This is a genomic window from Stappia indica (assembly GCF_001696535.1).
GTDB classification, from domain to species: Bacteria; Pseudomonadota; Alphaproteobacteria; order Rhizobiales; family Stappiaceae; genus Stappia; species Stappia indica.
Genome location: NZ_MBQE01000002.1, coordinates 283,772 through 399,114, shown reverse-complemented (window position 1 = coordinate 399,114; position 115,343 = coordinate 283,772). Strand labels below are relative to the sequence as shown.

Below are 115,343 nucleotides of genomic sequence, written 5' to 3'. Positions count from 1 at the left end.
CGACGTCCTCCTGCCCCTTCCGTCTATGGAAAAACAACGCCGTATCGCACGGCTCGGCATCCTCGCGGCAGACTGCGAGAGGCTTCTGCGCCAGCGCCTGGCCGCCGAGGCAAAACTCAACGCCGCCCTCATTTCACGCTTGCTCAGAACACCCGCATAGGAACGCCCCCATGACCAGACCAGAAGACATCAACAATGCGGTATGGGCGGCGTGCGACACGTTTCGTGGCGTCATCGATGCCGAGCAATACAAGAACTACATTCTTGCGTTGCTCTTCCTGAAGTACATCAGCGACGTCTGGAACAAGCATTATCAGGAAATGCTGGAGGAATTCCGCGACCACCCCCAGCGCGACCTCCGCATCCGTCGCCGCCTTGAGCGCGAACGTTTCAAGCTCAAGGAGATCGAGTACCGCAATGAAAAGGGCGAGGTCGTCGAGACCTTCCTCTCGAGCTTCGACAGCCTCTACGAGCGCCGCAATCGCGATAATGTCGGTGAACTGATCAACATGGTGCTCGACGCCATAGAACAGGCGAACGAGCCGAAGCTCAACGGCGTTTTTCGCAATATCGATTTCAATTCCGAGATCAATCTTGGCCAGACCAAGGACCGGAACCGCCGCCTGAAGAATGTGCTTGAGGACTTCGCCAAGCCGAGCCTCAATCTCAGCACCGTCAGCGAAGACGCGATCGGTGAAGCCTATATCTATCTCATCGAGCAGTTCGCGGCGGATGCGGGCAAAAAGGCCGGCGAGTTTTTCACCCCGCGCAAGGTCTCCGAAGTCGTCGCCAAGCTCGCCGCTCCGAAAGACGGTGCGCTGATCTGTGACCCGGCCTGTGGCTCGGGCTCGCTCTTGTTGCGCGCCGGCGAAGAGGTCGGGACGAACAACTTTCGACTCTACGGGCAGGAGGCGAATGGCCAGACCGTCGCGCTAGCCCGTATGAATATGTTCCTGCACGGACGTGACGCCGCGGACATCCGCTGGTGCGACACGATCAACGGCCCGACCCTGCTCGAAGGCGATCACCTGATGCGCTTCGACACCGTCGTCGCCAATCCGCCGTTCAGCCTCGACAAATGGGGAGCTGAGAACGCCGAGAATGATCCGTTCCGGCGCTTTGCGCGAGGGGTGCCGCCAAAGTCCAAAGGCGACTACGCCTTCATCCTGCACATGCTGGCGATTGCCCGCCCTGGTGAAGGGCGGGTCGCCGTCGTCGCGCCGCACGGGGTTCTCTTTCGGGGCGGCGCAGAAGGTCGCATCCGCGAGAGCATCGTCCGCGACAATCTCCTGGACGTGGTCGTCGGCGTGCCTGCCCAACTCTTCCCGACGACAGGCATTCCGGTCTGTATCATGGTGTTTGACCGCGCCCGCGAGGCTAGCGGTGCAAGAGAGAGCGAGCGCGACGTGCTCTTCATCGACGCCAGCCGCGAATTTGGCTCCGGAAAGCGCCAGAACCACCTCCGTGACGAGGACGTGGCTAAAATCATCTCAACCGCGCGCGAGCGCCGCGAGATTGAGCGCTATTCGCATCGTGCCTCCTTCGAGGAGATTGAGCGCAACAAGTTCAACCTCAACATCCCGCGCTACGTCGATACCTTCGAGCCCGAGCCGGAGATCGACATCCAGGCGGTCCAGAACGAGATCCGCGAGCTTGACCGGCAACTCGCCGAAACCCGCGCCGAGATGAACCGCTATCTGAAGGAGCTCGGCATTGAAGTCTGACGCTGCAAATTACCGTGCGCGGCGCATCGGGCGCACACTGAAGCTTTTTCTCGTCGACGGCTCGCCGACGGGTGTGATCACGGCCGAGCTTGGGAACTGGTCGGGCAAGGCCGTCGTCGCGCCGCGCACGGCGCTGCCCGACCTCATCAAGCGCGAGGAAGCCTCGCGTACCGGTGTGTACCTCCTGATGGGTCCGGACCCGGACAATACCGCTCGCACGCTTGTCTATGTCGGTGAAAGCGACAGCGTCCGCACGCGGCTCGCGAGCCATGACTCTGACGACGCCAAGCAGTTCTTCACCCGCGTCTGCCTGATCGTTTCCAAGGACGAGAATCTCACCAAGGCACACGGACGTTATCTAGAAGCGCGCATCATGGCGCTGATCCGGGCAGCTTCGCGCGCGGTTCTCGTCAACGGGACCGAGCCCGATTTCAAGGGGCTGCCGGAACCCGAAATCGCCGACATGGAAGGCTTCCTGTCTGAAATCGAAATCTTGCTGCCTGTGCTTGGTTTCGATGTTCTGCGCCGCGCTGCGGAAAGCGGCGATGCTGACAGTCCGGCGCGCGCGGACGAACCGATCTTCACGTTCACTGAGGCCGGCACCGATGCCCGGGCGCGCGAGGCTGGTGGCGAATTCGTCGTGCTCGCCGGTTCATTGGCGCGGGTGAAGGAAACCAACACCATCCATGATGGTGCAAAGGATCAGCGCCGCCAGCTCGTCGAGGACGGCGTCCTGGTGAGGACCGCCGATGGCCAGCACTATACCTTCGGCCGCGATGTCGCCTTCTCCTCGCCGTCTGGAGCTGCCGCCGTCGTCTACGGAGGAAACATCAGCGGCCCCGCGACCTGGCGGCGCGAGGGCGACGGGCTCACTTACAAGGACTGGCGTCAGCAGCAGCTCGCGCAGGCACAGGGAGGCGAGGAATGAGTGTCTCCACGACGCTTGGAGACTTCTTCCGGGTTCGGAAGGAGAAGGGAGAGGCAGGTCTGCCCACGCTCTCTGTCACCATGAATGACGGGCTGGTCGACCGGGCTGACCTCGACCGGAAAATGGAGACGAACCTCGCACCCGAAGAACACCTGCGGGTCCGAGAAGGCGACATCGCCTACAACATGATGCGGATGTGGCAGGGCGCCTTCGGGCGGGCGGAGAAAGACGGGATCGTCAGCCCGGCGTATGTCGTGGTCGAGCCCAGAGAGAAGATCGACAGCCGTTTCGCCGCACACTGGTTCAAATCGGCGCGGATGATCCATCTTTTTTGGGCCTACTCTTATGGCCTCACCGAAGACCGTCTTCGTCTATATGCAGACGACTTCTGCCAAATTCCGGCATCGCCACCCCTGCTGACTGAACAGCGTCGGATTGCGGGCATCCTCGACACTTGGGATCGTGCCATCGCGCAATCCGACGCCCTGATTGACGCTAAGCGACGACTTCACTTTGGGCTAAGCCAGTCGATCTATGCTCCTGCGATTAACGAGGACGGAAACTTGGGGATCGACTGGGAGCCGTGTTCGATGTCCGAGCTTGCGGAAGTTGTTGGCGGTGGAACGCCGTCAACGGCCAATCCCGCGTTTTGGGCCGGCGACATCCCTTGGTGCACGCCCACGGATCTCGCCGACCTCCCGACCCGCTACATAAGTGCGACCGAAAGGATGATCACGGCCGAGGGGCTCAAAGCGTCTTCAGCCAATCTGCTGCCTTCGCAGAGTATTGTTCTGTGCAGCCGTGCGAGCGTTGGTGAATGCGCCATAAACACGTTGCCAATGAGCACCAATCAAGGTTTCCAGAGCCTGATCCCTCACCGCTCGGATGACACCCTTTTCCTTTACTACATGATCCGTGCCCTCAAACGGCGTCTGCTACGCATTTCTGCCGGCAGCACCTTTCAGGAATTCTCAAGAACAGAGTTGCGAGGCCTGGAGGTAGCAGCGCCACCTCCCGACAAGCGTACCGCCATCGGCGCAGCGCTGGCGAAGCTCGATGACGAGATTGATATTTTAAGAGCTTGCTCGAAGCGCCTGAAGGAACAGAAGCGTAGCTTGATGCAGTCTCACTTAGGCGGTGATGCGCGCGGCGTACAAGAGGCTGCTGAGTAATGGTAGCGGCTGGTGGCTATATACTCCCCGTACCCGCTGATCGAAGGGACTTGCTTCTCTACGAGGCTGAGCACGGTGGAACCTTCTACCGCTCGAAACCCTTTGTATCGGAACCTGTTCCCCGCTTCGACCACAGCCGCCGCGCGCCTCTTGCCGTCTTCGCCTCGTTCGAGGACGGCTACATCACACACATTGCCGAAGGGAGGAAAGGTCAGTCTGCAGGCACCGGCCTCGTTCGGCTCAATCTGGAAGATCTCGAGCCTCTGAAGCGGCCCGTGAGCTTCGATGAGATCCTTGCTGGCATCGACATACGCGTTGCCCGGCACGTCAGGCAGCGCCTGGAAACAGGCGGCCTGCTCCCGCCGAAGTCGCTCGGCGCCTTTGTTGATCGTATCACGCAACTCGATGAGACCGTCAGCCCACGCCTTGCGCGCTATTCCGAGCGTCGCGCCCAAGCGCTGCGGCGGCTCGAGCCCCGTGCCCGCGAAAACCTCGCCTACCAGAAGGAAACGCTCGGCCTCGCACTCGAGATTGCTGGCATGTCGCGAGACGACCTTTTGGCGTGGACCCCGACGGACGCTTCACAGCAATCCTTCCTTGATGGACTCCCGGGCGCACAGGTTCGGGAAGATGCTATGCTTTTGTCCGACTTCTCGACCGTGCCGGGCTTTGAAGCTATGGGCGAGACCACCCACTACGGCTCGAAGGTATTCGCGAGCGAAGAGGATTCGTCGAAACGGTTGACGGTGATCATGGCCAACCGTCTGCCCCTCGAACAACAGACCGGCGCCGACCTCATCTACTTCAACGAAGCTTACCGCAGCTTCGTGATGGTCCAATACAAGGCGATGGAGAAGCGCGAAGACGAGGTCGAATTTCGTTGGCAGGCGAAGGATCAGTTCTGCGACGAAGTTAAGCGGATGGAGACCCTACTGGAGGAGCTCAGGAAGCTCCCAAGCGGTGAGCACCCTGATGGGTTCCGCTTCTCGGACAACCCGTTTTTCCTGAAGTTCTGTCCGCGCGTTGTCTTCAACCCCGACGACAAAGGGCTCTTTAAGGGTATCTATCTGCCTCTCGATTTATGGAAGCGAGCGGATGCCGCTGGTCTATTCACGGGGCCGCGCGGCGGTAAGGTTCTGACCTTCAAGAACGTCGGTCGTCGAATCAACAATTCGGAGTTTGTCGGGCTCGTGGCCGGATCGTGGGTAGGCACGTCAATAGAGCAATCCGCTGTACTCAGCGAGATTGTCCGGCAGGTGCTGGAAACCGGGAAGACCGTCACGATCGCCATCAAGCACACCCCGCCTCCTCATGCGTCCGAAATGGAGGCCGCTGAATGAGTAATACCCAGAAGCTTTCCATTCGCCTCTTGCGAGATGGCCTCGCCCCCGCTGACGCAGTTCGCGACGGTGTAGACCTAACACCATGGGACAAGCTGGAAGGCGCACTCATTTCATTGGCAACGCTCGGCGGCGGCGCGCCGAAATGGGCGCGGTTCCTCGAATTGTCAGAAGACGAGAAGAACAAGGTCTTCAACCACACAGCCTTCGGACTCGTGTTCGTCCAGGCGTCAGGGCGTTGGTTCGCCGTGTCTTTTGGCATGGGTCACGTCAAACTTGATCCTGCGGCGTTCGAGCAGGATTTTGGGCTGCGGGTCGTCCTCAACGCCGTTGACCCGAAGCAGTTAAAAAGTGCGGACGTTCGGACACCGGATGAGAATACTCTGTCCCGCCGTACGCAGACCAGCCGGGGCTCCGATCAGACTGCCTTCGCCATCGACATCGAGCGTGACCTTGTCCGTGGTCTGGCGGGGACGCCCAAGGATGCAGGCTTCGGCTCCTATGTGGCGGGGACCGACGGCCTGACGCTCAACCGAAAGCTTGAGATCGCGGAGCTCGCCCGGGCCTGTGCGGATGCGTATGCAATCTACCAGAAGACCGATTACAAGACCGACTTCGGTTGGATCGACCAGATTCGCCACATCCGTGAGCAAGAATTGATCGACAAGCTGGACGCCAAGCTGGTCGAAGCGTTGGCGAAGGCGGTTGACGAAGGCGAGACCGACGGTATTCACCTCGCCTTTCCGGTCATTTATGACCCTGAGAAATCAAGCCTCATCCGCTACAAGGGTTTTCGCAGCTGGCAGCTTTATGCCGACCTCGACTTGCCCGGTTACCTCGACGCATTGAAGGAGCGCGAGAAAACCGGCTACTCGGACGAGGACCTCCGCAATCACACCGTCCACGAAGTCGATGATGATGGCCACGACTGTGGTGGGAAATGGAAGTTGCGGGAATGCATCGTGTTCGAAACAGAACTCGATGGCTCGACCTACGTCTTCTCTGGAGGCCGCTGGTACCAGATAGATCAGAACCTCGCCAAAGAGGTTCAGGAGTTTTTCGACGCGACAAGCAAGGTCGACATGCCTGCCGCTGAGGCTGACGAGACAGAAGAGACCTACAACAAGCGCGTCGCCGGTCTGGATGCGGACATGATCTGCTTAGACCGTCGGCTCATCAAGCCGACAGGTGCTGCGAGCAAGATCGAAGCCTGCGACTTTCTCGGCCGTGAGCGTCAACTGATCCACGTTAAGGACAAGACGTCCTCGTCTCGACTCAGTCACCTTTTCAGCCAGGGGACCGTCTCCGCACGCGTCCTCGCGACCGACCCGCCGTCGCGCGACAGCGTTCGGAACGAAGTGATCGCGGTCCAGGCTGAAACCGGACAGACCGGCTACGAGGACATCATTCCGAATTCCGGGAATGACTTCACCCGTGGTGATTTCACCGTCGTCTACAGCGTCATTGCTGCATCTGATAAGCCGAAACTCCCCTTCTTCAGCTTGGTGTCGTTCCGCCAGGCTGCGCGCGAATTGCACGCGCTTGGCTACAAATGGGCTTTTGCCTGGATCGAGAAGCCGAAGTCTGGCGCGAAGGCGAAAGCCAAACGATCCGCGAAGGGTGCTGGAGAAGATGCGGAGGTCATAGAATGACCGAAAGCCCGAAATTCTCCCTTTCCGAAGCTGGTCGCGAGCAGCTTCAGGCGCTCATGACGCTGTCGGCGCTCGGCTGGCGCTATGTCACGCGCGCGGAGGTCGATCGACAGCGGAGGCACCGTCGCACTGGCGTCCTGCTTGAGGACACGCTGCGCACTCAGCTTGCAGCGCTTAACCGCATCCGCGCCAGCGGCCGCACGCATGCCTTCTCGGAGGGGAACATCGAGACGGCCGTCGAACGTCTCAAGGATGTCCGCTTCGATGGGTTGATGCGCACCAATGAGCGCCAGACCGACCTGATCCAGCTTGGCGTCGCGCTTCCGCAGACGGTGGATGGCCAGTCGCGCGAATGGCCGTTCCGCTACATCAATTGGGGCCTCGACGCGGACAGTATACGGGCGAACGCCTTCCATATGACGAGTGAGTTTCCGGTCGACTGGCCGGAGGGCGCGAGCATCCGCCCCGACATCGTTCTGTTCGTAAACGGCATTCCCTTCGCCGTCATCGAGGTGAAGCGGAGCCAGGAAAAGGTCGCGCAAGGCATCAGCCAGCATCTGCGCAATCAGAAGCCCGATCTCGGTGCGCCAAACCTGTTCTTCACGGCGCAGCTGCTCATCGCCGCGAATTCGCATGAGCCCCGCTACGCGACCGTTGGCACGCCGGCAAAGTTCTGGTCGGCCTGGCGCGAGCGCGAAGACGCGCCCGATTACGTCGCGGAGGTCGTCAACCGAGCGATCGACACAACAGATCAGGACGCGATCTTCCAGGACTTCGGCCTCCACCGCCGCAAGCATGACGGTCTGCGTGAGGCGGGGGACCGCTTCGTCACACCGCTCGACGAAATGCTGGTAAGTCTCTGCCGCCCAGAGCGCATCCTCGATCTCGCGCGCCGCTTCACGCTCTTCGATGGCGGTGTGAAGAAGGTGGCGCGCCATCAGCAATATTTCGCGGTGAAGGACCTGCTGAAGCGTGTCGATGCACGCGACGCCGGCGGACGACGCGCTGGCGGCGTTGTCTGGCATACGCAGGGATCTGGCAAGTCGCTGACCATGGTGATGCTCGCGAAGTCTCTCGCGATGAGTGTTCCCACAGCGCGTGTCGTGCTGGTGACCGACCGAACCGATCTCGACGACCAGATCGACAAGACCTTCGCGGCGACTGGCCTGTCGCCCGAACGCGCCAAGACGGGCGAACACCTAGTCGAACTCATCGAAGCTAGGACGCCGGTCATCACGACCCTCGTTCACAAGTTCAAGGCCGGGCTCAACAAGCGCCGCGTGGTCGATGCAAGCACGGACATCTTCCTGCTCGTCGATGAGAGCCACCGCAGCCAGTACGGCGACATGGAAAGCCTGCACCAGAAGATGCGCGACGTGCTGCCGGGCGCTTGCTTGATCGGCTTCACTGGCACGCCGATTGCGAAGAAAGAGCGCAATACCTTCACCAAGTTCGGACCGCTCGTGCAGCCGGTCTATTCTATGAAGGATGCCGTCGCGGACGGTGCTGTCGTGCCGCTGCTCTATGAGGGCCGTCACGTCGAGGAGGATATCGACGAAGACGCGGTCGATGCCTGGTTCGACCGTGTGACCGTCGGCCTCAGCGAAACACAGAAAGCCGATCTCAAACGCAAGATGAGCCGCCCTCGGACGCTCATGGGCGTGTCAGCACGTCTGCGCTGCATCGCGTTCGACGTGAGTCGGCATTTCGCGGACAACTTCCAGTCTGACAGGCTGAAAGGTCAGCTCGTCGCGCCGTCCAAACGCGACGCGATCGCTCTGAAGAAGCTGCTTGACGAGTTCGGCGAGGTGACCTCGGAGGTTATCATCTCTGGGCCGGATCAGCGCGAGGGCGAACACGCCATAGACGAGGAATCTGACGACGAGGTGGTGAAGTTCTGGCGCCGGATGATGGAGCGACACGGCGGCGAGGAGAGCTACAACAAGACTATAATCTCAAAGTTCAAGGGGCCCGGCGAACCGGACATCCTGATCGTCGTCGACAAGCTGCTCACCGGCTTCGATGCGCCGCGCAACACAGTGCTTTACATGGCCAGACCGCTCCGCGAGCACGGTCTTTTGCAGGCCATCGCGCGCGTCAATCGTGTTTTCGACGAGGATGGCGCGCCTGAAAAACCGTTTGGCTTTATCATAGATTACTGCGGTGTGCTTCGTCACCTCGGCGAGGCATTGACGGCCAACGACGCGCTGCGGGACTTCGACGAAGCCGACCTGCAGCAGTCGGTCAGCGCAATCGCTGATGAAGCGCGTACGCTTCCCCAGAAGCACGCTGCACTCCTAGAGCTCTTCGTTGGCGTTTCGAACGTCTACGACGAGGAAGCCTACGCGCGAGAACTCGCAGACGATGCACTGCGCGATGACTTCTATCGCCGCCTCTCAGAATTCTCCCGCACGCTTACCGTCGCTGTCAGCTCCCGCGTGTTCATTGAGGAAACACCTGCGGATCGGCTGCAACGCTGGCGAACCGATGAAAGGCGCTTTCTCGCGTTGCGCGCCCATGTGAAGGCTCGTTACGCGGACGCGGTGGACTGGAGCGACTACGAGCGACGTGTGCGCGGTTTGCTCGACCAGCACGTCACCGCACACGAGGTCACGACGATCGTCGAGCCCTTAGCCGTCTTCGACGATGGCGCAATCGAAGCGGCACGGAGCGAGAAAAAGCGCTCGGATGCGTCGATTGCGGACGAAATTGCGCACCGGACGCTCCGGACGATTGAGGAGAAGTGGGACGAGGACCCTGTCTTCTTCGAGAAGTTTTCGAAACTTATCCGCCAGACCATCGACGACTTCCGTCGCGGTCGGCTCGAAGAGAAGGCTTATCTCGAACGTATCCGAACGCAGCGCGACAAGCTCGACGCCCGTGACGATGAAGACGATCCGACGCCGCATCAGCTGCGTGGCAAAGGCAACGAAACCGCGTTCTGGGGGATTGCCAGAAAGGAACTGCGCCGCGCGGGGATCGATGATCCCCGCCTTTCGGTGCGTATTTCGCTGTCGCTAACCGAGATCATCGAGAATCGTCGGCGCGTTGGATGGCAACATGATCGTGACATTCAAAATGACATGCGCAATGCAATCGATGACTTCTTTTTCGATGAGGTGATGGCCCACGGCGGCGTCGACCTCGACGCCGCCGTGATGGACAGTATCGTCAATGAGGTGCTCTCGGCCGCACGGGTCCGCATGCAGGATGATGGTCGTGTCCGCTGAAGCTTGTTTTCATTGGGGGCGACGACGGATTACCTACCGCGTCACTCGGGATGAGCGGAGGCGGCTAAAAATCGCCGTCGCGCCTTCCGGTTCGGTGCATGTCACAGCACCGCTCGACGCAGCCGATGACGAGGTTCATTACCGTGTTCGCCGCAAAGGTGGATGGATCGCCGCCCAAATCGAAGACTTCGAGCAGTATCGCCCAAGGACTCCGCCTAGGCAGTACATCAGCGGCGAAACACACCTCCTGCGGGGTATACAATACCGTCTTCGGGTCCGTGAAACCGAAGCCTCTCGCATCTATCTGAGCGGCGATCGGATCGTGATCGAAACACCACATACGGAGAGCGCTCCGTATAAAGCCGCATTGCTCAACCACTTTTATCGGCTCGAAGCACACATCGAATTTCCACGTCGACTTCAAGCGGTCTCAAGCTTGTTCACCTCGGAAGGAATCCAAGCACCCAAACTACTCATCCGCCCTATGACAAAGCGATGGGGCAGCTACACGCCCAAAGGTAATCTGATCCTAAACATCGATCTCATTCGGGCACCCGTGCAGTGTATAGACTATGTCATTGTGCATGAGGTCGCGCATGCTCTTGAACCTAACCACGGTCCAAAGTGGCGTTGGCTGATGGACAAGGTCTTACCCGATTGGCGCGAGCGTAAGAGACGTTTGGAAACTGGTCTCGTCTAGCCTGCCCCGGCCACAAATTCCCTGGCGCGAAACGCCGTCACACGTTCAATTCGTTCGATGAGATAGTCACGGTAGCCAGACAGGATACCATCTATGTCGGCCTCCTCGCCGTCCAGCAGATTTTCGGTTTCCTGAAGGGCCTGATGAAGGGTGAAACCACCGGCCGCGACATCAACCAGCCGGTCAGTCAGATCGCGTTCGGCGGCAAGTCTGATTTCGCTCGGCAAGACCGAGCGATCTCTCATATAGATCAACCGAAGGCCAAAGATTCGAAGCCGGTCATCATTAAATTGTTGAACAATGGCCAACGCATCCTGCCGGTTCGCGGTGTGAAAGCTCGCCATGCGATTCTCGTCATCCGGCCCGGGAAAGCCGTCGTAAATCCGTTCCTCGACATGGACGGATGGTGAACGTGGCTCTCTGGCGGCCACGTAGCTCGCGATCATTCGAGAACAGAAAGCAACATCTTCCTTGATGCTCTGAGCACGATCTTCCAGTTCATTGATGTCACAGCCGTTGAGCATCTGCTCAGGGGCATCAAAAAGCGCGGTTAGCGTGGGCGCGGCATTGATCCTAAGCCTGCGGATCGGACTCGGCTTCGCCGATAAATAAGACTGCAATTCCTCATCCGGCATCGAGGCAAGTTCTGCGTGGGCCATGTCGAGTCGCAAGCACAAACGGCCGTTGGGTTGCTGCGGATCGGGCCCCAGACAGACAACCGGCGTGTGATATGCTTGGTTGCTGAAGAATTCGCTAAGAACGAAGCCGTCCTCAGCGTCAACGAAATCCCCGACGGTGGCCTTCTTTGAAAACCGCACGAAACGCTGCCAGAGCTCAGGAGCGCGTTCTTGCACGCATCGACAAAGGCCGAGCGTTGCGACCACGTCAGCCATGGCGTCGTGAGCCTTGTCGTGAGCGACTGCGTTTGCCGGAGCAAGCTGGTCCAGGCGAAAGACCGGACGCCCTTCTGGTCCTATAGGAACCGATAGGCAGGGCGGAGATAAAGCTGACGCCGCCATCACTAGGCCCAATGCGTCGGCGCGACAATTTCCGTGGCTACTTGTTAGGAACGCTGGATGAAGGGTCTGAAACAGCGCATGTCTCAGCATCTCCTCGTCGAACCGAATTGAGTTGTAGCCGACGAAAACCGAGGGGGACCAGTCCAGTAAAGTTCGCCGAATGGCTCGAACCATGTCGTAGTGTGAGGGGAGACCGTCGTCGTTGAGGCGTCCAATTGGCAGGCCATTCGTCAGCAGCGCTGCGGGGTGAGGAACGACGTGTGGCAATAGGCGCGAGCGCGCCTCAAACCGGCCGACCTCGTTGAGATCATTGTCAGTTCGTATCGCTGCGAAATGCACAATCTGATCGAAGCCGTGCCTGAGCCCCGTTGTCTCCGTGTCGAAAAATACGAACCCCATTGCGCCCCCTTTACCCTAGAAGCGCCCGGCAAGGCGGTATCGCATGGCAGACGCGCTTACGCGGAATTTCTTAGCAAGCGCCTCAACCCCGGCTTCATCCTCAATATCAAGCCCGCTCGCATCGACCGCGCTTGCCACGAGATCCCGGGGCATAAGGAGTTCTGAAGCGAACGCGTTAGCCTCGATCTCCAAAGGTTCGATGCCCTGGGATGAGACATCATCCCGCAGCAGGACGCGAAATCCTCTGTCTACGTGCACAGCCTTCTCGATTTCCGGAGCATGCAATTCGTGATGACCCAGTTCATGCGCAGCCGAAAAGCGTTGCCTGTTTGGATGGTGCAAGGCATTCACGCCAATAATGCCCACGCCGTCTTTGATGAAGGCCATGCCGGAGAGATCGTCCTCCAATGGTGCGTACTGCAGGACGATGTGCCTTGCCTTGATAATGCGTTCAACGGGAACTGGCGCTCCTTTGACCCCGAACTCCCGCAAGATGGTACGCGCAGCCTCCCGAGCCCTTTCAGGATCTGCCCTCACGACCCGGTCCTTGTGGAACCACGACGAGCAAGCGCGCTAGCAATCAGATCAGTAATCTGGGCTTTTTCCCGTGCAGTAACGGTATCATCTGACAAGATCACAGCTAAGTCCTCCTGTGGTTCTGATTTCTGTGGCGTCGGAAGCAGGTCTGCCACTTTTGAAAATTCAAGCGCAGACGCGAGACTGTAGACATGATGCAGCAACACGTTCTGCCGACCACTTTCGATGTTCGCTATTGAAGCTCGCGACATTCCTACCCGGGCCGCCAACTCGGCCTGAGTGAGCTCAAGCTTTCTTCGTCTCGCGGCGACGATCCGCCCGAACGCAGCGTATATGGTTTCATCCGACATGCCAGATGTTTGCGCCTCTCAAGGCGAGATGTCAATGTCACAAACATTATGTGCTTATAATTGACATTTAGATTGTGCTTATTGACAACATTGCGGCGCTATGGAATCCATACTGTCGTCCGGGAATGTTAGATTCGGTCAGGCCATACCGATTGAGCCGAGGTCCACATGATTTCAGAACCGCCACCTTTTCGCGTGCTCAGCCTCGATGGTGGAGGAATGCGCGGAACCTATACCGCCACTTATCTTGATCAGGTGGCCACTACCTTCGCGCGCCGCCGCGGGGCCGAAGCCCTTGATATCGGCGGTGCCTTTGACTTGATCGTCGGCACTAGCACTGGTGGCATCATCGCCTGTGCCCTGGCTGCCGGCGTTCCGCTCGGCAAGGTCGTGAACCTCTACCGCAAGCACGGAAGTGCAATCTTCCGGCGACCGCTACCCGAGAAGCTGCCCGGCGTTGCAATGGATATCTACCGGCGGGCCGCAGCCCTTGCCGATGGCGAAGCCGCGTTGCGTGAAGCGTTGCAGGCCGTGCTCGGCGCGACCACTCTCAGCGAGATTTACGAACGGCGCGGCATAGCGCTTGCCATCACCGCCGTCGAGATGAGCCAGCATCGCGCCTGGGTATTCAAGACACCGCATTTCGGCGCCACGAACCATCGAGACGATGCCTATTCGCTTGTCGATGTGTGCCTCGCCACAACAGCCGCACCCATCTTTCGATCCATGGCCGCGCTCGACCATGCTGACTGTAGTGGTAGCGAGCAGGGCTACAACGTTTTCGTCGATGGCGGGCTATGGTCGAACAATCCGGTCCTCGTAGGGCTGATCGAGGCGCTCGACGTCGCTGCGCCAGGTCAAGGCATTGAGATCTTCTGCCTTGGCACCTGCCCGGTGCCGACCGGAGAGCAAATCACACGCGAAAGCGTGCATCGAGGTCTCACCGAGTGGAAGTTCGGCGGGGATGCCGCGTCGCTCGCTATTGATGCACAGCAATTCGCATACGACCACATGGCCAAGAAGCTGGCCAAGCATCTCGGTCGCCGCTGCGAGGTATTGCGGTTTCCCGCCGACAAAGTCCCGGCCGCTCTGATTCCTTATCTCGGCCTCGACGACACACGTGAAGAAGCTATCGCTGCGCTCATCAATCAGGCGCGCACCGATGCCGATATGACCAACAGCAAATGCGCCTATTCCGACCGCGATCCGGAAGCCGCGCTTATCTGCTCGCTCTTTGATGCGGTGCCCGTTCGCACCGATCCTCTCTTCAAGCGTCCGGCCCCGCTTGCCAATGGGCCGTCCTCCCCAAGCCACCAGACTGAAAAGGTTGCCTCCAATGTATGACTGTGCCGATGATGTTCTCGCCTATCACGACGAGAAAGTGACGCTGCCACAATCCGAGCGCACGGCGATGCGCGAGCGCCGCGACGCCAACCGCGAGCGGCTGAAGAAGGGCCTGCGGGACCAAGACAAACCTGCACCGCGTGAGTTCAAGAGCCAAGGTAGCTATGCCATGAAAACCATGGTGCAGCATCCGCAGAAGGACTACGACATCGATGATGGCGTGTATTTCGACAAGGAAGTTCTTGTCGGAGCGCGCGGCGCCGAGATGACCGCGCTTCAGGCACGTCAGATGGTGCGGGACGCTATCGACGACGGCAGCTTCAAGACGCCGCCGGAAGTCCGAAAAAACTGCGTTCGCGTGTACTACGCAGCCGGCTATCACGTCGACGTGCCAGTTTATCGTCGAGTCACCACCAAAGACGTTTTTGGAAACGAAACCCATCACTATGAACTCGCCAGCAGCGAGTGGAAACGCTCCGACGCGCGCGACGTGACGGCGTGGTTCGACGAAGAGAACGCTGCGCAGAGCCCAGACACGGGGAATGGTCGGCAGCTTCGCCGGCTCGTTCGCGAGATCAAGAAGTATGCACGCAGCCGCGGAAGCTGGGGCAGCCAAATCCTTAGCGGCTTCGGCATCACAAAGCTTGTTACCGAATGCTTTCGCAGAAATGCTGACCGGGAGGACAAAGCGCTTTACGATACTATGAAAGCTATGCGCGACCGCCTGAAGCTCAACCTGGTCGTTGAGCATCCTGTCACGCCGGGCGAAACCATCACAAAGGGCACAGACGACCCAAAGGCCCGCTTCCTTCGCGATAAGCTCACTGAGGCGATCGACAACCTCGCGCCGCTGTTCGAGCCTGACTGCACGCGCGAGAAAGCTCTGAAATGCTGGGATAAGGTCTTCAACACAACCTTCTTCAGCGACCGTTTGGAAAAGGCTTCCGAGCTTGAAACGAAATCGGCCACGGGAGCATCAACTATTCTCACCTCCGGCCTTCTTTCCAGTGCGGCGGCTGTCGCCCAGACCGCGGTGCGCAAAGAGGGCGGCGGGCGCTATGCCTGACGCGGACGATACGCTCGATGTGCCCGCAATGGCCTTTGCGACGGCGAAAACCGTCGTCGCTGCGCGGCTCGCAGATCTCGCCGCTTCGTCAGATGTCCTGCAGCAGGAAGAGTTGAGGGCCTACGCGGGACGTGGAATTGCTGCCGGATGGCGGATGCCCGTCGAATTCTCGGGCGGAGTCCGCCGCATCGATCTGCTGCTCCCGGCCGGCTTCCCCTGGCAACCTCCCCGCGTTGCATTGATCGATCGCCCCCCGTTTCTAAGCTGGCCCCATATCGAGCATGATGGTGTCCTCTGCCTCGCTCCGGACATGCTTGATGTCGATCCGTACGACCCGGCCGGCGTCGTCACGTACATGTTGGGTGATGCTGCCAAATTAATCGATCGCCTAATTGCTGGTGAACTCATTACCGATTTTCAGGACGAGTTCCTTTCGTACTGGGATCATGCAGCGGATGAAGGCGGACCTCATTTTGTAAGCCTTCTCACGGCAGAGCCGCCAACACGCGAGGTGCGGGTATGGCGCGGCAAGAAATTTTACATCCTTGCAGAAACCGACGCCGAGTTGGAACGGTGGCTTGTCAACCGCTTCGGCAAGAAGCCGGACGGTTTCAAAACCGACACTGCAGCTCTCCTCTGGTTGGAAGCGCCGCCGATCCCTAGCGACTATCCGAGAAGTGGACAGGATCTTCGACGGCTTGCCGCGGCGGCAGGCGACGATCCAGGAGCGTTGCTGGCCAAATTCGTTTGCCGACGCCCTGACAGGATTATCGCCGCTCTCGGCTTTACCACTGCCAACGGGCCGGCCCTTGCTGGAGTCATAGTGCCTGAACCGTCAGCGCCGCGCTATGGCGCAAGAGATCCCTTGTTCAAAGGTTTTCGTCCCGGGACGATCCCCGATTCTCTTCTGCTCGCGCGCTACCTTGGCAACACAAACCTGATCCGCCGATCCATTGAGCGCGCGGACCCCGACTGGATCCACGGGCGCGGACAGGATTCGCGCACAGCGCAGCTCCGCGAAAAGACAGTTGCCGTCATTGGCTGCGGATCCGTCGGGGCGGCAATAGCGGTTACCCTCGCACAAGCCGGCGTCGGTCGCCTTGCCCTCATCGACTTCGATATCCTCAAGTGGTCGAATATCGGAAGGCATGTCCTGGGGGCCACCTATGTTGGACAGCCGAAATCCAAGGCGCTTGCGGAGAAGCTGCGCTCGGACTTTCCGCATCTCTACGTCACCGATTTCGTATGCGATGCCGACACAGCTGTTAGGCGACATGCCGACGTTCTGGCAAGTTGCGACCTGGTCGTGTCGGCGACGGGTAGCTGGACTGCCGATAGCCGGCTCGACGCTTGGCAGGAAACCACCGCCCGCTGTGTTCCGATCGTTTATGGCTGGCTCGAGGCGCATGCATGCGCTGGACACGCGCTGCTCATCGGGGATGCCGAAGGGAGCCTGAGACACGGTTTCGATAGGACGGGGCTGCCCCATTTCCAGGTTACCGTATGGCCCAACGGCACCCCGCTGCGTCGCGAGCCTGCCTGCGGGGCAGCCTATCAGCCCTACGGCCCCATGGAACTTGGCTTCATCAACAGTCTCATCGCAGAACTCGCGCTTGACGCCCTGCTCGGCGCAACTGAGCCGACACACAGGATTTGGGTCGGGCCCCGCAAGCGTCTGGTGCAGATCGGCGGCGGATGGTCGGCCGTATGGCGCGAAGACAGCAGTTTCCGTGAGGAAGGCGGGTTTATTCTCGAACGCCCGTGGCCCGTCGCCGACGATAGCGGCAAGGAAGCGCAAGCCGCATGATCGTAGTTCCCATCGGGGCATCGGGACAACGGTTGGTTTTCACCTCGGCTGTGATTGAGCATTTCGAGAAGTACCAGCAGCTTCGTTGGTGGCAACGGGAAGCAGGCGGCCAGCTCTTCGCCCGGCTGGCATTACCTGAAATACTCATTGAAGAAGCGACCGGACCGCGCCCGACAGACTGGCGAACCCGCAACACTTACCGACCCAATCGAGCCGCCGAACAACTCGAGATCGCAAATCGCTTTTCCCGTGATCTGCATTTTATTGGCGACTGGCATACCCATCCAGAGCGCGTTCCGGCCCCATCGCGAACTGATATTGAAAGCATGCACGAGATGGTCAGAAAATCGGCCCATCACTTTAACGGCTTTGTCCTCACGATCGTAGGGACTGACCCACTGCCTCGCAGTCTGTACGTATCGGTTGTCAGCGGCTCGAACATGTTTCCGCTCTCCGCGACAAAACCGATTCAGTGACCAGTTGATTGGGTTTCGTGGGTCGCAATCGGAAGATCCTGGGAGAGGAATGTCTTCCCCCGCGGCCGAGTCTGCAGTCTCGGCCGACCCCTTCCAGCGGGGAGACCCCGCAACGCCCCCTGAGAGTAAGAGTTTGGAGGGCGTTTCCGTGACGGGTTGGAAGTTGGAGGAGAGGCCTCCGGCGCCCGTCATGGAGTTTGATCCCATGAACATGCAGGTTCTCGATGCCCGCCGCGATGTGAGCGGGGGCTACAAGGTGGATGTCAGCCGCGGCGAGCGGATTGGCCGTGTTTCCTCCGAATGGTTCAACCGGCCCGACGACGAGCGATTTCTGTCCCTCGACGCCCTGGCCGATACGGTTCGCACCCGTGCCGAGTGCAGCAAGACCCGCGTGCTGGATAGCGCGCTGATCCATGTCGAAGCGAGCCGGGACGATCCTGAGAGGCTGTCGCTGATGCTGCCTGGTGCCGACGCTCCCGTCGCACCAACCCACTGGAGCTTCGGGCAACTCGCCAGCCTGGTCAGCGCGCCGGCTGCCTATCTGCGTCAGCTTCCCGCCGCCCTCGCCGGCATCAACCTGCAATACGGCCTGACATCGCATCGCGCCGAGCAGATCAAGACAATGGAAGTCGAGAACGGTCGCGTGGAACTGCGCGCTGTGACCGGGCCGGACTATGGCCGCATTTTCGACCACGAACTGGTCGAAGCGGTGCAGCGTATCGCCGGAAACGGCACGGGCGATACGCGCTGGAAGGTGCCGGGCGTGCTCGACTGGTCCACCGGCATCTACAATCCGCGCGTCGACATCACTAAGGACACCACGACGCTCTATGCTTCGGACCGCGATGTCTTCCTGTTTCTCGTGGATGATCTCAACCCCATCGAAGCCGGCAGACTGCCCGATGGATCGCCCGATCTCTATTTCCGGGGCTTCTATTGCTGGAATTCGGAAGTCGGCGCGAAAACGCTCGGCATGGCGAGCTTTTATCTCCGCGCGGTGTGCCAGAATCGCAATCTCTGGGGCGTAGAGGATTTCGAGGAGATCACCATCCGCCACAGCAAATATGCCGCCTCGCGCTTTGCCCATGAGGCTGCGCCGGCGCTGCTCAATTTCGCCAATTCCTCACCCATGCCCTTCGTCAACGGCATCAAGGCCGCGCGCGAGCGGATCGTTGCCCGTACCGACGAGGACCGTACCGATTTCCTGCGCAAGCGCGGCTTCTCGAAAGCCGAGACTGGCCGGATCATCGACACGGTGCTAGCCGAGGAAGGCAGGCCGCCGGAATCGATCTTCGACTTTGTGCAGGGCATCACCGCGCTTGCCCGCGACAAGGCCCATCAGGACGCCCGCCTCGATATGGAGGGTAAGGCGAAGAAGCTTCTCGATCGCGCGGCCTGACATCCGCAAAGCCGGAAACGCGGTTCCCCCTATTTCCGGCTTTGCGCTTCCGTGCCCCTCCGTCTTCCCGTTTTCGTGGCGCTGCTCTCCTAGAGGAAGAGGGCGGCGCTTCGCTTCGTGACGGATTGGTTGCCGGAGAGAGAGGCTCCCCGGCGTCCGTCGCGGAGTAAGGAACATGGCAACTGCCACCCAGAAGATCACCCTGTCGTCCTCGCGCGACATCCCCTTCAACAAGCTGATGCTCTCCCAATCCAATGTCCGGCGCGTCAAGGCCGGCGTCTCGGTCGAGGAACTGGCCGAGTCCATCGCCCGCCGCGGCCTGATCCAGTCGCTGCATGTCCGGCCGGTCGTGGATGCCGAGGGCAAGGAGACCGGCATGTTCGAGGTGCCCGCCGGCGGCCGGCGCTATCGCGCCCTCGAACTGCTGGTGAAGCAAAAGCGCCTCAACAAGACCGCATCGGTGCCCTGCATCGTCTCGGAAGCCGGTGGCAACATCCTCATCGACGAGGTCTCGCTCGCCGAGAACATCGAACGCGCGCCGCTTCATCCCCTCGACCAGTTCCGCGCGTTCCGGGCCATGCGCGGAAAGGGCATGAGTGAGGAGGAAATCGCGGCAGCGTTCTTCGTCGACGTCAAGGTCGTCAAGCAACGTCTGCGCTTGGCTGCCGTCTCGCCCGCGCTGCTCGACATCTATGCCGAGGACGGCATGACGCTCGAACAGCTCATGGCCTTCACCGTCTCTGAGGACCATGCCCGCCAGGAACAGGTCTGGGCGGCGATCAAGGATGGCTGGCAGAAGGAACCTTATACCATCCGCCGCATGCTGACCGAGACCGCGGTGCGCGCCCCCGACAAGCGGGCCGTCTTCGTGGGCATCGAAGCATACGAAGCGGCCGGCGGCATCGTGCTCCGCGACCTGTTCCAGTCCGACGAAGGCGGCTGGCTGCAGGACCCGGCCCTGCTCGACCGCCTGGTAGCCGAGAAGCTGAAACTCGTTGCCGACGAGATCGCGGGCGAAGGCTGGAAGTGGGTCGAGGTGGCCGTGAGCTTCCCCTACGGCCACCAGCATGGGCTTCGCGCGCTGGCCAGTACGACCGTCGATCTGACCGAGGAGGAGCGTGCGACCCGTGAGGCACTGCGCGACGAGTATGACCGAATCGAGGCCGAATATGGAGAAGCTGACGAGTTGCCCGACGAGATCGACCAGCGGCTGGGCGAAATCGAACAGGCGCTCGACGCCTTCGATCAGCGCCTGACGATCTATGACCCGGCCGACATTGCCATCGCCGGCGCCTTCGTCAGTGTCGATGCCAACGGCTCGCTCTCGGTGGATCGCGGCTATGTCCGCCCCGAGGATGAACGACCGGTCGAACACGATGGCGCTGACGCATCGGAGGCTGGTGGCCATGCCGACCAGTCCGATGGCCCCGCCGGTCAGCGTGCCGTCATCACCATCGGCGGCCAGTCAGCGGAGCCGGAGGAAGACGAGGATGACGGCGTCAAGCCGCTGCCCGAACGCCTCGTCATCGAACTGACCGCGCATCGCACACTGGCGCTGCGCAACGCCGTCGCCGAACACCCGGACGTCGCCATGACCATGTTGCTGCACAAACTGGTCAGCGACACCTTCCGGCGCACCGCGCCGACCGGGTGCCTCGAGGCCAGCGTCCGTCATATCTTCTTCTCCGCGCAATCGGAGGAACTGAAGGACAGCGCACCTGCCCGCGAGGTTGCCGAGCGGCATGAACGCTGGGGCGATCATGTTCCAGCCGACGATCAGGCCCTTTGGGACTGGCTCACCGATCTCGACGACACCTCGCGCCTCGATCTGCTCGCCCATTGCATCAGCTTCGGCGTCAACGCGCTGTTCGAGCGGCCGAACCCCTATGGCGGAACGGGCGTCAGCCAGCATGGGCTCGACGTCCGTCTGGCGCAGGCCGACCGGCTCCAGCACGCCACCGGCCTCGACATGGTGGCGGCAGGCTGGAAGCCCACTGTCGGCAACTATCTCGGCCGCGTCACCAAGGCACGCATTCTCGAAGCCGTGCGCGAAGGCGCGGGCGAACGGGCCGTCAAGCTTATCGACCATATGAAGAAGGGCGACATGGCGACGGAAGCCGAACGCCTCCTGGCCGACACCGGCTGGCTGCCCGAACCGCTGCGCCTGGTTGATCCCGATGACGTGAGCTCCGGTGATGTCGAGGCTGACGATCTGCCCGAGTTCCTGGCGGGCGACAGTGAGGACGAAGGGCCCGCCGACGAGGAGGGCGAGGCCCAGCACATGGTGGCCGCTGAATGACCATCATGCGGGGCGGCTCAAACCGCCCCGCATCCTCCGTTCCAAGCCTCAGCAGCCCGGCCATCGCGCCGGGCTTTCTCGTTTCAGGAGCCTGACATGGCCGACTATTTCACGCACTTCTCCTGCCTGCTCGATGTGGGCACCCCTGAAAACGCCGCGCGTGCTCTCGACATCTACAATGCGCTGTCGGATGAAAACGACGCCGAAGACCCGCCCTCGGACGGGTTTCTCCTGTCGATCCAGCCCGAGCATGGCGGAACGCATCTGTGGATGCGCGATGACGGCACCGGCGATCCCGAGCATGTCATCCTGTTCGTCAAACGCTGCGCCGCAGCGTTCGGCCTCACGGGCAGATGGGGCTTTCAATATGCCAACACCTGCTCGAAACCGCGTCTCGACGGCTTCGGCGGCGGCGCGCATGTGCTCGACCTCGGCACCGGCGAGACGGCGGACTGGATCGACACCGACGGCTGGCTCGCCGAGATCCTCTCCAATGAGGGAGACCGGATATGAGCATCCCCTCCCACGCACGAACCAATTTCCAGACGCTGCTGCGTGCAGCGGCGGATGGCAATCTCGCGCTCATGGAGTGCCTCGACGCCCAGTCGGGCAGCCTGCGCTATGTCATCTGTGCAGTGGGCCGGGATGGCGCCGATTACGTCTTCACGCCTTTTGGTCTCCTCGCCGACGGCAATCCCTACGACGCCTACCTGCCGCCGGATCCCGACAACTCCGCAGGCTTCGTGCACCCTGACGCGCCGGAAACCGCGCCATGAGGTGGGTCAAAGCGACCACTTGCGGGGCCGCCGGCTGATATTGGTCCTGAACTTTCGCAGCGCCCGGCCTCATGGCCGGGCGCTGTTTTCATGTCGCGCGTGGCGCCGAGAGGAAGAGGTCGAACCGGAAGGGGTTGAGCCCGTGCGGTCGAGAGAGAGCGCTGTCCGGGCTTTCCCATTCCCGCTCTCCCGAGGCCCCTGACATGAACATGGTGTTCCCCGCGGTCGACCCGGCCGCGTCGCTTGGCCCCGCGCCGGCGATACTTGCCGCCGCCAATCTCCTGCTTCCCCATCTCGAACGCGGCCAGCGCATCGACGCTGCCACGCTGCGCACTGCGATGGAAACCGCCTTCGGCGCTTCAGACGCTTCCGGCGCCTGGGACTGGAAGACAGCCTATGACGCCTGTGAGGCGGCGACCGTCCTGTTCCTGCGCAAATACGGAAAGGCGCTTTTCCGCAAAGCCGCGTCTCCGTCTGCACGGCTTTCCGCCTTCACCAGGATCGCCGGTCTCCTACCGACGCATACGCGCCGCTCCGAGGAGAGCCAGGCGTTCCAGCAGTTTTCCACGCCGACCCCGCTCGGCCTCGCCGCTGTCACCGCCGCCGGCATTACGGCGGGCGACATCGTGCTGGAGCCGTCGGCCGGCACCGGCCTGCTCGCGATCCTCGCCGAAATCTCCGGCGGTGCGCTCCTGCTCAACGAGTTGGCCGGGACCCGCGCCGACCTGCTCGCCTCCCTCTTTCCGGCCGTTGACATCACCCGCTTCGACGCCGCCCAGATCGACGATCATCTCGATCCCGTCGCGGTCCCAAGCGTGGTGCTGATGAATCCACCCTTCTCGGCAATGGCGAACGTGTCGGGCCGGATGGCCGATGCCTGCTACCGCCATGTTGCCTCGGCGCTGGCCCGCCTTGCTCCCGGCGGGCGGCTGGTGACGATTACCGGCGCAGGTTTCGCGCCAGACGCACCGGACTGGCGGGACGCCTTCGCCCGCCTGGCTGAGCGCGGCCGTGTCGTCTTCACCGCCGCCATCGACGGCTCGGTCTATGCACGGCACGGCACGACGTTCCCGACGCGGCTCACCATCTTCGACAAAGTGCCCGTCGGCGATCCGCCCGCGTTTCCGGCATCGCCCGGCACCGCGCCCGATGTCGCTACCCTGCTTGGCTGGATCGAGGCGCACGTGCCGCCGCGACGGCCGGGCTCGTTGCCGAAACCTGATGCAGCGGCTCCGCGTGCCGCGCGGAAAACCGTTCGCGGTTACCTCGCGCGCCCGGCCGCTGCGCGTCCCACCCGATCCGTCGCCGCCGATCCCGAGAGCGTGGAACTCGCCTATGAGACCGTGGACTGGACGCCGCCGGACGGCACGCATCTGACCGACGCCATCTATGAGGCATACGGGTTCCAGTCGATCCGCATTCCCGGCGCTCAGGCGCACCCGACCAGACTTGTGCAGTCGGCGGCGATGGCGAGTGTCGCGCCGCCCAGGCCGAGCTATCGCCCGTTGCTGCCGGCCAACATCCACACGGTCCTGTCCGACGCCCAGCTCGAGACGGTGATCTATGCCGGCGAGGCGCATTCCGACTATCTCGCCGGATCATGGACGGTCGATGAGACCTTCGATTTCGTCCAGGCCGCTCCCGCCGACGCCACCAATACCGTCCGCGTCCGGCGCGGCTTCATGCTCGGTGACGGCACCGGCGCGGGCAAGGGCCGCCAGTCGGCCGGAATCATCCTCGACAACTGGTTGCGCGGCCGGTGCAAGGCGGTCTGGATCTCCAAATCCGACAAGCTGATCGAGGATGCGCAGCGCGACTGGTCCGCGCTCGGCATGGAACGCCTGCTGGTGACACCGCTGTCGCGCTTCCCGCAGGGCAAGCCCATCACGCTGACCGAAGGCATCCTGTTTACAACCTATGCCACGCTGCGCTCCGACGACCGCGGCGAGAAGGTTTCGCGCGTCAGGCAGATCGTCGAATGGTTGGGCTCGGAATTCGACGGCGTGATCATTTTCGACGAGAGCCATGCCATGCAGAACGCCGGCGGCGGCAAGAGCGAACGGGGCGACGTCGCCCCCTCCCAGCAGGGGCGGGCCGGTCTGCGGCTGCAACATGCGCTGCCCGATGCCCGTGTGGTCTATGTCTCGGCGACCGGCGCCACCACTGTCCACAATCTCGCCTATGCCCAGCGGCTCGGGCTCTGGGGCGGTGAGGATTTCCCCTTCGCCACGCGCGCCGAGTTCATCGAAGCCATCGAGGATGGCGGCGTCGCGGCGATGGAGGTGCTGGCGCGCGACCTGCGATCGCTCGGCCTCTATACCGCGCGGTCGCTCTCCTATGATGGCGTGGAATATGAGCTGGTCGAGCACCGGCTCACCGAAGAGCAGCGCCGGATTTACGATGCCTATGCCGGCACCTTCCAGATCATCCACAACAACCTCGACGCGGCGATGCAGGCCGCCAACATCACCGGCAGCGAGGGAACGCTGAACCGGCAGGCCAAATCCGCCGCGCGCTCGGCCTTCGAGAGCACCAAACAGCGCTTCTTCGGCCACCTGCTGACTTCTATGAAGACGCCGACCCTAATCCGCTCGATCGAAGCCGATCTCGAGGCGGGCCACGCCGCCGTCATCCAGATCGTCTCGACCGGAGAGGCGTTGATGGAACGGCGCCTCGCCGAAATCCCGACCGAGGAGTGGAACGATATTTCCGTCGACGTGACGCCGCGCGAATATGTCGGCTCCTATCTGCAGCATTCCTTCCCGGTGCAACTCTACGAGCCCTTCACCGACAGCGAGGGCAATCTGTCATCGCGGCCGGTCTATCGGGATGGCCAGCCGGTCGAAAGCCGCGAAGCCGTCGCCCGGCGCGACGAGCTGATCGAGCATCTGGGATCCTTGCCGCCGGTGCCCGGAGCGCTCGACCAGATCGTGCAGCGTTTCGGCACCGATCTGGTCGCCGAGGTGACCGGCCGCTCGCGCCGCATCGTGCGCAAAGGCGACCGCCTCGCCGTGGAGAACCGCGCGCCGCCCGCCAATCTCGCGGAAACCGCCGCCTTCATGGACGACCAGAAGCGCATCCTCGTGTTCTCGGACGCGGGCGGCACCGGCCGCAGCTACCATGCCGATCTTTCCGTCAGGAACCAGCGGCTGCGCGTCCATTACCTGCTCGAACCCGGCTGGAAGGCCGATACCGCCATTCAGGGGCTGGGCCGCACCAATCGGACCAATCAGAAGCAGCCGCCATTGTTCCGGCCGATCGCGACGGATGTGAAGGCGGAAAAGCGGTTCCTCTCGACCATCGCCCGACGGCTCGACACGCTCGGCGCCATCACGCGCGACCAGCGCCAAACCGGCGGTCAGGGGCTGTTCCGTCCCGAGGACAATCTGGAAAGCCCTTACGCCCGCGACGCGCTGCGCCAGCTTTATCTGTTGATCGTGCGCGGCAAGATCGAAGGCTGCTCTCTCGAACGCTTCGAAAGCGCCACCGGCCTCAAGCTGATGGATGCCAACGGTATCAAGGACGACCTGCCGCCGATCACCACTTTCCTCAACCGCCTGTTGGCGCTCACCATCGAGCTGCAGGGCATCCTGTTCACCGCCTTCGAGCAATTGCTCGACGCCAGGGTCCAGGGCGCGATCGCCAGCGGCGTCTATGATGTTGGCCTCGAAACGCTGACCGCCGAGAGCTTCGTCGTCTTCGACCGCAAGACCGTCTACACCCATCCGGCGACGGGCGCCGAAACCCGGCTGCTCACCATTTCCGAGAAACGGCGCAACCGGCCCCTGTCGCTGGCTGATGCGCTGGCGCATGCCGATGCCGATATCGGCAAGCTGCTGGTGAACGGCAAATCCGGCCGCGCCGCCGTCCAACTTCCGGCGCCGTCGCTGATGCTCGATGATGGCGAGATCGAGCGCCGCGTCCGCCTCGTCCGACCAATGGAGCATCATCACGCTTCCCTCAAGACGATGGCCGGCAGCCATTGGCGGGAAGCCGACCGCGAGACCTTCGCGGCGGCTTGGACCCGTGAACTCGACGATGTGCCGGTATACGAAAACAGCACGCTGCACATCGTCGCCGGCCTGCTCCTGCCGGTGTGGAAGCGCCTGCCCAACGAATCCACGCGCGTTTATCGCCTCCAGACCGACGACGGCGAGCGCATCATCGGCCGCCGCGTGTCACCGTCCTGGGCGGCAAACGCCGCATCGACCGGCACGGCCAGCCTTGCCCCTGACGACGCCTATGCCGCACTGATCGACGGGCGGACCATTCTCGACCTGTCCGAGGACCTCCAGCTTCGCCGCGTCCGCGTCATGGGCGCGAACCGCATCGAGCTGACTGGCTTCACCGACGCCATGCGCGATCGCCTGCGCGCCTATGGGCTGTTCACCGAGATCATCTCGTGGAAGCTCCGGTTCTTCGTTCCGGTGGATGCGAACGGCCCGGCGGTTCTCGGCAGATTGCTCGACACCTATCCGCTCGCGCGGATTTCCGAGCGGGAGGCAGCATAATGGCCCGCTCTGACGCCTCCGATCTCGCGCACCGTCTCGGCCGGGAGGCCGAGGCGGTGTGCCGCCATTATCTGGCCAACGGCCGCCGCCAGGGCAGTTACTGGCAGGTCGGCGATGTCCGCAACACGCCCGGCCGCTCGATGTTCGTGCGGCTCAGGGATTCGTCCAAGGGACCGGCCGGCAAATGGACCGACGCGGCAACCGGCGAGCATGGCGACCTGCTGGACATCATCCGCGAGAGCTGCGGTTTCGTCGATTTCGCCGATGTGGTCGCGGAAGCCCGACGCTTTCTCAGCCTGCCGCATCCGGAACCGGAACCAGCACCGAGGAAACCAGCCAGCACACCGGCACCGACGGGCTCGACCGAAGCGGCGCGGCGGCTGTTCGCCATGTCGCAGCCGATCGCGGGGACGCTCGTGGAGACGTATTTGCGCAAACGCGGCATTACGGCTTTGCACGGAACCGGAAGCCTGCGCTTCCATCCGCGCTGCTATTATCGGCCCGACGAGTACAGGCCGACCGAGACCTGGCCGGCGATGATCGCCGCCGTCACCGATCTCGATGGCAGGATCACCGGCGCGCACCGCACCTGGCTCGCCCCGGACGGTGCCGGCAAGGCGCCGATCGGTACACAGCGCAAGGCGATGGGCGATCTGCTCGGTCACGCCGTCCGCATCGGCGTGCCGGGTACCGTCATGGCCGCCGGCGAGGGCATCGAAACCATGCTGTCGCTCCGGCAGGTTCTGCCCGACCTCGCCGTCGCTCCCGCATTGTCCGCCGCCCATCTCGCCGCCATCCTGTTCCCGCCGGAACTGCGCAGGCTCTATATCGTCCGCGACAACGACCCGGCAGGCGACGGCGCGCGGGACAGCCTGATCGATCGAGCGAGCGCGGCCGGGATCGAGGCGATCGTGCTCTCGCCGGCGATGGGCGATCTCAACGAGGATCTCCGCCATCTCGGCCTGGACGCGCTCAGAGCCGGATTGCGCCCGCAGCTTGCACCCGAGGACGTCGTCCGCTTCATGTCACTCGCGGCATAGCCGGAAGGGAGATGCCGGGTGGTGCGACGGTGCCATGCCGGCCCGGAAGCGCCAGCCGCCGGACGGGGACCGCGCCTCGGCCTTCGAGAGGGCGATCGGCCCACAAACGGGCCGGGCCGGCAATAGCGAAGACCGGCTATTTTCCGGCGGCGCTACGCGCCTTCCATCGCGAGGCAAAATAGCCGGCCTCCGCCATCCTCCGCTGTCGCTTCGGCCCCCGCTTTCGCTCCGGGTGCAGGCCCGACCCGCCCGTGTGCTTCGTCGCCATGAAGGCCGCGAGGGTCGCGGTCCTACCGACGGAGCATCCCATGAGCGAGCATGACGAGTTCGAACCGCACCACAGCGCATCCCCGACCGACCACGTCCTTACCGAGCTTCAGCTTCATGGCTGGCGTCCCGCCGAGGGCGAGCCCGATCCGCGACCCGCCCCGGAGGATCGCATCATCGAAGGCGCCGTCGCCGACATCTTCGACGCGCTCATCGCCACCATGGCCGACACCTGCCTCGACTACGACCTCGACGAACTGCTCTGGTCGACCGTTAACGGCTTTCACCGTGCCGTCGATCGGGTCGAAAGGAAGCTCGACGACAACGAGCAGGCGCAGAAGCGCCTCCAGCGCGAACAGGACGGCTCCGAGGTCAAATCGGTGCAGCTCGAACGCCTGATCGAGCTCGGGCAATCGCTCATCGAACGGCGCGACAGCCTGGAAATCTTCCGCGAGAGCGCCGCCGACCGCTACCTGCGCGCCACCGGATCACCCTGGTCGCCACGGGCCGGATCACGCGTCAACCATCGCCACCTCACCTCCGCGATGATCGACAGCCGCGATTTCCTGGCCGCGAAGCGCCACGCCGAGACCGAGGTGATGCTGCCCTCTGGCCCCAGGGTCGCCCTGACCGGCGGTCTCGACTACAACGATCATCGCCTGATCTGGGCGAAGCTCGATCAGGTTCATGCCAAGCACCCGGACATGGTGCTGCTGCACGGCGGTTCGCCGAAGGGCGCCGAATTGATCGCCGCGAAATGGGCGGACAATCGCACGGTTCCGCAGGTCGCCTTCAAGCCCGACTGGACGAAGCACGGCAAGGCCGCGCCCTTCAAGCGCAACGACGCCATGCTGGACGTCCTGCCGATCGGCGTCCTCGTCTTCCCCGGAACCGGGATCCAGGAAAACCTCGCCGACAAGGCCCGCAAGCTCGGTATCCCGGTCATGAAGTTCGACGGCGGCGCGTAAAGCGCCCCTTCGGGCGGCTGCTTCAGCCGCCAATACTTGACTACGCAACAAGTTGATGGCTTTGATGAAGCATCCTTGCAGAACCGGCCAAGCAGCATAGTCGCAGGCGGAGCGTATCTTCCGGCAGCCTGTCGTGATCCTCAACCATTCATGTGGAGGCTTCCATGACGCTGATCCTGCTCGCTCTCTCCCTGTCGGTCGCGCTTTGCATCATCGCCTACAATCTCGCGATCTACGCCTTGCCCTTCACAGTTGGCCTTTCGGCTGCCCAATTTGTTTACGGCGCTGGCGCCGGCGTCATGATGTCGGGGCTTGCCGCGATCGGCACGGCGCTTCTTTCCATCGGGCTGGTGATCGCCGTCCTCGGCTTTGCGAAGAGCCCGATTCTGCGTCTCATCGCTCTCGCAATCTTCGCCATGCCTGCCGCGATTGCCGGCTATGCGCTCGTTCATGGAGTCGCGAAGAATGCCATCGACTCGGGCGTTGCGCTCAACCTGCTCTGCGGCACTGGCGGGTTCTTCATCGGCATCGCGGCCATGATCAATCTCAGCGCTCTTGGAGTGTCCGCCCTCCAGGAGAAGAAGAAGGGGGAACTATGTATCCGGTCAGAATAGGCTTCGATCAGGCTCTCGAACGCATCGAGAGTTTATTGGGAAATGGGCATCATGCCGAAGCGCTGGTGACGTCCATGTTCACACTTGAAAAGCTGATCAAGCGAAGTCTTCGAAGAGCCATTGTGGCGCGCGGATTTACGAGAGATCAGGCGGATACGATTCTGGGTCGCGATGGATTTGACAACCTCAAGGAAAAGTGGCCGGTTTTCGAGCGGCAGCATCGCAGCCTTCCGGAGATCCTCGATCAAAACTGGCAACCAATCCCTAACGCCAAAAAAATGCGAAATGACCTCGTGCACGGAATCAAAGTCTATGACCTGGAAGATTGCCGCATTATGGCGAGCGCTGTTTTGACCGCCCTACGGGCATTGCATACTTTTGTGACGCAGGACTATGGCTCCGACCCCTGGGACACACAGCCGAGACCAAAGGCGCAGCTTCAATGGATTCTCTAAATCGGCAGAGCGGCCGAAGCCAGATTTCCGGAATGTAGCGAGATAGCTCATGTCCCCACCCCGGGAACTGGTGGAAGCCCTCACACCGCTCTGGCGGTTGCGCCCACCTGGACCTCACAAATTGTCGTCTACGCCAACGTTCGTTCGCCTGCGTGAGACCTGTGAAAAGCTTTACCCCAAAGCGGGCAAGAAGACGGGGTTAGGATTCGCGCTGAGTTACGGCCTAACCGCCTTGGGGATGCCCTGCGGTTTACGACCAGGAAATGAAGAACTTGCATTGTCGGTCGAGGCAGCGGCGGCGAACTTGGATGCTGCGTTCAGGAAAACTCATGCAAGTCGCGTTCATCTTTGTCCGCTCGACTGCGCGGATGACCTTCCCGAATTAACCTTTGGTCCGAACCTCATCCGCAAACTGTCGGTGACAGAGCTCGAGGAGCTTGTTGACCAGCCGAGGCTGAAACGCACTTTTTCAAAGCGGAGTTTCGACGCCGCCAACTTTTCGGAATTCACATGGCTGGTAGTGAGAGAAACCGTCGCGCTCGATGAACGCGTCGGCGCCCGGGCAATTCCATTTTTCTATCAGTACTGGCCTGCAGACTTCGGTGCGATCGATCCTCATAGAAGGACCTATCCTGAAGCTGTCGAATCAGCGTTGGCCTTCCTGATGCTGGCCCCTTGGGAGGAATGGGCGGAAAGTGCCGACGTTGAATGGCGCTGCTTTCGCATCCCATGGATTTACACGATTGATGATGACCTCTTTAACCGACCTGCGAATCCGCCATCGGCCGATACCTTGTCGTGGCAGCCCGACATTGTTTACGACCACTACGGCGAAGAAGTGGACCTTGGAGAGCGACCGGTACGATGGAATCTGGAAGAACAAGTTACGCCGGAGTTGCCTACATGGGTCAACGACAAGGCCTGGTTTGAGTTCACGAGAGCAAAGGTATCGCCGTTATTTTCGAGCCCGGTCCTTCATTTTCTGCTGAAGGCGTACCGAAGCAGTGAGATCGACGAATTCCTTGCCAACATAACTGTTATAGACTCGGCCTTGGGCCTGCATACCGACCACGGCAAAGGACCAACCGCAAGGTTGGTGGCTCGCCTGTCAGCCCTACTCGATGACGACGCCGGGAACGACTATCGACGGCTATTCAACACCAGAAGCGAATTCGTACATGGCCGAGCAATGGAAGCGATACCTGGGAAAGATCGACTTCATGCGCGCCGTCTTGCGCGTCGTGCAACAGTCGCCCTTGTACAGGCCGCCCCTAAGGTAGCCGATCGCGGGCTCTATTTGGATAAGCTGTGGGCGGCCGGACGTAAGGGAAAAGGGGGAGGCGCTGCAGTCTAGCTCAATGTTGCCGTCTCCATCGGGAAGATCATCAATTGTATGTCAGGTTCTGATGCATCCTGTTCGTTGTGACGGATCGGACGAGCGACAAAGTTCCACCCTCTCGCGACCTTGACGGTTTGCGATTGAGGACGCGCTGCTCGTCTCATTCCAGTTTTCTTCTGCGCGCCACTTCACTTGTGAGTTTAACGACGGCGGCTTCCGCCGCCGGCCCTTCGGCACCCACGAAGAAGAGGCAGTCACGGCATCGCTGTGTTTGCCGGCGTGTTCGGTCCGCCTCATCCGCCTTGGGAAATCAGTCATCAGGCATGAATCACGCAGGCCGCATGCGCCCAACGCCCGCTGTGTCGGCCACTTCGTGTAGTGGAAGCACGCCGCGAGCCTCTTCATTTGCCCCTCTTGCAATACTGCTGAACCGCGCCTTCAGCCATCGAAGCGGCAGCGATACCATTCGCGTGGAGCCCGATAGCCGTATTCTCCTGTTTCCGGCCTGCCTGTCCGGACGCCGCAGGTGGCAGCTGAAGGGGGTCTTGCGGGCACACACTTCGGGCGGTGTGGGTTTTGGAGCCTGTCAGATCAATGTTGTCGGCAAGGACGAGGTATTCTGCTGCGCGTCCCCGTTTCGTGCTTTCAAAGGCACCAATCCCTCCGACTGACTGATCCCCTAAGTCCGTTCTGTTTCTCCGGCAACCCCCGCGGCTCCGGACCGTGTTGGCGCGCAAACGCGCCTGCCCGCACCACTCCGGGCCTTGGGGGTCAAGCTGCCGCCGTTGGCGTCAGTGCGGGAGCCTCCAGACGTCCTTTTTTCGGGTCTCGTCGGAGGGATGGTCCCTCCGAGGAGCAACGGAGACTTGAAATGCAGAATATCGTCATTCTCGCCGGCAATATCGGTCAGGCCCCTGAAACCCGCACCACCCAGGGCGGCACCAGCATCAGCCACTTCACGCTCGCCACCTCGCGCCCCCGCTACTCGGAAGGCAAGGTTGTCCGGGACGAGAACGGCTATCGGGTCCAGGACACCGAATGGCACCGCATCACCGCCTTCAACGGCCTCGGCAAGACGATCCAGCAGTATTGCGAGAAGGGCATGAAGGTTCTGGTTCGCGGCCGCATCCACTACACGAAGTGGACCGACCAGCAGGGCAACGACCGCTACGGCTGCGAGATCATCGCCGAGACGGTCGACTTCCTGAGCCGGGCGAAGCAGACCGAAAACGACGATGGCAAGGTCATCGACGACGATGACATCCCGTTCTGAGCGGGATGCCGAAGGCCCCGGCGGCGCGAGCCGCCGGGTTCTCCCATGTTCACGACAGATAGCTATCACCGTGAGACGCATTGCTTGAGCGTCACCGAGGACAAAGCCCTCGCGTGAACCGGCTAGGGTTTCCTGCCAGAACGCATAGGTTCGCCCGCGCGGGGGGGGGGGGGCGATTTCTATGCCCTCCAAATTCGCCCTCCAAGTCGCCGGTTTCGCTTCGCCATTTTGGCCTTCGTCCGCCGCCGATCTCCGACGGCCCTAACGAAGACCACGAAAGGCCGACCCATGCGATCCGATCTCGCCGTTCTGCCGCCGCGCTTTCTGCGCACCAAGGAAGCCGCCGAATTCCTCAGCCTGTCCGCCCGGACGCTCGAAAAGCATCGGACCTACGGGACCGGCCCGAGCTACCGCAAGCTCGGGGGCCGTGTCGTCTACGCAGTTGACGATCTCGAAGCCTGGGCCGCCCGCGGCGCCGTCACCTCGACCTCCGATCCGCGTGGGCAGGTGTTGCCGGCGAAGCGCCAGGCGCTGCCTGTCGTGTCGCAACCCGGCCGGTACGCACGCTGATCGCGGGCGGTTCCGTTCATGACGGTGCGGCGTCGATCCCTTTCGGAGCGCGGGCAGCTCGACCTGTTCCGGGCGCTCCCAGGCGACTTCGCGCCACGAGACGCGCAGGATCTCATGGCATATCCCTTCTTTTCCCTCTCCAAGACCCATCGCGTCGCACCGATCGACTTCGCTGCCGGCAACGTGACGATCCGGGTCGAGGCTGTCCCCGATCACGGCATGGCGACCATCTGGGACGCCGATATCCTGATCTGGGCCGCAAGCCAGATCATCGAAGCTCGCGATGCGGGGCTTCGCACCTCTCGGCTCATGGCTGCCACCCCATACGAAATCCTCACTTATGTCGGGCGAGGCACCGGCTCGCGCGACTATCGGCGACTGAAGGCCGCGCTCGACAGGCTCCAATCGACCACCGTTTCCACCTCGATCCGCCAGCCGGCCGAAGGCCGTCGCCATCGCTTCTCGTGGATCAACGAGTGGCAGGAACGCACTGACCGAAACGGCCGTCCCGATGGCATCGAGCTGATCGTGCCGGACTGGTTCTACCAGGCTGTCCTTGACGACGCGCTCGTGCTCACCATTGACCGCGCGTATTTCGATCTGACCGGCGGACTTGATCGTTGGCTCTACCGACTGGTGCGGAAGCATGGCGGACGCCAGCGCGATGGCTGGCGGTTCGATTTCCGCCATCTCCACCAGAAATCCGGCAGCCTGTCGCCGTATAAGCGCTTCGCATTCGAACTGCGCGACATCATCCGGCGCCAGCCACTGCCCGGCTACACCCTCTTCCTGGAGGCGGAGATCGGCGGCCGCATCCTGCTCGCATTCGAGCCGGCCACGCCTTGTGGAAAAACAGTGGACGGCCTCGTGCTATCGGGAACCCGCACTCACGTGCTATCGGGAACCCGCGGCTCGTGCTATCAGGAACCCAAACAGGCTGTAACGCTTGGAAATCAAAAGCGGAATCGTGCCCTTAACTTAGAGTCTAACAAAGATTCTAACCTTGAAGAGCGCGCGCGCGATGTGGAAAACCTCATCCGCGACACCGCCAGAAGCCTCAGCATCGCCGCCAGGAAGAGCTCCCCACGACAGGAGCCGAAGCCTGATCCCGCTACGACTTTCCATAAGGACGGTTCTGAGGCGTCCGCAGATCGCGATGCGTCCCAACTTCCTCTCGATCCGCCGGGAGGACGCCGATGATCGTCGCCCTCCTCAATCAAAAGGGAGGCGTCGGCAAGACGACGCTTGCGCTACACGTTGCCGGCGAATTCGTCCGGCGGGGAAGGCGCGTCACCCTGATCGACGCCGACCCGCAAGGTTCGGCGCTCGACTGGTCGCAGCAGCGCTCGCGCGAGGGCCTCCCACGCGCCTTCGGCGTCGTCGGACTTGCGCGCGATACGCTCCACCGGGAAGCGCCCGAACTTGCCCGTAACGCCGACATGATTGTGATCGACGGACCACCGCGCGTCGCCGGCCTCATGCGCTCCGCACTTCTCGCCGCTGATCTCGTCCTGATCCCTGTGCAACCGTCTCCGCTCGACGGATGGGCCTCGGCGGAAATGCTCTCCCTCCTCGCGGAGGCCCGCATCTACCGACCCCAACTTGCCGCCCGTTTCGTCCTCAATCGTTGCGCCGCACGCACCGTCATTGCCCGCGAGACGGCCGAGACGCTGGCCGATCACGATCCGCCGGTGCTCGCCGCCACCATCGGCCAGCGCGTCGTATTCGCCGACGCGGCGCAGACCGGGCGGCTCGCCTCGGAGATCGCTGGCGACAGTCCCGCCGCCCGCGAGATCACAGCGCTGGTGACCGAGATTTCGCGGCTCGGTGTCGGGAGGATCGTGCCATGAGCGAGCGACTGACCCGCCGAGGTTTCGCGTCCCGGCCGGTTGACCCAGAAGGCTGGATCAAGGACGGCGATACACCGCCGGGCGGCAGGGGCGTGTCCGCTGCCTGCACCGCCCGGCTGACCATCGACATCACACCGGAGTTGCGCGGCCGCATCAAGATCGCCGCCTTCCGGCGCGGTGTGACCGTCGCCGACATGCTGCGCGATCTGCTCGCGCGCGAATTCCCACCCGCGGAAGGAGACATTCCATGACCGGCATCGCGGCCCACCGCATGCGCGGCGGCCTGGCGCCGGCCGTGCAATCCCGGGACGACCTGACTTATGTCGAATTGACGTGGATCGAGAAGAAAATCGGATACTGGATCAGGTTCGGGCGCGAGACGCAGCAACAGATCCTCGATGGCCACAGGCGCATCGTCTCGTTCCTGCCGAACACCGTCTTCGCGTTCGTCCGCTGGGCGGCAAACGACTTCGGCACCGTCATCTCGCGCATCGACATCGTGCGGGCGGTCGCACCGGGCAGCGCCTATCAGACGCTACCCTTCGTGCGCCCCGGTGGCGAAATCCTGCTGAAGATTGAAAGCTGGCCGAAGGTCGAAGACGTGCTGCGGCACATCGATGCAATCGAGGCCGCCCGCATCGACCCGTGTGACGTGGCGCCCGATCACTGGCGCCATGTCGCCCATCGGATGAGCATCGGCGAAGCGCCGCACCCTTATTCGATGGAGCGCCATCGCGCGTGGCTTCGGCGGCGGGAGATCGAAGGATGACCCGCCTTCGCTACGCCATGGTGACGACGGCCGCCGTGATCGGCGTGACCGTTTCAGCTTTCGTTTCAATGCCGCTCAAGCTGGTCTGGAACGCTTCCGCCAGCTTGCCGATCGGCTTCTACGGCATCGCGCCCGCCGAACGGCTCGAGGTCACCGATCTGGTCGTGGTCATGCCGCCCGAGCCGCTCGCCGCCTTCATGGTCGAGCGCGGTTATGTCGGGCCTGATGTACCCCTCCTCAAGCGCGCCATGGCGCTGCCCGGACAGCGCGTGTGCCGCCACAGTCGCGCCGTCACCGTGGACGGCGTGCTGCTCGGCGAGGCACTCGACCACGACAGCCGTGGCCGCGATCTACCGAGCTGGCAGGGCTGCCGACGCGTTGCGAACAGCGAAGTCTTCCTCATGAACCCGGAAGCCCGCGACAGCCTCGACGGGCGCTACTTCGGCCCGCTTCCCGCTTCGGTGGTCATCGGCCGGGCCACACCTCTCTACACCGACGAAGAGGGCGACGGCCGCTTCTTCTGGCGCGCGCCGACGCGGTGACGGCGCGTCCATCCCGTACTCACCGCGAAACCCACGGAGACCACAACCATGGCACAGATCGGCCAATTCACCCGCACCGAACGCGCTTTCGAGGGGCACCTGAAGGCGCTCGGCCTTGACGCTGAACTTACCCTCGTTCCAGCCGAACCTTCGAAATCCGGGAACGCTCCCGATTATCGCGTTCTGCTCGGCGACGAAGAGGGCTTCGACATTGGAGCAGGCTGGACGCATGTCGGCGACCGCGCCGGCGAATACGTCTCCATCGAGATCGAAAGCCCACTCTTCGCGCGACCGCTCCGCGTCAATCTCTTTCGCTCGGGCGGCGATAGCACCGTCTGGGGTCTGCACACCAACCCCCCTGCGAAACAGCGCAAGGAGGACTGAATGGTAGCGCCCCACAACCCTGCCGGCGTCGGACGGTCATCCACCATCCGGCGCTCAGCGCTCTTTTTTTTCCTTTCCGGCCTGGCCTTGATCGCAGCCGCAACGCCTCCAGTCATGGCGCAAGCCGCGCCGCCGGTGGGCGCCGCGTCTGTCGATCCGCATGCGGTGCACATCACCGAGGCGTCGCAGCGTTTCGGCATTCCGGAAGCATGGATCGTCGCCGTCATACAGGCCGAAAGCGCGGGCGATGTGCACGCCGTGTCGTCGGTGGGCGCGATGGGCTTGATGCAGGTGATGCCGGATACCTGGGCCGAACTTCGCACCCGCTACGATCTCGGTCGCGATCCCTACGAGCCGCGCAACAACATCCTCGCCGGCACCGCGTATCTGCGGGAAATTTGGGAGCGCTACGGCGACGTCGCCGCGATGCTCGCCGCCTACAATGCGGGTCCGGCGCGTTACGACGAGCATCGCTCGACCGGCCATCCGCTTCCCGCCGAAACACGCGCCTATGTCGCTCTTCTCGCTCCTCAGCTCGGTGTTGGATCACGGTCGCCGCACCCTGCGACGACACCACCACGGCAGACCGATTGGCGCGACGCACCGCTCTTCGTCGTGCGCTCGGGCGACAGCCATACCGCCAATCTCCGTGCAGACGGCGGTGCATTGGGTGACCGCCGCTCTCCCGTTCCGGCGAACGGCATTGACGCCGTCGGAATGGAGGCTGCTTCCATTTTTCTCGCCGGCGACGGCAGCGGGAGCCGGCAATGAAGGCATCCCCGTGCATTCGCATCCTGTCGTACCCCAGCGTGTCATGGATGGTGTGGGGAGTGGCGGCAGGCGTCACGACCGAAGGATGGCAGGATAAAAGGGCGCACGGTGCGCTTCAGTCGGGCGGTTGTTTTTGTTCATGTTTCTGGCGCGTTCCGCACCGTGCGGCGCTGGCGCGCACCGTGCGCCTCGCGCCCATCCTCCTGAATTTCCTTACTGTCTTGCACCGTGCGGGGCGTCGCCATGTCCGATGACCGCGAGTTCCGCATCCGTCCAGGGCGCATCCGTTCGACCCGGGCACAGCAGGCCCGGCCGTTCATCGCGCAGGCGCTGGCTGCCGCGAAGAAGGCAGGCGGCGGCGTCTCGCGATCCGGCCGCGTCGTCTCCGGCAACCGATCCCGCTTCGGACGCGGCCAGCGCGCAAGTATTCAGGCCAATCGCCTCATCACATCCCGCACGCGCGGCGCGGTCGTGAAGGCGCGCGTGGTTCGCCATTCCGCGCGATCAGCGCCGCTCGGAACGCATCTCGACTATCTGCGCCGCGACGGCGTGACTCGCGACGGGGAAAAAGCGCGGCTGTTCGGACCGGGGACGGAGGATGCGGAAGATCGCGCGTTCGCTGAGCGCAGCGGTGATGACCGGCATCATTTCCGGTTTATCGTCTCGCCAGACGATGCCACCGACATGTCCGATCTCCGATCCTTCACCCGCGATCTCGTCGTGCAGATGGAGAAGGATCTCGGAACGCGCCTCGACTGGGTGGCGGTCGATCACTGGAACACGGCACATCCGCATGTCCATCTTATCGTGCGCGGCGTCCGCGATGACGGGCAGGATCTCGTGATCTCCCGCGACTACATCAAGGAAGGGATGCGTGACCGGGTGCGCGATCTCATTACCCAGGAGCTGGGGCCCCGCACCGACCTTGATATTCGGCGCTCGCTCGAAAGCCAGATCAAGGCGGAGCGCTGGACGCAACTCGACCGACAGCTTGTCCGCGACGCCGGCAAATCAGGCATCATTGATCTCGCCCCGCTCGCCAACCGCCAGCCGGACGAGTTCCATGCGCTCAAGGTTGGGCGGCTGCGCACTCTGGAAGTCCTCGGCGTCGCCGGTCAGGTCGGCCCGGCGCAGTGGTTCATCAACGACGAGGCCGAAACCGTCCTGCGGCAGCTCGGCGAGCGCGGCGACATCATCAAGCGCATGCACCGTGCTCTGACCGAACGCGGCATCGAACGCGGCTCGGCCAGCTATGTGCTCGCGGCGGAGAGCCTCGACGTTCCTGTCATCGGGCGTCTGGTCGAGCGCGGCCTCGACGATGAACTGAAGGGCACGGCCTATGCTGTGGTCGACGGCGTGGATGGCCGCACCCACCACATCAAGTTTCCGCATCTCGACGCCGCCGGCGATAGCTCGCCCGGTTCGATCGTCGAACTTCGCACCTATGAGGACGCGCGCGGTGAACGCCGCGTCGCGCTCGCCGTTCGCTCCGATCTCGATCTTCAGCAGCAGGTCTCCGCGCCGGGCGCGACCTGGCTCGACCGGCAAGCCATCGCCCGCGATCCCGTGGCGCTCTCCGAAGGCGGCTTCGGCGCCGAGGTGCGCCATGCCCTCGAACAACGAGCCGGCCATCTGGTCGAGGAGGGTCTCGCCGAGCGTCAGGGCGGACGCACCGCCTTCGCACGTCGGCTGATCGATACGCTTCGCAGACGGGAACTGGATGCCCTCGGCGAGAAGCTCTCCGCCGAAACCGGGATGCCGTTCAACCGCGCTGGCAGCGGCGAGTATGTCGCCGGGTCCTATCGCCAGCGCTTCACGCTCGCCTCCGGCCGCTTCGCGATGATCGATAACGGCCTCGGCTTCCAGCTCGTGCCGTGGTCGCCCTCTCTCGAAAAGCAGATCGGCCGCCACGTCTCCGGCGTCGCTCGCGACGATGGCGGCGTCGATTGGGACTTCGGCCGCAAGCGCGGGCTCGGCCTCTAACCTCGACCAGAAAGGATCATCGCCATGTCCGCGACCAAAATCCTTTGGGGACAGATCGTTGTCGTCTTCCTCATCATTCTCTCGACCACATGGGGCGCGACCCAATATGTCGCGTGGAGCCTCGCGTTTCAGGCGCAGCTCGGTGAGCCGTGGTTCCGGCTGTTCGGAATGCCGGTCTACTATCCGCCGGCCATCATGTGGTGGTGGTACTTCTACGACGCCTACGCGCCGGGGATCTTCGCCACCGGCGGGATCATTGCCGCATCCGGCGGATTCATCGCCATCGCCGTCGCGATCGGCATGTCTGTCTGGCGCGCGCGGGAGGCGAAGAACGTCGCCACCTATGGCTCGGCGCGGTGGGCGGAAAAAGCCGAGGTCAAGGCGGCAGGGCTGCTTGATCCCGATGGCGTGGTGCTCGGCCGCTACGCCCATGAGTATCTTCGCCATGACGGGCCGGAGCATGTGCTGTGTTTCGCGCCCACGCGGTCAGGCAAGGGCGTCGGCCTCGTCGTACCCTCGCTTCTGACCTGGCCGGGCTCTGCCATCGTTCACGACATCAAGGGCGAAAACTGGCAGCTTACCGCCGGCTTCCGTTCGCACCACGGACGCGTGCTGCTGTTCGACCCGACGAACCCTAAGTCATCGGCCTACAACCCGCTGCTCGAGGTCCGCCGCGGCGAATGGGAAGTCCGAGACGTCCAGAACATCGCCGACATCCTGGTCGATCCGGAGGGGTCTCTGGAAAAGCGGAACCACTGGGAGAAGACCAGCCATGCCCTGCTGGTCGGTGCGATCCTGCACGTCCTCTACGCCGAGAAGGACAAGACGCTCGCCGGCGTCGCCGCGTTCCTCTCCGATCCGAAGCGACCGATCGAGTCGACGCTGGCCGCCATGATGAAGACCGCACATCTGAGGAAAGCCGGTCCGCATCCTGTTATCGCCAGCGCCGCGCGGGAGTTGCTCAACAAATCCGACAACGAGCGTTCGGGCGTGCTCTCCACCGCCATGTCGTTCCTGGGCCTTTACCGCGATCCGGTCGTGGCAGAGGTCACGCGGCACTGCGACTGGCGCATCACCGACATCGTGGGAGGCGAGCGGCCGACGACGCTCTACCTCGTGATCCCGCCCTCCGACATCAACCGGACAAAACCACTGATCCGCCTGATCCTCAATCAGGTCGGCCGCCGCCTGACCGAGGACTTGCAGGCGAAGACCGGCAGGCACCGGTTGCTGCTCATGCTGGACGAGTTTCCGGCCCTGGGGCGCCTCGACTTCTTCGAGAGCGCTCTCGCCTTCATGGCCGGCTACGGGCTCAAGAGCTTCCTCATCGCACAGTCGCTGAACCAGATCGAGAAAGCCTATGGTCCGAACAACTCGATCCTCGACAACTGCCATGTGCGCGTCAGTTTCGCCACCAACGACGAGAGGACCGCGAAAAGGGTCAGCGACGCGCTCGGCACCGCAACGGAAATGCGGGCGATGAAGAACTATGCCGGGCATCGGCTCTCGCCCTGGCTTGGCCACCTGATGGTGTCGCGCTCCGAGACGGCCCGCCAGTTGCTGACGCCGGGCGAGATCATGCAGCTTCCGCCAACCGACGAGATTGTCATGGTCGCTGGCACGCCGCCGATCCGGGCGAAGAAGGCTCGCTACTACGAGGACGACCGCTTCACGGAGCGCGTTCTGCCGCCGCCCGAGCTGACCCGGTCCGAGCTTACCCATCCAGACGACTGGAGCAGCTTGCCGATCCCGGCGTCCGCAATGCAGGATGAAGATCCGACCGAATCCGAACGCCGGCAGCAGCCCGAACTCAGCCGCGTGAAACCTCTCGAGAAAAAGCAGCCGATCGACAACGAGTTCGAGATCGAACCGCCCGACGATATTGACGAGGACGCAACACGTAACCAGCGCCTGACCCGGCTCGTGCAGGGTGTCGCCCGGCAGGTTTCGCTCGACCCCAATGACGGCATGGAGTTGTAGGCGTCATGACGGCTCGTATGAAGAAGCGGAAGGTTTCCGTCTACGTCGACCCGGATGTGATGAGGATGCTCGCCGACTACGCAGCACGCCGGGAGCAATCGCAATCCATGATCGCCGAGGCTGCCATCGCATCGTTTCTGTCGCCGGATGACGCAGAGCGCAGGGAGGCGCTGATCACGAAGCGCCTCGACCAGCTCGACCGCCGCATGACCCGGATGGAGCGCGACGTCGGGATCGCGGTCGAGAGCCTGGCGGTGTTCATCCGGTTCTGGCTGAGCACGACGCCGGCCCTGCCGGAACCTGCCGCCCAGGCTGCGCGCGCCGAGGCGGGCAAACGTTATGAGCGATTCGTGAGCGCCCTCGGACGCCGCCTCGCACATGGTCCGAAGCTCCGGCAGGAGATTTCCGAGGACGTGGGCGAAACGCAGGCATGACGGCAGGAGCCTGCCATGGGATCGCGTGACTCTCGATCAAGATCGGCGCGTCACCGCCGTTCTCCTGTATTTGCACGCCACACTACTACTACGACCAAATCTTGTTGAACGGGCCTGATTTCGGGCTCTTTTAATCATCCCCGATCCGGGGATCATCTGTTGCGTCCCCGCGAGAAACGGGGACGAAATGGCAACCACTCACCAGAGACAGGAAGCGATCCGGCGCGGCGCGCGCATGCTGCGCACCGCGCTCGGACCGGCTATCGCGCGGTTTCTGGAAGACCCCGCTGTGGTCGAGGTCATGCTGAACCCGGATGGCCGCATCTGGGTTGATCGGCTGTCGGAGGGTCTGGCCGATACGGGCGAGATGATGTTAGCCGCCGATGGCGAGCGCATCGTCCGCCTCGTCGCTCACCATGTCGGCGCGGAGGTCCATGCGCGAGCCCCGCGTGTCTCGGCCGAGCTTCCCGAGACCGGCGAACGCTTCGAGGGGCTGTTGCCGCCCGTCGTCGCCGCGCCCGCCTTTGCCATCCGCAAGCCGGCCGTCGCTGTCTTCACGCTCGATGACTACGTGGCCGCCGGCATCATGACCGCCGATCAGGCCGCAACGCTGAGCGCGGCTGTTCAATCCCGTGCCAACATCCTGGTCGCCGGCGGCACCTCGACCGGCAAGACGACGCTGACCAACGCGTTGCTGGCCGAGGTGGCGAAGGGTGCCGATCGCGTCGTCATCATCGAGGACACGCGCGAACTGCAATGCGCTGCGCCTAACCTCGTCGCGATGCGGACGAAGGATGGCGTCGCCACGCTTTCCGATCTCGTCCGGTCTTCGCTGCGCCTGCGCCCCGATCGCATCCCCATCGGCGAGGTGCGCGGCGCCGAAGCCCTCGACCTGCTCAAAGCCTGGGGCACCGGCCATCCGGGCGGCATCGGCACCATCCATGCCGGCTCCGGCATCGGCGCACTGCGCCGCCTCGAGCAGCTCATCCAGGAAGCGGTCGTGACGGTCCCGCGCGCGCTGATCGCCGAGACCATCAACCTCGTTGCTGTGCTGTCTGGCCGCGGTTCCGCGCGCCGGCTCGCTGAGTTGGCCCGCGTCGACGGGCTCGGCTCCGACGGCGATTACCGCATCACCCCCGCAACCCAAGCCTCCAACTCGACAGGAGAACCGACATGATCCGATTCCTTTCGCGCGGCCGCCAACGTGTGGCAACGGCCGCCACCGCCGTCGCCATCAGCGTGATGCTGGGGCCCGCCGCCCGCGCGTCAGGCTCGTCAATGCCGTGGGAAGCCCCGCTGCAATCGATTCTTCAGTCCATCGAAGGGCCGGTCGCGAAAATTGTTGCCGTCATCATCATCATCGCGACGGGCTTGGCGCTCGCCTTCGGCGACACAAGTGGAGGCTTTCGCCGCCTGATCCAGATCGTGTTCGGCCTGTCGATCGCCTTTGCAGCGTCGAGCTTCTTCCTGTCCTTCTTTTCGTTTGGCGGCGGAGCGCTCGTCTGATGGCGACCGCTTTCGAACACCTCGACGCGGTGCCGGGATTTTCGATCCCGGTCCACCGGGCGCTGATCGAACACATCCTGCTCGGTGGCGCACCGCGCTCCATCGCAATCATGAACGGCACGCTGGCCGGCGCCGTGGGCCTCGGCCTGCGCCTCTGGCTGGTCGGAATCGCCATCTGGGCCATCGGCCATTTCGCGGCCGTCTGGGCGGCGAAGCGCGATCCGCTGTTCGTGGAAGTCGGTCGCCGGCATCTGCGCATCCCCGGTCATTTGTCGGTGTGAGGGCGCGAGCATGATGAATCTTGCCGAATATCGCCGCACCGCCACCCGTCTCGCCGACTATCTGCCTTGGGCTGCATTGGTCGGCCAGGGCGTCGTGCTCAACAAGGACGGCTCGTTCCAGCGCACCGCGAAGTTTCGCGGGCCTGATCTGGATTCCGCCGTCGCGGCCGAACTGGTCGCGGTCGCCGGCCGCATCAACAACGCCTTCCGGCGCCTCGGCTCTGGCTGGAGCATTTTCGTCGAGGCGCAGCGAAGCGAGGCGGCGACCTATCCCGAGAGTACCTTTCCCGACGCAGCATCGGCGCTGGTCGATGCCGAGCGCAAGGCGGACTTCGAGGACGAAGGCACGCATTTTGTATCGGGTTACTTCCTGACCTTCCTGTTTCTGCCGCCCGCCGAGGACGCCGCCCGAACTGAGGCCTGGCTCTACGAAGGCCGCGAGAAAGCGGGTGTGGACGCGTGGGAGATCCTGCGCGGATTCTTGGATCGCACTGACCGCGTCCTGGCGCTGCTCGACGGCTTCATGCCGGAATGCACTTGGCTCGATGACGCCGGGACGCTGACCTACCTGCACTCTACCATCTCGACCAATCGCCATCGCGTGCGGGTACCGGAAGTTCCGATACATCTCGACGCGCTGCTCGCCGATCAATCGCTGACCGGCGGGCTGGAGCCGCGCCTGGGCGACCGGCATTTGCGCGTGCTGACCATCGTGGGATTCCCGACCGCGACGACGCCCGGCCTGCTCGACGAGATGAACCGGCTGGCATTCCCCTATCGCTGGTCAACCCGCGCGATCCTGCTCGACAAGGTAGAGGCCACCCGGATTCTCACCAGAATTCGCCGGCAATGGTTCGCCAAGCGCAAGAGCATCGCCGCGATCCTCAAAGAGGTGATAACCAGCGAACAATCAGCGCTCGTGGACACCGATGCGGCGAACAAAGCCGCCGACGCCGACATGGCCTTGCAGGAACTTGGGCAAGACGTGGCGGGCATGGCCTACGTCACGGCCACCGTCTCCGTCTGGGATGCTGATCCGCGCCTTGCCGATGAGAAGTTGCGGCTCGTCGAGAAGATCATGCAAGGCCGCGACTTCACGGCCATGATCGAGACCGTCAACGCGGTTGATGCATGGTTGGGAAGTCTCCCAGGACATGTCTACGCCAATGTCCGACAGCCGCCCATCAGCACATTGAATCTCGCCCACATGATCCCCCTCTCCGCCGTGTGGGCGGGGCCGGAACGGGACGAGCACTTCGGCGCACCCCCGCTGCTTTACGGCAGGACCGAAGGCTCGACCCCGTTCCGGTTGAGCATTCATGTCGGCGACGTGGGCCATACCCTCGTCGTCGGCCCGACCGGTGCCGGCAAGTCCGTGCTGCTCGCGCTCATGGCCTTGCAGTTTCGCCGCTATGAGCGCTCTCAGGTCTTCGCCTTCGACTTCGGTGGCTCGATCCGTGCGGCGGCGCTCGCGATGGGCGGCGACTGGCATGACCTGGGCGGCGGGCTGACCGAAGGATCGGACGCTTCCGTCTCGCTCCAGCCGCTCGCGCGCATCCACGACACTTATGAACGCGCATGGGCGGCGGACTGGATTGCCGCCATCCTCATGCGCGAGGGCGTCGCCATCACGCCCGAGGTGAAGGAGCATCTCTGGACGGCGCTGACCTCGCTCGCCTCCGCGCCCGTCGAGGAACGCACAATCACCGGCTTGAGCGTGCTGCTTCAGTCGAACGACTTAAAGCAGGCATTGCGTCCGTTCTGCGTCGGCGGTGCCTATGGCCGGCTGCTCGACGCCGAGGCCGAACATCTCGGCTCGTCCGACGTACAGGCATTCGAGATCGAGGGCCTTGTCGGAACCGGCGCCGCGCCCGCCGTGCTTGCCTATCTCTTCCATCGCATCGGCGACCGGCTCGACGGGCGGCCGACACTGCTCATCATCGACGAAGGCTGGCTGGCGCTGGACGACGAGGGGTTCGCCGGCCAGCTTCGCGAATGGCTGAAAACGCTGCGCAAGAAGAACGCCAGCGTCATCTTCGCCACGCAAAGCCTGTCGGACATTGACGGAAGCAATATCGCACCGGCCATCATCGAGAGCTGCCCGACGCGGCTCCTGCTGCCGAACGAACGCGCCGTCGAGCCGCAGATCACCGCGATCTATCGCCGGTTCGGCCTCAATGACCGCCAGATCGAAATCCTCGCGCGCGCCGTCCCCAAGCGCGACTACTACTGCCAGTCCCGGCGTGGCAACCGCCTGTTCGAGCTCGGCCTGTCCGAAGTCTGCCTCGCGCTCTGCGCCGCATCGTCCAAGGCCGACCAATCGCTGATCGCCAGCCTCGTCGCCGAACACGGCGCCGACGGATTCCTCGCCGCCTGGCTCAAAGCCCGCAACGTCGGCTGGGCGGTCGATCTCATTCCCAACTTCCCGACACCCATTCCCCAGCCCGAAAAGGAGCCTCAACCATGATCATCCGCCGTTTCCGCTCGCGCGCCGTTCTCGTGGCCGCCACCTTCCTTGCTGCGCCGCTCGCGCTTTCGCCAGTCCTGACTTTGCCGGCCTTCGCGTGGCGGATCGTCTTCGATCCCAGCAACTATGCGCAGAACGTGCTGACCGCCGCCCGGACGCTGGAGCAGATCAACCACCAGATCACCTCGCTTCAGAACGAGGCGACCATGCTGATGAACCAGGCCCGCAATCTGGCGAGCCTGCCGTTCTCCTCGCTTCAGACCTTGCAGCAGAACGTGCAGCGCACGCAGCAGCTCTTGAGCCAGGCGCAGAACATCGCCTTCGACGTGCAGCGCATCGACCAGGCGTTCCAGCAGCAATACGGCAATGTGTCGATGTCGGCGACGGACCAGCAGCTCTTCGCCGATGCCCGTGCCCGCTGGCAGAACACGGTGGGAGGCTTGCAGGATGCCATGCGCGTGCAGGCAGGCGTCGTCGGCAACATCGACACCAATCGCACTCAGATGTCGGAGCTCGTTGGCCGGAGCCAGAGCGCGACCGGCGCACTTCAGGCGACGCAGGCCGGCAACCAGCTTCTGGCGCTCCAGTCGCAGCAGCTCTCCGACCTGATCGCGTTGCTTGCCGCCAACGGCCGTGCAGGCGCGCTCACCGAGGCGGAACGTACGGCGGCTGCCGAGCAGGGGCGCATCCAACGCGAGCGGTTCCTGACGCCGGACGCTGGCTACCAGCCCGGCAACGCGCAGATGTTCAACGGAAACTGAGGGCACCGCTATGGACGGCAAGATGCTGACCCGGCTCGGCGCTGTCGTGTTCGTGGCCGCGGCCGTCACGGCCGCGGTCATCGAGATGACCCGCAAGGAGGAGATGCCGTCATCGTCGCCGGCGCGCCTTGTCGAGCCCGAAAACGACCCGCTGCGCGAGGGTCAGCGCCGTTGCCAGCAACTCGGGCAGCAGGCGGCCGGCGATGCAGACTGCCTGCGCGTCTGGGCCGAAACCCGTGATCGTTTCCTCGGTCGCTCGCCCGCACCTGCCGCTCCGCTATCGACAGAAGGGCGATGAAGCATGGGCGGCGCGGGTGTCATTGATAATTTTCTCGGGGTCTTCACCCGCTACATCGACTCGGGCTTTGGCCTGCTCGGCGGCGAGGTGGCGTTCATCGCCACCACGCTCATCGTCATCGATGTGACGCTGGCCGCCCTGTTCTGGAGCTGGGGCGCCGATGACGACATCATCGCACGCCTCGTCAAGAAGACGCTGTTCGTTGGCGTTTTCGCTTACCTGATTTCCAACTGGAACAACCTCGCGGAGATCGTCTTCCAGAGCTTCTCCGGCCTGGGTCTGAAAGCCTCCGGCACGGGCTTCTCTGCGCAGGATCTGATGCGCCCCGGCATGGTCGCCCAGACCGGCCTCGACGCCGCCCGGCCGCTGCTGGAGTCCATTTCCGACCTCATGGGCTGGATCGCCTTCTTCGAGAACTTCATCCAGATCGCCTGCCTGCTCTTCGCCTGGGCGCTGGTCATCCTTGCCTTCTTCATTCTGGCCGTACAGCTCTTCGTGACGCTGATCGAGTTCAAGCTGTCCACCTTGGCGGGATTCGTCCTGATGCCGTTCGGCCTCTTCGGCAAGACCGCCTTCATGGCTGAGCGCGTCTTGGGCAATGTCATTTCGAGCGGCATCAAGGTGCTGGTGCTTGCCGTCATCATCGGCATCGGCTCGACGCTCTTCAGCCAGTTCACCGCCGGTTTCGGCGGGCAAACTCCGACCATCGATGACGCCATGGCTGTTGTCCTGGCCGCACTTTCCCTTCTCGGCCTCGGTATATTCGGACCTGGCATTGCCAGCGGCCTGGTCTCCGGTGGACCGCAACTCAGCGCAGGCGCCGCGGTTGGTACAGGCCTTGCGGTCGGCGGTGCGACCCTTGCTGCGGGTGGAGCGGCCGGTCTGGCCGCGAAGGGAGGATCTGCGGCCCTTTCCGGCGCAGCGGGCGCCGTCCGCGGTGGCGTCGCCGCGGCTGGTGCAGCTTCATCCGCTTACGGTCTCGGCTCCGTGGGACAGACCGGCGCCATCGGCGTTGCTTCCGGTCTTGGCGGCGTTGCTCGCGCGGCCGGATCGGCAGCCGGTTCGCCGCTTCGTCGGGCCGCCACGCGAGCTACAGAGAGCGTCAAATCCAGTTTCTCGGACGGCGTGAAGGGTGGTTTCGGGGCAACCGGCGGCGCCTCGACGATGGGTACGGTCGGAGGTGACGCCACCGGCGACACCTCCCGCAGCACTGCTTCGACGGCTGGACCCACACCGTCTCGTGACGACGCTCCCGAGTGGGCGAAGCGCATGAAACGCAGCCAGGCGATGAGCCACGGCGTCAGCACGGCCGCGCACGCGATCCGCTCCGGCGACAGCCACGGCTCCGGCTCCTCCGTCAACCTTTCCGAGAGTGACCGCACATGAACATCTTCAAACGACCGGCAACGCACTATGGCAAGACGCCGGAACCTGAGACCCCTTATCAGAAGGCCGCACAAGTCTGGGACGAGCGCATCGGCTTGGCCCGGGTCCAGGCGAAGAACTGGCGGCTGATGGCCTTCGGCAGCCTGGTCCTGTCGGCCGGCTTCGCCGCCGCGCTTGTCTGGCAGTCGGCGCGCGGGACCGTCGTTCCCTGGGTGGTGCAGGTCGACAATCTCGGCCAGGCGCAAACCATCGCTCCGGCCACGGCCGACTACCGCCCGACCGACCCGCAGGTGGCATGGCATCTCGGCCGCTTCATCGAACAGGTCCGCTCGATCCCGGCCGATCCCATCATTGTTCGCCAGAACTGGCTTCGCGCCTACGAGTGGACGACGGATCGTGGCGCGGCGGCGCTCAACGATTATGCCCGCGCTAACGATCCCTTTACCAGGGTCGGCCGCCAGCAGGTTGCTGTCGAGGTCTCCAGCGTCATCCGGGCGTCGCCGGACAGCTTCCGCGTTGCGTGGACGGAGCGTCGTTTCGAGAACGGCCAGCTCTCCGCCACCGAACGCTGGACCGCGATCCTGACCGTCGTGATCCAGCTGCCGCGCGACGCCGAACGGCTCCGGGCAAATCCGCTCGGCATCTACGTCAATGCGATTTCGTGGTCGCGGGAGATGAGCCAATGAGCCGGCCGATGATCTGCAACCCCGCCATTCCGGTTTTCCGTAAACCCGCAATCGCGGCTTTGCTCCTTTCTGCAACTATGCTGGGGGGCTGCGCCACTTACAAGCCGCCGGAAATCAGCTACGACGCCAACGTACCGGCATTGCCGGCCGTGCCCGCTTCCGTCACCGACGATCGGCCGCGGCCGTTGCATGTTCCGCCGGCCTGGACGGTCGCGCGCGGTGGCACGGCCGCCGGCACGCCGACCGCGCGTGTCGAGAACGCCAACGCCGCCGCCCGCGTCGAGCCGCGCCGCGAAGGCTACTACAACTCGATCCAGGTTTATCCTTGGAGCGAAGGCGCGCTCTATCAGGTCTATGCGGCTCCTGGGCAGATCAGCAACATTGCGCTCCAACCGGGCGAGAGCCTGACCGGTACGGGGCCGATTGCGGCTGGCGACACAGCGCGCTGGATCATCGGCGACACCGAGAGCGGGAGCGGCGCGACCCGCCGCGTCCATATCCTCGTCAAGCCGACCCGCGCCGACATCACGACCAACCTCGTCGTGACGACCGATCGCCGCGTCTACATGCTCGAGCTGCGTTCCGGCGAGAAACCCTATATGCCCGCCGTCGCCTGGGCGTATCCGCAGCCACCGGCCAGCCAGCCCCAGAACCTTCCCGCCACACCGGTCATTCCGGCCGTCGCCGCGCGCAACTACCGCTACGGTCTTACCGGTGACAATCCGCCGTGGAAGCCGGCCGCCGTTTATGACGATGGCCGCAGAGTCTATGTCGAGTTTCCGCGCGGCATCGTTCAGGGTGAGATGCCGCCGATCTTCGTCCTAGGCGCGAACGGCGAAGCGCAGATCGTCAACAGTCGCATTCACCAGCACATCCTTATCGTGGACCGTCTGTTCGGCGCGGCCGAACTGCGCCTTGGCAGCGGTGACCGCCAGCAGACCGTCAGGATCGTCCGCACGGACGGGAGGGTGAGGAGCGGTCCACTCTCGTGGAGGCGAAGCTCCAGTGGAGCTTCGCAAGCGACGAACGCCGGGAGCCATAGCGGAGGGCAGGAGACATGAGCGAGAGCGAAAACAACACCGCTGCGCCGATGCGGGTTCGCGCCGAACCGCCGCGCGTCACCCGCCTCTCACGCAAGGTGCTCGCCAGCGCGGGCGCCGTCGCGCTAGTTGGCCTGGGCGGCGCGCTGATCTATGCACTCCAGACGCGCGACGCCGGCACCGGTGGCGAAGAACTCTACTCGACCGAGAACCGGCCCACCGCCGATGGTCTTACGAGCCTGCCGCGCGACTATACCGGCCCGCTTCTCGGTCCGGCGCTGCCCGGCGACCTCGGCCGTCCCATCCTCGACGCTCAAAACCGGGGCCAGCCCGTCGTGCCGCCGATCATCACGACTCCCACAGTGGATGAAGCGGAGCAACGCCGGTTAGCCGAGGAGGAAGCTGCGCGAACCAGTCGTGTCTTCTTCCAAACCGGACCAGGCACGACGGCGGCCTCACCTGGAGGCGCGAATACAGCGAACATTTCTGGTATCGATCTGGCCGACCTGAACGGCCAGCCCTTCCAGCAGACCGCGCAGGACCGGCAACTCGCTTTCCTCAATGCCCCTGTCGATCGCCGAACGATGTCTTCGGATCGCGTCATGCCGCCGGCCTCGCCCTATTTGCTTCAGGCTGGTGCTGTGATCCCGGCCGCGCTCATCACCGGCATTCGTTCGGATCTGCCCGGTCAGATCACCGCGCAGGTGACCGAGAACGTCTACGACAGCCCGAGCGGCCGGTTCCTGCTCGTACCCCAGGGCACCCGCATCATCGGCCAGTACGACGACACCGTTCAGTTCGGCCAGCGCCGCGTGCTGCTCGTCTGGAATCGGCTCATTCTGCCCAATGGCCGCTCCATCGTGCTGGAGCGCCAGCCGGGCGCCGACACGCAGGGATATGCCGGCCTTGAGGATGGGGTCGACTATCACTGGTGGGATCTGATGAAGGCCGCAGGGCTGTCCACGCTGCTTGCGATCGGCACGGAGCTGGCAACCAGCGACGAGGACCGCTTAATCCGCGCCATCCGCGACGGGACGCAGGATACAATCAACCAAGCCGGGCAGCAGATCGTTCAGCGTCAGTTGCAGGTCGCGCCGACGCTGACCATCCGACCGGGCTTTCCGGTTAGGATCATCGTGATCCGCGACTTAGTATTCGAACCCTACCGAGACTGACCATGACCAAGCTCAAGCTCGTCTTTTAACCGACAACAAACCCGCAAAGATGATGGCGGAAACTGCCAGCGCCGCTGCCGTCCGCCTATTCCGTTATCTGAACAGTCAAGACGTCTTCTCAATTCTTGCTTGTGAGATAGCGATAGCAACCTTCGGTAACTGATCGAGCCTCCAATCCAGCATCGTTCCGCGTGACCATCATCTTACCGAAGCTCCTCAACGGGAGACTCGATCGGTATGTGGCCGAGCACAGTTGCCTCTACGACTCGGTGGAACCTGAGCACTTGGTCCCGAACAGCGTAAATACTGATTTATCAAACAATATCAAAATCTTGAGTCTGTTTTGCAGAACTAGAGCTGGTGGGCACCATCAGCGCGGCAGACGGCGCAGGTTTCATTTCCTAATCGCTATTTTTTATAAGATAGTGATAATCTGACAATAATATTGACATTTGCCGAGAGCGGTCACTAGGATTGCCTATGTGTTGAATTGAACAACTCGTTGGGAGACATCGTGCCGTCACCGATTTCTGCATCTGATGCCGAGTTCCTGTTATCGGCATATGAGCGGGTTTACCGCATACGCCAGTTCGAGCAGACCGCATTCGATCTCAGTACTAGCAAGGAGCCGAATATCGTCGGCTCGGTGCACCTATGTGCTGGCCAGGAGGCAGTGCCAATTGGTGCCTTGGCTGCACTGGAAGAGCAGGACCGGGTTATCGCCACTTATCGCGGGCACGGATGGGCCTTGGAATGCGGCGTGTCGGCTGAAGGCCTGCTCGCTGAGCTTTGCCACAAGGCGGCAGGAGTAAACGGCGGTCGCAGCGGTTCCGCCTTAGTGACCGCTCCCAATGATCGATTTCTTGGCGAAAATTCCATAGTCGGCGCTGGTGGGCCCATTGCCTGCGGCGCCGCCATGGCGGCCATGCTTGAAGGGGCGAATCGGGTTGTCGCCGTCACCTTCGGCGATGGCGCCACGAGTCAGGGGGCGCTCCACGAAGCTTTCGTTTTCGCAGTCAGCCGCAAACTGCCGGTGATCTTCGTCTGCGAGAACAACGGTTGGTCGGAAATGACGCCGATCTCACGCATCACGAAACTCGATCGCCTCGCGAAGAGGGCGGCGGGATATGGCATTCAAGGGGTTACGATTAATGGCATTGATCCATTAGCCGTGCGGGAAACATTCGCACTCGCTCGCGAGCGCGCAGTGTCCGGCGAAGGACCGGTGTTCATCGAGTGTCGGGTTCCGCGTCTTTGGGGACACTACAATCGGGATATCGAGCACTACAGGCCGAAACAGGAGCGCCAAGAAGCGCAGACCCGTGACCCGCTCTTGTGGATTGAGCAGCGGCTTTGCGAAAGTGCGATAAGTAGCGCAGTTGAACTTGAACTGCTGCGTCAGCGGATCGATCAGGAGTGGGCTGCTGTCGTTGAAAAGGTGCTGGCTCTGCCAGCTCCGGACCCGGAAACGGCTAAGCTTCATGTTGTCGGTCCGCATCGTCCTGTTTTGGCAAATGCCTCAGAAGAGGCGACCGCAGAAGTCAAGGATCTTACCTACATCCAAGCCGTGAACGAAGCCCTGAAGGCAGAGTTGGCGTCAAATCCGAACGTGGTTGTCTATGGCGAGGACGTCGGTCATGCTGGCGGGATTTTTGGTGCTTCTCGTTATCTCCAGCGAGAGTTTGGCGAGGAGCGTGTCTTCGATACGCCGATTGCTGAGGCGGCCATTCTCGGATCGGCGGTGGGGGCAGCGCTCGAAGGAAAACGCCCCATCGTCGAGATCATGTGGGCTGATTTTCTGCTCGTTGCGCTCGATCAGATCATAAATCAGGCCGCCAACATTCGGTACCTGACACAAGGGCGCCGGACAGTCCCTCTGGTGGTGCGCGTTCAGCAAGGCGCAACGCCAGGCTCGACGGCTCAGCACTCCCAGTGTCTGGAAGCCATGCTGAGCCATATTCCAGGCCTGCGGGTCGGTCTGCCGGCGACGCCACAGGATGCGTATAGCATGCTGCGCGCGGCAGTCGCTGATGACGATCCGGTTATCATCATTGAGTCTCGAGCACTCTACCAGATCCCCACAAGCGTTTCGTTAACCCAATCAGCGGAGCCGGCATTTGGTGCCACTCTGAGGCGGAGCGGTCAGGATGTCGCGCTGGTCGGTTGGGGCACCGTTCTGCCGCTGCTTGAGCAGGCTGCGGCCGATCTTGAAAAAATCGACATATCTGCGGCCGTGCTCGATCTGCGCTGGCTCGCGCCACTGGACTGGGAAGCGGTTTGCGAGACCGTCAGCGCTTGCGGCGGCCGGGTGATAGTGGCGCACGAGGCAAACCATACGGGAGGCTTCGGTGCCGAAGTTATTGCCGGACTAATGGAGCGTCTTCCTCCCGGCTCGGTCCGCTTTTCACGGATCGCTGCTCCGGACGTCCGCATCCCGGCTTCCCCCGTTCTTCAAGAAGCCCTCCTACCGAGCCGCCGAAAGATCGTTGATGCCGCAGCAAGCCTCTTTCGCGCCAATGCGCCGCAGATGGAGAAGGAAAACGCCTGATGAGTGACACTCAACAACCTGCCACTCGCGCACGCATCAATTCTGTGGCGCGTGCGATGAATATTCTGACCGCTATTGCGCGCAGTGAAACTGGCCTCAGTGTCCGGGAGATCGCGGAAACAATCGGCGTCGAGCGGCAGACCGCATATCATCTCGTCCATACGCTGGCCGACATGGGCTTCATTGCACGCGATGAACGGCGCAACTACCGCTTGGGATTGAAGACCGGTGTCCTAGCCGAGGCTTTTCAGCGCCAGTTCTCTGCACCCGATCATCTCCGCCCGCTTGTACGTTCGTTGGCGGCGACTACAGGAGAGACCTGCTATGCGGTTGGCTGGTGGCAAGGCGAGATCGTTACGCTCGACGTGGCGCGCGGTACCAACGCTGTGCGTGCCGCTGAAGTGCCGCACGGGCAATATGAGCATGCGCATGCACGCGCGGCTGGAAAGGTATTGCTGGCTTTCGCTCCTGGCCTCCGTGCCCGCGAGTACCTTGCCGGCAAACCTCTCGTGGCGCTCACGCCCAGCACCCTGACGGACCTCGGAGCGCTTCAGAGCGAGTTCGAGACCATCCGCACAAATGGGTACGCCATCGACAACGAGGAATTTGCGCTGGGCGTGTGCTGCATGGCGGTGCCATTGGAGGCCGGCACCGCACCTTTCGCGATCGCTCTATCTGCGCCTGCCGAGCGGTTCCGCGAATGCAAGCACGAGTACCTCCAAGCACTTAAAGCGCTTGTCGCACAGTGACCGCGCGAACGGAGATTGCAAATATGACAGTTCGTTATTTCAATTGCGATGCGGTGGCCGGGCCATTTGGCAACTACAGCCATGCCGTGATCGTGCCGCCAGGCGCCTCCAGTGTGCATTTGGCCGGGCAAGTTGGTGTCCGCGCCGATGGCTCCATTCCGCGCGATGCAGGAGAGCAGACCCGGATCATCTTCGAGAACATGTCGAAGGTCCTCGAACAGGCCCGCTTCACATTCGCGAATATCATCAAGATGAACTACTTCGTCGTCGATGAAGCGGATCTGATGGCCATCCGCGCTGTCCGCGATTCTTTCATTCAGCCGCCCTATCCGGCGGCATCGCTTGTGCTCGTGAAGGCGTTGGGCCGTTCGGAATGGCGCGTCGAGATCGAATGCATGGCGGCTGGTGTGGAGCCGCCGCAATGAGAAACTCTTTGGACCTTCTTGATCGGCACGCACACTTTCATCCGCAGACCGACCCGAAAGTTCTTGAGCGTGATGGCCCGATCATTTTCGAGCGGGGAAACGGGGTGACGGTCACCGACAGCTCGGGCCGCAGCTACATCGAAGGAATGGCCAGCCTCTGGTGCGCGACGCTCGGGTTTACTAATCCGCGGTTGGCCAAGACGGCCCACGACCAGATCCTGACGCTTGCCAGCTATCATACGTTCAACAGACGCGCCAATCCGCCCGCGATTGAGCTGTCCGAGAAGCTGTTGTCGATCGCTCCGATGTCGGACGGAAAGGTCTCCTTCTGTAATTCGGGATCGGAGGCCGTCGACACGATGATCAAGCTTGCCTGGCTATACCAGAGCGCGCACGGGCGGCCCCGAAAGCGGAAGATCATAAGCCGGCACAATGCCTATCACGGCAGCACCGTAATGGGAGCCACTCTGAGCGGCCTGCCGCACGTACGTGGGGCAATGGCAGTCGAAGACAACGATGTGGTTCTCTTCGCTGCAGCGCCTTACCACTACCGCCAGGCACAAAAGGACGAAACGCCGGAATCCTTCACGGCTCGGATACTGAGCGAGCTCGATGCGTTGATCCAGCGCGAAGGGCCGGAAAATATTGCTGCGATGATCGTCGAGCCGGTTATGGGCGCCGGCGGTGTGATCATTCCTCCCGAGGGCTACTATCGCGACATCGAGGCGCTATTGCGTCGGCATGACATCCTACTCCTGAGTGACGAGGTGATCTGTGGTTTCGGTCGCACCGGCCACTGGTTTGGCTGCCAGGCGTTCGGATTCACGCCCGATATGATGAGCGTGGCAAAGGGTCTTTCCTCCGGTTATCAGCCGATCGGCGCAACGCTCATGAGCGGTGAAATCTATCAAGCCGTGTCGGAGGAAGCCGGGCGGCTTGGCGTCTTTGGCCATGGTTTTACGTATGCCGGCCACCCGGTAACAAGCGCTGTCGCTTTGGAAACGCTGCACATCTACGACGAAATTGATCTGCTAGGGCGCGTGCGCTCCCTCTCCAAGGCCTTTCTTGCGCATCTGCATTCCTTCTCCGACCACGCACTTGTCGGGGAAACGCGCGGCATCGGCATGATTGGCGCCTTGGAACTGGTTGCTGACAAGGTATCGCGGGCGCCATTCCGGCCCAGCGGCCGTGTCGGCGCACGCCTGATCGAGCTTGCTATGGAGCGGGGGATCATCTTGCGCAACCTCGGCGACGTTATCGCGATCTGCCCGCCGCTTGTAATCGAGGAGGCGGAGATCGCCACCTTGTTCTCCCGCCTCTCCGACGCACTTGCCGATCTGCAGAACGAGCTTCTCGCTTCCACTTCTATTGACCGGGAGGTTTCCGCGTGAATTCCGACATTCTCGAGTGCGACGCCACAGAGCAGGCCAGATTAATCGCCGACGGCGAAATCTCGGCAGGCGAGTTGATCGAGGCCAGCATCTCCCGGATTGAATCCTGTGACGGGCAAATCAACGCTGTCACGCAGCGTTTTTTTGACGAGGCGCGTAAGAACGCGGATGGCAGCTTGGTGGATGGTCCGTTCCGGGGCGTTCCCTTCCTTGTGAAGGACTTCTATTGCCATATGAAAGGCAAGTCGACGACAGGTAGCGCGCGCCTCCTGAAAGACAACGTCATCGACCACGATAGCGAATTGATGCGCCGCTATCGGCAGGCAGGCTTTGTGACCCTTGGCAAGACGAACGTGCCGGAAATGGTCTCAGTGGGAACAACGGAGCCGGCTTGGCGCGGCGCGACGCGCAATCCCTGGAATCTCGATCATACGCCGGGTGGATCGAGCGGAGGCGCAGCTGCCGCGGTGGCCGCACAATATGTGGCTGCCGCCCATGCCAATGACGGAGCCGGATCAATCCGTATTCCTGCGTCCTGCTGCGGTCTCTTCGGTCTCAAGCCGTCACGGGGGCGGATCACCCTTGGTCCGGATGTCGGCGAATCGATCGGCGGAATTACTGCGGAGCATGTTGTCACCCGGAGCGTGCGTGACAGCGCTGCAATTCTCGACGCGACATGCGGTCCTATGGCCGGCGATCCCTATGTCGCTCCTCCTCCTCCGCGACCCTTCTTGGAATCGGTACGCAGCCCTCAAGCGGGGTTGCGGATTGCCGTTTCCTCAGGCGCTCCGGATGGAACGTACGTCGCGCCCGAATGCGTAGCTGCTGTCGAGGAGGCGGCGAACCTTTGCCGATCGCTCGGACACCACGTCGAGGAGATCTCCTCGCCGATCGACGGCCCGGGGTTTCGCGCGGCCCTAAGCAACTTCTGGCCGATGACGGTGACCCGCGGCCTGGTCGCGCTTGCGGAGCACCGCGGCACTGATCCCGATGTTCTGGTTCGTGACCTTGAGCCTTTCAACCAGTATCTCTTCTCCAGAGGCATAAACCGCCGAGCCGTCGATTACATCCAGGATCTTGTCCGATTCCAGGGTGTGGCGCGCGTCTTCGGATATTTCTTCGAAAAATACGACATCTGGCTATCTCCCACGCTGCCGTTTGCCCCTCCCAAGCTCGGATATTTCGATGCTGGCACCCTCGGTGGCGAAGAGGCGTGGCAGCGGGTTCTCGATTCCTTTGCCTTCACAGCTCCAGCGAACGTGACCGGATTGCCTTCGGCAAGTATCCCGATGAGTTGGACCGGCGACAACCTGCCGATTGGTGTTCAGTTGACGGCGCGGCTCAACGATGAGGCCAGCCTCTTCAATCTCGCGGGGCAGATGGAGATCGCGAAACCGTGGAGCGGAAGGCGCCCGGAGCTTTAACCAGAATTTCTAGCGACTGGAGGAGGAAACCATGGACAGTCAAATTAATCGTCGGAATTTCTTCAAAGGCTCTGCTCTGCTTGCGGGCAGCGCCGGTCTATTGGTTGGCGCGAACGGTACTGCGTACGCGAGCGGTGAGCCGATCCCCATTGGTCAGGCCGCGCCGCTGACAGACTTTGCGGCCGCGGATGGTGTCGAGTTCCGGAACGGGCTCATCCTCGCATGCGAGGAGATCAATGCCTTGGGCGGCGTGCTGGGCCGCCCCTTGGAGCCCTACTTCGAAGACACTAAGCAGATGGGGGATGCCACCAACGTTCAGGCCGTACAGCGACTGATCGATCGGTATGCCGTACACGCCGTGATAAATGGCTACAACCTCGGTTCCGGCTCTGCCGTCCAGGACGTCATCGCGGATGCGGGGATTATCTATATGCACAACGACACCTCGCGTGGACACGGGGCGCTCGTGGAGTCCGATCCGCAACGCTATTTCGGTTCGTTTCAGACCGACCCGGCAGAAATTTGGTACGGCACCGGCCTTCTCAAGTTCCTCAAGAGTCTTGAGGACGACCGTTCTTTCAGCCGTCCCAACAACAAGATGGCGATCATCCTGTCGGCAGGAACGTACGCTTCGAACATAGCCAATACCGTTCGCGACGGCGCTGCGGAATTTGGCTGGGATGTCAGTCTTTATGAAACGGTCAATGTGCCCATTTCCGAGTGGGGACCAACTCTTGCAAAAATCCGTCAAGATCCGCCCGCCGTCATAGTTGTCACCCACTACTTCCCGGCGGACTTGGCGCAGTTCATGATTCAATTCATGAACAATCCCACCCCGAGTCTCGTCTATATGCAGTACGGACCTTCGGTGAAATCCTTCCGGGACATTGCCGGAGAGGCAGCGAACGGCGTCGTGTTTTCCACGGTAATTGGCGCCCTCCAGGATGAGATAGGGTTAGAGTTTGAACGGCACTACAAGGAGCGCTTCGGCGCTGACGCCGGACACAACTCTGGAATGCAGTCGTATAATGGCGCTTGGATCTGGGCGACAGCTGCTGCACTTGCGGGTGGGTCCGGCGAACCTGGAAACGACGCGCAGAACCGGAAAGTGGCTGATCGGATCCGTTCGCTGATCTTCAGGGGCGTGGGCGGAACAACGCGTTTTACTCCCGCCGGCCAGGATGTCTATTCGTATCCAGGCGGCGTCGACGACCCCTCTCTTGGAATGCCGCACCAGTTCCTGCAAATACAGGACTACACGAGGGAACCCGACCTTATTGCACCATGGCCTTACGGGAAAGCGGCTTTCAAGCTGCCGCCTTGGATGAATGGGTGAGGTCGGGCGATGTCTGCGAGTATCTCGCCCCCTCTATTGTCCTGTCGAAATGTCACAAAGCAGTTTGGCTCGCTGGTTGCCATTGACGATTTGAGCTTCGATCTTCCTGCCGGGGAAATCCTCGGCATCGGCGGCCCAAACGGCGCCGGAAAGACCACCTTGTTCGAGGTCATCTCGGGACATAACACAGCCACAAGCGGCCAGATCCTGCTCGAAGGACGGGATGTGACACGCTGTTCGCCCGTGCAGATGTGCCATGCGGGCATGGCGCGGGTTTTCCAGCTGAACACGGGCTTCGATAGCCTCAGTGTCCGCGACAACGTGCGCGTGGCGGCCTATTACGGCCGCCGCAACCGCGTTGTCCCGGGTATCAGCATGGAGCCTGCGGTCGAGGAAGCGGTCGATGCGGCGCTGCGCGATGTCGGGCTGGCGGGGAGCGACGACTGTCTGACGGCGACGCTGCCCGTGCTGGACCGCAAGCTTCTGATGCTTGCGAGCGCCCTGGTGATGAAGCCAAGGCTGCTGCTGCTCGACGAGCCGGTTGGCGGGCTCACGCATAAGGAAATCGATCATGTGGCAGAGATTGTCAGAAGGGTCGCGGCAACGGGCGTGACGGTTCTGTTGATCGAGCATGTCATGCGGTTTCTGGTCCAGCTCTCCACGCGGGTGCTGATCCTGCATCACGGCCGGAAGCTTTACGAAGGCCCGGCCGCGGGGCTCGCCAATGACCGCGACGTTGTGGACGTCTATCTGGGCAAGGGTGCCGGTGAATATGTCGCCGCGTTAACCGCTGGGGATGCGCAACATGTCGGCTGAACTCTCGATCCGAAACCTTACCGCCGGCTATGGCGCGCAAGTCGTTCTGCGCGATCTCTCGCTCGAGATCACGGAGGGAACGCTTGCGGCGCTGATCGGACCGAACGGCCATGGCAAGACAACGCTGCTGCGCGCGATTTCCGGCCTTGTGCCGATCACGGCCGGACAGATCACTCTCGCCGGAACCCGTATCGATCCTCTCCGACCGGACGCGATCGTCGCCAGCGGCATCGTTCATGTCCCGCAGGGAGATCTCCTCTTCCCCGACATGACCGTCCTGGAGAACCTCCGCATGGGCAGTTATCTGCCCGCCGCCGCGCGGCTCGAGAAGCAGCGGCTGGAAGAGGTTTTTTCGCTGCTGCCCAAGTTGCGCGACCGGCAGCAGCAGACGGCCAGCACATTGTCCGGAGGGGAAAGGCGGATGGTCGGCATTGGCCGCGGCCTGATGACCTCGGGGCGGATACTGATGCTGGATGAGCCTTCCCTGGGTTTGGCGCCGATCATCATCGATCAGATCTACGATGTGATCGACACCCTGCGCGGGTCCGGGCGGACGGTGATTCTGGTCGAGGAGAATGCAATGCGCGCGGCGGATATCGCTGACGAGGTGCATCTTCTCGACCACGGCAGCATCGCGTGGCACGGAAAAGGTTCGGAAATGTCCGGTCGGCCGGAATTGCTCGAAACCTATCTTGGATCCTAGAGGGGCCGATGGACACAATACTTCAAATTCTCGCTTCCGGCCTCACGTTGGGCGCCATGTACGCGATATCCACCGCAGGGCTTGCGCTGGTTTTCGGCGCGATGAACATGCTCAATATGAGCCATGGCGCGATCCTGGCGCTTGGCGGCTATCTTTCCTATTTCGCTGTCGGCGGGATGGGCCTGCCGGCCCCGGTCGGGGTCGTCTTCGCGGTGCTCGTCTGTGCTGCCGTCGGTGTCTTGATCTATCAGATTGTAGCGCGGCCGATGCTCCGGTCCGCCAATTTCGAGACCCGCATCTTTATTGCCACGATCGGCGTGGGTGTCATTCTCGAAAGCATCATTCTGGAAACCTTCGGGCCACAACCCAAGCCGCAGCCGGTTTCGATGCCGGGTTCGCTGACCCTGGCTGGCGTGCATCTGCCCTACCAGAACCTCATGATCCTTGGCATCGCCATGCTGCTGATGGCGGCGCTGGGCTTTGCCCTCCAGAAAACACGGATCGGGAGAGCCATTCGGGCAACTGCCCAGAACAGGGACGCCGCCCAATTGATGGGGGTGCCTATCGGCTATGTCTATGCCCTCGTTCTGGCAATTTCGGGCGGGCTGGCCGCGGTTTCAGGCATAACGATTTCCTCCCTCTCCAGTCTGCTTCCCAATATGGGTGCGGATCCCATGCTCAAGGCGTTCATTATCTGTGTGGTTGCCGGGCTGGGGAGTCTTCCCGGCAGCGTGATGGCGGCGCTTTTCATCGGCGTCCTGGAGGCAATCGTCCAGTATGTTTTTGGTGTCCGTTTCAGCTTCGCACTCCTGCTCATCCTGGTGATCATTGTACTAATCGGCCGACCGCAAGGCGTATTCGGCCGCGTTCAGGGAGTTCGGCTATGACCGCGCGGCAGCGAGACATAACTCTGTGTCTGCTCTTTTCGGGTCTTGCAGCGCTTCTGCCGCTCGTGTCCGATGTCAGATACACGGTTACGCAGACGACATTCTTCTTCATCTGGGCCACCGTCGTTGTCCAGTGGAACCTCGTCTTCGGGATCGGCGGTATCTTCTCCCTGGCTCAGATGGCCCTGTTCGCCATTGGCGCCTATACGACCGCCATGCTGGGATATTATTTCGGCACCTCGATGATCCTTGCCATGCCGATAGGTGCCCTGTTGGCGGTTCTGTTCAGTGTCGCGCTTGGCCTTGCCTGCCTGAAGCTGCGTGGCCCCTATGTCGCTTTGCTCACGCTGTGCGTGGCCCAGGTCCTCTATCTGACCATCGTCAACGATACGGACTGTTTCACCAACCCGCCGTCTGGCTGCATGCCGCTGATGGGTGGCGTTCGTGGATTTTCCAGGTTTGGCGATCTCGGCTTTCGGGAGCTGCTTGGTTCCGGGTTTTATGTCGGTCGCTACTATGTCGGCCTGGCGATTTTGACGGTTGCGATGATCGTTTCGATCATCGTCATCCGCAGTCCGATGGGGCTCGCGTTTCAGGCCCTGCGCGACAACCCGGTCTACGCGGCGGCGCGCGGCATGGACCGCTTCAAATACCAGCTGTGGATCTTCGGTCTGTCGGCGTTCTTTACCGGACTTGCAGGATCGTTCTATGCGGTCAACACCGGCGCGGTGGGGCCGGTGGTGTTCTCCTTCTCGCATTTGCTGTTCCTTCTCTCCATGATCATTGTCGGCGGGGTCGGGACAATCTGGGGGCCGATCGTCGGGGCGCTTTTGTTGATGTTCGCGGAGGAGGCCATGCGGGAGCTTGGCGATATGCGGGATATCGGCATGGGGCTGATTCTGGTGGTGTGTGTGGTTCTGATGCCGCGCGGCATTGTGGGGCTGTTCGAGGACCTCGTCCGCTGGCGCACAGCCCGGACGGCGCAGGCAGTGCCGCTGCCGAGACGGGAGACGGTCTGATGAAACCAAAACACATGGCGCGGAGTGCGACCGAACTCCTGAAATCGTTACGCAAGGGCGAAACGACCGCCGAAGCAGCGGTGAAAGAGGCTTTGGAAAGAGTCCAAGCCCATGCAGACCTGAACGCCTTCATAGGCGTATATGCTGAAGAAGCTTTGGAACGGGCGCGGACTATCGATCAATCGCGCCGACAGGGCGAGCGGCAGGGACCGCTCGCGGGGCTTCCTATCTGTATAAAGGACAATATTGACGTAAAGGGCTGGTTCACGACAGGCGCAACACCGTCGCTCGCGGGATTGATGGCGCACCGCACCGCAAGTGTGGTCGACCGCCTCCAGGAAGCCGGCGCGATTGTCATAGGGAAAACCAACCTGCACGAATTGGCGTTTGGGATCACTAACACCAATTTTGGCGAGACGTACACATCCACTCGCAATCCCCACGATCCGCTGCGAATTACCGGCGGTTCCTCCGGTGGAACGGCTGCCGCGGTAGCCGCAGGCATCGTCTCGGCGGGTCTGGGAACGGATACATCCGGATCCATTAGAATTCCTGCATCCCTCTGCGGCATTGCGGGTTTACGTCCGTCCGTCGGCGACGGGGGGGAACAGAGGCGCTACCCATCTGATGGTGTTCTGCCCATAAGCCACACCAACGATACGGTCGGCCCTATGGCGGCGTCGGTGGCGGATCTCGCGTTGCTTGATGCTGCGATCTGCGGCGGAGAGGTCGCGGAGCCAGTGCCGCTTTCGCAGGTTACGCTCGGCCTGCCGAAGTGCTTCTGGGATGCTCTCGATCCCAAGGTTGAAACTGTTTGCCATGACCTGTGCAATCGATTGAAAGAGCAGGGTGTAACGTTTGTTGAGGTCGATCTTCCGGGACTGCGCTGTCTTCTGGAAAAGATTTCAGCGCCGGTGGTGCTACATGAGCCCATCGCCGACATACCCGCATATCTGGCACAAAACGGATATGGCGAAATTACCTTAGCAAACATCGCCGAAAAGATCGTCAATCCTGATGTGCAAGCAGCATTCGATTTGATCTTACGGGACGCATTGGGGGAGGCTTACGAAGCGGCAGTCTCCATCTACCGCCCGCAGCTTTGCGGCCTTTATGAGCGCGTCTTCAACGATGCTCGATTGGATGCTCTTCTGTTTCCAACAACTCCTGTTCCCGCGATGGAAGCTATCAATGATGCTTTTGGCATGATTGATATTCCCAATGTTGGAACTGTCAAAGTATTCGACACGTATATCCGCAACACGGATCCCGGTGCCAATGCCGGCCTGCCAGGCTTGTCTATTCCCATTGGTGCCACGGAGCAGGGCCTACCTGTTGGTATGGAGCTCGATGGTCCCGTTGGCAGCGACAGAAGACTCCTAGGTATCGGTCTGTCGGTGGAGGCTATACTGGCTTGGCGTGGCGATGTCGTTCCTGCTGCATGATAGGGCTTTCGCGACGGATCAGCGGCAGCAAGGCACATGCTCGATGCAGAGAAATAACCCGCTTCAGATTTTCCGAGATTCACCCGATTTGGATCGATGCAGACTGTCTTCGAAACATTTCTGGAGCGCATATCGGAAAGCATAGATGAAGTGGATTTCCGCGACGCACTGGCAGACGCGGCGAAACACCTTGGTCTTCCGACGTTTGCGTATCTGGTCGTCCCGGCGAAATCCGCCGAAAAGCCGAGGCTGATCTCGAACTATCCCTTGGGCTGGACATCTTACTACCTCCGTCACCGGTACGACGAGATCGATCCGGTAATCCAGAGGGCTCGGTGCGGAGGTTGCCCGTTTCAGTGGAGGCATGGGTGCTGCGGAGGCAATGCCACACAAGCACAGCAGAGAATGCTCAACGAAGCAGCCGAATTCGGCATTGCCAGCGGATTAACGATCCCGATCCATGATCTTCGCGGTGGCTTTGCAGCACTGACATTTGCAGCTGATGAGCGCAATCCGGCATTTTTGCGTGCAGCGGAAAAGTATGAGCTGGCGCTGCAACTGATGGCGACATGCTTTCATGTGGAAGTACGCCGGACGACGGTCGATGATCAATCGATTGATGGCATCAGGCTAACGCCCCGTGAATACGAATGCCTGCAATGGGCCGTTGCGGGCAAGTCGACATACGACATAGCTACGATTCTCGGCATACGGCGGCGTACGGTCGCTTTCCATCTCGACAACGCAAAGGAAAAACTGGGGGTGCGCACGATCAATCAGGCCGTGGCACGCTTCTCAGCCTCGAGACGGATCGCTCGTCGCTAGACCGACTCGGCCTTTACCCGTGCTACTACACAGGCTGTTTTGCCGCGGCGCAACGCCTCCAATGGCAGGGTCTTTCCTGCGAGGAGGTTACCGTAATGATACTGCTGATTGGGCCGGGCTGGCGAGAGTCATTTGCTGACGAAATCGGGCAGATGCACCGTCTGCGACACCGGGTCTTCAAGGGCCGGCTTGATTGGGAGGTCCAGACCGCCGGCGGCTTCGAGCTCGATAGATTTGATGCCTTGGGGCCCTACTATCTGCTGCTGCGCGCAGTGGATGGACGCGTCAACGGTTGCGTCCGACTGCTTCCCTCGACCGGCCCCACGATGTTGGACCAGGTGTTTCCGGTCCTGCTAGATGGTCGGCCGGCACCGAAGGAACCCAAAATTTGGGAAAGCAGCCGCTTCGCGCTCGACCTGACGCCATCGGCGCCGAAGTATGCAGGCGGTATCGGCCATGGAACTTATCAGCTTTTCGCAGGGATGCTCGAATTCGGCGTGTCCCGCGAACTCAGCCACATCGTCACCGTGACCGACCTGCGTATGGAGCGCATCCTGCGCAGGGCCGGCTGGCCGCTGGAAAGGATCAGCGATCCGCGGACCATCGGCAAGACACAAGCCGTGGCCGGCTATCTTGATGTTACTCGCGAGCGCCTCGAAGTGGTTCGCCGGAACGGCGGGATCGGCAGCCCGGTATTGTGGGGGCCAGTGGCCTTGCAAGACTGCTTGACACGCTCGGCCGTTTCTCGCTGATCCGGGGGAACTTGTCGTGTCCGAACGGAGCCCCCAGACTCAATGGCCGGCATGGCAGAACCGCGATGCCTATGAGTACACCATCAAGCTGACACGGCGTGGCTGGGCCTGGGAGTTTCTGCGGCGCAACCCCAGGTTCCAGTGCGATTTGGCACGTGCATTGGAGCACGTCAGATACGTAGACCAGGAGTCAAATCTCCTTGCGATCGAACCGCCGGTCGACCTGACGCGGTGGGGGCTGCTATTTCGCAGACTCCCTAAGGAGTGACGCGACTGTATTCTGGTGCCCCCGCCGATGCTTGCATGTGCTGCCTGTCATTGCGGAACAGGCACGGTTCCCATCGGCAAGGTCATCGTTTGACCTGGCCGCACTGCCATGTCGGGTAGTGATCCTGATAATGGCTGACGGTCGGCAGCATGTCTTGCTGCGGGATTCTCACCGGGAAATCCAGCTCGTCGTAGAAGGCGTGGGTGTATTGCTGCCCGTTCAGCTCCACGTCGACGCTATCTGGCCAGCCAATCGCTTGAGGCATCGGATGAATGGGCTCGAATGCCTCAATACTCTTTGCACGACCGGACAACTCCCGGAGAGGCTGTTTCCACCCGAAGCGCGTGGCAGCCGTCTTCGCCTTGTCCTTCAAGCGCTTGACGGGTCACTGGCCGGAGCATCCCAACGCGAAATCGCGACGGCCTTGATGGGGCGGCAGCGTGTCCAGGCCGACTGGACGGACCCGGGCGACCATCTTCGCGATCGCATCCGCCGTGCCATCAGGCGCGGCCGCGTCCTCATGAATTGTAACTACCGGGATTTCCTGGCGTGAGCGACGCCTGGAGCGCGCTGACTAGCGCGCGAACAGTTTCCTATATCCGGTCGTTACCATCCAGTTTGCACGGTCGAGATGGCTGCGGACGGCCTTCTGGGCACGCTTTGGCTCCCGCAGAGGGTCGATCCCCAGGATGATCTGCGCCATCTCCTTCTCGCTCGCATTGTCAGCAGCGGCGTCTAGGAGCCTCATGTAGAGTGTGAAGTGCTCCTGGTCGTAACCGGTGAGGTTGTTGGACCAGGGGACTTCTTCTTGGATTTCCGATTTCATCGCACTCTTAGTGCCGGTTCGAGATTCATGCATGATATTTGCAGTTCGGTTGTGATTGGTCAGAGCAAGCTATACTCTTGGCCAACTCACTATAGCGAATGGGAATTATCGTTCCTAGAACGAAAGTTCCCATTCTGATTCCTATCTCGCCATGGACCTCAAAGAGGTCATGGCGATCAATATGCGTCGTTTGCGCCATGATCAGGACCTGACGCAGGAGGAGTTGGCAGCCCGCGCAGAACTCAGCATGCGCTACGTGGGCTCGATAGAGCGTGCTCGGGTCTCTGCAAGTGTGAGCGTGTTGGGTCAGCTGGCAAAAGCTCTCAACGTTGATCCTTGCGAGCTGATCAGGCCGCCACAGAATTAGAAGTCGATCTAGTCACGCCTCTTTTGCCGAGTTTGAGGTTGGCGGACCACGCCTGCGCGCTCGCACGGCGTGCATTGGGTGCTCGTGGTCAAGATTTCTTTTCGACATGGTCTCGACCATTTGGCCTGAATGGTTTGCGTGCGTCTAATGGTCGAAGGTCCGTTAGCCAAGTTCCATTCCGCTAAATCTGACCTGTCCGTTATGCACGCTATGCTGCGCTATACTTCGAAAGCAGGTCGATAGGCATTTCATAAGTCACGCTTCCGGCTCATGGTCATTCTTATGACCGACCTTAGCAAGAGATTTGCTGTGTCCTCGCCACATTCTGCCTTCGTCGGGCACAATGCACGACGGGTTTCCGAAGTTGAGCAACTGTCGGTCAAGAGACTTCGTGCTGGTGAACTAACTGGTCATCAATGTCTTCCGAGGGCAGGGAAAGACTTGCACGCAGAGATTGATGATGCGATTCTGAAGCTCGCGCGGGTTCTCGCACGCCAAGCCGCCAGAGAAGACCATGCGCGCCAACAAGCAGGGAGCGCATGTCATGACGAAACGCGCGGCAATATACGCGAGGTTTTCCACCGACCTGCAGAATGAACGGTCGATCGAGGATCAGGTTACCCTCTGCAGGAAGCATGCCGGAGAGCACAATCTAACGGTCGTTGCGACTTATGAGGACAGGGCCCGTTCAGGCGCCTCGGTGTTTGGACGGGAAGGTCTCGTTCAACTCATGGATGCCGCCCGAGATGGCGCGTTCGATGTGGTGGTCATCGAGGCGCTCGACAGGCTCTCGCGCGACATGGAAGACTTGGCGGGTATCCATAAGCGCCTGTCCTTTCTCAACATCGAAATTCGCGCTGTGCACGACGGCGTCGCCAACACTGTTCTCGTCGGCCTCCGTGGGCTGGTAGGTCAGCTCTATCGTGAAGATAACGCACACAAGATTCGCCGCGGCCAGGCCGGGCGGGTTGGCCAAGGCCTCAACGCCGGCGGCCTGACATTCGGCTACGCTCCGGTTCCAGGTGAGCCGGGAAAGAGGCAGATCGTCGAAGAAGAGGCCGAAATCATCCGTCGCATATTCGAGGAATATGTCTCCGGTCGAACGCCGCGTGACATCGCGCGTGACCTCAACCGCGACGATGTTACGCCCCCGCGCGGAACGAAGTGGAACGCTTCGACGATTAACGGCAACGTGCAGCGCGGCACTGGCATTCTGCAGAACGAACTCTACGGTGGCCGACTGGTCTGGAATAAGGTGCGCATGGTGAAGGACCCTGACACGGGCCGCCGTGTCTCGCGCCCCAATCCGAAAGAGGAGTGGCAGTCGTCCGACGTGCCTGAACTCGCGATTGTCAGTCGCGACCTGTTCGAGCAGGCACAGGCGCGCAAACGTGAACGCAGCGTTGATCATCCACACCACCATCGCCGGCCGCGCCATATGCTTTCGGGGCTGCTTCGGTGCGGCGCCTGCGGATCAGGCATGTCGACTAACGGCAAGGACAAGTCGGGTCGTGTCCGGATCAGATGCTCGGCCGCGACGGAAAGCGGGGCGTGCCCTGATCCGAAGACCTTCTATCTCGAAACCGTGGAAACTGCTGTTCTGGCCAGACTGCGGGCCGAGATGAAGAGCCCCAAGGTGCTCGCAGAATACGTGAAGACCTATCACGAGGAACGCAAGCGACTATCGGCGGAGGCCGACGCTAATCGAACACGGCTTGAGCGCCGTGCCGATAAGCTCAAGCGCGAGATCGACCGGTTGGTCGATCATCTCGCCAAGGGCATCGGTGATCCATATATAATCGGCCCCCGCTCGACGGAACTCTACCACGAGCGCCAAGCGGTGCTTGCTGAGCTGGAGAAAGCTCCGCCCGCGTTTGAGGTGGTCTCGCTGCATCCAGCGATCCTGAAGCGCTACGAAGAGCAACTCGAAAGCCTGCAAGATGCACTAGCGGAAGGCATGCGTTCGGGCGACCGGGAATGCGCGGAAGCCATACGGGAACTCGTCGAGACGGTTACCATCTACCGCGATCCCTCCGAACCCGGCGCCGTCGAGATCGAGATTGCAGGGCGCCTGAATTCGATCCTTGGCGACCGCGCATACCCCAATGGTGTCAAACGGGTGTGGGGATTGATGGTAGCGGAGGAGGGACTCGAACCCCCGACACGCGGATTATGATTCCGCTGCTCTAACCAACTGAGCTACTCCGCCAGACCGGCAGCAGGCTGCAAGGCCCGCGCGAGTGAGCCCGCATATAGTCGGCGCCGCGGTCGCCTGTCAAGAGAGGAGCGGCAGGTTAGGCACGCTTCTCCCCACCCGCCGTTTCGTGCAGCTCCTGAGGGCGTCGGTGGATGTCCCTGCAGCAGGCAATGCCACAAGCAGGGGGACAGCGCAGCGCCTCTCCCCTGCCGGGTTCAACTGCGTTTCCCTCACCCGAGAATTGAGCTAGAGCAGGGTGCGTGGCGGCGGCCGGACGGCGCGCGAGGCAGCCTTATGCCGCCAGCAGCAACAAGACCGGCAACGAGCAGGCAAGACGGACGAGATGGCGGGGCATAACGACAGCGAAACGAGCGGCAGCGACCAGGGCAACAGCGGGCTCGGTTCCCTCTTCGCGTTTCTGATCCGCGACGGCAACCTGATGCGCTCGCCGGTGCTCGCCTATGCCGTGCTGGCCAGCGTCACCCGCTCCGGCATGATCTACGCCATCAACACGCTGGCAGGCGCTGCGGCCATCGCCACCGGCGACGTGCTTCTGCTGCTTGCGGCCATCGCTTCGACCCTGACCTTCTCGCATCTGGCGCGCGTCGCCAGCTTCCGCCTCGTCGAGACCACCAAACGGCGGCTGCGCACCGAGTTGAGCCGGCGGCTGCTGGATGCGCGTGCCGACTTTCTCTCCCGCCGCGACCACGGCAAGGTCTATTCCATCGTCACCCATGAGGTGAACCAGATCTCCTATGCGTCGGTGAATTTCATCCAATCGCTGGAAGCCGCGCTGGTGATCGCCTTCTGCATTCCCTACATCTTCTATCTGTCATGGCCGAGCGGCGTCGCGACGCTGGGCGCCGTCGTGATCGGCGCCATCGGCTACCTGCTGGCGCAAACGCCGGCGCAGGCGAGCGCGGAGCGCGCCTCGCGGACGGAATGGACCTTCTTCGACCGGGTCAACGACGTCCTGCGCGGCTACAAGGAGCTGCGGCTGCGGCGCGCCCGGCGCGACGGGCTGCAGGCGGACATCGTCGATGCGGCAAGCCGCGAACGCGAGCTGAAGGTCACCGCAGAGCGCTTCTTCAGTCTCGGCCAGACGGTCGCCCAGGGGGCTATGATGGGGCTCCTTTGCCTCATTGTCGTCGGCCTGCCGCTGTTCGCCGGCACGCCGACCGAAACGGTCCTGCAGGTGTTGACCGTGGTGCTGCTAACCTATGGCCCGGTGGAAACCGTGATGGGCAATCTCGCCTCCTTCTCGCGCGCCGCCGTCGCCCGCAGGCTGATCGCCGGGCTGGAAAAGGACCTGATCGCCGAGGCCGAGACCGACGCCCCGACCACAGGACCTGCCGCTCCCCCTGCCCGCTTCTCGCGGATCGAGCTGCGCGGCGTGACGGCGACCCTGTCGGAGGCGCCGCCCGAAGGGGCGACCGCTCCGGCCGACGACGAACGCTTTACTGTCGGGCCGCTCGACCTCGTTCTGGAGCCGGGCGAAGTCGTGTTCATCAGCGGCGGCAATGGCGCTGGAAAGTCGACCCTGATCTCGCTGCTGACCGGCCTGCGCCGGCCCGAGGGTGGCGAAATCCTGCGCGACGGGCAGCCGGTGACCCCTGCGAACCTTCAGGACTACCGGGACCTGTTCAGCGCGGTCTTCAGCGAGTTCCACCTCTTCTCGCGGCTCTATGGGCTGGACGAGGCAGAACAGGCCAAGGTTCCCCCGCATCTCGCAGAGCTCGACCTTGCCCACCGCATCCGTATCGAGAACGGCGCCTTTTCGACCCTGGCGCTGTCGACCGGTCAGAAGCGGCGGCTTGCCCTCTCCGTGGCCCTCGCCGAGGCACGGCCGATCATCGTGCTGGACGAATTCGCCGCCGACCAGGACCCGGTCCGCCGCAAGCTCTTCTACGACGTGCTGGTGCCGCAGATGGCAAGGGACGGCCATCTGGTCATCGCGGTGACCCACGACGAGCACTGTTTCGACAAGTGCGACCGGCTGATCCGCATGGAAGCCGGCCGTATCCTTGCCGACACCCGCCAACCGGGAGCGGCACACGCGATGGCGGATGCCGCATCCGGTGCCTGATCCTCAGGCCTTCACGCGGACGTTCTGCGGATCGTAGAGGGGGCCGAGTTCGATCCGGGCCGGAACCCGTTCGTTCGCAACCACAAGCTCATAGCTGCCGGCGCGCAAGTATGCCTCGTCCACACCGTCCGCACGGCGCACATAGCCATAGCCGATCGGCCGGTCCACCGTGTAGCCGTAGCCGCCGCTGGACAGATAGCCGGCAAACTCGCCGTCGCGCAGGATCGTCTCGCGGCCGAGCAGAACAACGCTCTGGTCCTCCACGGTGAAACAGGCGAGCTGCTTGCGCAGCGGCGCGGCCGCGATCCGCTCCGAAGCCTCCCGGCCGAGGAACGGCAGGCCGGAGCGCAGCTTCACCGCCCAGCCGAGACCGGCCTCGAACGGGCTGTCGTTCGGCGTGATGTCGGCGCCCCAGGCGCGATAGCCTTTTTCCAGGCGCAGGGATTCGATGGCGCGATAGCCGGCCGGCCGGATGCCGTGCGGGGCGCCCGCCTCCATCAGGGCATCGAACACCGCGCCCGTGGCGGCGATCGGCACGTGCAGCTCCCAGCCCAGCTCGCCGACATAGGTGACGCGCAAGGCCCGCACCGGATGCCCGGCGATCTCGATCACGCGCACATGGCCGAAGGGGAACGCCTCGCCAGAAACGTCCGCGCCCGGCGCAACCGTGGCAAGGACGTCGCGCGCCTTCGGGCCCATCAGCGACAGCGTGCCGAACTCCTCGGTCACGTCGACGAGGGTCGCATTGGAGCCTGCACGCAAGTGCTCGGCGATCCAGCTTCCGTCATGGGTACGGAAGCCGGTGCCGGTGACGATATAGAACAGATCGTCGGCAAGGCGCGCGACGGTGAGGTCGCATTCGATGCCGCCGCGGCTGTTGAGCAGCTGGGTATAGGTCAACCGGCCGGCCGGCTTGCCGACCTTGTTGGCGCAGATGAATTCCAGCTGCTCCGCCGCGTCCGGCCCGCGCAGTTCGAACTTGGCGAAGGACGACTGGTCGAACAGGCCGACCGCCTCGCGCACGGCCCGGTGCTCCTCGCCGACCGCCTCGAACCAGTTCTGCCGCCCCATGGAATAGACGTCGCGCGGCTCGTCACCAGGACGGGCGAACCAGTTCGGCCGCTCCCAGCCGAGCTTGGAGCCGAACACCGCCCCGCGCCCCTTCAGCCGCTCATAAAGCGGCGAGACGATGCGCGGCCGGCCGCTCGCATATTCCTCATGCGGGAAGACGATGGTGTAGTGCTTGCCATAGGCCTCCAGCGTGCGCTCGCAGACCCAGTCGCGGTCGCTGTGCAGTCCGGAGAAGCGGCGAATGTCGACGCTCCAAAGGTCGAGCGGCGCCTCGCCCTTCATCACCCATTCGGCGAGCACCCAGCCGGCACCGCCGCCCGAAGCGATGCCGAAGGCGTTGAAGCCAGCGCCGACATACATGTTCGCGCATTCGGGAGCTGCGCCGAGGATGAAGTTGCCGTCCGGCGTGAAGCTTTCCGGCCCGTTGATCATCTGCTTGACGCCGGTCTGCTCCAGCGCGGGAACGCGATGGATCGAGTTGACCAGATGCTGCTCGAAATGGTCCCAGTCGTCCTCGAACAGCTGGAACTGGAAATCGTCCGGCACATCGCCCGTAGTCCAGGCGATGGGGTCCGGCTCATACCCGCCGAGCGCCAGGCCGCCGACCTCCTCCTTGAAATAGGTGCGCCGGTCCGGGTCGCGCACCGTCGGGGTGTTGGAGGTGATGCCCTTGATCGGCTCAGTGATGATGTACTGGTGCTTGACCGGCTGCAGCGGCACGTTGACGCCCGCCATGGCGCCGACCTGCCGCGCCCACTGGCCGGCGCAGTTGACCACCGTGTCGCAGGCGATGCGCCCCTGCGTCGTCTCCACATGGGTGATGCGCGCCCCGTCCATGCCGAAGCCGGTGACCCGGATGCCCTCGACGATCCGCACCCCGTGCATGCGCGCGCCCTTGGCCAGCGACTGGGTGATGTCGGATGGGCTGGCCTGCCCGTCGGTCGGCAGGAAGGTCGCCCCCACCAGGTCGTCGACGCGCATCAATGGCCACATCGCCTTCACCTCGTCGGGCGAGAGCAGATGCATCTCCATGCCGAAACTGCGAGCGGTGGTGGCAAGGCGCCGATACTCGGTCCAGCGATCCTCGTTGCAGGCGAGCCGCAGACAGCCGGTCATCCGCCAGCCGGTCTCCAGACCCGTCTCGGCATCGAGCCGCTTGTAGAGGTCGACGGAGTATTTCAGCACCTGGGTGATCGAGGCGGAGGAGCGGAGCTGGCCGACCAGCCCGGCCGCATGCCAGGTCGAGCCGCTGGTGAGCTTGCCCTGTTCGAGCAGCAGCACATCGGCCTTGTGGTCGCGCGCCAGATGATAGGCGGTCGAACAGCCGATGATGCCGCCGCCGATGACGACGATCTGGGCCTGCTGTGGAAGCGACATGGAACTAACCCTTTCCGAAACGGAGGCGGTAGCTGGCAAGCGCCGCCTCATAGGCGGCGAGCGTTTCTGCGGTGTAGGCGACGTAGTCGACGCCCGGCGCGTCGAGATGCAGTTCGGAGACGAGACTCCAGAGGGTCTCGCGCAACAGCGAGGCGACCTGCATCGCCGCATGAGCATGCAGGAAGGCCTCATCCGCCGGCGCGTCGAGATAGGCCGCCAGCAGGTCTTCGGTCTCCAACTGCGAGAAGCCCGCGTTGGAGGCGATGCCGGCAAGGTCGAACATCGCCGTGCCGAAGCCGGCATATTCGAAGTCGATCAGCCACAGGCGATTGCCGTCGTCGATGAAGTTCGCGGGCAGCAGATCGTGGTGCCCGAAGACGATGGGCAGCGCCACCTGCGCCGCTTCCATCTCCTGCGCCACAGCGAGGAACTCCGGCAGGCGGCTCGCCATGCGCGAATTGCCGGCAACCAGCGTGCGGGCATAGTCGCGGATGACGTGGAAGACCCAGAAGATGAAGCCGGGCCCGCTGACCCGCTCGCCCATGCCGGTGTGGAAGCGCCGGATGAGCGCCGCGACATCGGCCCGCCGGGCACGGACGTCTTCAGGCCCGAAGGTGCGCCCGTCGATGAAGCGGGAGACCATGATCCCGGGCTCGACATGCACCAGCTCCGGCGCAAGGCCGAGGTCGACGGCGGCCCGGGTCACCATCGCCTCGCGGGCCCGCTCCACGTGATGGAACGGAAAGTCCTGACCGAGGCGCACCACGAAGGCCCCTTCGCGATCGCGAACGCGAAAGCTGGCATTCGACAGCCCGCCATGCAGCGGCTCGATCTCGACGGGGCCGGACCAGACCGGCAGGGCGGCGATCCTGTCGCGCGTCGGGGCGGTGCCGGGCGCATCGCTCATGAGCGTTCTCCTGCGGTGTCGTCGAGGCCGAGGCGCTGCCGGCTGCGCTCTGCGGCAGCGGCGATCAGCCGGTCGGCGATTATGGCGATGAAGGCGACGGCAAGGCCGGCGACGAGACCGCGTCCGGTATCGGCCTTGGTGAGCGCGATATAGACCTCCTGACCAAGGTCCCGCGTGCCGACAAGAGCGGTGATCACCAGCATCGACAGCGCCAGCATGATGGTCTGGTTGATGCCGAGCAGGATCTCCGGCAGGGCGAGCCGCAGGCGGATCTTGGTCATCAGCTGCCACGGCGTCGCCCCTGCGACGAGCCCCGCCTCGACCAGCTGCGGGTTCACCTGGCGCAGCCCGTGCGCGGTGTAGCGGATGGCCGGCGCCACCGCATAGGCGACGACCGCGATCATGGCGGTGAAGTCGCCGACGCGGAACAGCATCACCGCCGGCATCAGGTAGACGAAGGAGGGCAGCGTCTGCAGCGTGTCGATGGCCAGTTCCACGCCCTTCCACAACCGCTCGCGCGTGGAAGCGAGAATGCCGACGGGAATGCCGATCATGCAGGCGATGACGACGGAGATGCCGCAGAGATAGACGGTCACCATCGCCTTTTCCCACTGGCCGGTGAAGGCGATCAGCGAGGCGAGCACACAGACCAGAAGCGCCAGCCGCCAGCCTCCGAGCCGCCAGCCGAGCAGTCCCAGCAACCCGGTGACGCCGAGCCACGGCAGGCCGGCAAGGAACCGCTTCACCGGTATCAGCACGTTGAGCAGCAGCGCGTTCTTCACCGCCTCGATCTGGTCGAAGAAATTGACGTTGATCCAGCCGACGATGTCGCTGCCGACCGAGCCGGTGGAGAGCTGCAGGGCCTTGGGATACGCCTGGATCGGCGCGGCGACGAGGCCGGCAAGGGCCGTGACCAGCACCAGCAGGCAGCCGGCAACCGTATAGGGGTGGCGCGCAAGCAGCCCCTTTCGCTGCGCGCCTTCCGCCTCGTGCTCGGGACGGCGGCCGGCAAAGGCCTGGCTCAGCCTGTCGAGCGCGATGGCAAGCGCGACGATGGCAAGGCCCGCCTCGATGCCGGCTCCGATATCGAGCCGCCGCAGGGCCGCCAGCACGTCGAAGCCGAGCCCGCCCGCGCCGATCATCGAGGCGATGATGACCATGTTGAGCGACAGCATGATCACCTGGTTGACGCCGACCATCAGTCCGGGCCGCGCGCTCGGCACCAGAATGCGCCAGGTCATCTGCCGCCGCGAGCACCCGGTCATCCGCCCGAGTTCGTGCGCCTCTTCCGGCACCGCACGCAGGGCCAGAAGGCTGATGCGGGTCATCGGCGGCAGAGCATAGATGATCGTCGCGACGATGGCCGCCGTCGGGCCGAAGCCAAACAGGAACAGGATCGGCACCAGATAGGCGAAGACCGGAACGGTCTGCATCAGGTCGAGCACCGGCCGCAAAGCCTTGTCGAACATCCGCCAGCGGAAGGCGGCGAGCCCCAGCAGCAAACCGCCGACGACCCCGACCGGCACGGCGATCAGGATGGAGGCCAGCGTCACCATCGCGCTGTTCCACTGGCCGAAGATCGCCAGGAAGGCGAAACAGCCGCCGACCAGGAGAGCGAGCCGGCGCCCACCGGCATAGTGGCCCATCACCATCGCGATACCGGTGACCGCGATCCACGACAGCGGCGGCAGAAGCTGTACGGCGGCGCTACCCCGCCCATCGAGAATACCGGTCGACAGCAGACCGAGGACAAAACGGTAAGGCGCCTCGACCATTGCGGCGAGGAAGCGGGTGAAATCGGTGAAGGTGAAGAGGCCGAAGCTCGCATCCTCAACCAGCCAGCGCATCGCCGCGCCGATCCAGCGCTGCAGCGGAATGCGCCAGCCGCGCGGAATGTCGAAGGCCCAGCCGGCATAGGGCTCGCCGAACTGCCAGAGCAGGACGAACGCGACCAGGCCGATACCCCAGACCATCTGCCAGCGGCGGCGGATCTTCCGGCTGCCGGAACCGGCGGGGGCGACAGGCGCGGCTGGCGAGCGTGCGATGCTGGCGGCCTCGCTCATGCTCAGCCCTGCATCATCACGGTGACGACCGCATCGCGGGTCAGGCGCCCGAGCACCCGTCCGTCGCGCGCACGCACGCCTATTTCCTGCAAGCCGCCGGCAAAGAGCGAGGCGGTATCGGCAATGGGCGCGCCCTCCTCGACCGTCGGCGCATCTGTCGGGGCAGCGCCTGCCTCCATCAGGCTGCCGACGCGGACGACCTTCGCCCGCGCCACCCCGCGGGTGAACTCGGCGACATAGTCGTCCGCCGGCCGCAGCACCAGATCCTCCGGCGTGCCGACCTGCACCACGGCACCGTCCTTCATGATGGCGATGCGGTCGGCCAGGCGGATCGCCTCGTCGAAATCGTGGGTGATGAAGACGATGGTCTTGCGCAGCACCGACTGCAGGCGGATGAACTCGTCCTGCATCTCGCGCCGGATCAGCGGATCGAGCGCGGAGAACGGCTCGTCGAGGAACCACAGTTCGGGCTCCACCGCGAGCGAGCGGGCAATGCCCACCCGCTGCTGCTGGCCGCCGGACAGCTCGCGCGGGAAGAAGCCCTCGCGCCCTTCCAGTCCCACCAGCGAAATCATCTGCCGGGCCCGCGCCTCGCGCTCCGCACGCCCCACGCCTTGCACCTCTAGCGGGAAAGCGACATTGCCCAGCACGGACAGATGCGGCAGCAGCGCGAAGTGCTGGAACACCATGCCCATGTGGTGGCGGCGGATCTCGATCATCCGCTTCGGACTGGCGGCGAGCAGGTTCTCGCCGTTGAACAGGATCTCGCCATGGGTCGGCTCGACCAGCCGCGACAGGCAGCGCACCAGCGTCGACTTGCCGGAGCCGGACAGCCCCATGATCACGAAGATCTCGCCCTCACGGACACCGAGATTGACGTCGCGCACCGCGCCGACAAGCCCGGCTCGCGCAAGGCGGCTGCTGTCGGCGGCCTCAGGGCGGTCGATCGGGTAGCCTTCGGCACCGGCGCCGAACAGTTTCCAGACCGAGCGGCATTCGAGCTTCGTCGCAGGTGCTGCGGCCGCGGGCGCTGCGCCCTGCTGCATGGAAGTGGTCACGGGTGGAAAGCCTCGGCTTGCGTGTCCCGCCCTCGCCGACCCGCCGCAGAACGCTCTGGCGGATCTTCGACCGGGCGAAAAGAGGCTGCCGCCGCCCCGGGGACGGAAGACGGCGACAGCCAGTCGGGCAAGGGTGTTACTTGATCCACTCCGACCAGCGGCCGGTATTGGCTTCCATCCAGGCGGCGACCACCTCATCGACGCTCTGTCCGTCGAGGTCGACCTTGGTGATCATCCCGCCCATCTCGTCATTGTCGACGGAGAAGGCCGAGATCGCCTTGTGCGCGCCGGGCCACTTCTCCTTCACGCCCGACCAGGCGACCTTCCAGATCGGCCCGCGCGGCTTGCCGCAATCATAGGCCATGTCCGGATTGGAGCCCCAGGCGGGGTCCTCGTAGCAAGCCTTCTCGTAGGTCGGGAACTCGATCCACTCGCCCTCGTATTTCTGCGGCGCCCAGTGCGGGGCATAGACCCACAGGATGATCGGCGCCTTGCGCTGATAGGCCGATTCCAGCTCGGCGAAGAGCGCTGCATCCGTCCCGGCGTGAACCACCTCAAACGGCAGATCGAGCGCTTCGACGCGCTCGTCGTCATAGCCGCCCCAGGTCACCGGAGCTCCCAGATACCGGCCCTTCGGCGCCGTCTCTGCTGTGGAGAAGGCCTCGGCGCAGGCATCGCTTTTCAGCGCTTCCCAGTTGGGCAGCCCCGGGCAGAGCTCCTTCATGTAGCTTGGGTACCACCACTCCTCGATGGCCAGCATGCCGCTGTCGCCAAGATTTTCGACCTGCCCGGTGGCGGTCGCCTCGTCCAGCGCATCGCGGCCGGTGGTCTCCCAGATCTCCATCGCCACATGCAGATCGCCGGTCTTCAGGCCGGCGAACTGGGCAATGTAGTCGGCCTGGACGTACTCGACGTTGTAGCCGGCCTTCTTCAGCACCTCGCCCATGATCTGCGTGGTGATCAGCTGGCCGGTCCAGTCGTGCAGGGTCAGGCGGATGGAGTCTGTGCTTTCCGCGGCTCGCACCGGCGTCCCTGCAAGGACGGTTGCGGCCATCAGGGCGGACAGGATCGCTGCCGCCGGGCGGGCATGTATCATGGCTGGTTCCCTCTGTATGCGCTCTGGAAGCAGCGCCCGCCCTTGTCGGATCTCTTCGGCGCCGTCACAGGATCGTCACCTCGACTGCCAACCCTGTCAATCGATTTGAGGGATAAAATTGGCAACTACGCCAAGTCATGTGGCTTTTTGAGAATTAATGACTGATATTACCACAAAAGCCACAAAGACAGCCAACCAGTAGACTGCGACCGATACCATGGCCTTCAGCAAGCGTCAGACCCTGATCCTGGAAAGCGCCCGCCGCTCGGGCAGCGCCCGCATCTCCGACCTGGCGGCCGAGCTGGACGTCTCGCTGGAGACGATCCGCCGCGACATCCGCTCGCTGGTGGAGGCCGGTGAGATCGTCAAGTCGCACGGGCTGGTCAGCCTGGCCCGGCAGGACATGGAGGCTCCGTTCGAACGCCGCATGCGGGAGAACCTCGACGCCAAGATCCGCATCGCCCGCCATGTCGCGGCAGGCATCGCCGACGGCGACAGCGTCATGATGGACACCGGCACCACGACGAGCGTGCTGGCGCGCGAACTGCGCGGCAAGACCGGCCTGACCATCGTCACCAATTCGTCGGACGTCGCCAGGACGCTGGCGACCGTGAACGGCAACAAGGTCTACATGGCCGGCGGCGAGCTGCACGGCGACAACGGCGCCGCCTTCGGCCGCTCGGCCATCGACTTCGTCTCCGCCTTCCGCGTCCGCCACGTTGTCATTTCCATCGCCGCCATAGATCCGGTGGGCGGGCTGATGGACTACCACCTTGCCGAGGCGGATTTCGCCCGCACCGTGCTCGGCTGCGGCGAGACGCGCACGGTCATCACCGACCACAGCAAGTTCAACCGCCGCGCGCTGGTGCGGGTCGCGGGCTTCCTCGACGTCGACCGGATCGTCACCGACATGGCCCCTCCGCCGGAGATCACCGAGCGGCTTCTGGCCGCCGGCACCGCCCTTGAGATCGCTGCGTAAGACGGCATCCCGGCACGGCCACGCGATTGCCATGGAACTGCCGTTTGCCGTTGACCGGATTCTCCATTAGGAAACGGGCAACATCCTGCCCCTTCCATCCGGAGGCACTTTTTCATGGCCGACCTTATCGTCGACGGCGGACACCCGATCTCGGGGACCGTCAGTCCGTCGGGCAACAAGAACGCTGTTTTGCCGATGCTCTGCGCGACCCTGCTCACCGATGAGCCGGTGACGCTGGAGAACGTCCCAGAGATCAGCGACGTCGCCAAGATCCTCGCCTATTTCGAGAGCATGGGCTCAACCGTCGCGCGCGCGGATGACGGCGCAACCCTGACCATCCGTCACGACTTCAACGCGTTCCGCGACGGCGATGCCGACCTGCCGCTCGGCATCCGCTCCGCCGTGCTGTTGCTCGCCCCCGTGATGGTGCGCACCGGCACCCTGACCTTCGACACGGATGCCAAGGGGTGCGCCCTCGGCCTGCGCGAGATCGATCCGCATCTGGAGATCCTCGAGCAGTTCGGCGCCCGCATCGTTGCGACGCACCCTTACGACATCCGCCGCGAGGACCGGCTCAAGGGCCAGGAGATCTGGGCCGACTACGCGTCGGTGACCGCGACCGAGACCTTCGCGATGATCGCCGCCACGGCGGAAGGCTCCTCGGTGCTGATGAACGCGGCCTCCGAGCCGCACGTCCAGGCGCTGTGCGAGATGCTGCGTTCCATGGGGGCGAAGATCGACGGGCTCGGCACCTCTCGCCTCAGCGTAACCGGCGTCGAGCGCCTGTCCGGCACCCGCGTGCGCGTGCCGGACGACCACCACGAGGTTGCGACGTTCCTCGCCATCGGCGGGGTCACCGGCGGCCGCCTGACCGTCAAGACCGACATCACCCCGCACATGACGCTGATCCTGCGCCAGTTCGAAAAGCTCGGCCTGCAGTTCGAGACCACGGACGACTCGATCACCGTCACCGGCTGGACCCGCGAGATCTCGCGCCCCTATACCCGCGAGATGCTGCCGAAGATCGAGGCGGCTCCCTGGCCGTATTTCCCGGCCGACCTGCTGCCGCAGGCGATCGGCGTCGCCGTCGGCTGCCACAGCGAGATCATGTTCTGGAACAAGATCTACGAGGGCGCGCTGGCCTGGAGCTCCGAGCTGGCGAAGTTCGGCGCCCGGGTGCACCTGTCCGACCCCCACCGGCTGATCGTCTTCGGCGGCAACAACCTGCGCCCCGCAGAAGTCGAGGCGCCCTACATCATCCGCGTGGTGCTCGGCCTGTTCCTTGCCGCGATCCAGGTCGAGGGACAGTCGACCATCCGCAAGGCCGACCCGATCCGCCGCGCCCACCCGCGCTTCGTCGAGAAGCTGACTGAGTTGGGCGCACAGGTCCGCTGGGCCTGATACCCCTTGCGCGAAAGCGACCGCTCGTGTCGCTTTCGCGCGTCTGGACATCCTCCCCGTCGCCGTTAGCCTGAAAGGGCCGACCAACGCGCGATCAGGAGGAAACGCGATGAAGCTTGCCGGGCTTGAGACATTCGTGGTCGGCAATCCGCCGCCCGGCTTCGGCGGCCGCTATTTCGTCTTCGTCAAGCTCACCACGGCCTGCGGCATTGTCGGCTACGGCGAGATCTATGCGGCGAGCTTCGGTCCCGACGCGATGACGCGTCTTACCGAGGATGTCTTCGCCCGCTATCTGGACGGGGCTGATCCCTTCGCCATCGAGGTCTTCTTCCGCAGGGCCTACGGCTCCGGCTTCACCCAGCGCCCGGACCCGACCATGTGCGGGGTGGTCAGCGGCCTCGAAATGGCGATGTGGGACATCATCGGCAAGGCACTCGGCAAGCCGGTTCATGCCCTGCTCGGCGGGCGCGTGCACGAACGGCTGCGCTCCTACACCTATCTCTACCCGAAGGGCGACGAGGACCACGCAGCCTTCTACGGCGATCCGGACCTGTCGGCCCAGCGCGCAGCCGAATATGTCGATGCGGGCTTCACGGCGGTGAAGTTCGATCCTGCCGGCCCCTACTCCGTGCATGGCGGGCGCCAGCCGGATCTGGAGGATCTCGAGCGCAGCGAACTCTTCTGCCGCCGCATCCGCGAGGCGGTCGGCGACCGGGCGGATCTCCTGTTCGGGACCCATGGCCAGTTCACCGCATCGGGCGCGCTCCGCCTTGCCCGCCGGATCGAGCCTTACGATCCGCTCTGGTTCGAGGAGCCGGTGCCGCCCGACATGCCGGAGGAAATGGCAAAGGTGGCGCGCGGAACCGCGATCCCAGTTGCGACCGGCGAGCGGCTTTGCACCAAATGGGAGTTCGCCCGTCTGCTGTCGACCGGTGCCGCCTCGATCCTGCAGATGAATCTCGGCCGCGTCGGCGGCTTGCTGGAGGCCAAGAAGATCGCCGGAATGGCGGAGGCTTGGCACGCCCAGATCGCGCCGCACCTTTACTGCGGGCCCCTCGTCGCGGCCGCGAACATCCAGCTCGCCGCCTGCTCGCCGAACTTCCTGATCCTGGAATCGATCCGCCGGTTCGACGGCTTCCACGCCGACATCCTGAAGACGCCGCTGCGCTGGGAAAACGGCTATGTCACCGTGCCCAATGCGCCGGGCCTCGGCGTCGAGCTCGACGAGGAGGTTGCCCGCGCACATCCCTACACAGGACGCGCGCTGCATCTGGACATGACCCAGCATCCGGTCGATCCCATCCGGGATCGCCGGTTTCCAAGGGATGGCGAAGCGTGATCAGCCGGCGCCGTTGAGGTCCCGGTCGAGCCTTGCACCGACGGACAACACGCGCTCGTCATGCCCCTTGATCCCACCGATCATCAGCGCGCCGGGACGGCCGCTACCCGTGCTGTGCGTCGGCATAGACATCGCGCAAGCATCGGCAAGGTTCAGCAGCGAGGTGTTGCGCAGCATCGCCGCGTTGATGCGGTCGAAATCTGCCAGTGTGTCCGCAATGCTCGGCGGAAAGATCTGCAGTGTCGGGGCGATCAGCGCGTCGAAGCCCGACAGCGCCTCCGCCGTGCGCGCGATGACCTCGATGCGGGCCGCCCGCGCCTCGGCGACTTCGTCGTCGCTCAGCGTCTCGCGGAAGCGGATACGGGTCAGCACCCGCGGATCGCCGACGCTGACGAGCGTGTCGAGATGATCCCCGTAGAGTTCATGGGCCTCGGCAGAGATGAGGATCTTGTTGAGCAGCAGCGCGTCTTGCAGGAACCCCAGGTCGAGCGGCACGAGCTCATGACCCGCCTCGACAAGGCGCGCCTTCGCCGCGTCGAAATGACCGCGCGACCACGCGTCAAGATCGTTGGTGAAGGCGTTTTCCGGCACGGCCAGACGCAGGCTTCCGGTCGGGGCCTCGACACCCGGCGCATCGCCGCCGCTCATCACCTGATAGGCGGCCAGCATGGTGGCGAAGTCGCTCGCCAGCGGACCGCAGGAATCAAAGGAGACGGCCAGCGGATGCACACCGTCGAGCGGCACCTTGTCCTGGCTCGGCTTGTGGCCGTAGAGGCCGTTGATCGCCGAGGGAATGCGGACCGACCCGCCGGTATCGGTGCCGAGCGCTACCTCGCACAGGCCGAGGCCCACTGTCACGCCGCCGCCGGAGGTCGAGCCGCCGGGAATGCCGCCCTCCTCGAAGACGTTCGACGGGGTGCCGTAATGCGGGTTGAGGCCGACGCCCGAATAAGCGAACTCGCTCATAGAGGTCCGGCCGAACGGCACGGCGCCCGCCGCCTTGATCCGCGCCACCACCGGACAGTCCTCGGTTGCCGGCTCCCGATCCTTCAGCAGAAGCGAGGCCGCCGTGGTGCGCTGGCCGGCCTCATCGTAGAGATCCTTGACGGAGACCAGCATCCCGGCGAGCGGCAGCGGCCTGTCGGCGGCCACGACAAGGGCCTCCGCTTCGGCCGCCGCCTGGAGGATGCGGGCGGGGGAGAACTCGGTGAAGATCGCCGATGCTGCGTCTCCCAGTGCCTCGACGCGTCCGATCGCGGCCCTGGCCTTCTCGACGATTTCACCCATTCCCGTATCTCCTCCTGCGCCATCCGGGCCGTCCGCCGGCGGCAGCTGTCCTGCGACCGTTGCCTCAGGCGACGATCGGCAGAACCGTGATCTCGTAGCTGTGACCGATGCTGCGGCCGAGCACCGGATCGCGAAGCTCCATCCTGAACGCCGCCGCCGGACGCACGCCGCCGATGGCGCCGAGCGTTCCGCACAGCATGGCGACGCAGTCACCGCGCTCGCGGGCGGCCTCCATTCCCGACCCCTCGATCAGATCGGCGAGCGGGCGGATCGAGCCGACCTTGCCGTCCTGATAGGGGATCCAGTCACCGGCCGCATCCTCCTTGATCCACGAGCGCAGTTCAAGCGCATCGAGATGCCCGGCAACCTCGTCGAACAGCCAGAGCTCACCGGCCACCGGCTTGGCGCAAGCCTGCTTGGACAACGCGACGGAATGGGCTTCCAGGTCGCGGTCCGTATGGTCGGAGGCAAGCCCGAGATGAAGCACGCCATCCTTCGCCAGCAGGAAGGGCTCGACCTCGCCGGAGGTGCCGCCGCCGACGACCTGGATGCCGTGTTCCTGGGTGAGAAGATCCGCAGCGGTGCGGTAGTAGAGCGGCACGGTGGACGGCGGCGCCACGCCGATTTCCGCCAGCTCGTCGATGTGATGACGGATCGCCTCCGGATCCCGGCCGGTCCAGCCGGCGACGGTCAGATCGGCAATGCGAACGGAAAGCGGCGCACCGTTGAGGGTGAACTCCATGGAAAGCTCCTTGGGAAGGGACAGGCCGGCGCCTGCACCGGATCAGAGCGATCCGGGCAGGAACAGGGCGATTTGCGGGAAGACGATGAGGGCGGCGACCATGCCGAGCATCACCAGGACGTAAGGGATGCAGCCGAGCATCACCTCGCTCAGCGAGCCGGACTTTCGCGCGCCCTGTACCACGTAGAGATTGAGCCCGACCGGCGGGGTGATCAGCGCCATTTCCACCAGCACGATCATCATCACCCCGAACCAGACCTTGTCGTAGCCGAGCCCGACCATGATCGGCACGATGATCGGAATGGTCGCGACCATCAGCGACAGCGTCTCGATGAAGAAGCCGAGAACGATGTAGAGGACGATGACCACCAGCAGCGTGCCGAAGGGTGAGAGGTTCAGGCTGTCGAACAGGCCCTGAAGCTCGCGGCCGAGCCCGGCCGAGGCCAGCGTGAAGTTGAGGAAATAGGCGCCGGTGATGATCAGCATGATCATCGCGGTGATGCGGACGGTGCCGAGCAGGCTCTCGCGCAGCATCGCCGAGGAGACGCCGCCATTGAGCAGCGCGATCAGCAGCGCCATGGCAACGCCCACGGCCGCGGATTCGGTCGGCGTGGCCCAGCCGGCATAGATCGACCCGATCACCACCGTGAACAGGATGAAGATCGGCACGAGCTGGGCGAGAGCCGCGAACCGCTCGCCCCAGGTGAAGCTGCGGCTCGGCCCGCCGAGCGAGGGGCGGATCTTGCACAGCACCGCCGTCACGATCATGAAGGCCACCGCCATCAGCAGGCCCGGCAGCAGGCCAGCCAGGAACAGGCGCGGAATCGAGGTCTCGGTCAGGAAGCCATAGACGATCAGGTTGATCGACGGCGGGATCAGGATACCGAGCGTGCCGCCGGCGGCAATCGCTCCGGAAAACAGCTTGGGATCGTAGCCCAGCCGCTCAGCCTGGGGCATGGCCACGGTGGCGACCGTCGCGGCGGTTGCGACGGAGGAGCCGGAGGTCGCGGAGAACATCGTGGCCGTACCGATATTGGCATGGACCAGCCCGCCCGGCAGCCAGGACACCCACTTGTCGAGCGACCCGTAGGTCCTCTCGGCGATGCCGCCGCGCACGAGGATCTCGCCGAGCAGCACGAAGAAGGGAATGGCAATCAGCGTGGCGGAATCGGAGGCCGACCAGACCACCTGCCCGAGGCCGCGGATCAGCGGAAAGACCGAGAAGAACTCGGAAATGCCGAACCCTAGCAGGAACAGGACGATGCCGACGGGAATGGACAGCGAAAGGAGCCCGAGCAGGGCGATGGCGACGCTTCCGATCATTTGCCGTCCTCCGCTTCGCCGCGTGCACCGATCATCGCATCGGCATTCTGGAAATCACCGCGCAGCACGGTCGCGAGCGCCAGCAGGACCAGAAGGCAGGAGGAAATGGCGAACCACACCCAGCCGGAAAACCACACGGCCTGCGGGATCCACAGGGGCGTCTCGAGCGCCGTATTGGCCCGCGAGCCCCGGACCAGCGTCTTTTCCAGAACCGGCCAGGCCTGATAGGCGATAATGCAGACCGTGCCGGCGGCAATGCTCATCGCGAAGATGTCGAGCACGGCCCGGCCGCGCGTCTGCAGCTTCTGGCGCACCAGATCGATACGCACATGGGCAAGCTCGGTCAGCGCATAGGACAGGCCCCAGCTTGCGACCGCGGCCATCACATATCCGGAGATTTCGTCCGAACCGCCGAACGAATGGCCGAACTGTCTCAGCGTGATGTCGACGATCACGAAGCCTGCGGTCGCCAGCACGACGATGCCGACCAGCAGGGCAAGTCCGGAATTTATGCGGCGGAGGGCCGCGGCAAGATTGTCCGTCATGTCGCGGCCCCCTCTTGGATCACGCTATCAGTTGACCGTGACGCCGGTGGTCTGACCGACGCTGTCGTTCCAGCGTTTCACCCAGTCGGCACCGGCACGCTCGGCCCACTCCGGCAGAACGGTCTCGGTCAGGATCTTGCGCGCGGTGGCGACATCTGCCTCGCTCGCCTCGACCAGCTTCATGGATGCCGGCTTGCCGGCCGGGCACTCGCCGTTGCCGGTCAGGCAGGCAGTGTCGGTGGCGATGGAGGCTGCCACGGAATCCCAGGCCGGGGTCTCGAACTTATCCTTGATCTGGGTTTCGATCAGCGTGCGGGTCTCTTCCGGCAGGGCGTTCCAGCGGTCGAGGTTGACGGCGGTGACGACCGAGTCCCAGCCGCCGAGCGGCAGGTTCACCAGCGTGTCGGTGACTTCCCACCAGCCGGCGCTGTAGCCCGAACCCGAACCGGTGACGGCGCAGTCGATGACGCTGCGCTCGAGCGCACCCGGCACTTCCGAGAAGGCCACATTGACACCCTCGGCGCCCAGCGCCTCGAGGAACTTCGTGGTCATGCGACCCGAACCGCGGATCTTCTTGCCCTTCAGGTCCTCAAGCGAGGAAACGTCGCCCTTGCAGAAGACGACCTGCGGGGGATACGGCGCGATCGCCAGGACCTTGGCATTGAAGCGCTGCTCGTAGATGTCCTCGACCATCGGGCGGGCGGCCGCGACCATGGCGCGAGCCTCATCGGCGGTGGTGGCGATCAGCGGCACGTCGAGGCCTTCGAGCTCGGGGGCATCGCCCACCGCATAGTCGGCGACCGTCATGCCGACGTCGAACACGCCGTCGCCCAGCATGCGGAACACGTCGCCGCCCTGGATGCCCATCTGGTTGTGGGTGGTCATCTGCACCTCGATACCGCCGTTCGATGCGGCCGGCAGGGTCTCGGTCCAGAACGGAGCCTCGAACTTCTGGTGCAGGGGAAGGTTGGACCAGCTGCCGACGACCGACAGGGTTTCGGCGGAAGCCGGGGCGAATGCGGCAAACGACAGGGCCGTGGCCGCGAGCAGGCTGGAGGCAATGCGCTTCATGTGGGACTCCTCTGGTTTTCGTTCACTTCGAAGCGGGCCAGACGCCGCCGAGCGTGAACTCGGCGGCATCGGCAGAGAGATCGGTCACCAACATGTGGCCGGGCTCATGGGTGATGGCGATCTCCGGACGGGCCTGGCGGATCGCCATCTGCGGGGTCACGCCGCAGGCCCAGAACACGGGGATTGCTCCGGGAGCGAGTTCCGGGACGTCGCCGAAATCGGGTTTCATCAGGTCGGCAATGCCGATGCCGGCCGGATCGCCGATATGCACCGGCGCACCATGCGCCAGCCGATAGCGATCGGACAGCAGTACCGCCTGGATCGCGTCGGAAGGATGGAAGGAGCGCATCGACACCACAAGCGGTCCGCCGAACGGGCCGCTCGGCGCCGTCTGCAGGTTGGTGATGTACATCGGCACGTTCTTGCCGCCCTCGAAATGCGGCAGGGGAATACCGGCCCTTACGATGGCCGCCTCGAAGGAGAACGAGCAGCCGAGCACGAAGGAAACGAGGTCGTCGCGCCACACGTCCGAAAGGTCCGGCACCGGGGTGTATCCCTCCTCGCCTGCGCGAAACACGCGATAGCCGGACACGTCGGTGCGGATGTCGAGATCCGCACCCAGCGAAGGAATGGCCGGATTGCCGGGCTCGGACATGCCGATCAGCGGACAGGGCTTGGGATTGAGCGTGCAGAAGCGCAGGAAGTCGCCGGCGAGTGCAGCCGGAAGGATCGCCAGGTTCCCCTGGAGGCAGCCCTGGCCGTAGCCGGCGGTGGGGCCGCGAAACCGGCCCGTCCTGATGCTGACGCGAAGATCGGCGGGAGACAGACCACGGAAGGCATCCTGTTCGGATGCGGTGCGGTCAAGGGCGACAGATGCAGGCACGCTGGCAACCTCCTCACGTTACCTTGTGAGGATTGCCAGTCGTTATGATCTTGTCAAGTTATCGATATAAGATTTTTATGATCTTCTTTCAAGATCATTTTGATCACATGCACGCGCGACGGCCGCAACCTCTTCTCCCACCTCCCGATTCCGGTCCGGCATGTAGGCGACGACGAACCGCAATGCGCTCAGACGGGCGCCTTCCACGACCTTCAACGGCCGGATTCGCGAGCGGAAAAGATCGGCCTCTGCAATACGCACCGGCAGCACGCCGATGCCGAACCCGTCAGCAACCAGGTGTAGGACCGTCGACAGGCTGGCCGACCCGTGCAGGTCCGGCGGCGGCAGATCGGGGGCTGCCAGCAGCCCCTCGAGCTCGCGGAACGGGGGCGTGCCCTTGGGAAAGGAAACGATGGTCTGCCGGGCCAGGTCGGTCAGCGTCAGCGGCTCGCCCGCCTCCACATCCTCGCCTTCCTTGTCGGAGGCAGCCCCGTACCAGCCGAGCGGCTGGCGCTGCAACGGCACCACGGCCGCCCCGCTCGGCACGCTCTCGCGCAGCATGATGGCAACGTCCAGCCCGTCGTCGGCCAGCGCCAGGCCCAGCTCGCGCGAAGTATCGACCGACAGTTCGAAGCGCACACGCTGGTGCGCGCATTTCAATTGGTTCAGCAACTCGCTGAGGATCGTGTGGACGATGGTCTCGGCAACGCCGATGCGAATGGTGCCGCTGAGCCCGCCGGGCCGCGTGATCTCCTGTATCAATCGGTCCCGCGCCGCGCTCAGCCGCTGCGCCTCCTCCAGGAAGCGACGCCCGACCGGCGTCAGCCGGACCTGGCGGCGGCCACGGTCGAACAGCTGGATGCCGAGCCGCTTTTCCAGGGCCAGAACCCGGTTCGAGATCGCCGACTGCGAGAGCCCGTATTTCGCGGCGGCAGCTCGAAACCCGCCCGCACGGACGATATCCTGGAGGATCTCCACGTCCTTCAGCTCGAACACGTCAGTTCCTCCCTCGCCGCGCCCGATGCGCGGACGCCGCATCCTCGTGGAACGAAGGAGCGGATTCAAGCGCTCCGCGCAAGGTGAGCAAACCCGCCTCTGGCAATGCCGTCATGAACTGCATATCGTGCCGCGATCTTCCCTGCCGCACCCGGTCGCCGGGCGCTCCACTGCGAGATCGGCACTCATGACACCCGACCAGCTCGTCGCCTTCGCCACCTTTGCCTTCGTCGCCTCGGTGACGCCCGGTCCCAATAACGTGCTCCTGACAGCCATTGGCGGATCCGCCGGCTTTCGCAAGGGCATGCCGACCCTGTGGGGCATCGTCTTCGGCTTTTCGGCGATGATCTTCTCGCTCGCCGTCGGCCTCGGCGGCACGCTCTTCACCCTGCCTTATGTGATGGATGCGATCCGCATCGTTGGCCTCGTCGTGCTCCTGTGGCTTGCCTGGAAGATCGGCTCGGCCCCGGTCGGCCGAGCGGACAAGACAGCCCCTGCAAAGGACAAGCCGGCAGAGCGGCGCGGCAGCTTCGTCGGCGCCGCCTTGTTCCAGTGGGTCAACCCCAAGGCCTGGCTTATCGCCGCCGGCGCCATTGGCTCCTACATGCACCCCGGCAGCGGCGGCGTGCTGCAACAGGCCGGCATTCTCGCCGGCGTCTTCATCGTGGCCGCGGCCCTCGGCTCCCTGCCGTGGCTCGCCTTCGGCGCAGCCCTCGGCGAACTGCTGAAGCAGCCGCGGGCAGCACGCATTTTCAACATCACGATGGCAGTTCTGCTCGTCGCCTCGATGATCCCGGTCATTCTCAACGCCGGCTGATGCGGGAAGGCAAGAGCGCCTCCCCGCATCTTTGGGAACTCCGCATCGATCAGGTCAAAGGCCGCGGCCCATCACCGTGGACAGCCGGCGAGCGAAGGCTACCGGATCCGCCGGTACCTCGCCGTCGAGGATCAGCGCCTGATCGAGCAGCAGCCAGGCAGTATCTGCAAGCTTGCCCTTGTCGCCGCTGCCGGCCAGCGCCGAGGAAAGACGCGACAGCAACTCGTGCGAGGGGTTGAACTCCAGCACCGGCGCAAGCCGCGCCCGTCCGTCGCCCTGCTTCGACATCAGCTTCTCGAACTGCCGGTCGGGCCCGTGCTCGGGGGCGACGAGGCAGACCGGGCTTTCGGCGAGCCGCGACGAGCTGCGCACATCCGACACCCGCTCGCCGAGCGTCTCCTTCAGGAACGCCGTGACCAGACCGACATCGGTATCCCCGGCCTCGGCCTTCTTGTCCGTATCACTCTCCGTCTCGCTGACCGGGATGGCGTCCAGCTCGGCGGCCCCTTGCGTGATCGAGCGGAACGGCTTGCCCTCGAAGCCCTCCACCATCTGCACCCAGAACGCATCGACCGGATCGGCGAGGTACAGCACCTCGACGCCGCGGGCACGGAAGCCCTCCAGATGCGGGCTGGCGGCAATCGCCTCCTGGCTCGCGCCGGTCGCGTAGTAGATCTGGGTCTGGTTCTCCTTCATGTCCGCCACATAGTCATGGAGCGAACGCCAGCTCTGTCCCTTGTCGGAGCTGCTGCGGAACCGGGCGAGGCCGAGCAGCTTTTCCTTGCGCTCGAAGTCTTCGTAGATGCCTTCCTTCAACACGGGGCCAAAGGTTTCCCAGACCTTCTCGTAGGCCGCCGCATCGCTTTCCGACAGCTTCTGCAGGTCCCCGAGCAGCCGGTTGGTCACGCCCTTGCGGATCGCGTCCAGCACCGGATTGTGCTGCAGCATCTCGCGCGACAGGTTGAGCGGCAGGTCCGAGGAATCGATGACGCCGCGCACGAAGCGCAGCCATGCCGGCAGCAGGTCCACGTCATCGGCGATGAACACCCGGCGCACATAGAGTTTCACCCGACCCTTGCGGTCGGGGTCGAACAGGTCGAACGGCTTCATCGACGGCACGAACAGCAGCACGGAGTATTCGTGCCGCCCTTCCGCCCGATAGTGGACGGTCATCGCCGGCTCGTCGAACTGGCCGGACACGTGGCCGTAGAACTCGCGATACTCCTCCTCGCCGATCTCGGACTTGGAGCGCGTCCACAGCGCGGTGCCGTCGGCAAGGCGGCGCGGCTCGGCCTCCTCGCCGTCCTCCGCTGGCGGCACGACCAGCGTGATCGGCACCGGCACATGCGCGGAATAGGCGCGCACGATCCGCTCGATGGTGGCAGGCCGCGCATAGGAGGCGGCATTGTCCTTGAGATGGAGGATCACGCGGGTTCCGCGCGCGGGCACATCCGCATCGTCCCCGGCCGGCTCCACCGTAAAGGCGCCGAGCCCGTCGGAGCTCCACTGCCAGGCTTCGCTGCTGCCGGCGGCACGGCTGATCACGTCCACCTTCTCCGCCACCATGAAGGCGGAATAGAAGCCGACGCCGAACTGGCCGATCAGCGCCGTCCCGTCCTTGCCTTCGCCCAGCCGGTCCATGAAGGCCTTGGTGCCGGAGCGGGCAATGGTGCCCAGATTGTCGATCAACTCCTGCCGGCTCATGCCCGAGCCGTTGTCGGACACCACCAGCCTGCGGCCGGCCTCGTCCGCCTCCAGGCGAATGCCGAACTCCGTGTCCTCGCCCAGCAGCGAAGGATCGGTGAGGGCTGCGTGCCGCAAGCGCTCGCAGGCATCGGCCGCGTTGGAAATCAGCTCGCGGAGGAAGATGTCCTTGTTGGAGTAGACCGAGTGCACCATAAGATGGAGCAACCGCGCGACCTCCGCCTGGAAGGCGTGGCTCTGCGGCGCCTCGGTGCCTGCCCCTGTCGTGTTCGGCTCGGTACTCATTGGTTCTGACTGCCCCGTACGCTCGTAAATGTCTGACGGTGAAACGCCCGCGCGCCGGATCGGCCCGGCAGATGCGAAGGCGGCTGAGATATCGGCTTGCGATGCGGCGAAATCAAGCACCCGGGCCGCTGGAGGGACCGGCCCGGGGACCAAGAGGCGGCGATCCGGGCCACACGCCCTCTTCCTGCGCCACCCGTCTCAGCAGCGACGGTCGGTCGGTGACGATGCCGTTTACGCCCATCCGGATCAGCCGGCGCATCTCCGCTTCCTCGTCGATGGTCCACACATGCACGGCAATGCCCCTGGCGTTGCAATGGCGTACGAAACCGGGCGTTGCGAGCGGAACGCCATACTGCGCCAGCGGGATCTGCGCACAGGCGACATCGGGCGCGGCCACCGGCATGCCCCAGGCGCCGAAGCGCAGGGCGGTCACCGCGCGCGGCCCGCTGCTGAGGCACACCCTGTCGCCGAAGCGGGCGCGGGCAGCCCGTAGCCGCGCATCGGAAAACGAGGCGATACACACCCGCTCAAGGCAATCCATGCGCTCCAGCAGGTCGAGCGTCGGCAACAGGGCCTGGTCGGTCTTGATGTCGATGTTGAAGCGCAGGTCCCGATAGTTCTCCAGCGCCTCGGCAAGGGTCAGCAGCGGCTCGCCGCCCTGCATGCGCACGCCGGCAAGATCCGACATGACGAGCGAGGAGACGACACCCTGCCCATCCGTCGTCCGCTCCAGCGTATCGTCGTGGAAGACCACCACCCGCTCGTCGCGAGAGGCCTGCACGTCGATCTCGATGTAGCGATAGCCGAGCTCCGCGGCAGCGGAAAACGCCTGCCGGCTGTTTTCCGGGTTCTCCAGCCCGCCGCCGCGATGGGCAAGCGCGTGGAATCCCGGCTCCGCCAGATAGGGATGCTCGAAGCCTGTCGGCCGCGCGGCGCTCATGCCCAGCGCCCGTCCGGGTCGAGTGCGATCCTGCGCCCCAGCCGGGCGGAGGCATGCGCAGCCTCGATCAGGCCGATCACCTTCGCCGCCGAGGACATGGTCACCGGCACCTCGCCTCCGCTCTCGATGGCCTGCCGCATCCGCTCGTAGAAGGTCAGCCAGCGCCCACGCTCGCAGGTAACGGCGCGGCGGCTTCCGTCCGGCGCGACGATCTCGCCCTGTTGCGCCTCCGGCTCGCGGCCGAACTGCGGATCGAGCGGTGCCATCCCGGCCTTCAGCTGATCCTCCTGCACGTCGAGCCCCTGCTTGCGGAACAGGCCGGCGGTTCCTTCGATGCGGAAGCGGTCGCGCGGCGCAGCAGAGATCAGCGAAACGCCGAGCGACAGCCGCATGCGGCCCAGCCCCATCAGCAGCTCGAACCCGTCATCCGTCGCCCCGTCCTGGCGCTGGGTGAAGACATCCGCCTGGAGCCAGTCGGGCATGCCGACGAGCTGCAGCGCCTGGTCGATGAGGTGGGAGCCGAGATCGTAGAGATTGCCGGAGGCCGGCGCCGGCCGGTCGCGCCATCGATCCAGAACCTGCGGCCGGAACCGGTCCCACACAAGACGCAACGCTGCGATCTCGCCGAGCTCACCGCTCTCCAGCAGACGCCGCGCAGTCAGGAAATCGCTGTCCCAGCGGCGGTTGTGATAGACGGCGAGCTTGAGGCCCTTCTCGCTCGCGAGCGCTACCAGTTGCTCCGCCTCGGCGCGGGTCGGCGTCGCCGGTTTGTCGACGACCACATGGCGGCCGGCCGTCAGCGCGGCCCGCACCTGCGGTACATGCAGCACGTTCGGCGTCACGATCACGATGAGGTCGATGTCGGGCCGCGCCAGCAAAGCCTCGAAGTCGGGAACGACGGCTGCCTGCGGAAAATCAGCGGCAACCTCCTCGCCTCGCGAGGTCGCCACCGCAGCCACCTCCATCCCCGCAGCCGCCACGAGCGGTGCATGGAGGTAGCGCCCGGCCGCGCCGTACCCTGAAAACCCGACGCGCAGCGCCATGTCGTTCCGCTCCCATTCGTCTTGGGCCGGATCTTGGGAAAAAGCGGGGCGCAGGGCAACCCGTTCACCTGGTTTTGCCGCTCCAATTGACGTTGATGGCGGTTTGGGCTGCAATCACAGGGCTGTGAAGGGCGGACGCGACCGGGTGGACCGGCAGCACGCCTGCGGGTACTTCACTCCGTTGGACCGCAGAAGGAACCTGTTCATGCGCCTGCTGCATGGGATCGCCCTCATCGCCTGGCTCGGCATTGCACAAGTGCTCGGCGCGGCGTCAAGCCTTGCGGCCGAACGGCTGGCGCTGGTCGTCGGCAATTCGGAGTATTCCGGCGGCGCCATGACGCCGCTGAAGAACCCGGTCAACGACGCCGCGCTGATCGCCGATACGCTGCGCCAAGCGGGCTTTTCCGTCGAGACCGTGCTCGACGCGGACCTGCGCACCATGAAACAGGCCGTTCGCGCCTTCACGCAGCGCCTCGGTGAGGCCGGCGAGGGTTCCGTCGCCGCCGTCTACTATTCCGGGCACGGCTTCCAGGCGGGAGGGCGCAACTATCTCGCCCCCATCGGGGCCGACCTGCGGGACGAGGTGGATGCGGAGTTCGAGGCCCTTGCCGTGGACTGGATTCTGTCCGCCGTGGAAGACGCACACAAGGGCGCCAACATCGTCATTCTCGACGCATGCCGGAACACCGCGCTCAGCCGCTCCGTCGGTGCCGGCGGCCTCGCCTTGCTGAACAGCACGCCGCGCGGCAGCTTCATTTCCTTCGCCACCGCTCCCGGCAGCACCGCCGCCGACGGCACCGGCCTCAACAGCCCCTACACCTCGGCCATCGCCGCGGAACTGCTGGTGCCCGGCCGCAGCATCGAGGCCGTCTTCAAGGCCGTGCGCCTGCGGGTGGTGGAAGCGACCGGCGGCGACCAGGTGCCCTGGGATCACTCCTCGCTGACCTCGGAAATCGTCTTCGTGCCCGACTCCTCCGCCGACGGATCGGCGGCCGTCGCCCGCGCTGCGCCCGGCTCCGACGTCCAGCTCGAGCTGCAGTTGTGGAACGACGTGAAGGACAGCGGCTCGGCCGACCAGATCCGCAGCTATCTCGACCGCTTTCCGGACGGCGCCTTCGCCGCGCTGGCAAATGCGCGTCTCGACGAGGTCGGCGAGGGAAGCGGAAACGACAAGATCGGCCAGCTGTTCGCCCAGCTCGCCAGCCGCTCGCTGATCGTCGACAACCCGACCCAGCCGCACGAGTTCTACTCAAATGCTCGTCTCAAGGAGATCCGCGGAGACTATCCCGGCGCCCGGCAGGATTATCTCAAATACTTCGCCTTCGGCATGCCGCAGGTCGACCCGCACCTGCGCTTCCAGTCGGTGCTGAGGGTGCAGGAAGGACGTGCCGGCGCACTGGAGATCTACCGGTCGCTGTCGCAGGGGCGGAACGATCCGACGACCCTGTTCGCCGAAATCCTGCTTGAGGAGCGCGACGAGCGCGTCCGCCGGCTCGGTGCGTTCCTGGACGCCTATCCCGACTTCTCGCCGGCGCTCTACGCCCTGTCGCAGGACTACAGCCAGACGCGGCTCGGCCAGCAGTCAGCGACTGACAAGACGCGCGAGCGCGATCTTCTCGACCGCTTCATGGCCGCCGTCGAGGACGGCCGCTTCCTCGGCTACTATCTCGATCAGCAGATGGCCGCCGAGCAGGTCGAGGACGCCAGGACCCGCCTTGCCGCCCTGTCCTTCATCAACCCGGCCGCGCTTGCCAACCCGGTGCGCCTCAACGCCATGCGGTCGAACCAGGGATGGATGCTGACCCTCGCCATCGCCGACCGGACGCGCGAGATCTTCGTGAAGCTGCCGGGCGGCGAAGCCCGCTCCACCGGCTTCGTCAACGGCGCGGTCGACCCATCGACCGGCGCGCCGATCCCCTATCCGGCCTTCGAGCTTCCCGGCAATGCCGGCGACACCGCCATCGAGGTGAGCTATCTCAACATCCATGGCGAGATGCAGGGCCCCTTCTCCGTCAGCTTCAACCCCGGCGACGCACTGATCTCCGGCCAGAAGGACATCCTGGAGCGCCTGAGCACCGGATGGCTCGCCTTCCGGGACTGGGACGGCCGCAAGCTGCTCTATTTCACCCATCTGATCAGCTATCGCTGCGCGATCCAGGAAGTGCGCTACGCCCTCGACAGCGAAACGCCGGACCAGGTTTTCGACACCGGTCCCTGCGATCCGGACAACCCGCATGCGGTTCCCCAGTCCGGGCCCGGCTCGACGATCCATGTCGACATTCCCGCCGCCACATCCTTCGTCACGGTGGAATTGCTCTATCGCGACGGCACGAGGTCGGGCGTGAAGCGCTTCGACGTCGGCCAATGACCCGTGCGACGATCCTCGGGCCCTGCGGTCCTGGCCGGGGGAGAGGCTGGTGACGACACGGCCGACCCGTCGGGGCGGATGGCAGCTGGAGATCGCGGCCGTTCTCGTTGCCTCCTTGGTCGCGCTCGTGGCCGCTTCGCGGCTCGATCCGCTTGCGGGCGACATTGCGGTATCCTTCGCGCCCTCGCCGCCGCCCGAGACCCTGTCGGACATCGTGGTCGCGGTCGTGACGGAAGATACGCTTGCCACATTCCCCTACCGCTCGCCCATAGACCGCGAGTTCCTTGCCGAACTGGTCAGGCGTCTGGACCGCGCAGGTGCTGCCGCCGTCGGGATCGACATCCTGCTCGATCAGCCGAGCCTTCCGCACAAGGACAAGGCGCTGTTCTCCGCCATCGACGAGGCATCGCTGCCTATCGTCCTGGCCTATGCCACCACCGCCGACGGACTGACCGACCGGCAGGCCGCTTTTGCCGCGAAGAACGTCGCCAGCCGCGGGCACGGCTTGATTGCCCTGCCGCGCGATGAGATCGACGGCGTCGTCCGACACCTGCCGAGAGAGCGGACCGAGCATGGCGAAACCATCCGCACCTTCACGCAGGCCCTGACGGAAGCCGCCCACAGGGCGGCCGATATGAGCGCTGGCGACACGCGGTCCCGCATTCTCTACGGCAACTGCGTGAAGACGCCGAACGACGGGGTGCCGGGCCCGTTCACGCTCTACCCCGCGCATCTCATTCCCTTGCTGCCGGACGCATGGTTCGCGGGCAAGATCGTCCTCATCGGCACGGACCTGCCGACCATCGACCGTCATCCGACGCCGATGGTCGCCGGCCAGGGCAGCGCCGCCGGGACCATCCCCGGCGTACTGATCCATGCGCATATCCTCGCCCAGCGCCTTGCCGGGCTCTCGCTTCCCGCCTCCCCGCCCTGGCTGCGAATCGCCGCGACACTGGCGCTCGCCAGCCTTGCGGCCCTGGCGCTCTCGCTGCCATTTCCCCCGCGTCGGCTGGTCCTGCTGCTGGCCCTCGGCCTTGTCGCCTATTTCGTCCTTGCCGCCTGGCTGGTCGCCAGCGGTATCTGGCTGCCGCCGCTGGTCGCCCCTCCGCTTGCGGCCCTTGCGACCGCGGGCGTGCTGTCCTGGCGGCGATGGCAGACGGAGCGCTCGGAGCGGGCGTTCCTGCGCCTTGCCTTCTCGCGCTATGTCAGCCCCCCGGTGGTGGAGCGCATCGCCAGCGGGCGGCTGGCGCTGGAACTCGGCGGCGAGAAGCGCAAGGTCACGTATCTCTTCACCGATCTGGAGGGCTTCACCAGCCTGTCGGAGCAGCTCGAACCCTCGGCGCTGACCGACATTCTCAACCCCTATCTGGACGAGATGTGCCGGCTGATGACCGAGCATGGCGCAACCATCGACAAGATCATCGGCGATGCCGTCGTCGGCTTTTTCGGCGCCCCCGACGAGGATCCGGAGCAGGAGGCCCATGCCGTCGCCCTTGCCCTTGCGCTCGACGAGTTCGCGCAAGGCTACCGCATGAAGGTTGCCGGGCGCGGCATCCATCTCGGCGCAACCCGCATCGGACTGCATGCCGGCGAAGCCGTCATCGGCAATTTCGGCGGCAGTCGCTTCTTCGACTACACGGGCATCGGCGACACGGTGAACACGGCGGCGCGGCTGGAGGGTGCCAACCGGTTTCTCGGCACCCGCATCCTGATGAGCGAGACGGTTGCCGCCCGCTGCCCGGCAAGCGAGTGCCGCCCGGCCGCCGATCTCGTCCTCAAGGGCCGCACCATTCCCCTGCCCTGTTTCGAGCCTCTGGCGCTCCGGCGGCGGGATGCGACGTGGCAATCCGCTTATCGCAAGGCCTTCGCGGCGATGCGCGCTGGCGAGGCCGAGGCCGCCAGCCTTTTTGAGGCCTCGTTGCGGCTGCGGCCGGACGATCCGCTGGCACTGCTGCACCTTCGCCGCTTGCAGGCCGGCGAGACCGGGGCCACATTGGTTCTCGAGGGCAAATGAGGCAGACGAGAGAATCCGCGTGCCGCCGCAAGGATCGCCGGCGCAAGGACTGGATGGACACGAGACCCGGGACTGCCATGCGCCAGACCGCTCTTTGCCTTGGCTTCGGCCTGCTCGCCGGCCTCAACCCGGCGGCAGCACTCGCCGACTATGTCGTCATCGCCGCCAGCGGCGCGCCGGGCAGCTACGCCGCCGGGACAGAAATCGCCGACGACCAGCAGATCGACCTGCCCGAAGGCGCGAGACTGACCCTCATCGAGCGCAGCGGCCGCATGGTCGCGCTGGAGGGCCTTTATTCCGGCGCGGTCCCAACCCCGGACGAGGCTGGCGACAGCGATGCCCCCTCCACCGGCTGGAACGCGCTGAAGCGGCTCGTCGGCTCTGCCGAAGCCAGCTCCACCGTGCTTGGCGCCGCACGCGCCGGCGCCGGCGACATCCCCCCGCCTCCCGGCGTTTGGGACCTCAGCACCGACAGTTCCGGCCCCCGGTGCATCCGCACGGGCGAATTGACGCTCTGGCGCAAGCAGGCGGACGAGACCCAGACCGTCTCGGCCAGAAGCGCTGCCGGCCGTCACGACGGCATCGCCTGGAAGGAAGGCGAGAACCGGCTTGCCCTGCCCGAGGGGATGGCGATGGAAGACGGCCGCATGGTCGTCTCCGTTGGCGGAGAGCTAAGGGATTTCGAGCTTTCGGTGATGCCGCAGGTGCTTGCCGGGGCTCCCGCAGGACAGTTGCTCGCCTGGCTGGCGGAGCGGGACTGCCGCCGGCAGGCGCTGGCGCTGATCGCGCGCCTGCATGCCGGCGAGACCGTAGACTGAACCGACGAGCGCCGGTTCAGGCCGCCGCGGTCAACCGGCGCGGCCGTCCGCTCTTCACCAGGATCAGCACGATCACCGCGATGTTGAGCATGTTCCAGCCGATGCCGTTCAGGAACGCTGCCTGGTAGGACGCCGTCAGGTCGTAGATCCAGCCCGACATCCAGCCGCCCAGCGCCATGCCGACAATGGTTGCAGTGATCACCGCGCCGACGCGGCGTCCGGCCTCGCGGGCCGGCAGGTACTCGCGCACCACGATGGCATAGCTGGAGACGATGCCGCCTTGCGACAGGCCGAAGATCAGCGACACCATGTAGAGCGACGCCAGCCCGTCATAGGGGATGTAGAGGAACAGCGCGAGGCACTGCAGCACCGCCCCGATCAGCAGCGTGGGCAGCCCGCCGATCTTGTCGGCCAGCACGCCGGAGATCAGCCGGCTGGCGATGCCTCCGGCCAGCATCAGGGAAAGCATCTCCGCCCCGCGCGCCACGCCGTAGCCAAGATCGACGCAGTAAGCGACGATATGAACCTGCGGCATCGACATGGCGACACAGCAGCCGAGCCCGGCGAGGATCAGCAGGAACTGCAGCGCGCCGGGCGACAGCGGCGTCGTGCGCACCGGCGGCGGCGGTTCGACATGGCGGCCCCCGGTGGCCATGTGCGGCGCCGGCCGGCGCAGCAGGAAGGCCATCGGCACCAGCACGGCAAGACAGACGCAGCCCGCCAGAATATAGGCCCCGCGCCAGCCGTATTCGGTCATTGCCGCCTGCAGCACCAGCGGCCAGATCGCCCCGGCAAAGTAGTTGCCGGAAGCGGTCGCGGACACGGCAAGGCCGCGCCGTTTGGAGAACCAGTGGGAGACGTCGGCGAGCAGCGGACCGAAGGTCGCCGCCGAACCGAAGCCGATCATCGCGCCTTGCAGCACGGTGAAGATCCAGATCGAACTGGCCTGCGAGGCCAGCAGGAAGCCCGAGCCCAGCAGCACGGAGGCCAGCGCCAGCGGCACCATGACGCCGAGGCGGTCGACGAAGCGGCCGATGAACAGATTGCCGAGCGCGAAGCCGATCATGGTCGCCGTATAGGGCAGCGAGGCATCCGCCCGGTCGACGCCAAACTCCCGCTCCACCGCCGGCAACACCACCACCACGGACCACATGCCCGCCCCGCCGATGGTGGCGAGGAACATGGAAAGCCCCAGCCGTGCCCAGGCATAGCCGCTGTCGACACCGCCCGTGTCGTGTGTCCCGCTTCCCTGCATGGCGTGAGCGTCCTCCCGGTTGCCCGCATGTCTTTCGCATGCAGGCTTTTTCAACCGGTTACTACCCTCCGCGGGGTCTTTCAATGTCAATCGGCGGCGCCGCCAGAGTGACGTAGCGGCGCGAAGTCGTTAGCAGGCGCGGGCCGGGAGAGGGGCGGCAGCCTCGTTCTCCGCAAGCGCCGTTTCGGCGGCCTGCGCCTCGGCCGGGCGCAGGAACGGCCGGCCCCAAAGCCGCGCCAGCAGCCAGCCGCCATCGCCCTCGCTGGAGCGCCGGTGGGACATGTCCCGCTCCGGCACGATGGGCGCATATCCGGCCTCGCCCCGCTCGGCGATCGCGAAACGGAACACATAGGCCGGCGTCAGCCCCATCCGCAGGTCCGAAACGACGAGGCGGTTCCCAAGTTCCTCGATCCGCAGATAGCCGCGACTGAACCAGTCGAGCTTGGCATAGGCGGGATTGGCCGCAAGGCACTCGGCGAACCTGCCGCCCCGGTCGTGGGTGTAGATCGTCGGAGGGTCGTCCCTGTCGAGCAGCGACAGGTAGAGGTTGTGGTAGCGCTCGTCCTCCATGCCGATCACCTTCCACACCACCGTGTTGAAGGGCGCGGCAATCGCAAAGACCCGCTGCGGCGCGATCCCGGCTTCCGCGAAGATGCGGCTGGCGCGGGCCTCCATATGCGCCTGCAGCCCGACCGTCAGCGCCATATACGCCGTGCTGATCACCAACGCGGCGGTGTTCGCCCGCGAAAGGCGCGGCGACCATTCGCGCCGGGCCAAGGCCCAGATCGCGACGACGAGCAGTGGCAGGGTGTAGAGCGGATCGATGATGAAGACGGAGCCGACGCCGACCGGATCTGGAAAGATCGGCCAGAACAGCCGCGTCCCGTAGACCGTCATCGCGTCGATCAGCGCGTGGGTAGCGAAGCAGAGATAGACCGTCAGCCAGACGAGCAAGCGCCGCTCGCACAACGAACGGAACAGCCGGATCAGCACCTCGCCGAAGACCGGCGCTGCCAGCGCCTGGATGAACAGCGAATGCGTCGCCCCGCGATGCAGGACGAAACTGTCGACCGGATCGGCGAAGGGCAGCAGGACATCGAGATCCGGCAGCGTGCCGAGCACGCCGCCGACCAGCGCCGCCTTGCGCGGGCCGAGGGTCTTGCCGAGGAAGGCGGTCGAGACGGCGGCGCCGAGCACGAACTGGGTCAGGGAGTCCATGTGTAGGTCTTGTCCAAGGCAGGCACGCGAGCGGCGCGGCAGAGGGCGTCTCCACCGCGCCGCTTGCATGGGGTCCGGCAGCACTGTGTTGCGTCTTCACATAGGGCCTGCGCACATCGGCCGCCAGTGTGAAGGACCGCCCCGAACGACCTTGCTGCTCCTACAGCGCGATCCACCTGCCATTCGCGCGCGAGGAGCGCACGCAGGCATCGATGAAGGCCATCCCGGCAAGGCCGTCCGAAATACCGGGATAGAGTACCTCCGGCCCCGCCGGCTTGCCGGCCCGCGCCGCACGGATCGCATGGGCGGCTTCCTGATAGATCGTCGCGAACCCTTCCAGATACCCCTCCGGATGTCCGGCCGGCACGCGGGTGACCCGGCCGGCGGCCGCACCCGCCCCCGCCCCGCCGCGGGTGATCAGGCGCTTGGGCTCGCCGAAGGGCGTGAACCACAGATGGTTGGGCTGCTCCTGCTCCCACTCCAGCCCGCCCTTCTCGCCATAGATGCGAAGGCGCAGGCCGTTCTCGTTGCCGGGCGCCACCTGGCTTGCCCATAGCATACCGCGCGCACCGCCCCGGAATCGCATCATCACCTGGACATTGTCGTCGAGACGCCGGCCTTCCACGAAGGTGGTGAGTTCGGCGGACAGTTCCTCAAGCTCGAGACCCGACACGAAACAGGCGAGATTGTAGGCATGGGTGCCGATATCGCCGACGCAGCCGCCGGCTCCCGAGCGCTGCGGATCGGTCCGCCAGTCCGCCTGCTTCTGCCCGCTCGCTTCCAGCCGCTCGGTCAGCCAGTCCTGCGGATACTCCGCCTGCACCAGCCGGATCGTGCCGAGCTCGCCTGCGGCGATCATCTCGCGCGCCTGCCGGATCATCGGATAGCCGGTGTAGTTGTGGGTCAGCACGAACAGGGCACCGGAGGTCTGCGCAAGCGCCGCAAGCTTCTTCGCATCCGCCATCGTTGAGGTCAGCGGCTTGTCGCAGATCACGTGAATGCCGCGCTTGAGGAACTCGCGCGCGGCCGGATAGTGCATGTGGTTCGGCGTGACGATGGCGACCGCCTCGATGCCGTCCTTCAGCCGCGCCTCGCGCTTGGCCATCTCCGCGAACGAGCCGTAGCTGCGATCGGGAGCCAGCCCCAGCGCCGCCGCCGAGGTTTTCGCCCGCTCCGGGTCGGACGACAGCGCACCGGCCACCAGCTCGAACTGGCCGTCGAGTCGCGCCGCCATCCGGTGAACACCGCCGATAAAGGCGCCCTCGCCGCCGCCTACCATGCCGAGGCGGATCCTCCCTCCGCCTTGCGTTTCCTGTCCTGCTTCGATCGCCATCGCTGACTTCCTCCCGTTGCTGGCGCGCCTGCGCGCCGGTCAGTCGATCCCCAGCATGCGCCGGTTCGCCGCCTCATCCGCGCCGCCGGCCGCGAAGTCGTCGAATGCCTTCTCGGTCACCCGGATGATGTGGCTGGCGATGAAGGGAGCCCCTTCCGCGGCCCCGTCCTCGGGATGCTTCAGGCAGCATTCCCACTCCAGAACCGCCCAGGAATCGTAATCGTAGGCGGCAAGCCTGGAGAAGATGCCGGCGAAATCGACCTGTCCGTCGCCGAGCGACCGGAAGCGCGCGGCCCGGTTCACCCAGGACTGGTAGCCGGAATAGACACCCTGCCGGCCGTCCGGATTGAACTCCGCATCCTTGACGTGAAACGCCTTGATCCGCTCGTGATAGATGTCGATGAAGGCGAGATAATCGAGCTGCTGCAGCACGAAATGCGAGGGATCGTAGTTGATGCAGCAGCGCGGATGATTGCCGACCGCCTCCAGGAACATCTCGAAGGTGGCACCGTCGAAGATGTCTTCGCCCGGATGGATCTCGTAGCACAGGTCGACGCCGGCCTCGTCATAGGCATCCAGGATCGGGCGCCAGCGGCGGGCCAGTTCGGCAAAGGCGGTCTCGACCAGCCCCGCCGGACGCTGCGGCCAGGGATAGACGTAGGGCCAGGCCAGCGCACCGGGGAACGAGACGCTGGCACCGAGACCGAGCCGGCGCGAGGCCTTCGCGGCCTTGTGCATCTGATCGGTCGCCCATTCCTGGCGCGCCTTCGGGTTGCCGCGCACATGCAGCGCGGCGAAGCCGTCGAAGGCCGCGTCATAGGCGGGGTTCACGGCGACCAGCTGGCCCTGCAGATGGGTGGAGAGCTCGGTGATCTCGGCACCTGCCTCCCGGCAGATGCCCGCCACTTCGTCGCAATAATCCTGGCTGTCGGCCGCCTTTTCGAGATCGAACAACCGCCCGTCCCAGGTGGGGATCTGCACGCCCTTGTAGCCGAGCGAGGCGGCCCAGCCGGCAATCTCGCTCAAGGAGTTGAAGGGCGCCTCGTCGCCCGCGAACTGTGCCAGGAAAATCCCCGGCCCTTTCATCGTCTTCATCGTCTTGTCTCCTCCCGTCTTGCGGCCTTGCCGCCTGTGGTCGTGTCCGCCCGACACCCGCTCTCGCGGCCCTTCCGCCCTACATCTCCCAGCGCAGCGCGGCCGTGTGGACCGGCGCATCCCAGAGCGCCTTCATCTCGTCGTCCAGAACCGTGACCGTCAGCGAGCAGCCCGCCATGTCCAGCGAGGTCACGTAGCTGCCGACCAGCGAGCGAGCGATGGAAAGGCCTGCCGCCTCCGCCTTTTTCGCGGCGGCATCGTACATGACGTAGAGCTCCATCGCCGGCGTCGCGCCGAAGCCGTTGACGAAGAGCAGCACCTCGCCTTGCGCCGTCTGCCCGAGATCCTTGAGGATGGCGCCGATCATCTCGGCAGCGATGTCGTCGGCGCTGGCCAGCTTGACGCGCCGCCGCCCCGGCTCGCCGTGGATGCCGACGCCCATCTCCATCTCGTCCTCGCCGATCTCGAACATCGGCTTGCCGGCGGCCGGCACCGTGCAACTGGTCAGCGCCACGCCCATGGAGCGGGTGCGGGCATTGACCTTGTCGCCCAAGGCCTTCAGCGCCGCGAGGTCTCGGCCTTCCTCGGCGGCTGCGCCGACGATCTTCTCCACCACCAGGGTTCCGGCAACGCCGCGCCGCCCGGTCGTGTAGAGCGAGTCCTCCACCGCCACATCGTCATTGGTGAGGACCCTCGCCACCTCGCCGGAGGCCATCTCGGCCGCCATCTCGAAGTTCATGACGTCGCCCTCGTAGTTCTTCACGATGAAGAGCACACCGGCGCCGGTATCCACCGCCTCGACCGCCGCCAGCATCTGGTCCGGCGTCGGCGACGTGAACACCTGCCCCGGGCAGGCCGCGTCCAGCATGCCATGGCCGACCAGCCCGCCATGCAGCGGCTCGTGCCCCGATCCGCCGCCGGAGACCAGCGCCACCTTGCCGGCTTTAAGGTCCTTGCGGCGGACGAATTTCAGCTCATCGCCGGCAACGAGAATATCGCCATGCGCCCGGCAGAACCCGTTGAGGCTGTCGGCAAGCACGGTGTCGACGGAGTTGATCAGCTTCTTCATCCCTTCCTCCCGAATGGCTTATTTTCGTGCGGCCTCGTCGTCGCCCTCCTCCAGGAGATCGGCGAGGTCGCGGATCACGTTGTCGAGCAGCACGTCGAGCCGCCGGTTGCGCTCCAGGTCGCCGAGATCCGGCAGGAGCAGCGTGCGTGCCCTCAGCTTCGGTCCGCGGTCGGCGGGCGACTGGCGCCGTGGATGCGCCACCGCATAGGCATCCAGAAACGCCTCCCGCTCGCGCGGCGAAAAATGGCAGACCTCCAGGATCGGCTCGATATGCGCGGCCGGGATCGGCGTCGAATAGGCCGGATTGGTGATCTGCGAGACGAAGCTGCGGTTCTTGCCGAGCACCGCCGCGATCCGCTGGCGCGTTCCCGACGGGCGCTTGTCCAGCACCTTCTGCAGCACCGCCTTGTAGACGGCGACCAGTTGCGCGCTTTCGGGCGCCGGGGTCTCGGGCGGTCTAGCCATCGTCGCCGAGCCGCATTCCGGCGAGCGCCGCCTTGACCCTAGCAAGCGCTGCCGGCGCCACCGAAACCCGCCGCAGCCCGCAGGCGAGCAGCTTCGGCAGGACGGCAAGGTCGCTCCCAGCATCGCCGCACAGGCTGACCGGCAAGCCCGCTGCCGCGCCGCCGCGCAAGGTCGAAGCGACCAGCGCCAGCACCGCCGGGTCGTCGGCCCGTCCGAGTTCCGCCACGTCCGGCGAATCTCGTCCCGCCGCCAGCACGTATTGCGTCAGATCGTTGGAACCGATGGAGAAGAACGCAGCGGCCGCGAAGCGCTCGGGCGTCACCGCAACGGCCGGCACCTCGACCATGATGCCGAGCGGCGGACGGACCGCCTCATGCCCCTCGGCATGCAGTTCGGCGACGCAGGTATCGAGCAGCCGCGCCGCGGCCTCGATCTCCTCCGGCATGGAGACCATCGGTAGCATCACCTGCAGGTTTCCACGGCACCCCGCCCGCGCCAGCGCCCGCAACTGGACCCGAAACACCTCCGGCCGGCGCAAGGACAGCCGGATCCCCCGGCATCCGAGAAACGGGTTGCTCTCCTCGACCGTGAGGCCGGGCACCGGCTTGTCGCCGCCGGCGTCCAGCGTGCGGATGGTGACACTGCGCCCGCCGGCCCATTCCAGCACCTTGCGATAGGCCTGGTACTGGCAGTCCTCGTCCGGCAAGCCGCCAGCCCCGTGAAAAAGGAACTCGGTCCGCATCAAGCCGATGCCGTCGCAATGGGCGGGATCGAGCGCATCGACCTCCTCCGGCGCCGCGACATTGATCATCACCGAGATCGGCACGCCGCAGGCCGTCGCGGCCGGCCGGCCGAGATAGGTTTTCGCGGCCTCCGCTTCGCGGGCCAGCGCCTCGACCCGTTCGGCATGCTGCCGGCGCGCCGCCTCGTCCGGATTGAAGCGGACACGGCCGCTGTCGCCATCGACCAGCGCTTCCTTGAGGTCGCTCGTGTCGAAGGCGCCGAGGCCTGTCACCATCGGCACGCCGCGTGCCCGCGCCAGCATCGCCACATGGCTGGAGGGGCTGCCGTCCGCCAGCGCGATCCCTCCCCCGGCGGACCAGTCCGTCTCGAGAAAACGCGTCGGCGTCAGGTCCTTGCCGACGAGCACGGCTCCAGCAGCCGGCGCCTCGCTTGCCTTGCCCGACAACGCCCTCAGCACCCGCTCGCGGATGTCGGCAAGATCGGCGGTTCGGGCGCGGAAATACTCGTCCGACGAGGCGCCATAATCTGCAATCGCGGCATCGAGCACCGCGGCAAAGGCCGCGGCAGCCGAGGCACCATCCGCAATCGCCGCGCGAACCGGTGCGGTCAGCTCCTCGTCTTCCAGCATCGCCAGCTGGAACTCGAGCATCTCCGCCGCCTCCGGCTCGACAGTCTCCGTCAATCCGGCGATCTGCGCGGAGGCAGTTTCCAGTGCCCTCGTCAGGTTTGCGGCTTCCGTACGCGGGTCACCTGAGGCCACAACGTCGCCGGCAAGCGCGTCGACCACCACCACGGGACCTGCCGCAAGGCCAGGCGAGGCCGCCCTGCCGATCAGCTCTGGTCCCGGTGCCGGCGTGCCCGTCATGTCCCTCACTCCGCCTCGCCCGCGGCTCCGGTCTCGAAATCGTTGCGGACCAACGCCACCAGCGCATCGAGCGCAGCGCGCGCATCTTCGCCAGCCGCGCGGAAATGCAGGACGGTGCCCTTCGGCGCGCGTGCCCCCATCACCTTGACGATGCTCTTGGCATCGATCCACGGCCCGTCCGGCCCCGGGCTCACATCGATGCGCGATCGGAACGTCTTGGCCAGCTTGGTCAGCTTGACCGAGGGGCGCGCATGCAGCCCGACTTCGTGCTCCAGCAGGACCTCGGCGGTAAGCGCCACGTCGCTCATGTCCATTGCCCTCACAGCGCCGACAGCTCTTCCGCGGTCCGGCGAACTTCCTGCAGCGAAGCACCGCCCGACGCCTCGGTCGCGGCGACTACCGCGCCCTCCACGATCGGGGCGTTGCACACCACCACCTTGCCGCTGCGCGCGTCGGGCAGCATCTCGACCGCCATTTCGGAGTTGGTCTCGGCGCCGCCGAGATCGACCAGCATCGCGACGCCCGCCTCCGACCACGCCCTGTCGATGGCCGCCAGGATCGCCTCGACGCTGGTGCCGAGCCCCCCGTCCGGATCGCCGCCGCACCAGGCGAGCGGCACCTCGTCGCCGACCATCTGCCGCACCATGTCGGCGGTGCCTTCCGCCACCAGCGGCGAATGCGACACGATGACGATGCCGACATTGCTCATTTCGCGTCTCCAAGCTGTTCGGCGATCGTCTCGATCATGATCTGGCTGGACCGGGCGCCGGGATCGATATGACCCACCGACCGTTCGCCCAGGAACGAGGCCCGCCCCTTGGTCGCCAGCATCTCCTTCGTCGCGGCGCAGGCCTTGCGTGCAACCTCCGCGACCTCGGCGGACGAGCGACCCGCGGACACCGCCTCCGACACGGGCACCAGCACATCGAGCATGGTCTTCTGCCCGGCGCTCGCCTTGCCGCGGGCCATCACCGCCTCGATGGCGGCGTGCAGCGCGGCGGCGAGGCCGTCGCGCGTCGGCGGCGTGTCCAGCGACTTGCCGAGCGTCATGAAAAGCGTTCCGTAGAGCGGTCCCGAGGCGCCGCCCACCTTCATCACCAGCTGCATGCCGGCCGCCTTCAGCGCCTCGTTCCAGGGCTTGGCGACGAGCGCATCCAGTTCGCCCAGCACGGCCTGCATCCCGCGTGTCATGTTGTGGCCGTGGTCGCCGTCGCCGATGGCCGAATCCAGCTCCGTCAGCTCGTCGGCATGGGCGATGATCGCCTGCGCCACCGCCTCGAACATCTTTCGCAAACGAGGATCCGTCTCGCTCATCTATCTGATCCTGTTTCCGTCTTCATCGAAGTAGAGAGGCGACACGGCCTCGACGCGGATCGCCTCGCCGGCGGCGAGACGGCTGCCGGGATCCGCCAGCGTCGTCAGCCGGAAGTCGCCGATCCTGATGTGCAGATGGTTCTGGTCCCCCAGATGCTCGACCCAGTCGAGCCGGGCATTGGCGCTCGCCCCGTCGGCTGTCTCGATCCGCAAGTGCTCTGTCCGCGCGCCGAGGGAAAAGGCCGTAGCCGGTGCCTGCTGCGCCGGGATCACGCCCATCGGCAGGACATTGATCGCCGGCTGGCCCAGCCGCGCCGCGACATAGACATTGTCCGGATCCTCGTAGATCTGGCGCGGCGTGCCGATCTGCACCAGGCGGCCTTCCGACAGGATGCCGATCCGGTCCGCCATGGTCATCGCCTCGACCTGGTCGTGGGTGACATAGAGGATCGTCGCGGCCAGTTCGCGCTGGATGCGCTTCAGCTCCAGCCGCAGGTCGGCCCGCAGCTTGGCATCGAGCGAGGACAGCGGCTCGTCCATCAGGAAGATCGACGGCCGGCGCACCAGGGCCCGGCCGATAGCGACGCGCTGCATCTCGCCGCCCGACAGCTGCGTGGAGCGGTTGCCGAGCTTGTGGCCGATGCGCAGCATGTTCGCCACTGTCTCGACCGTCTGCCGGATCTCGTCCTCCGGCACGCGCCGCGCCGGCGAGCGCAGCGGGAAAGCGAGATTGTCGAAGACGCTGAGATGCGGATACAGCGAATACTGCTGGAAGACGAAGGCGACGTCCCGCCCGGCCGGCGGCACGCGGGTGATGTCCTGCCCGTCGATATGAATGGAACCCCGATCGGGCGTCTCCAGCCCGGCGATCAGCCGCAGCGTCGTCGTCTTGCCCGCCCCCGTCGGCCCGAGCAGGACCACGAATTCGCCGCTGGCAATGGTGAGCGAGAAATCGTCGACCGCCTGGGTGCGGCCGAACTGCTTGGCAATTCCCGAAAGGGCAACGCTTGCCATGATGTCAGCCTCCCGTCCCGTTGCGCAGGATCGCGCCGGCATCGTCTCGTGCGCTCGCCAGCGCCTTTCCGCTCGCACCGTCGAACAGCGACAGGCGTGCGGTGTCGAAGGTCAGGCCGACAGTTCCCCCCTCCCGCACCGGCACATCCGCGGCGACCCGCGCCTTCAGCAATGCGGTTCCCGCGGTCACCGTGACGATCTGCGTGGTGCCGAGATATTCCGCGCCGATCACCTCGCCCCGCAGCGCCGAGGCATCGTCGAACCTCACGTGCTCGGGGCGCATGCCGACGACCATGGCACCGGCGCCAACCTCTTCGCGCAGCTCCGGAATGGCGACCTCCGCGCCGCCGAGGCGGACCCTGGCATCGCCAGCCGCATGGCCGTCCTCGACATCGAGAAAGTTCATCGGCGGCGAGCCGATGAAGTCGGCGACGAACATGGTGGCCGGGCGGTCGTAGATTTCCTGCGGGTGGCCGAACTGCTCGATGACGCCGTGGTTCATCACGGCGATCTTGTCGGCCATGGCCATCGCTTCCACCTGGTCGTGGGTGACATAGACCGTCGTCGCCCCGATCGAATTGTGGAGTTCGCGCAGCTCGCGCACCATCAGGTCGCGAAACTCGCTGTCCAGCGTGCCGAGCGGCTCGTCCATCATGAATGCTTTCGGCCGGCGCACGATGGCCCGGCCCAGCGCCACCCGCTGGCGGTCGCCGCCGGCAAGGCCCGATACCGGCCGGTCGAGGATGTGGTCGATGCGCAGCAGCCGCGCCGTCTCCTCCACCCGCGTGCGGATCTCCTGTCGCGGCATTCCCTGGCACACCAGAGGGAACGCCATGTTCCGCCGCACGTTCATGTGCGGATAAAGCGCGAACAGCTGGAACACGAAGGCGATGTCGCGGTGCGACGCGCGGTTGAAGGTGACGTCCTCGCCGCCGAGAAAGATCCGCCCGGAGGTCGGCAGCTCCAGCCCCGCGATCATCCGCAGCGTCGTCGTCTTGCCGCAGCCCGAGGGGCCGAGCATGACGAAGAACTCCCCGTCCGCCACGGTGAAATCGGAATTCTTCACCGCGGTGAAGTCGCCGAAATTTTTCCTGAGGGCTTCGACCCTGATCTCCGCCATGACTGACTATTCCGGAAAGTGGCTGACGACGATGAACATCACGGTGCCGGTCAGGATCGTGACGAAGGAATAGGTGAAGAGCGCCAGCGCGAAGGGCTGCATCAGCATCACGACGCCGAGACCGATCAGCACCGTCGCCAGCAGCTCCCACGGACCCCGGCGGAAGATCCGCGGACCGGACGGGCCGAACGCTGCGGCCCGTGCCTTGTCCTGCCCCGGCGGATGGGCGCGCTGGCGGGCAATGCGTGCGCGTGCCGCCTCCAGACCGCTTTCGGCCGCCGGCTTGATTGGCTGTGACGGGGTCATTTGCGCACCGCTCCGAAGGTGATGCCCCTGAGCAGATGCTTGCGCAGGAGGATGGTGAAGACGAGCACGGGAAGCAGGAACAGGGTGACGCCCGCACCGATGGCCGGCCAGTCGAGCCCGCCCTCGCCGATGATCGTCGGGATGAAGGGCGGCGCCGTCTGTGCGGTGCCGGAGGTCAGCAGCAGCGCGAAGGCATATTCGTTCCAGGCGAAGATCAGGCAGAAGATCGCCGTGGCGGCAATGCCGGTCGACATCTGCGGCAGCACCACCTTCACGAAGGCCTGCAACCGCGTGTAGCCGTCGATCAGCGCCGCCTCCTCGTATTCGCGCGGGATCTCGTCGACGAAGCCCTTCAGCAGCCAGACGGAGAGCGACACGTTCACCGCCGTGTAGAGGATGATCATGCCCAGATGCGTGTCGGACAGGCCGAGCGTCCGGTACATCAGGAAGATCGGGATCGCGACCGCGATGGGCGGCATCATCCGCGTCGACAGGATGAAGAAGAGAAGATCGTCGGCCAGCGGCACGCGAAACCGCGAGAAGGCATAGGCGGCAAGCGTTCCCAGGAAGACCGACAGGAAGGTCGAGCCGAAGCCGATGATCACCGAGTTGAGGAACCGCTCGCCGAACTTGGACGGCCCCGCGATCACCATCTGCCGCGACCGCACCAGCTCCTCGTACCAGGTCTGCGGCGGCGGCAGGCTCTCCATGTATTCCGGTGTCTGGCGCGTGCGCGTGGTGAACAGGTTCACATAGCCTTCCAGCGAGGGCTCGAAGACGACCTTCGGCGGATAGGAGATCGAGTCCGGCGGCGTCTTGAAGCCGGTCAGGAAGATCCAGGCCAGCGGCACCATGGTCACCAGCGCATAGACGATCACCAGTGTACCGGCGACGGTCCGCGTCAGACGGCTCGGCTCCACGACCGAATGGGCGGTTGAGGTGCTCATCTGCTCTTCACCGTGTTGAGAGCCTTGACGTAGATGTTGGCCGCGCCGAACACCGTGACGAAGAGAATGATCGCGAAGGCCGAGGACAGGCCCGTTCGCCACTTCTCGAACGCCTCGCGCTTGAGGTTGATCGAGGCGAGCTCCGTGACCGATCCCGGGCCGCCCGAGGTCAGCTCGACCACCAGATCGAACATCTTGAAGTTCTCGATGGAGCGGAACAGCACCGCCAGCATCAGGAACGGCATCACCATCGGCAGGGTGATCGACCAGAAGGTGCGGAACGGTCCGGCCCTGTCGACCTCGGCCGCCTCGTAGATGTAGTCCGGGATCGACCGCAGACCGGCGAGGCAGATCAGCATCGTGTAGGGCGTCCACATCCACGTATCGACGATGACGATGGCCCAGGGCGCCAGCGTGACGCTGCCGATCATCTGGAAGGACGAGGGGTCGGCTCCGGTGAAGAAGCTGATGACGTAATTGAACAGGCCGATCTGCGGCTGGTACAGGAAGGTCCAGAAATTGCCGACGACCGCCGGCGACAGCATCATCGGCAGCAGGATAATCGTCGTCCACACGCCGTGGCCGCGGAAGTTCTTGTTGATCAACCAGGCCAGCGCGAAGCCGATCAGCACCTGGAAGAACATCGTCCAGAACAGGAAATGCGCGGTCACCAGCATGTTGTGCCAGATGTCCGGGTCCGTCAGCACCCGCTCGTAATTGCGCAGGCCCACCCACTCGACCTCACGGTTCAGCCGGTTGGCGCGATAGTCGGTGAAGGACAGGTAGACCGTCCAGATCAGCGGAAAGACGTTGATCGCCAGAAGCAGCACGATGGTCGGGGCGATGAAGAGCCAGGCGATCGCCTTGTCCGACAGGCCGCGCACCTTGCGGGCAATGCCCGGCGGCGTGCTGCTGGCGAGCCGGTCGGCGGCGCGCTGACTGATCTGCGTTTGAGACATGGTCGGGTTCCGCATGATCGGCGGCGGGCGCCGTGGCGTGTCAGGACGAGCTGAAGCGGGTCTGAGGACAGGGCCGGGCACGAGCGCGCCTGACCGGAGCACCGGGGTGCCTTGCCGGAGCGGCGGCGGACGGAAGACCCCGTCCGCCCCCTCGGCCTTCCCGCCGCTGCTGCAGCGGGAAGGCGCGCTGAAAGGTCTGCCCTAGAGCTTGCCTTCGTCCTGGAACGTCTCGGTCCAGTCCTCGATCAGCTTGTCGAGCGCTTCCTGGGCCGTGCCCTGATCGGCGACGATGTAGTCGTGCAGGCGCTTCTGCATGGCCAGCAGCAACTCGGCATAGGCCGGCTCCTGCCAGAAGTCCTGCACGGCGCTCATCGCCTTCAGGAAGTCGGCCGCGAACGGCTGGCTGTCCTTGAAACCGGGATCGTTCAGCACCGAGTTGTGGGCCGAATAGCCACCGAGCGACCACCACTTGGCCTGCACGGCCGGCTGGGCGAACCACTTGATGTATTTCAGCGCCTCGTCCTTGTTCTCCGAATAGGAGATCACCGAGATGCCCTGCCCGCCCAGCGTCGAGGCCTCGACGTTCTGCTTCGGGTTGACGAAGAAGCCGATCTTGTCACCGCCGACCTGCTCGTCCTTGTAGAGACCGGGGAAGAAGGCGAACCAGTTCATCGCCATTGCCACCTGGCCCGACTTGAAGCTGTCGAGGCTCTCTTGCATGTAGCTGTCGGTATAGCCCGGCGCCGTGCAGCACTTGTAGAGCTCCTTGTAGAACTCCAGCGCCTCCACCGCCTCGGGCGAGTTCACCGCGCCCTCCATGTCGTACTTGCCCGGCGTGTTCTCGTACTTGAATCCCCAGGCATAGAGCGCACCGGTCGCGCCCATGGTGATGCCCTCCGAGCCGCGCTCGGTGAAGATGTTGATGCCGTAGCGCGTCTGTCCATCGATCTCGCGGCCCTGGAAGAACTTGGCGATCTCCATCAGCTCGCGCTGCGTCTGCGGCGGGGCGAGGTCGCGGCCGTACTGCGCCTTGAAGGCTTCCTGGATTTCCGGCTTCGAGAACCAGTCCTTGCGATAGAACCAGGCGTTGGCATCGCCCATCGCCGGCAGCGCCCAGTAGTTCGGCGTGCCCTTCGGCCAGGTCGAGTAGGCATAGACGGTCGCCGGGGCGAAGTCGTCCATGCTGATGCCCTCGGCGTCGAAGAAGTCGTTCAGCTTGACGTAATGGCCGTTCTCGGCGCCGCCGCCGATCCACTGGCTGTCGCCGATCAGCAGATCGCACAGCTTGCCGCCCGAGTTCAGCTCGTTGAGCATGCGGTCGGCGAAATTCGGCCAGGGCACGAACTCGAACTTCATGCCGATGCCTGTCTCGGCGGTGAAGTCCTTGGACAGTTCGACCAGCGCGTTGGCCGGGTCCCACGCGGCCCAGCACAGGGTGATGTCTTTCGCCTGCGCGGACGTTGCGGCAAAGCCGCCAAGCATCGTCCCGCACAGGACGGCAGCCCATGTCTTCCGATATGCGTTCACGTGATCCTCCCACACTTCACGCGGCACTTTTGTCGGAACCGCCCCTCCAGACGGCCGCCGGCCGCACCCGCCTCCCGCGAGAGCGCCATCCGTTGTCCGGATGTTTACCGCAGTGTTTAGTAGGAGAAGTATAACTAAACAAAGCAAGACAATTCGTCGCTGCAAAGCCACATGCATTCCTTGCATCGCAATATGAAGCAAGCGCTATGGAGGTAAAATTTACGTAGTTGTTTCGCTGTTTCGGATCAATCCGAAAGGATCAATCCTTTGGCGCCCGAAATAAACAGCGATCTGATAATAAACATTTTCCCGCAAACGGCGTGCTGCGCCCGAAAAAAAGCCGGACCTCGTGG

105 protein-coding genes and 1 tRNA gene (1 of these 106 cut by a window edge) are annotated in these 115,343 nt (G+C 64.1%); 69 read left to right on the top strand and 37 right to left on the bottom strand.

All coding sequences use genetic code 11. The features are described from left to right. The 8 genes in view from BBX35_RS23410 to BBX35_RS22820 are tightly spaced (at most 50 nt apart) and all read left to right on the top strand, a layout consistent with a single transcriptional unit that may run on beyond the window. Window positions 1–160: the 3' portion of a restriction endonuclease subunit S domain-containing protein gene (locus BBX35_RS23410; protein ID WP_141687846.1), read on the top strand. The gene continues 392 nt to the left of window position 1, outside the view; the window shows 160 of its 552 coding nt (coding positions 393–552); the start codon falls outside the window, past its left edge; it ends in the stop codon at window positions 158–160. 10 nt (window positions 161–170) lie between these two features. Next, window positions 171–1,724 carry a type I restriction-modification system subunit M gene (locus BBX35_RS09760; RefSeq protein WP_067219148.1) on the top strand — a complete coding sequence of 518 codons (1,554 nt, stop codon included), beginning with the start codon at window positions 171–173 and terminating at the stop codon, window positions 1,722–1,724. Continuing rightward, the gene (locus BBX35_RS09755) at window positions 1,714–2,652 is read left to right on the top strand and encodes a GIY-YIG nuclease family protein (protein ID WP_083206174.1); all 939 of its coding nucleotides are present in this window, start codon (window positions 1,714–1,716) and stop codon (window positions 2,650–2,652) included. Before BBX35_RS09760 ends, BBX35_RS09755 begins: the two co-directional genes overlap by 11 nt. Continuing rightward, window positions 2,649–3,824: a restriction endonuclease subunit S gene (locus BBX35_RS09750; protein WP_067219146.1), complete on the top strand. Its 1,176-nt coding sequence runs from the start codon at window positions 2,649–2,651 to the stop codon at window positions 3,822–3,824. Before BBX35_RS09755 ends, BBX35_RS09750 begins: the two co-directional genes overlap by 4 nt. A 50-nt stretch (window positions 3,825–3,874) precedes the next feature. Then, window positions 3,875–5,164, top strand: a complete 1,290-nt coding sequence (locus BBX35_RS09745) for a hypothetical protein (protein ID WP_141687845.1) — start codon at window positions 3,875–3,877, stop codon at window positions 5,162–5,164. Continuing rightward, window positions 5,161–6,816, top strand: a complete 1,656-nt coding sequence (locus BBX35_RS09740) for a DUF6119 family protein (protein WP_067219143.1) — start codon at window positions 5,161–5,163, stop codon at window positions 6,814–6,816. Before BBX35_RS09745 ends, BBX35_RS09740 begins: the two co-directional genes overlap by 4 nt. After that, a complete protein-coding gene (locus BBX35_RS09735) occupies window positions 6,813–10,046 on the top strand; it encodes a type I restriction endonuclease subunit R (RefSeq protein ID WP_067219142.1) in 3,234 nt (1,077 codons plus the stop codon). The genes BBX35_RS09740 and BBX35_RS09735 overlap by 4 nt, the downstream gene beginning before the upstream one ends. Beyond that, a complete protein-coding gene (locus BBX35_RS22820) occupies window positions 10,036–10,746 on the top strand; it encodes a M48 family metallopeptidase (RefSeq protein WP_171901419.1) in 711 nt (236 codons plus the stop codon). Before BBX35_RS09735 ends, BBX35_RS22820 begins: the two co-directional genes overlap by 11 nt. Here the strand turns inward: BBX35_RS22820 and BBX35_RS09725 are convergent. The 3 genes from BBX35_RS09725 to BBX35_RS22815 are packed head-to-tail and all read right to left on the bottom strand — an operon-like array spanning window position 10,743 to window position 13,051. Next, the gene (locus BBX35_RS09725) at window positions 10,743–12,164 is read right to left on the bottom strand and encodes an exonuclease domain-containing protein (RefSeq protein WP_067219138.1); all 1,422 of its coding nucleotides are present in this window, start codon (window positions 12,162–12,164) and stop codon (window positions 10,743–10,745) included. The genes BBX35_RS22820 and BBX35_RS09725 overlap by 4 nt on opposite strands. Before the next feature lie 15 nt (window positions 12,165–12,179). Then, window positions 12,180–12,701: an ImmA/IrrE family metallo-endopeptidase gene (locus BBX35_RS09720; RefSeq protein WP_067219135.1), complete on the bottom strand. Its 522-nt coding sequence runs from the start codon at window positions 12,699–12,701 to the stop codon at window positions 12,180–12,182. Then, window positions 12,698–13,051 (bottom strand): helix-turn-helix domain-containing protein, encoded by a 354-nt coding sequence (locus BBX35_RS22815; RefSeq protein ID WP_083206171.1) that lies wholly within the window; start codon window positions 13,049–13,051, stop codon window positions 12,698–12,700. The genes BBX35_RS09720 and BBX35_RS22815 overlap by 4 nt, the downstream gene beginning before the upstream one ends. A 168-nt stretch (window positions 13,052–13,219) precedes the next feature. Between BBX35_RS22815 and BBX35_RS09715 the strand changes: the two genes are divergently transcribed. From BBX35_RS09715 to BBX35_RS24080, 50 genes are all read left to right on the top strand, one after another. Beyond that, complete coding sequence (locus BBX35_RS09715) at window positions 13,220–14,395, top strand: CBASS cGAMP-activated phospholipase (protein WP_244271601.1); 1,176 nt, start codon at window positions 13,220–13,222, stop codon at window positions 14,393–14,395. Further along, complete coding sequence (locus BBX35_RS09710; protein WP_067219130.1) at window positions 14,388–15,461, top strand: cyclic GMP-AMP synthase DncV-like nucleotidyltransferase; 1,074 nt, start codon at window positions 14,388–14,390, stop codon at window positions 15,459–15,461. The genes BBX35_RS09715 and BBX35_RS09710 overlap by 8 nt, the downstream gene beginning before the upstream one ends. After that, window positions 15,454–17,268 carry an E2/UBC family protein gene (locus BBX35_RS22810; RefSeq protein WP_088946070.1) on the top strand — a complete coding sequence of 605 codons (1,815 nt, stop codon included), beginning with the start codon at window positions 15,454–15,456 and terminating at the stop codon, window positions 17,266–17,268. Before BBX35_RS09710 ends, BBX35_RS22810 begins: the two co-directional genes overlap by 8 nt. Further along, complete coding sequence (locus tag BBX35_RS22805; protein ID WP_083206170.1) at window positions 17,265–17,744, top strand: Mov34/MPN/PAD-1 family protein; 480 nt, start codon at window positions 17,265–17,267, stop codon at window positions 17,742–17,744. Before BBX35_RS22810 ends, BBX35_RS22805 begins: the two co-directional genes overlap by 4 nt. Before the next feature lie 205 nt (window positions 17,745–17,949). Beyond that, window positions 17,950–19,143: a DUF932 domain-containing protein gene (locus tag BBX35_RS09700; RefSeq protein ID WP_067219946.1), complete on the top strand. Its 1,194-nt coding sequence runs from the start codon at window positions 17,950–17,952 to the stop codon at window positions 19,141–19,143. Window positions 19,144–19,318: 175 nt separating this feature from the next. After that, window positions 19,319–21,442 (top strand): ParB/RepB/Spo0J family partition protein, encoded by a 2,124-nt coding sequence (locus tag BBX35_RS09695; RefSeq protein ID WP_067219128.1) that lies wholly within the window; start codon window positions 19,319–19,321, stop codon window positions 21,440–21,442. A gap of 96 nt (window positions 21,443–21,538) precedes the next feature. Then, window positions 21,539–21,955, top strand: a complete 417-nt coding sequence (locus tag BBX35_RS09690; RefSeq protein WP_067219125.1) for a hypothetical protein — start codon at window positions 21,539–21,541, stop codon at window positions 21,953–21,955. Continuing rightward, complete coding sequence (locus BBX35_RS09685; RefSeq protein WP_067219122.1) at window positions 21,952–22,218, top strand: DUF6117 family protein; 267 nt, start codon at window positions 21,952–21,954, stop codon at window positions 22,216–22,218. The genes BBX35_RS09690 and BBX35_RS09685 overlap by 4 nt, the downstream gene beginning before the upstream one ends. Before the next feature lie 203 nt (window positions 22,219–22,421). Then, a complete protein-coding gene (locus BBX35_RS09680) occupies window positions 22,422–26,729 on the top strand; it encodes a strawberry notch-like NTP hydrolase domain-containing protein (RefSeq protein WP_067219121.1) in 4,308 nt (1,435 codons plus the stop codon). After that, window positions 26,729–27,769 (top strand): DUF7146 domain-containing protein, encoded by a 1,041-nt coding sequence (locus BBX35_RS09675; RefSeq protein ID WP_067219118.1) that lies wholly within the window; start codon window positions 26,729–26,731, stop codon window positions 27,767–27,769. The genes BBX35_RS09680 and BBX35_RS09675 overlap by 1 nt, the downstream gene beginning before the upstream one ends. Before the next feature lie 308 nt (window positions 27,770–28,077). Further along, window positions 28,078–29,004, top strand: coding sequence for a DUF2493 domain-containing protein (locus BBX35_RS09670; protein WP_067219115.1), 927 nt, complete (start codon window positions 28,078–28,080; stop codon window positions 29,002–29,004). Between the two features lie 164 nt (window positions 29,005–29,168). Next, a complete protein-coding gene (locus BBX35_RS09665; RefSeq protein WP_067219112.1) occupies window positions 29,169–29,618 on the top strand; it encodes a hypothetical protein in 450 nt (149 codons plus the stop codon). Next, window positions 29,600–30,073 (top strand): hypothetical protein, encoded by a 474-nt coding sequence (locus BBX35_RS09660; protein ID WP_067219109.1) that lies wholly within the window; start codon window positions 29,600–29,602, stop codon window positions 30,071–30,073. The genes BBX35_RS09665 and BBX35_RS09660 overlap by 19 nt, the downstream gene beginning before the upstream one ends. A 49-nt stretch (window positions 30,074–30,122) precedes the next feature. Then, a complete protein-coding gene (locus BBX35_RS23405) occupies window positions 30,123–31,427 on the top strand; it encodes a hypothetical protein (RefSeq protein ID WP_141687844.1) in 1,305 nt (434 codons plus the stop codon). 856 nt (window positions 31,428–32,283) lie between these two features. After that, window positions 32,284–32,685: a single-stranded DNA-binding protein gene (locus tag BBX35_RS09655; protein WP_067219106.1), complete on the top strand. Its 402-nt coding sequence runs from the start codon at window positions 32,284–32,286 to the stop codon at window positions 32,683–32,685. 288 nt (window positions 32,686–32,973) lie between these two features. After that, the gene (locus BBX35_RS09650) at window positions 32,974–33,255 is read left to right on the top strand and encodes a helix-turn-helix transcriptional regulator (protein WP_067219103.1); all 282 of its coding nucleotides are present in this window, start codon (window positions 32,974–32,976) and stop codon (window positions 33,253–33,255) included. An 18-nt stretch (window positions 33,256–33,273) separates the two neighbouring features. Beyond that, window positions 33,274–34,455 carry a replication initiator protein A gene (locus BBX35_RS09645; RefSeq protein ID WP_067219100.1) on the top strand — a complete coding sequence of 394 codons (1,182 nt, stop codon included), beginning with the start codon at window positions 33,274–33,276 and terminating at the stop codon, window positions 34,453–34,455. Then, window positions 34,452–35,105, top strand: a complete 654-nt coding sequence (gene parA, locus BBX35_RS09640) for a ParA family partition ATPase (protein ID WP_067219097.1) — start codon at window positions 34,452–34,454, stop codon at window positions 35,103–35,105. Before BBX35_RS09645 ends, parA begins: the two co-directional genes overlap by 4 nt. Then, entirely contained in the window at window positions 35,102–35,356 is a 255-nt protein-coding gene (locus BBX35_RS09635) for a hypothetical protein (RefSeq protein WP_067219094.1), read from the top strand. The genes parA and BBX35_RS09635 overlap by 4 nt, the downstream gene beginning before the upstream one ends. Then, on the top strand, window positions 35,353–35,874 hold the full coding sequence (locus tag BBX35_RS09630) for a DUF2840 domain-containing protein (RefSeq protein ID WP_067219091.1): 522 nt from the start codon (window positions 35,353–35,355) through the stop codon (window positions 35,872–35,874). The genes BBX35_RS09635 and BBX35_RS09630 overlap by 4 nt, the downstream gene beginning before the upstream one ends. Beyond that, window positions 35,871–36,416 (top strand): S26 family signal peptidase, encoded by a 546-nt coding sequence (locus BBX35_RS09625; protein ID WP_067219090.1) that lies wholly within the window; start codon window positions 35,871–35,873, stop codon window positions 36,414–36,416. The genes BBX35_RS09630 and BBX35_RS09625 overlap by 4 nt, the downstream gene beginning before the upstream one ends. Window positions 36,417–36,464: 48 nt before the next feature. Then, entirely contained in the window at window positions 36,465–36,800 is a 336-nt protein-coding gene (locus BBX35_RS09620) for a DUF736 domain-containing protein (protein ID WP_067219087.1), read from the top strand. Next, complete coding sequence (locus BBX35_RS09615; protein ID WP_067219084.1) at window positions 36,801–37,571, top strand: lytic transglycosylase domain-containing protein; 771 nt, start codon at window positions 36,801–36,803, stop codon at window positions 37,569–37,571. It abuts the gene before it with no gap. Between the two features lie 243 nt (window positions 37,572–37,814). Further along, entirely contained in the window at window positions 37,815–39,554 is a 1,740-nt protein-coding gene (locus BBX35_RS09610) for a relaxase/mobilization nuclease domain-containing protein (RefSeq protein WP_067219083.1), read from the top strand. A 24-nt stretch (window positions 39,555–39,578) separates the two neighbouring features. Then, window positions 39,579–41,534 (top strand): conjugal transfer protein TraG, encoded by a 1,956-nt coding sequence (locus BBX35_RS09605; RefSeq protein ID WP_067219080.1) that lies wholly within the window; start codon window positions 39,579–39,581, stop codon window positions 41,532–41,534. Window positions 41,535–41,539: 5 nt separating this feature from the next. After that, on the top strand, window positions 41,540–41,968 hold the full coding sequence (locus BBX35_RS09600; protein ID WP_067219079.1) for a CopG family transcriptional regulator: 429 nt from the start codon (window positions 41,540–41,542) through the stop codon (window positions 41,966–41,968). Window positions 41,969–42,155: 187 nt separating this feature from the next. Next, window positions 42,156–43,145, top strand: a complete 990-nt coding sequence (gene trbB, locus BBX35_RS09595) for a P-type conjugative transfer ATPase TrbB (RefSeq protein ID WP_067219074.1) — start codon at window positions 42,156–42,158, stop codon at window positions 43,143–43,145. Next, entirely contained in the window at window positions 43,142–43,474 is a 333-nt protein-coding gene (locus BBX35_RS09590) for a TrbC/VirB2 family type IV secretion system protein (RefSeq protein ID WP_067219073.1), read from the top strand. The genes trbB and BBX35_RS09590 overlap by 4 nt, the downstream gene beginning before the upstream one ends. Beyond that, the gene (locus BBX35_RS09585; RefSeq protein WP_067219070.1) at window positions 43,474–43,755 is read left to right on the top strand and encodes a VirB3 family type IV secretion system protein; all 282 of its coding nucleotides are present in this window, start codon (window positions 43,474–43,476) and stop codon (window positions 43,753–43,755) included. The genes BBX35_RS09590 and BBX35_RS09585 overlap by 1 nt, the downstream gene beginning before the upstream one ends. Before the next feature lie 10 nt (window positions 43,756–43,765). Next, window positions 43,766–46,222: a conjugal transfer protein TrbE gene (gene trbE / locus BBX35_RS09580; RefSeq protein ID WP_067219069.1), complete on the top strand. Its 2,457-nt coding sequence runs from the start codon at window positions 43,766–43,768 to the stop codon at window positions 46,220–46,222. Then, complete coding sequence (trbJ, locus tag BBX35_RS09575; protein ID WP_067219066.1) at window positions 46,219–46,983, top strand: P-type conjugative transfer protein TrbJ; 765 nt, start codon at window positions 46,219–46,221, stop codon at window positions 46,981–46,983. The genes trbE and trbJ overlap by 4 nt, the downstream gene beginning before the upstream one ends. A gap of 10 nt (window positions 46,984–46,993) precedes the next feature. Next, entirely contained in the window at window positions 46,994–47,281 is a 288-nt protein-coding gene (trbK-alt, locus tag BBX35_RS09570) for a putative entry exclusion protein TrbK-alt (protein ID WP_067219064.1), read from the top strand. A 3-nt stretch (window positions 47,282–47,284) separates the two neighbouring features. Then, entirely contained in the window at window positions 47,285–48,667 is a 1,383-nt protein-coding gene (trbL, locus tag BBX35_RS09565) for a P-type conjugative transfer protein TrbL (protein ID WP_067219062.1), read from the top strand. Further along, window positions 48,664–49,353 carry a conjugal transfer protein TrbF gene (gene trbF, locus BBX35_RS09560; protein ID WP_067219060.1) on the top strand — a complete coding sequence of 230 codons (690 nt, stop codon included), beginning with the start codon at window positions 48,664–48,666 and terminating at the stop codon, window positions 49,351–49,353. The genes trbL and trbF overlap by 4 nt, the downstream gene beginning before the upstream one ends. Further along, entirely contained in the window at window positions 49,350–50,414 is a 1,065-nt protein-coding gene (gene trbG, locus BBX35_RS09555) for a P-type conjugative transfer protein TrbG (RefSeq protein WP_067219057.1), read from the top strand. The genes trbF and trbG overlap by 4 nt, the downstream gene beginning before the upstream one ends. Then, a complete protein-coding gene (locus BBX35_RS09550; protein WP_067219054.1) occupies window positions 50,411–51,568 on the top strand; it encodes a TraB/TrbI/VirB10 family type IV secretion system protein in 1,158 nt (385 codons plus the stop codon). Before trbG ends, BBX35_RS09550 begins: the two co-directional genes overlap by 4 nt. A 514-nt stretch (window positions 51,569–52,082) precedes the next feature. Beyond that, a complete protein-coding gene (locus BBX35_RS09545) occupies window positions 52,083–54,116 on the top strand; it encodes an alpha-ketoacid dehydrogenase subunit alpha/beta (RefSeq protein ID WP_208979809.1) in 2,034 nt (677 codons plus the stop codon). Continuing rightward, complete coding sequence (locus BBX35_RS09540; RefSeq protein ID WP_067219051.1) at window positions 54,116–54,865, top strand: IclR family transcriptional regulator; 750 nt, start codon at window positions 54,116–54,118, stop codon at window positions 54,863–54,865. The genes BBX35_RS09545 and BBX35_RS09540 overlap by 1 nt, the downstream gene beginning before the upstream one ends. 23 nt (window positions 54,866–54,888) lie before the next feature. Beyond that, window positions 54,889–55,290, top strand: coding sequence for a RidA family protein (locus BBX35_RS09535; RefSeq protein WP_067219048.1), 402 nt, complete (start codon window positions 54,889–54,891; stop codon window positions 55,288–55,290). Between the two features lie 8 nt (window positions 55,291–55,298). Further along, complete coding sequence (locus tag BBX35_RS09530; RefSeq protein ID WP_244271600.1) at window positions 55,299–56,681, top strand: aminotransferase; 1,383 nt, start codon at window positions 55,299–55,301, stop codon at window positions 56,679–56,681. Further along, the gene (locus BBX35_RS09525; protein WP_083206169.1) at window positions 56,678–58,105 is read left to right on the top strand and encodes an amidase; all 1,428 of its coding nucleotides are present in this window, start codon (window positions 56,678–56,680) and stop codon (window positions 58,103–58,105) included. The genes BBX35_RS09530 and BBX35_RS09525 overlap by 4 nt, the downstream gene beginning before the upstream one ends. A 31-nt stretch (window positions 58,106–58,136) precedes the next feature. Beyond that, window positions 58,137–59,441 (top strand): ABC transporter substrate-binding protein, encoded by a 1,305-nt coding sequence (locus BBX35_RS09520; protein ID WP_067219044.1) that lies wholly within the window; start codon window positions 58,137–58,139, stop codon window positions 59,439–59,441. Window positions 59,442–59,450: 9 nt separating this feature from the next. Then, window positions 59,451–60,257 (top strand): ABC transporter ATP-binding protein, encoded by an 807-nt coding sequence (locus BBX35_RS09515; RefSeq protein WP_067219041.1) that lies wholly within the window; start codon window positions 59,451–59,453, stop codon window positions 60,255–60,257. Then, on the top strand, window positions 60,247–60,960 hold the full coding sequence (locus tag BBX35_RS09510; RefSeq protein ID WP_067219038.1) for an ABC transporter ATP-binding protein: 714 nt from the start codon (window positions 60,247–60,249) through the stop codon (window positions 60,958–60,960). Before BBX35_RS09515 ends, BBX35_RS09510 begins: the two co-directional genes overlap by 11 nt. An 8-nt stretch (window positions 60,961–60,968) precedes the next feature. Next, complete coding sequence (locus BBX35_RS09505) at window positions 60,969–61,847, top strand: branched-chain amino acid ABC transporter permease (protein WP_067219036.1); 879 nt, start codon at window positions 60,969–60,971, stop codon at window positions 61,845–61,847. Then, window positions 61,844–62,866, top strand: coding sequence for a branched-chain amino acid ABC transporter permease (locus tag BBX35_RS09500; RefSeq protein WP_067219033.1), 1,023 nt, complete (start codon window positions 61,844–61,846; stop codon window positions 62,864–62,866). Before BBX35_RS09505 ends, BBX35_RS09500 begins: the two co-directional genes overlap by 4 nt. Beyond that, entirely contained in the window at window positions 62,866–64,311 is a 1,446-nt protein-coding gene (gene iaaH, locus BBX35_RS22800) for an indoleacetamide hydrolase (RefSeq protein WP_083206168.1), read from the top strand. The genes BBX35_RS09500 and iaaH overlap by 1 nt, the downstream gene beginning before the upstream one ends. A gap of 96 nt (window positions 64,312–64,407) precedes the next feature. Then, window positions 64,408–65,136 (top strand): LuxR family transcriptional regulator, encoded by a 729-nt coding sequence (locus tag BBX35_RS22795; protein ID WP_083206167.1) that lies wholly within the window; start codon window positions 64,408–64,410, stop codon window positions 65,134–65,136. A 95-nt stretch (window positions 65,137–65,231) separates the two neighbouring features. Continuing rightward, entirely contained in the window at window positions 65,232–65,888 is a 657-nt protein-coding gene (locus tag BBX35_RS09495) for an acyl-homoserine-lactone synthase (protein ID WP_067219032.1), read from the top strand. 16 nt (window positions 65,889–65,904) lie between these two features. Further along, a complete protein-coding gene (locus BBX35_RS24080; RefSeq protein WP_425274573.1) occupies window positions 65,905–66,156 on the top strand; it encodes a transcriptional regulator domain-containing protein in 252 nt (83 codons plus the stop codon). Window positions 66,157–66,238: 82 nt separating this feature from the next. On the opposite strand, the gene BBX35_RS23890 is transcribed toward BBX35_RS24080, so the two are convergent. Then, window positions 66,239–66,529: a hypothetical protein gene (locus BBX35_RS23890; RefSeq protein ID WP_244271620.1), complete on the bottom strand. Its 291-nt coding sequence runs from the start codon at window positions 66,527–66,529 to the stop codon at window positions 66,239–66,241. Here BBX35_RS23890 and BBX35_RS09490 point away from each other — a divergent pair. Next, window positions 66,425–66,709 carry a DNA -binding domain-containing protein gene (locus BBX35_RS09490; RefSeq protein ID WP_244271614.1) on the top strand — a complete coding sequence of 95 codons (285 nt, stop codon included), beginning with the start codon at window positions 66,425–66,427 and terminating at the stop codon, window positions 66,707–66,709. The genes BBX35_RS23890 and BBX35_RS09490 overlap by 105 nt on opposite strands. Window positions 66,710–66,730: 21 nt before the next feature. Here the strand turns inward: BBX35_RS09490 and BBX35_RS09485 are convergent, their stop codons facing one another. Beyond that, window positions 66,731–66,982, bottom strand: coding sequence for a DNA -binding domain-containing protein (locus BBX35_RS09485; RefSeq protein ID WP_067219029.1), 252 nt, complete (start codon window positions 66,980–66,982; stop codon window positions 66,731–66,733). A 151-nt stretch (window positions 66,983–67,133) separates the two neighbouring features. Here BBX35_RS09485 and BBX35_RS09480 point away from each other — a divergent pair, with 151 nt between their 5' ends. Together BBX35_RS09480 and BBX35_RS09475 are read left to right on the top strand one after the other, a co-directional pair. Next, window positions 67,134–67,349 (top strand): helix-turn-helix domain-containing protein, encoded by a 216-nt coding sequence (locus BBX35_RS09480; RefSeq protein WP_067219026.1) that lies wholly within the window; start codon window positions 67,134–67,136, stop codon window positions 67,347–67,349. A 514-nt stretch (window positions 67,350–67,863) separates the two neighbouring features. Then, window positions 67,864–69,525 (top strand): recombinase family protein, encoded by a 1,662-nt coding sequence (locus BBX35_RS09475; RefSeq protein WP_341871220.1) that lies wholly within the window; start codon window positions 67,864–67,866, stop codon window positions 69,523–69,525. Here the strand turns inward: BBX35_RS09475 and BBX35_RS09470 are convergent. Then, window positions 69,482–69,558, bottom strand: a tRNA-Met gene (locus BBX35_RS09470). The two genes, BBX35_RS09475 and BBX35_RS09470, sit on opposite strands and share 44 nt — an antisense overlap. A 331-nt stretch (window positions 69,559–69,889) precedes the next feature. On the opposite strand from BBX35_RS09470, the gene BBX35_RS09465 reads away from it, so the two are divergent. After that, window positions 69,890–71,632 (top strand): cyclic peptide export ABC transporter, encoded by a 1,743-nt coding sequence (locus BBX35_RS09465; RefSeq protein ID WP_067219025.1) that lies wholly within the window; start codon window positions 69,890–69,892, stop codon window positions 71,630–71,632. Between the two features lie 3 nt (window positions 71,633–71,635). Here the strand turns inward: BBX35_RS09465 and BBX35_RS09460 are convergent, their stop codons facing one another. The 5 genes from BBX35_RS09460 to BBX35_RS09440 all read right to left on the bottom strand — a co-directional run bounded on the left by BBX35_RS09460 (window position 71,636) and on the right by BBX35_RS09440 (window position 79,162). Next, a complete protein-coding gene (locus tag BBX35_RS09460; protein ID WP_067219022.1) occupies window positions 71,636–74,080 on the bottom strand; it encodes a GcvT family protein in 2,445 nt (814 codons plus the stop codon). A gap of 4 nt (window positions 74,081–74,084) precedes the next feature. Continuing rightward, complete coding sequence (locus tag BBX35_RS09455) at window positions 74,085–74,987, bottom strand: choline/ethanolamine kinase family protein (RefSeq protein ID WP_067219020.1); 903 nt, start codon at window positions 74,985–74,987, stop codon at window positions 74,085–74,087. Then, complete coding sequence (locus BBX35_RS09450; protein WP_208979808.1) at window positions 74,984–77,050, bottom strand: ABC transporter permease; 2,067 nt, start codon at window positions 77,048–77,050, stop codon at window positions 74,984–74,986. Before BBX35_RS09450 ends, BBX35_RS09455 begins: the two co-directional genes overlap by 4 nt. A gap of 2 nt (window positions 77,051–77,052) precedes the next feature. Next, window positions 77,053–78,108 carry a quaternary amine ABC transporter ATP-binding protein gene (locus tag BBX35_RS09445; protein WP_425274571.1) on the bottom strand — a complete coding sequence of 352 codons (1,056 nt, stop codon included), beginning with the start codon at window positions 78,106–78,108 and terminating at the stop codon, window positions 77,053–77,055. A 136-nt stretch (window positions 78,109–78,244) separates the two neighbouring features. Further along, complete coding sequence (locus tag BBX35_RS09440) at window positions 78,245–79,162, bottom strand: ABC transporter substrate-binding protein (protein WP_067219936.1); 918 nt, start codon at window positions 79,160–79,162, stop codon at window positions 78,245–78,247. A gap of 259 nt (window positions 79,163–79,421) precedes the next feature. Between BBX35_RS09440 and BBX35_RS09435 the strand changes: the two genes are divergently transcribed. From BBX35_RS09435 to BBX35_RS09425, 3 genes are all read left to right on the top strand, one after another. Further along, the gene (locus BBX35_RS09435; RefSeq protein WP_067219016.1) at window positions 79,422–80,183 is read left to right on the top strand and encodes a DeoR/GlpR family DNA-binding transcription regulator; all 762 of its coding nucleotides are present in this window, start codon (window positions 79,422–79,424) and stop codon (window positions 80,181–80,183) included. A 114-nt stretch (window positions 80,184–80,297) separates the two neighbouring features. After that, window positions 80,298–81,584, top strand: coding sequence for a UDP-N-acetylglucosamine 1-carboxyvinyltransferase (locus BBX35_RS09430; protein WP_067219014.1), 1,287 nt, complete (start codon window positions 80,298–80,300; stop codon window positions 81,582–81,584). A 109-nt stretch (window positions 81,585–81,693) separates the two neighbouring features. Then, complete coding sequence (locus BBX35_RS09425; protein ID WP_067219003.1) at window positions 81,694–82,923, top strand: mandelate racemase/muconate lactonizing enzyme family protein; 1,230 nt, start codon at window positions 81,694–81,696, stop codon at window positions 82,921–82,923. Here BBX35_RS09425 and BBX35_RS09420 read toward each other — a convergent pair whose 3' ends face one another. The 7 genes from BBX35_RS09420 to BBX35_RS09390 form a co-directional block, all read right to left on the bottom strand. Beyond that, on the bottom strand, window positions 82,924–84,210 hold the full coding sequence (locus tag BBX35_RS09420) for an amidase family protein (RefSeq protein WP_067219001.1): 1,287 nt from the start codon (window positions 84,208–84,210) through the stop codon (window positions 82,924–82,926). It lies immediately after the preceding gene. A 64-nt stretch (window positions 84,211–84,274) separates the two neighbouring features. Next, window positions 84,275–84,952: a DUF2848 domain-containing protein gene (locus BBX35_RS09415; protein ID WP_067218999.1), complete on the bottom strand. Its 678-nt coding sequence runs from the start codon at window positions 84,950–84,952 to the stop codon at window positions 84,275–84,277. Window positions 84,953–84,994: 42 nt separating this feature from the next. Beyond that, a complete protein-coding gene (locus BBX35_RS09410) occupies window positions 84,995–86,275 on the bottom strand; it encodes a TRAP transporter large permease (protein ID WP_067218997.1) in 1,281 nt (426 codons plus the stop codon). Then, window positions 86,272–86,820: a TRAP transporter small permease subunit gene (locus BBX35_RS09405; protein ID WP_067218994.1), complete on the bottom strand. Its 549-nt coding sequence runs from the start codon at window positions 86,818–86,820 to the stop codon at window positions 86,272–86,274. The genes BBX35_RS09410 and BBX35_RS09405 overlap by 4 nt, the downstream gene beginning before the upstream one ends. A 27-nt stretch (window positions 86,821–86,847) precedes the next feature. Continuing rightward, entirely contained in the window at window positions 86,848–87,891 is a 1,044-nt protein-coding gene (locus BBX35_RS09400; protein ID WP_067218992.1) for a TRAP transporter substrate-binding protein, read from the bottom strand. 22 nt (window positions 87,892–87,913) lie between these two features. Then, a complete protein-coding gene (locus BBX35_RS09395; RefSeq protein ID WP_067219934.1) occupies window positions 87,914–88,717 on the bottom strand; it encodes a putative hydro-lyase in 804 nt (267 codons plus the stop codon). A gap of 132 nt (window positions 88,718–88,849) precedes the next feature. Next, on the bottom strand, window positions 88,850–89,770 hold the full coding sequence (locus BBX35_RS09390) for a LysR family transcriptional regulator (protein ID WP_067218989.1): 921 nt from the start codon (window positions 89,768–89,770) through the stop codon (window positions 88,850–88,852). Between the two features lie 187 nt (window positions 89,771–89,957). Between BBX35_RS09390 and BBX35_RS09385 the strand changes: the two genes are divergently transcribed. Continuing rightward, the gene (locus BBX35_RS09385; RefSeq protein ID WP_067218987.1) at window positions 89,958–90,587 is read left to right on the top strand and encodes a LysE family translocator; all 630 of its coding nucleotides are present in this window, start codon (window positions 89,958–89,960) and stop codon (window positions 90,585–90,587) included. 54 nt (window positions 90,588–90,641) lie between these two features. On the opposite strand, the gene htpG is transcribed toward BBX35_RS09385, so the two are convergent. The 3 genes from htpG to BBX35_RS09370 all read right to left on the bottom strand — a co-directional run bounded on the left by htpG (window position 90,642) and on the right by BBX35_RS09370 (window position 94,559). Then, entirely contained in the window at window positions 90,642–92,576 is a 1,935-nt protein-coding gene (htpG, locus tag BBX35_RS09380) for a molecular chaperone HtpG (RefSeq protein WP_067218985.1), read from the bottom strand. A 112-nt stretch (window positions 92,577–92,688) separates the two neighbouring features. Further along, window positions 92,689–93,516 (bottom strand): glycerophosphodiester phosphodiesterase family protein, encoded by an 828-nt coding sequence (locus BBX35_RS09375; protein ID WP_067218984.1) that lies wholly within the window; start codon window positions 93,514–93,516, stop codon window positions 92,689–92,691. Then, window positions 93,513–94,559 carry a Gfo/Idh/MocA family oxidoreductase gene (locus BBX35_RS09370; protein ID WP_067218981.1) on the bottom strand — a complete coding sequence of 349 codons (1,047 nt, stop codon included), beginning with the start codon at window positions 94,557–94,559 and terminating at the stop codon, window positions 93,513–93,515. Before BBX35_RS09370 ends, BBX35_RS09375 begins: the two co-directional genes overlap by 4 nt. A 205-nt stretch (window positions 94,560–94,764) precedes the next feature. On the opposite strand from BBX35_RS09370, the gene BBX35_RS09365 reads away from it, so the two are divergent. From BBX35_RS09365 to BBX35_RS09355, 3 genes are all read left to right on the top strand, one after another. After that, on the top strand, window positions 94,765–96,927 hold the full coding sequence (locus BBX35_RS09365; protein ID WP_067218978.1) for a caspase family protein: 2,163 nt from the start codon (window positions 94,765–94,767) through the stop codon (window positions 96,925–96,927). 49 nt (window positions 96,928–96,976) lie between these two features. Next, window positions 96,977–98,941 carry a CHASE2 domain-containing protein gene (locus BBX35_RS09360; protein ID WP_067218975.1) on the top strand — a complete coding sequence of 655 codons (1,965 nt, stop codon included), beginning with the start codon at window positions 96,977–96,979 and terminating at the stop codon, window positions 98,939–98,941. Window positions 98,942–99,018: 77 nt separating this feature from the next. Next, window positions 99,019–99,759 carry a hypothetical protein gene (locus tag BBX35_RS09355; protein ID WP_067218974.1) on the top strand — a complete coding sequence of 247 codons (741 nt, stop codon included), beginning with the start codon at window positions 99,019–99,021 and terminating at the stop codon, window positions 99,757–99,759. Window positions 99,760–99,775: 16 nt separating this feature from the next. On the opposite strand, the gene BBX35_RS09350 is transcribed toward BBX35_RS09355, so the two are convergent. The 16 genes from BBX35_RS09350 to BBX35_RS09275 all read right to left on the bottom strand — a co-directional run bounded on the left by BBX35_RS09350 (window position 99,776) and on the right by BBX35_RS09275 (window position 114,945). After that, complete coding sequence (locus tag BBX35_RS09350) at window positions 99,776–101,014, bottom strand: MFS transporter (RefSeq protein WP_067218971.1); 1,239 nt, start codon at window positions 101,012–101,014, stop codon at window positions 99,776–99,778. 129 nt (window positions 101,015–101,143) lie between these two features. Beyond that, the gene (locus tag BBX35_RS09345; protein WP_067218970.1) at window positions 101,144–102,232 is read right to left on the bottom strand and encodes a metal-dependent hydrolase; all 1,089 of its coding nucleotides are present in this window, start codon (window positions 102,230–102,232) and stop codon (window positions 101,144–101,146) included. Between the two features lie 160 nt (window positions 102,233–102,392). After that, window positions 102,393–103,565, bottom strand: coding sequence for a Gfo/Idh/MocA family protein (locus BBX35_RS09340; protein WP_067218967.1), 1,173 nt, complete (start codon window positions 103,563–103,565; stop codon window positions 102,393–102,395). A gap of 39 nt (window positions 103,566–103,604) precedes the next feature. Further along, window positions 103,605–104,660 carry a sugar phosphate isomerase/epimerase family protein gene (locus tag BBX35_RS09335; RefSeq protein ID WP_067218964.1) on the bottom strand — a complete coding sequence of 352 codons (1,056 nt, stop codon included), beginning with the start codon at window positions 104,658–104,660 and terminating at the stop codon, window positions 103,605–103,607. Between the two features lie 79 nt (window positions 104,661–104,739). Then, window positions 104,740–105,729, bottom strand: coding sequence for a dihydroxyacetone kinase subunit DhaK (gene dhaK / locus BBX35_RS09330; RefSeq protein ID WP_067218963.1), 990 nt, complete (start codon window positions 105,727–105,729; stop codon window positions 104,740–104,742). 18 nt (window positions 105,730–105,747) lie between these two features. Beyond that, window positions 105,748–106,194 (bottom strand): hypothetical protein, encoded by a 447-nt coding sequence (locus BBX35_RS09325; RefSeq protein ID WP_067218959.1) that lies wholly within the window; start codon window positions 106,192–106,194, stop codon window positions 105,748–105,750. Then, complete coding sequence (gene ptsP, locus BBX35_RS09320; protein ID WP_067218956.1) at window positions 106,187–107,803, bottom strand: phosphoenolpyruvate--protein phosphotransferase; 1,617 nt, start codon at window positions 107,801–107,803, stop codon at window positions 106,187–106,189. Before ptsP ends, BBX35_RS09325 begins: the two co-directional genes overlap by 8 nt. A gap of 5 nt (window positions 107,804–107,808) precedes the next feature. After that, complete coding sequence (locus BBX35_RS09315; protein WP_067219931.1) at window positions 107,809–108,111, bottom strand: HPr family phosphocarrier protein; 303 nt, start codon at window positions 108,109–108,111, stop codon at window positions 107,809–107,811. 11 nt (window positions 108,112–108,122) lie between these two features. After that, the gene (gene dhaM, locus BBX35_RS09310; protein WP_067218953.1) at window positions 108,123–108,512 is read right to left on the bottom strand and encodes a dihydroxyacetone kinase phosphoryl donor subunit DhaM; all 390 of its coding nucleotides are present in this window, start codon (window positions 108,510–108,512) and stop codon (window positions 108,123–108,125) included. Beyond that, window positions 108,509–109,117 (bottom strand): dihydroxyacetone kinase subunit DhaL, encoded by a 609-nt coding sequence (gene dhaL / locus BBX35_RS09305; RefSeq protein ID WP_067218951.1) that lies wholly within the window; start codon window positions 109,115–109,117, stop codon window positions 108,509–108,511. Before dhaL ends, dhaM begins: the two co-directional genes overlap by 4 nt. Then, the gene (locus BBX35_RS09300) at window positions 109,118–110,131 is read right to left on the bottom strand and encodes an ABC transporter ATP-binding protein (protein WP_067218948.1); all 1,014 of its coding nucleotides are present in this window, start codon (window positions 110,129–110,131) and stop codon (window positions 109,118–109,120) included. It lies immediately after the preceding gene. Between the two features lie 4 nt (window positions 110,132–110,135). Further along, the gene (locus BBX35_RS09295) at window positions 110,136–111,251 is read right to left on the bottom strand and encodes an ABC transporter ATP-binding protein (RefSeq protein WP_067218946.1); all 1,116 of its coding nucleotides are present in this window, start codon (window positions 111,249–111,251) and stop codon (window positions 110,136–110,138) included. Between the two features lie 6 nt (window positions 111,252–111,257). Beyond that, window positions 111,258–111,557: a hypothetical protein gene (locus BBX35_RS09290; protein ID WP_067218943.1), complete on the bottom strand. Its 300-nt coding sequence runs from the start codon at window positions 111,555–111,557 to the stop codon at window positions 111,258–111,260. Continuing rightward, window positions 111,554–112,504 (bottom strand): carbohydrate ABC transporter permease, encoded by a 951-nt coding sequence (locus BBX35_RS09285; RefSeq protein ID WP_067218941.1) that lies wholly within the window; start codon window positions 112,502–112,504, stop codon window positions 111,554–111,556. The genes BBX35_RS09290 and BBX35_RS09285 overlap by 4 nt, the downstream gene beginning before the upstream one ends. Continuing rightward, window positions 112,501–113,463, bottom strand: coding sequence for a carbohydrate ABC transporter permease (locus BBX35_RS09280; RefSeq protein WP_067218938.1), 963 nt, complete (start codon window positions 113,461–113,463; stop codon window positions 112,501–112,503). The genes BBX35_RS09285 and BBX35_RS09280 overlap by 4 nt, the downstream gene beginning before the upstream one ends. A gap of 201 nt (window positions 113,464–113,664) precedes the next feature. Continuing rightward, window positions 113,665–114,945 (bottom strand): extracellular solute-binding protein, encoded by a 1,281-nt coding sequence (locus BBX35_RS09275; RefSeq protein ID WP_067218936.1) that lies wholly within the window; start codon window positions 114,943–114,945, stop codon window positions 113,665–113,667. Window positions 114,946–115,343 lie beyond the last annotated feature (398 nt).

Coding starts and splice junctions, on each gene's coding strand:
- BBX35_RS22810 (WP_088946070.1), top strand. CDS start 15,454: ATGCCTGACGCGGACGATACGCTCGATGTGCCCGCAATGGCCTTTGCG.
- BBX35_RS09695 (WP_067219128.1), top strand. CDS start 19,319: ATGGCAACTGCCACCCAGAAGATCACCCTGTCGTCCTCGCGCGACATC.
- parA (WP_067219097.1), top strand. CDS start 34,452: ATGATCGTCGCCCTCCTCAATCAAAAGGGAGGCGTCGGCAAGACGACG.
- BBX35_RS09460 (WP_067219022.1), bottom strand. CDS start 74,080: ATGTCGCTTCCACAGCAGGCCCAGATCGTCGTCATCGGCGGCGGCATC.
- BBX35_RS09540 (WP_067219051.1), top strand. CDS start 54,116: ATGAGTGACACTCAACAACCTGCCACTCGCGCACGCATCAATTCTGTG.
- BBX35_RS22805 (WP_083206170.1), top strand. CDS start 17,265: ATGATCGTAGTTCCCATCGGGGCATCGGGACAACGGTTGGTTTTCACC.
- BBX35_RS09520 (WP_067219044.1), top strand. CDS start 58,137: ATGGACAGTCAAATTAATCGTCGGAATTTCTTCAAAGGCTCTGCTCTG.
- BBX35_RS09715 (WP_244271601.1), top strand. CDS start 13,220: ATGATTTCAGAACCGCCACCTTTTCGCGTGCTCAGCCTCGATGGTGGA.
- BBX35_RS09350 (WP_067218971.1), bottom strand. CDS start 101,014: ATGCAGGGAAGCGGGACACACGACACGGGCGGTGTCGACAGCGGCTAT.
- dhaK (WP_067218963.1), bottom strand. CDS start 105,729: ATGAAGAAGCTGATCAACTCCGTCGACACCGTGCTTGCCGACAGCCTC.
- BBX35_RS09415 (WP_067218999.1), bottom strand. CDS start 84,952: ATGGAGTTCACCCTCAACGGTGCGCCGCTTTCCGTTCGCATTGCCGAT.
- BBX35_RS09335 (WP_067218964.1), bottom strand. CDS start 104,660: ATGAAGACGATGAAAGGGCCGGGGATTTTCCTGGCACAGTTCGCGGGC.
- BBX35_RS09285 (WP_067218941.1), bottom strand. CDS start 112,504: ATGAGCACCTCAACCGCCCATTCGGTCGTGGAGCCGAGCCGTCTGACG.
- BBX35_RS09735 (WP_067219142.1), top strand. CDS start 6,813: ATGACCGAAAGCCCGAAATTCTCCCTTTCCGAAGCTGGTCGCGAGCAG.
- BBX35_RS09505 (WP_067219036.1), top strand. CDS start 60,969: ATGGACACAATACTTCAAATTCTCGCTTCCGGCCTCACGTTGGGCGCC.
- BBX35_RS09340 (WP_067218967.1), bottom strand. CDS start 103,565: ATGGCGATCGAAGCAGGACAGGAAACGCAAGGCGGAGGGAGGATCCGC.
- BBX35_RS09660 (WP_067219109.1), top strand. CDS start 29,600: ATGTATCCGGTCAGAATAGGCTTCGATCAGGCTCTCGAACGCATCGAG.
- BBX35_RS09500 (WP_067219033.1), top strand. CDS start 61,844: ATGACCGCGCGGCAGCGAGACATAACTCTGTGTCTGCTCTTTTCGGGT.
- trbE (WP_067219069.1), top strand. CDS start 43,766: ATGATGAATCTTGCCGAATATCGCCGCACCGCCACCCGTCTCGCCGAC.
- dhaM (WP_067218953.1), bottom strand. CDS start 108,512: ATGAGCAATGTCGGCATCGTCATCGTGTCGCATTCGCCGCTGGTGGCG.
- iaaH (WP_083206168.1), top strand. CDS start 62,866: ATGAAACCAAAACACATGGCGCGGAGTGCGACCGAACTCCTGAAATCG.
- BBX35_RS09405 (WP_067218994.1), bottom strand. CDS start 86,820: ATGACGGACAATCTTGCCGCGGCCCTCCGCCGCATAAATTCCGGACTT.
- BBX35_RS09635 (WP_067219094.1), top strand. CDS start 35,102: ATGAGCGAGCGACTGACCCGCCGAGGTTTCGCGTCCCGGCCGGTTGAC.
- BBX35_RS09400 (WP_067218992.1), bottom strand. CDS start 87,891: ATGAAGCGCATTGCCTCCAGCCTGCTCGCGGCCACGGCCCTGTCGTTT.
- BBX35_RS09535 (WP_067219048.1), top strand. CDS start 54,889: ATGACAGTTCGTTATTTCAATTGCGATGCGGTGGCCGGGCCATTTGGC.
- BBX35_RS09300 (WP_067218948.1), bottom strand. CDS start 110,131: ATGGCAAGCGTTGCCCTTTCGGGAATTGCCAAGCAGTTCGGCCGCACC.
- BBX35_RS09710 (WP_067219130.1), top strand. CDS start 14,388: ATGTATGACTGTGCCGATGATGTTCTCGCCTATCACGACGAGAAAGTG.
- BBX35_RS09280 (WP_067218938.1), bottom strand. CDS start 113,463: ATGTCTCAAACGCAGATCAGTCAGCGCGCCGCCGACCGGCTCGCCAGC.
- BBX35_RS09425 (WP_067219003.1), top strand. CDS start 81,694: ATGAAGCTTGCCGGGCTTGAGACATTCGTGGTCGGCAATCCGCCGCCC.
- BBX35_RS09370 (WP_067218981.1), bottom strand. CDS start 94,559: ATGGCGCTGCGCGTCGGGTTTTCAGGGTACGGCGCGGCCGGGCGCTAC.
- BBX35_RS09600 (WP_067219079.1), top strand. CDS start 41,540: ATGACGGCTCGTATGAAGAAGCGGAAGGTTTCCGTCTACGTCGACCCG.
- BBX35_RS09295 (WP_067218946.1), bottom strand. CDS start 111,251: ATGGCGGAGATCAGGGTCGAAGCCCTCAGGAAAAATTTCGGCGACTTC.
- BBX35_RS09480 (WP_067219026.1), top strand. CDS start 67,134: ATGGACCTCAAAGAGGTCATGGCGATCAATATGCGTCGTTTGCGCCAT.
- BBX35_RS09465 (WP_067219025.1), top strand. CDS start 69,890: ATGGCGGGGCATAACGACAGCGAAACGAGCGGCAGCGACCAGGGCAAC.
- BBX35_RS09645 (WP_067219100.1), top strand. CDS start 33,274: ATGACGGTGCGGCGTCGATCCCTTTCGGAGCGCGGGCAGCTCGACCTG.
- BBX35_RS09655 (WP_067219106.1), top strand. CDS start 32,284: ATGCAGAATATCGTCATTCTCGCCGGCAATATCGGTCAGGCCCCTGAA.
- BBX35_RS09760 (WP_067219148.1), top strand. CDS start 171: ATGACCAGACCAGAAGACATCAACAATGCGGTATGGGCGGCGTGCGAC.
- BBX35_RS09345 (WP_067218970.1), bottom strand. CDS start 102,232: ATGGACTCCCTGACCCAGTTCGTGCTCGGCGCCGCCGTCTCGACCGCC.
- BBX35_RS09685 (WP_067219122.1), top strand. CDS start 21,952: ATGAGCATCCCCTCCCACGCACGAACCAATTTCCAGACGCTGCTGCGT.
- BBX35_RS09590 (WP_067219073.1), top strand. CDS start 43,142: ATGATCCGATTCCTTTCGCGCGGCCGCCAACGTGTGGCAACGGCCGCC.
- BBX35_RS09290 (WP_067218943.1), bottom strand. CDS start 111,557: ATGACCCCGTCACAGCCAATCAAGCCGGCGGCCGAAAGCGGTCTGGAG.
- BBX35_RS09385 (WP_067218987.1), top strand. CDS start 89,958: ATGACACCCGACCAGCTCGTCGCCTTCGCCACCTTTGCCTTCGTCGCC.
- BBX35_RS09355 (WP_067218974.1), top strand. CDS start 99,019: ATGCGCCAGACCGCTCTTTGCCTTGGCTTCGGCCTGCTCGCCGGCCTC.
- BBX35_RS09420 (WP_067219001.1), bottom strand. CDS start 84,210: ATGGGTGAAATCGTCGAGAAGGCCAGGGCCGCGATCGGACGCGTCGAG.
- BBX35_RS09550 (WP_067219054.1), top strand. CDS start 50,411: ATGAGCGAGAGCGAAAACAACACCGCTGCGCCGATGCGGGTTCGCGCC.
- BBX35_RS09620 (WP_067219087.1), top strand. CDS start 36,465: ATGGCACAGATCGGCCAATTCACCCGCACCGAACGCGCTTTCGAGGGG.
- BBX35_RS09275 (WP_067218936.1), bottom strand. CDS start 114,945: ATGCTTGGCGGCTTTGCCGCAACGTCCGCGCAGGCGAAAGACATCACC.
- trbF (WP_067219060.1), top strand. CDS start 48,664: ATGAACATCTTCAAACGACCGGCAACGCACTATGGCAAGACGCCGGAA.
- BBX35_RS09515 (WP_067219041.1), top strand. CDS start 59,451: ATGTCTGCGAGTATCTCGCCCCCTCTATTGTCCTGTCGAAATGTCACA.
- BBX35_RS09365 (WP_067218978.1), top strand. CDS start 94,765: ATGCGCCTGCTGCATGGGATCGCCCTCATCGCCTGGCTCGGCATTGCA.
- dhaL (WP_067218951.1), bottom strand. CDS start 109,117: ATGAGCGAGACGGATCCTCGTTTGCGAAAGATGTTCGAGGCGGTGGCG.
- BBX35_RS09410 (WP_067218997.1), bottom strand. CDS start 86,275: ATGATCGGAAGCGTCGCCATCGCCCTGCTCGGGCTCCTTTCGCTGTCC.
- BBX35_RS09440 (WP_067219936.1), bottom strand. CDS start 79,162: ATGGCCGCAACCGTCCTTGCAGGGACGCCGGTGCGAGCCGCGGAAAGC.
- BBX35_RS09605 (WP_067219080.1), top strand. CDS start 39,579: ATGTCCGCGACCAAAATCCTTTGGGGACAGATCGTTGTCGTCTTCCTC.
- trbJ (WP_067219066.1), top strand. CDS start 46,219: ATGATCATCCGCCGTTTCCGCTCGCGCGCCGTTCTCGTGGCCGCCACC.
- BBX35_RS09675 (WP_067219118.1), top strand. CDS start 26,729: ATGGCCCGCTCTGACGCCTCCGATCTCGCGCACCGTCTCGGCCGGGAG.
- BBX35_RS22795 (WP_083206167.1), top strand. CDS start 64,408: ATGCAGACTGTCTTCGAAACATTTCTGGAGCGCATATCGGAAAGCATA.
- BBX35_RS09680 (WP_067219121.1), top strand. CDS start 22,422: ATGAACATGGTGTTCCCCGCGGTCGACCCGGCCGCGTCGCTTGGCCCC.
- trbG (WP_067219057.1), top strand. CDS start 49,350: ATGAGCCGGCCGATGATCTGCAACCCCGCCATTCCGGTTTTCCGTAAA.
- BBX35_RS09485 (WP_067219029.1), bottom strand. CDS start 66,982: ATGAAATCGGAAATCCAAGAAGAAGTCCCCTGGTCCAACAACCTCACC.
- BBX35_RS09665 (WP_067219112.1), top strand. CDS start 29,169: ATGACGCTGATCCTGCTCGCTCTCTCCCTGTCGGTCGCGCTTTGCATC.
- BBX35_RS09615 (WP_067219084.1), top strand. CDS start 36,801: ATGGTAGCGCCCCACAACCCTGCCGGCGTCGGACGGTCATCCACCATC.
- BBX35_RS09430 (WP_067219014.1), top strand. CDS start 80,298: ATGGCCGACCTTATCGTCGACGGCGGACACCCGATCTCGGGGACCGTC.
- BBX35_RS09450 (WP_208979808.1), bottom strand. CDS start 77,050: ATGAGCGAGGCCGCCAGCATCGCACGCTCGCCAGCCGCGCCTGTCGCC.
- BBX35_RS09750 (WP_067219146.1), top strand. CDS start 2,649: ATGAGTGTCTCCACGACGCTTGGAGACTTCTTCCGGGTTCGGAAGGAG.
- BBX35_RS09375 (WP_067218984.1), bottom strand. CDS start 93,516: ATGAGCGCCGCGCGGCCGACAGGCTTCGAGCATCCCTATCTGGCGGAG.
- BBX35_RS09585 (WP_067219070.1), top strand. CDS start 43,474: ATGGCGACCGCTTTCGAACACCTCGACGCGGTGCCGGGATTTTCGATC.
- BBX35_RS09650 (WP_067219103.1), top strand. CDS start 32,974: ATGCGATCCGATCTCGCCGTTCTGCCGCCGCGCTTTCTGCGCACCAAG.
- ptsP (WP_067218956.1), bottom strand. CDS start 107,803: ATGACGGGCACGCCGGCACCGGGACCAGAGCTGATCGGCAGGGCGGCC.
- BBX35_RS09490 (WP_244271614.1), top strand. CDS start 66,425: ATGAATGGGCTCGAATGCCTCAATACTCTTTGCACGACCGGACAACTC.
- BBX35_RS09690 (WP_067219125.1), top strand. CDS start 21,539: ATGGCCGACTATTTCACGCACTTCTCCTGCCTGCTCGATGTGGGCACC.
- BBX35_RS09435 (WP_067219016.1), top strand. CDS start 79,422: ATGGCCTTCAGCAAGCGTCAGACCCTGATCCTGGAAAGCGCCCGCCGC.
- BBX35_RS23405 (WP_141687844.1), top strand. CDS start 30,123: ATGTCCCCACCCCGGGAACTGGTGGAAGCCCTCACACCGCTCTGGCGG.
- BBX35_RS09475 (WP_341871220.1), top strand. CDS start 67,864: ATGCGCGCCAACAAGCAGGGAGCGCATGTCATGACGAAACGCGCGGCA.
- BBX35_RS09455 (WP_067219020.1), bottom strand. CDS start 74,987: ATGAGCGATGCGCCCGGCACCGCCCCGACGCGCGACAGGATCGCCGCC.
- BBX35_RS09315 (WP_067219931.1), bottom strand. CDS start 108,111: ATGAGCGACGTGGCGCTTACCGCCGAGGTCCTGCTGGAGCACGAAGTC.
- BBX35_RS09325 (WP_067218959.1), bottom strand. CDS start 106,194: ATGGCTAGACCGCCCGAGACCCCGGCGCCCGAAAGCGCGCAACTGGTC.
- BBX35_RS09670 (WP_067219115.1), top strand. CDS start 28,078: ATGAGCGAGCATGACGAGTTCGAACCGCACCACAGCGCATCCCCGACC.
- BBX35_RS09625 (WP_067219090.1), top strand. CDS start 35,871: ATGACCCGCCTTCGCTACGCCATGGTGACGACGGCCGCCGTGATCGGC.
- BBX35_RS09725 (WP_067219138.1), bottom strand. CDS start 12,164: ATGGGGTTCGTATTTTTCGACACGGAGACAACGGGGCTCAGGCACGGC.
- BBX35_RS09700 (WP_067219946.1), top strand. CDS start 17,950: ATGAACATGCAGGTTCTCGATGCCCGCCGCGATGTGAGCGGGGGCTAC.
- BBX35_RS09495 (WP_067219032.1), top strand. CDS start 65,232: ATGATACTGCTGATTGGGCCGGGCTGGCGAGAGTCATTTGCTGACGAA.
- htpG (WP_067218985.1), bottom strand. CDS start 92,576: ATGAGTACCGAGCCGAACACGACAGGGGCAGGCACCGAGGCGCCGCAG.
- BBX35_RS09510 (WP_067219038.1), top strand. CDS start 60,247: ATGTCGGCTGAACTCTCGATCCGAAACCTTACCGCCGGCTATGGCGCG.
- BBX35_RS09610 (WP_067219083.1), top strand. CDS start 37,815: ATGTCCGATGACCGCGAGTTCCGCATCCGTCCAGGGCGCATCCGTTCG.
- BBX35_RS09740 (WP_067219143.1), top strand. CDS start 5,161: ATGAGTAATACCCAGAAGCTTTCCATTCGCCTCTTGCGAGATGGCCTC.
- BBX35_RS09630 (WP_067219091.1), top strand. CDS start 35,353: ATGACCGGCATCGCGGCCCACCGCATGCGCGGCGGCCTGGCGCCGGCC.
- trbL (WP_067219062.1), top strand. CDS start 47,285: ATGGGCGGCGCGGGTGTCATTGATAATTTTCTCGGGGTCTTCACCCGC.
- trbK-alt (WP_067219064.1), top strand. CDS start 46,994: ATGGACGGCAAGATGCTGACCCGGCTCGGCGCTGTCGTGTTCGTGGCC.
- trbB (WP_067219074.1), top strand. CDS start 42,156: ATGGCAACCACTCACCAGAGACAGGAAGCGATCCGGCGCGGCGCGCGC.
- BBX35_RS22815 (WP_083206171.1), bottom strand. CDS start 13,051: ATGTCGGATGAAACCATATACGCTGCGTTCGGGCGGATCGTCGCCGCG.